The organism is Nostoc commune NIES-4072 (assembly GCF_003113895.1).
Taxonomy (GTDB): Bacteria; Cyanobacteriota; Cyanobacteriia; order Cyanobacteriales; family Nostocaceae; genus Nostoc; species Nostoc commune.
This window is the reverse complement of the sequence record NZ_BDUD01000001.1, coordinates 6,372,463-6,487,805: the sequence shown is the minus strand read 5'-3', so window position 1 is coordinate 6,487,805 and position 115,343 is coordinate 6,372,463. Positions and strand designations below refer to the sequence as shown.

The following is a 115,343-nucleotide window of genomic DNA, read 5'->3' as shown; positions in this document are numbered from 1 at the left end:
AATACGTTGAGTTTTGACCAACAAGCCAATGGCTGGACGGTTGGCGAAGGTGCGGGTGCTGTGGTTCTCAAGCGCTACGAAGCTGCTAAAGAAGATAATGAACGCATCTATGCAGTAATTGATGCCATGAGTTTCGCACAAGGTAATTCTACTTTGAGTGATACTTTGGTAAAACCTGATGCTTCAGCTATCAGCAATGTCTGCAAACAAGCTTTCGAGATGGCGGAGATTCAACCCACAGAAGTTAACTATGTGGAAGTCTTCGGTAGTGGCGTTCCCCAGGAGGATGAAGCGGAAATCACAGGTTTACTCCAAGCTTATCCAAAAGTGGGCAATGGTCTGCATTGTGCATTGGGCAGCGTCAAAGCCAATATCGGCCACACCTATACAGCATCGGGAATTGCTAGCTTAATCAAAACTGCTCTCTGTCTTTATTACAGGTATATTCCCGCCACACCAAAATGGTCTGGTGTCAAAACACCGCAAGTATGGGAAGGTAGTCCCTTCTATGTGGCAATGGAATCAAGACCTTGGTTTGTCGATAAAGGCGGTACACGCAGAATAGCAGCAATTAATAGCATGGGTATAGATGGCAGTTACGCCCATTTAATCTTATCGGAAGAACCCAGCCAAGAGGAGCGCGACAACAGATATTTGCAACAAATGCCTTTTCATCTGTTTCCGATCGCAGTTAGCGATCGCTCCACTATACCCGATATCCTAAACCATCTCCAAAAATCCATCGAAGCCAGTTCCTCTTTATCAGCTACCGCCAGCCAAACATTTGCTACTTTTCAACAGCATTCTGATGCAAAATACGTCTTATCAATCGCAGGACGTAACACCAAAGAACTACTCAAAGAAATTGAATCTGCTCGTAAAGGTGTAAATAATGCCTTTGAAAATGGCACAGATTGGCAAACACCAATAGGAAGTTATTTCACAGCCAAACCATTGGGTAAAACTGGAGCAGTTGCTTATGTTTACCCCGCAGCAGTCAATTCTTATATCGGCATTGGTCGGACTGTCTTCCGCTTATTTCCTAAAGTCTTCGAGGACTTAAAAAGTAACAATCTCTACAACCGGGCTGCCGATGTTGAAAAGCTGGTTTATCCCAGAAGTTTACCTAAATTGACAACTAGGCAACTAGAAACTCTCGAAAAGCAATTGTTAGATGATTCACTGGCAATGTTTGAAAGTGAAATTGCCTTTGCTAGATACATGACAGCAATTTTCCGAGATGATTTTCAAGTCAAGCCGCAATCTGTATTTGGGTATAGCTTAGGTGAAACTAGTATGATGGTTGCCCAAGGAGTTTGGAGTGATTTTGAGGGCGGAAGTAATACCTTAAACTCATCACCTCTATTTGGCGATAAATTATCTGGGCCAAAAAATGCTGTGCGTGAATATTGGGGATTAACAGATTCACCAAACAACAATTTTTGGAATACCTATGTTCTCATGGCGACTCCATCGCAAGTTAGAGAATGCCTAAAACATGAGAATCACGTCTACTTAACTCAAATCAACACACCAGAAGAAGTATTAATCGCTGGTGACGATGCCGCCTGTAAGCGAGTGATTGCAACTTTAGGTTGTAATGCCTTCCCCGCGCCCTTCGACCATGTGATACATTGTGAAGCGATGCGATCGCAGTACGAGGAAATCAAGAAGGTAAACAGCTTACCATCACAAAATCTTCCTGGCATTGTGTTTTATTCTGCCGCCGATTATCAACCAGTTGCACTTGAAAGAGATGCGATCGCTCACAACATCGCCAAAGGATTGTGCCAAGAACTTGATTTTCCGCGATTGGTAAATCGTGTCTACGATGATGGTGTGAAAATATTTCTAGAAGCAGGTGCAGGTAGTGTTTGTTCACGATGGATTGACAAAATTATCGGCAACAAAGAACACATCACAGTCTCTCTAAATCGTAGAGGAATGGATGACCATGCTTCGATGGTCAAAGCATTAGCAAAACTACTCAGCCATCAGGTGAACGTGGATTTATCACCACTGTATAGCAAAGCCCAAGACACTGCTAATACAAGTAAAGCAACATTGAGAACAGTTACCTTGGGTGGGAAAGCGATCGCAGCTACAATTTTGAGCGAAGAAAATCGTAAACTTGTTGAAGATTTCGCTGGGGATCTTAGGAGCGATCGCTTCAAAATACAGCATCCAGATATACCTAATGTTCAACAATCTGAAATCACAGATTCTCTTAACACTTCTAACCACATAACCCAACAACAGAGTCATTCCCCTAACATCTTGCCTCAGCCAGAAGAAGTAAAACCGAAAAATATCATTGATAACGTTTTTGAAACGAGAGAACAATTACAATCTTCTGAGTCAAGCGCAATTAGACAGCCAATTTCTCTTTCTTCCCCGCCAGTCATAACTCGAAAAATTAGTAGCATCATCAGCATGTTCGATTTAAATAAGACCCAGTATCAAAAGCTTAATGCTAATAATTCAAAGATAACTAAAGCACACACTGCCTTCTTACAAGCTAGACAAGATTACAGTCAACAAATGAGCGAAATAATTCAATTGCAACTAGCTTGCGCCCAAAACTTGCTTAACGACGAATCTTGATAAATCATACCAATTCTCTCTCAACTTGCACCGATTAATTCTTAACTCCTCTCTTCCTTGGTGTCCTTGGCGTCTTGGCGGTTCGTTTAAAAATTATTACGTGTATCTTCATAGAGAATTGGTATGGAAATTAGATTTATATAGCAATCCTATCTAAGTTTTGGAAATGAACGAACCGCCAAGACGCCAAGAGCGCCAAGGAACAAAGAATTTTTCACATACGATTTAGGATTGCTATATCAAGAGTCTACGTGCTTCAACTTTAATCATCCATTGCTTGTAATCCGAGGGATAACTGCCGTGACAACCGTAGATACGGTACTAAGTAAACACGATAATGGCCTTAATTTCTCTTCTTGGTCTTATAACAAAAACCAGGTTTGGAAAGGTTCTTTAGAAACTGTATCTTTTGAGAAACAAACCATCAAAGATAAATTGATGGTATTAAATAAACCCTGCTACATCGTGAAAGTCGCCGGAAAAATCGGTGTCACTAATGAGGGTTATTTATCCCCTGGTGATAATGGCACAACAGCACAAGTAGAACTGCTAACATTTGCAGCACCAATCCGCATTCAACAATTTGGAGATCCCAATTTTCTCTCCTCTCATGGAGTGAAATATGCCTACGTTACCGGTGCAATGGCTGGCGGAATTGCTTCTGAAGAAATGGTCATTGCACTCGGAAAAGAGCAAATTTTGAGTTCCTTTGGTGCAGGTGGTTTAACTCCAGAACGTTTGGAAGCAGCCATAAATCGCATTCAAGAAGCTTTACCTCAAGGGCCTTATGCATTTAATTTAATTCACAGCCCTAATGAACCTGCGATTGAACGCCGGGCTGTAGATTTATATCTCAAATATCAAGTAAGAACAGTAGAAGCCTCTGCATTTCTCGACTTGACTCCCAACATTGTTTATTACCGTGTTGCTGGATTGGGGTTGAATAGCGCCAATCAAATTGAAATCAAAAATAAAATCATTGCCAAAATTTCTCGCCGAGAAGTTGCGACTAAATTTTTGCAACCAGCACCAGCCAGAATAATCAAAGAACTCCTAGAACAAAGGTTAATTACTGAGTTACAAGCAACCCTTGCAGCCAAAGTTCCAATGGCTGATGATATTACCGTCGAAGCTGATTCTGGGGGCCATACAGATAACCGTCCCCTAGTTTGTGTGTTACCTTCTATTATTTCCTTGCGGGATGAAATTCAAGCACAATATCATTACCAAACACCCATTAGAATTGGTGTTGCCGGAGGAATTGGTACACCACAATCAGCATTAGCAGCCTTTATGATGGGTGCTGCTTATATAATGACCGGTTCCATTAATCAGTCATGTGTTGAATCTGGGGCTTGTGAACATACCAAAAAGTTATTAGCCCAAGCAGAAATGGCTGATATGATAATGGCCCCAGCAGCAGATATGTTTGAAATGGGGGTCAAATTGCAAGTTCTCAAACGTGGTACGATGTTCCCCATGCGAGCGCAGAAATTATTTGAACTCTATCGCGCTTATGATTCCATTGAAGAGATTCCTTTGGCAGAAAGGCAGAAATTAGAAAAACAAGTTTTCCGCAAAACTATTGCTGAAGTATGGGAAGGAACTGCGGCTTATTTGTCCCAAAAGAATCCTGAGAAACTTGGGAAAGCAGTTAATAATCCTAAACTGAAAATGGCGTTGATTTTCCGTTGGTATTTAGGATTATCTTCTCGCTGGTCTAGTTCTGGTGAAAAAGGTAGAGAAGTCGATTATCAAATTTGGTGTGGCCCGGCAATGGGCGGTTTCAATGACTGGGTACGTGGTTCTTATCTGTCTGAACCAAATAATCGCGGTGTAGTTGATGTTGCTAATCAAATTATGACTGGTGCAGCCTTTTTGTACCGTGTCCAAAATTTGAAAATTCAAGGACTACAAGCTTCCGATTATTACAGTCAGTATCACCCTGTTCGTTCTACATCATTGTTGGAGATTTAAAAATGACTATAAAACAGTCTTTCACAGCAGACGATATTCAAATATTTTTGGTATCTAACTTAGCTAAGTTGCTAGGAGTAGCAACTGATGAAATAGATGTCAAAGAACATTTAGAAAACTATGGGTTGGATTCAGCCCAAGCAATGATTCTAGTAAGTAACTTAGAAAAGTTGCTCGGATTTCAACCATCTCCATTGCTGTTGTGGCATTATCCAAATATTGAAGCTCTTTCACAGCGTTTAGCTGAAGAAGTGCAAGAAAGTTCACCGATTCAAGATACAAAGGTGACAGCCTCTAATGCCAACACTGCACCTTCTGTTCTAGATTTAGGTGCTGAGGCTGTTCTTGACCCCACAATCCATCCCGGTGCTGCATCTAATGTGCTTGTGGGTGAACCCAAAAACATCTTTTTAACTGGAGGAACCGGCTTTTTAGGAGCTTTTATCATCCGGGAATTGTTACAGGAAACCAAGGCGGATATTTATTGCTTAGTGCGTGCTGCTAATGCTGAAGAAGGCAAAAGCAAACTCCAAAAGAATCTGCAACAGTATGCAATTTGGCAAGAAGAATTTAACTCCAGAATTATTCCTATTGTCGGCGATTTATCTCTGCCACTATTAGGTGTTGGTTCGGAACAGTTTCAAACTTTAGCTACCAATATTGATACTATTTATCATAGTGGTGCTTTGTTGAATTATGTTTTTCCCTACTCTGCATTGAAGGCAGCCAATGTTTTAGGCACTCAAGAAGTTTTGAGATTAGCTTGTCAAGTTAAAGTCAAGCCTGTACATTACGTTTCTAGTGTTGCTGTTTTTGAATCTACTGCTTATGCTGGCAAGGTTGTTAAAGAACAGGATGAATTCAATCATTGGGAAGGTATTTATCTTGGTTACTCTCAAACTAAATGGGTAGCTGAAAAGTTAGTTAAAATTGCTCGTGACCGTGGACTTCCTGTAACTATCCACAGACCACCACTGATTTCTGGCGATAGCAAAACAGGTATTTGTAACACACACGACTTTATCAATTTGATGACCAAGGGCTGTCTACAAATGGGATATTTCCCTGATGTAGATTATATGTTGGATATGTCACCTGTAGATTATGTAAGTAAAGCGATTGTTTATCTATCACGGCAAAAAGAATCTATAGGTAAGGCTTTCAATTTACAACATCCCCAACCCGCCGCTTTAAAAATGCTAGTTGAGTGGATACGCTCATTTGGTTATTCAGTTGAGATGATTCCATATCAACAATGGCAATCAGAGTTAATCAATAATGTGACTTCTGCTGACAATCCTTTATACACTCTACGACCATTTTTACTGGAACGTTGGTCTGATGAACAACTAACTATTCCTGATTTGTACTTGCAAGCAAGAAGACCTCATATTAGCTGCCAAGATACTCTCCATGCACTAGCAGGTAGTTCTATTGTTTGTCCTCCAATTGACTCTCAATTGTTTATGACTTACACCGCCTACTTGATTCAAACTGGTTTTTTAAATATCGCTTAAGAATTTACAAATTTCATAGGGTGCGTTGGGAACGTAACGCACCCTACAAAATAATTTGATTTAGTCCATGTTTTTTAAAACTCAGTACTACTGAATAGCCAATCTTTCCGATGCCAGCAACAACTCATACATTAACAGTGGCAATATAATTGCCCTGTTTTTTTATGCTCAATCATGTAATTTTTTAGGATTCATCCCTTGACACAAGAAATTGAGGATAGAATGGTTAGTGTCGGGCATAAAAGTTTTATTTTACCTGCTGACTGCTGTGAGTAATCAAAAGCCAGCACTGTTAGTTTGAAATAACCAAACTTCTTTAATGCCCCACTTTTACGATGCATAAATCCTAAATTTACGTTTGGACTGCTACATCTATCCAATGCATCACACAAGCATTTAAAAGGGTAATAACTCAAGACATTTCTTGTCGGTTGAGATATTACGCGTACTTAATTGTAGAACAAGAATCACTGTAAATGCAACGCAGCTTCATCAAATTGAATTCACCAATATTCTTACATGAACACAACACATCAAACTCAGAGCAAAAAAACTGCTCTTATTACTGGAGCAGCCGGTGGTATTGGCTATGAATTAGCATGTATTTTTGCTGCTCATGATTACAATCTGGTCTTAGTAGACAGAAACGGGTTAAAGCTTGTAGAAATTGCAGCTAAATTTCAAGAAGAATTCGGAAATTTTGCCAAAACTATTGTTAAGGATTTATCTATATCAACAGCTCCTGAAGAAATTTTCACGGAGTTGCAACTCGCCGATATTAATGTTGATGTGCTGGTGAATAATGCTGGATTTGGTATCTATGGATTATTTCACCAAACAGACCTAGCTGCTGAACTGGAAATGCTACAGGTAAATTTGGTGTGTCTCACTCATTTAACTAAGCTATTTGTGAAGCACATGGTAAAGCAAGGTGAAGGTAAAATATTAAACGTCGCCTCGGCTGCTGCTTTTCAACCAGGGCCTTTGATGGCAGTTTATTTTGCTACTAAAGCTTATATCTTATCTTTTTCTGAAGCGATCGCTAATGAATTAGAAGGTACAGGTGTCACTGTGACAGTTCTTTGTCCAGGCTCAACCGCATCTGCTTTTCATGAAAGAACCGGAATGGCTGACTCTAAGCTACTCAAGGGTAAGAGGATGATGGATGCACAAACAGTAGCCGAAATTGGTTTTCGCTCCTTAATGAAGGGCAAAACTATTGCGATTCCTGGGTTTATGAATAAACTACTTGCAAAAAGCGTCAGATTTGTACCCAGAAACCTGGTAACAAAAATTGTGCGAAATATGCAGGAAGATAAGTAGGGGCATGGGGCATTGGGGAAGAATAACAAATGACTAATGACTAGTATTAATACTGCCAACACTTCAAATTCCAGCCACAATTTGCTACAGCAACAGCAGCAACATAATTGTTATCAGGTACTAGTTCAAAAAGACTCCAGTCTTCAGTTATCTGTAACTTGGCTGGTTCTGTGGGAGTCAACGATACTTCAATTTGCTCTAACTGGGATAGTCCATCTCCAGTTGCTTTTAAATAAGCTTCCTTACAAGTCCAGTAACGGAAAAATATCTCTTGCTGTTGGTTGGGAGATAGCGATCGCAACATTTCATATTCTCTCGGTAAAAAGAACCGTTTGGCAAGAGCTTCCAGATCAGACATCGGGCGAATATATTCTAGGTCTACACCAATTGGGCGAGTACAATTCACCGCACACAAACCCAATCCTTGGGAATGAGACAAGTTAAATGCTAATCCACTATCGGCAAATGTATCTGCTAATACTGGTTTGCCACGCTGTTGATAATTAAACTGCACTTGTCGGGGTTGGACATCCAAATAGCGACCTAATATACTTCGGAGAATACCACGACCAGCGATAAAACGCTGCCGATGTTCTTGAAAATAGAACCGTTCAGCACGAGCCATTTCGTCACTGGAAAGAGTCGCTGCTAAATTTTGCAGCTGTACTTCTGGTTGGTCAAGGTTTATACGCCAGACATGAATCTCATCCTGTAATAGAGTTAAATCTGTCGGTGCAGGTTGCCAAATATCATTAGAAGCGGTCATTGAGTCAAAATGTCGAGAGAGTTGTACTTTAATAGTTTGTTTAATTACGACGATGATTATGGGTGGATCTGGTTTGACGTTTTAGCACTACTATATACAACTGCGCGTATTTTTCCTAGAATCTGCCAGAAGTATTGTTAGATGTTAAGTCTAGCTCTAAACATAATTACAGGTAGCCGCGATCGCTTTTACCAGCTAATATTGTGATTTATTACTCTAGATGTACGCTCCTCAACTCCACATTAAATCCCCTGAGAGAGAATACTTTAAACCCCTTGACAGAGAATCACAAATTTTATTTTGGTTACAACATTAGCTATTACAGTTTGTATTAAAACAATTAAAAGGAATGTCTGCAACTGTTCTGGAGTAGACATCTCTTCACTGGTAAATAGTTTTTCTCCAAAAGTGTTAAATCTGGAACAAAAAAACCTTGCCAAAGCTTGTTAAAAACCTATAAGAACTACTTTTTTGTAAAACATAGTGAGGATGAATGATTATTACTTTGCAGTACTTTGCCTTTTTTATACTACTATTGGCAGCGCTGCTATTAGCAATTAGGCAAATGAGCATTGCTTTGGATGAAGTAGATATTGAGCGCTTTACTCTCTGGACAGGTATTGCTTCTGTCATTGCTGGTTTACCCATAATATTGTGGTAATTTCTCAGTCAATGCCATCCTCTCTATTTTGGACTTCCAAATAATACGATTCCATCCGTTGAGTATCCTAGCAACTAGAATATTTTCTCGCCTACTACTTTATTCGCTTTTCCTCCAACCATTGTAAAACCCGATTCCATGCCCACCAAGGATCAGAATCGTTTACTTGACGCTGACACTCTTTGCTGCTCAAATAGCCAACATGACCACCGTACTGAGTGAGTAACAAATCTATTGCGGGATTGCGATCGCACGCATCTTCTAATTCTGGTATGATAGCTGGGTCAAAAAGTGGGTCGTCAGCAGCATATAAAATCAAAGTCGGTTTCGATATTTGCGGCAATATTTGTAAAGCACTACTAGCTTGGTAATATGCTTCCACAGAAGAAAAACCTAGCCGATTAATTACCAATTCATTATCAAAACCCCAAATACTGTTGGCCCGTTCAATCGCTTCTGGGTCAATACTTCCAGGATGGGCATCATGTATTCGCCATGCTAGTTTTTTTAAATTTTGGGCAATTCCCGCTTCCAAATATCTGCCGAAGGGCTTTGTAACTAGATAAGATAGCGATCGCTCCGAATCTAAACTCGGACAAATCACCATACCACCGCCAATATCGCTATCTTCTAATCCTAAATCTTCATTCTCCCTAATCACCTCACCGGCAACCTTCACCGCCCATAACGCCAATTGCCCTCCTAAAGAATACCCTGTAAACCAAAATTTCCCCGGACATCCCATTGCCTTAGCACCAGCAGCGATGCGAACAAAATCTTCTCCCTCGTACAATCCATCAGAAGTTAGAGTCGGGGACAAAACGGCCGTTTTGCCGTGGGCCCGCCAATCAAATAACACCACAGCGTATCCTTGGGCATAAGCCTTACGTCCTAGCACTCTCAAATACCATTCCGTCTCTAACTCTCCAGTAATGCCATAAGTCCCGATAATCGTGCTATGAGCATTTTCAGGGATGGCAACCAAGCCAAAAATTGGCACACCTTGGCCACCAACAAAGATTTTTTCGTGATAAGACGGTTCTGGTAATAAGGTAGTATTTTGCCAGTGACGTTTCCCCCACAAAGCAGTGTATACAGTCATGATCAGACCGTTTTGTAAAAACCAAGACGGATTGTAGGGCGGAGTATAACACATCATAGACTATAAGATTTCATGTAGTTGAGTCTTGATTTCACAGTCATTTAATCTTAATATTTATGTAAGATTTAAAAACTTTTTTAGAATCGATTCAAAAATCTTTGTATCTATCAAAGGTTGTTAATTATCCTTAATAAGTAGTAATAATTTTTAAGAATGCCGAGGATTCTTGTCATAGACGATGACCCAGCGATTTCAGAACTAGTTGCCGTCAACTTGGAAATGGCTGGCTACGATGTTAGTCAAGCTGAAGACGGCATCAAAGGTCAAGCGCTGGCTCTCCAGCTGCAACCAGACTTGATCATGCTCGATTTAATGTTGCCCAGAGTAGATGGGTTTACCGTTTGCCAACGCCTGCGCCGAGACGATCGCACCTCTGAGATTCCCGTGTTAATGTTGACGGCTTTGAGCCAAACTCAGGACAAGGTGGAAGGCTTTAATGCTGGCGCAGATGATTACCTTACCAAGCCTTTTGAAGTTGAAGAACTGCTAGCGCGGGTACGGGCCCTTTTGCGGCGGACTGACCGCATTCCCCAAGCAGCAAAACATAGTGAAATTCTCAACTATGGCTCACTCACCCTCGTTCCCGAAAGATTTGAGGCAATATGGTTCAATGAGACGGTGAAATTGACTCACTTGGAATTTGAGCTACTTCACTGTTTATTGCAACGCCACGGTCAAACGGTTTCTCCCAGCGAAATCCTCAGAGAAGTTTGGGGCTACGATCCTGATGATGACATAGAAACGATTCGAGTGCATATTCGCCACTTGAGAACCAAGCTAGAACCAGATCCCCGCCACCCCCGCTATATCAAGACAGTGTATGGTGCTGGATATTGTCTTGAGTTACCTGGTGTACCTCCAGCAAGTGAAGGGGCTTCAGTAACAGTCGTTGAATGAAATCACGCTAAATTCCCTTAAACTTTGCTATCACTTAGACAAGAACTCTCTGTAACTCTTATTCCTTACCGTTTAGTTAAGGTTATTGGTGAGATTTTCCTGTAGGTAGAGACGTTGTAATACAACGTCTCTACAAATGTAATTGACAGGTAAATTATTTTAATGGTTTTAATAGGGTTTATCAAAACTGCGATATTTGCACCAGTTTTAATATTCCTCATACCGTTATGCTAATGATTTTCAAGAAGTCCACGAATGAACTTTCAATAAACGGTTCTGGCAATAACACTCTACACATTAAAAGTGCAAATCAACGTATCCCCATGCCTAAAGTCATTTGCTCTGCGTTTGATTTTTTAGTCAAAAAACCTTTGAAATAATAGTTAACATAAACTTTACATATTGTATTGTTTAATGCAATCAAAGATTAGTCAACAAGCATAGCCTTTTATCTATGAAAGCAATTTAATATTTATTTAATATTGAGGCTTGCGAATAAGCAAGATTGACATCTAAGGCTGTAAACTATTATTGATCGCAATAAAGTTGACGATAACTAAGACTTTCAATTTTTGTAAGTTTTTCTAGTCAAATTTTTGAATTGTTTTAGCCTAAGCCTTCCGTATTGGAGATTCGTATTTAGCGACTGACCATTTAAAAAGGCATTATAGTCTGCTGTTTTGCAAAGAATTAAAGTTTTCTTTGCCTAGTTTTTAATACCAATAAAACATGAAACTTACTCAAGGTAGCTGGCAATTTTGACAAACCCAATTTTTGCATTTTTTTTATTCTTCCCAGATTCCTCTGCGCTGCCAATTTATCGTTCAAAGCACATTGGGCTGCTGCCCCCAACCCTGGCTTCGCGGTGTCAGTGATCTAAAAACCATAGAATAATCTCTATGTAGACAAAAACTTTTTTCTTAATCACTCAGTAGGTATTACTACTCAGAGTGGCGTACAGTTAAGAATATCCAAATGATTTAACTATTACGACTTAGTTTTTCAGAGGATGAAGTCGCTAGGCAATCATTCTCGGCAGTCTGTTGTTGAGACTTTTTTGAGTGCGCGATCGCCGATGCCAGATTTCATTCTCCAACTGAATCCTTATTGTATAGCCGATCTTTTCTATGAGAGGGGTCGTTTCCAGTTAGTTTCATCTACCGTTCATTCACCACAAGTATGGCAATCACCAATCTCATCCGGTTTAATAACCTCCGAGGCGATATCCTCGGCGGTGTCATGGCTGCCATTGTCTCGTTACCCCTGGCCTTCGGCGTTGCCTCTGGGGTGGGTTCTCTGGGTGGACTGACTCTATGGGGCAGTTTGTGTTGGCTTTTTTGCCGCCCTGTTTAGCGTTACGCCAACGTTGATCTCTGAACTGACCGGGCCAATGACCGTAAGCCCTCTCTACAGGTTCTTGTGCAGCACCTGTGCTATAGGAGTCAAGCACATCAGTCTTTTTTAAAGTTCATTTAGTTCATTTATTGTAATACTCCTCATCAGAGGAAGCGCAAGGAGGTATTCGTGGATTTTTTGTCCCTTTTTCTAATGGACTTCATTAAGCAATTGCAGTCCCCAACACTAGGCTTTTTGATTGGTGGGATGGTCATTGCTGCCCTTGGTAGTGAATTGGTAATTCCAGAGGCGATTTGTACGATCATTGTCTTCATGCTGCTCACCAAAATTGGTCTGAACGGTGGTATTGCGATCCGCAATTCCAATCTGACTGAGATGATTTTACCTGCGGCGTTTGCTATAGTCACAGGTATTCTTGTTGTCTTCATCGCCCGCTATACATTGGCCAAGCTGCCGAAGGTCAAAACCGTGGATGCGATTGCGACCGGAGGTTTGTTTGGTGCCGTGAGTGGCTCTACAATGGCAGCCGCCTTGACGCTACTGGAAGAACAAAAAATTTCATACGAGGCATGGTCTGGCGCACTCTATCCATTCATGGATATCCCAGCGCTCGTAACTGCGATTGTTATAGCCAACATTTACATCAACAAGAAGAAGTATAAAGAAGCAGCCTACTCTATTGAGAAGCAGTCTTTCAGCGAGCAGCGCGTTGCGGCTGGCAATTATCCCGATCAAAAAGATTATCCTAGCAGCCGGCAGGAGTATCTCAGTCAGCAGAAGGGTGCTGCGGATAATCGGGTCAAGATATGGCCAATTATCGAGGAAAGCCTCCGAGGCCCTGCCTTATCGGCAATGTTGTTAGGTCTCGCTCTTGGACTGTTCACCCAGCCGGAAAGTGTCTATAAAAGCTTCTACGATCCCGCCTTTCGCGGCTTGCTTTCGATCTTGATGCTGGTCATGGGGATGGAGGCTTGGTCGAGAATTGGCGAACTGCGTAAGGTAGCCCAATGGTACGTTGTGTATAGTGTGGTGGCACCGTTTTTGCATGGGCTAATCGCCTTCGGTCTCGGCATGATTGCCCACTACGCCACGGGATTCAGCATGGGCGGCGTTGTGATCCTGGCTATCATCGCTTCCTCTAGTTCAGACATCTCAGGGCCGCCTACGTTGCGAGCCGGTATCCCTTCAGCTAATCCCTCCGCCTATATAGGCGCGTCCACAGCCGTCGGTACGCCAGTTGCGATCGGCTTGTGTATACCGTTCTTCATCGGTCTCGCCCAGGCGATCGGCGGCTAATCCCAGACGGGTCGAGGTCTGTCAGATATCCCTTGAACGGGCAGACCAAGTAGATCAATGTACATAATTTAAGGAAGTAACCAACATGTCCAAGCGTGCCAACAAGCTCGTCATTGTCACGGAAAAGATTCTGCTAAAAAAGGTCGCCAAGATCATTGATGAAGCCGGGGCGACTGGTTATACGGTCGTGGATACTGGCGGTAAAGGCAGTCGCAACGTGCGCTCTACGGGTAAACCCAACACTGCCGACACCGATTCAAATGTAAAGTTCGAGGTACTCACCGAAAATCGGGAGATGGCAGAGAAGATTGCGGATCAGGTCGCAATCAAGTTTTTTACCGATTATGCGGGCATTATCTATATCTGTGAAGCAGAGGTACTGTACGGGAGAACTTTCTGTGGGCCAGAGGGCTGTTGAATCGAGACGACGCGCCACCAAATCTTTTTTGGGATGGATATTTAAGTTGGGTAAATACATTACCCTCATGCCTGACAGCGTGATTTCTGGCTTTATGTCTGGGATGGGCGTGATTCTTGCTAATAATCCTGACGTTGGTACTTACACTGACACCTATTCGTAATTCGTAATTCGTAATTCGTAATTAATAATTAAATTACGAATTATTTTGGAATGAATCAGAAACACAAGCAAAAACATGATTTTTTCAGAACCAATACTTAATTCGTTTACCTGGTTAAATTTTCTCAACGGAGGTTTACAGCCTCCTTTACTAGCAACAACTAACGAGGCGGAATACGCTCCTATTGTGCTAACTGGAGTATTGCTAAGTTTAGTAGTCATTTATCTGGCTAGTAAAATTGGTGGCGAATTATTTAGAATGATGGACTTGCCCCCTGTATTAGGAGAATTAGTTGGTGGGGTGCTTGTAGGTGCTTCTGCTCTCCATTTGGTAGTGTTTCCTGACAGTGGAGCGGCTGGTAGCGACTCCATTATCATGACTATCTTGCAATTCATTAATAACCTCAGTCCTGATGCAGTCACATCAATTTTTAAAAGCCAGAGCGAAGTTGTTTCTGTGCTTGCTGAACTAGGTGTGATCATTCTGTTATTTGAAATTGGTCTAGAATCAGACTTAAAAGAATTACAAAAAGTTGGTTATCAAGCAACAATTGTTGCTTGTGTTGGGGTAGCTGTTCCTTTTACGGCTGGCACGGCGGGGTTGATTTTATTGTTTCATGCGCCAGTAATTCCAGCGATTTTTGCAGGTGCAGCGCTCACAGCTACTAGTATTGGCATTACCTCTAAAGTTTTGTCAGAAATTGGGCAGTTAAAATCTCGTGAAGGTCAGATTATTGTCGGTGCTGCTGTAATTGATGACATTTTAGGCATCATTGTATTGGCAGTGGTTGCGAGTCTTGCTAAAACTGGTGAGGTTGATATTTTCAACGTCATTTATCTAATTGTCAGCGCTACAGTCTTTCTAATTGGCTCCATTTTATTAGGGAAATATTTCAATCAGAGTTTTGTTGCCATTGCTGAGAAATTGCAAACGCGAGGCAACTTAATTATCCCAGCATTTATTTTTGCCTTTTTTATGGCTTTTTTGGGTAGTGCCATTCATTTAGAAGCTATCTTAGGCGCATTTGCGGCTGGCTTAGTTTTGGATGAAACGGATAAACGCAAAGAGTTAGATGAGCAGGTTAAACCTGTTGCTGATATGCTAGTGCCAGTTTTCTTTGTGACAGTTGGCGCGAAAGTTGATTTAGGCGTTCTTAATCCTTTAGTTCCGGGAAATAGAGAAGGATTAATTATTGCTACCTTCTTAATTGCGATCGCAATTATCGGTAAAGTTGTCACAGGTTGGGCGGTTTTTGGTCAACCTGGAATTAATCGGTTAGCAGTTGGTGTGGGGATGATTCCCCGTGGCGAAGTTGGGTTAGTGTTTGCCGCCATTGGTGCAGCTAGTGGTACTCTAGATAAACCATTGCAAGCTGCCATCGTTATTATGGTGATTTTGACAACCTTCTTAGCACCGCCTTTATTGCGCTTTGCATTCAAACAATCGCCAGAAGAAAAAGAAGCTTTAAAGGAAGCCAATTTAATCGGCTAGTGCCGCAAACGAAGAGGCACGAGGAAGGGAGCAGGGAGAAAACCCGCCTTTCTCTACTAGTGGTTCTCGTACCCCTGCGGCGAAGCAAGCTACAGATGAAGTGGTTATTGAGCGTAGCCGAAATGTCGAATCCTAATTCTGTTCTATCCTCCCTGCCCCTTTTCCTGTTTTTCAATCCTTATCCAACAGGCAATTTCCGTGTTAGAAGCGTATATCTTCGCAACAATATTTTGCGGATTTTTCGGCATCATCCTTAAAAAGAACCTCGTTATGAAGATCATCTCTATGGATGTCATGAGTACCGGGGTTATCGCCTATTATGTGCTGATTGCATCACGAAATGGCTTATTCACACCAATTGTTTCCAACGCCAAAAATGTCAGATACGCCGATCCGGTTCCCCAGGCGGTCATATTGACGGCGATTGTAATCGGATTTTCGATTCAGGCGTTAATGCTGGTCGGCGTTATGAAGTTGGCACGAGATAATCCGACTTTGGAAAGCAACGAAATCGAGAAGAATAACACGCCATGAATAGCATTACCATCGCATGGATTGCACTACCGTTTTTTTTGGGCTTTGTCATTTATTTGCTTCCGAAAATTGACAAATATCTCGCTCTGTGCGTGGCTTTCGCATCAGCCGGATATGCATTGCAGCTATTTGTCACTCAGTCGCCACTGACATTACAGTTAATAGATAATTTTGGGGTTATTTTAACAGTCGATCAATTAAGCGGCTATTTTATATTAACTAATGCACTGGTGACGGCAGCAGTCATCCTCTACTGTTGGCACAGCAATAAGACACCTTTTTTTTATGCACAACTGATCATTTTGCACGGCAGTATCAATGCCGCGTTTGCCTGTTCAGACTTGATCAGTTTATACGTGGCGTTAGAGGTGAGTGGTATTGCTGCGTTTCTATTGATTGCCTATCCCCGGACTGACCGATCAATTTGGGTTGGCTTACGCTATCTGTTTATTAGCAACGTGGCAATGCTTTTTTATCTGGTTGGCGCGGTGCTGGTCTATCAGGCGCATCATTCCTTTAGTTTTGAAGGTTTGCGCGTAGCACCTCCAGAAGCCCTTGCCCTAATTTTTTTGGGACTCTTGACAAAAGGAGGAATTTTTGTATCAGGATTATGGTTGCCGTTGACTCACTCAGAATCGGAAACGCCAGTGTCGGCGATGCTGTCGGGAGTTGTGGTAAAAGCTGGTGTCTATCCATTAGTGCGGTGTGCGCTGATGGTGGAAGAGGTTGACCCAATAGTGAGAATCTTCGGAGTTGGGACGGCGCTTCTGGGAGTGTTCTATGCAGTCTTTGAAAAAGATACCAAGCGGATGCTGGCGTTTCACACGGTTTCGCAGTTAGGCTTTATCCTTGCTGCGCCGTCCGTGGGTGGCTTTTATGCGCTGACGCACGGACTGGTTAAATCGGCGCTTTTTCTAATTGCTGGGGCTTTACCGAGTCGAAATTTCAAGGAACTGCAACATCAAGCGATCGCTACCCCAATCTGGATTGCCTTAGTTATAGCCAGCTTCTCAATATCGGGCTTTCCCTTGTTGTCCGGCTTTGGGGCAAAGGTGTTGACAACGAAGAATTTACTGCCTTGGCAAGCGATCGCTATGAATATTGCCGCCCTTGGAACAGCAATATCCTTTGCCAAATTCATATTTCTGCCGCGTGGGGGAAAAGCGGAGGTAAAGCCTAGTTTCTGGGCAGCCGTAATTCTGTTAATCGGTGGGCTGTTTCTAGCTAATATTGCGTATTACGAGGCGTACACCGTTGCGAATATCATTAAACCCCTCGCAACCATCGGCATTGGATGGTTGGCGTATTTACTAATTTTTAAACATTCAGTACTCAAGCTGCCGCGTGTCCTTGAACAATTTGACCATTTGATCGGTGTCATGAGTCTGATTTTAATCCTATTGTTCTGGAAGGGATTTGCATGGTTGGGTATTTAAATCTAATATTGCGACTGACTATTTGGTTTTTGCTAACTGCCGATTTCAGTGTGGCGAATATCATCATTGGCATCAGCATCGCACTTCTATTGCCGGGTGGTAAAACAGCTAAACAATCATTAAAAGATTGGCTGCGTGTGCTGGGTGAAATTATAGTAGCGATTCCACAGGCGTATATGGAGGCATTTCAAATCATCCTCCGCCCCCATAAATACGAAGAGATAACGATGGAACAAGTTAAACCAGGACGCACACCAGGGCTTGTATTCCTAGATATCTTCCTAATTACCTTTACCCCAAAGACCATTGTCTTGAAATACCACGAAGCAGGCTGGTACGAAGTACATTGGGTGCGACGGAGGAGAAAAGTATGATCCTGAATCTAGTATTGATTGCAATGATTCTGGCAATGCTCATCCCCATGTATGAGGCATGGCAAGATGATGATATTTGGCAAAAAATGCTCGCATTTGCCAGTGTTGCTACCAAAACTTCAATCATGATCCTGGTCGTATCCGTCTTCCGTGATGATTGGATGATTGGTGTTGTCGGGGTCATCATCCTAAGTGTGGGAAATGCTGGCTTAATGTTGCTGGCTCATGTTATCAAACGAATGAATGAAGTATGATTGACTTTTTCGGTTATATATGCATTAGCTTAGGACTTTTCTTCTGGTTTTGGGGAACCTTTCCTCTGCTGGGCAAGCGATCGCTATTATTCAAACTCCATAGTCTTTCGGTTGCAGACACCCTTGGCTCAATGAGTATCATCATCGGGCTACTCTTAAAGATACCTAGCGAATGGCCCCTACTCATCCTCGCTCTCATCTCCTTGGCCATCTGGAATACAGTGCTGGGGTATGTATTGGCTTACTGTTCTAGTAGCGAGGGTAACTATGAATGATAGCTATCTCTATATCATCATCGCCCTGTTGCCGTTGGCTGCGTGTATGGTGGTATTTCAGGTCAATCCATACCATGCGCTGGTAATTCGCGGCATATTAGGAGCGGTGTCGGCAATGGTATATGCGGTTTTGGGAGCGCCAGATGTTGCTTTAACCGAAGCATTAGTGGGTACTATGCTAGCAATTACCCTTTACGCGGTGGCAGTGCGTTCATCCCTGGTGATGCGTCTTGGCTTGGTCAAAGACGAGGCAGAGGACGAACAGCATTTTGGGCAACTGATGGATGACTTACGCAAAATTTTTCGCAAACGCCAGATGCGTCTAGAACTGGTTCCCTACCCAAATACCCAGGCTTTGGAACGGGCGCTGATGGATAGAGAAGTCCATGCGACCTGTGTCAGACGAGAACACGCTGATCCAGACCAGGTAACAGGTGAGGACGAAAAACAGTTTTATCACACCGCCATTAGGGTGAAACGCATCTATGAGATTATGCAAACTGAACTTACATCACCAGCGACAATCCTGAGTTATGTAAGTACACCAGCTGAAGGAGAGAAGCATAAATGAAATGGATCTACATTGCAGCAGGGATAGCGCTGTTTGTAAAAATGCTCGTCTTGCCGAATTCAGCGCCAATCGTACCGGATTTCTCGATCGTTGAATCGATTGTTAAAGATGGTGGCATACCCAATGCGGTAACAGTGATCATTCTCAGGAATCGTTTGTATGACACTATCTTCGAGGTGGTGGTATTTACGATCGCCATTATGGGTGCATACTTTCTGCTGGCGAATGAACAGCCGTCCTGCGCGATCTATCGTTTCACAGATCAACCATCCATTGTGCTGGCGCGTCTGGGGGCGACTATTGCTGCGTTGGTAAGTATTGAACTAGCTATTCGGGGACATCTCAGCCCTGGCGGTGGTTTTGCCGCAGGGGTAGCAGGTGGAACTGCGATCGGGTTGATTGCCATTACCTCTTCACCAGAGTGGATGCAAGAGATTTACCAGCGCTACCACGCCGCTACATGGGAGAAAGTTTCGGTTCTTGTTTTCATTGTACTGGCGGCTATAACTCTGGCTGGAGTGGAGTTACCGCACGGAGAAATGGGCGCACTTTTGAGTGGGGGAATTGTCCCCTTGCTGAATATTCTGGTTGCAGTCAAAGTGGCGTTGGGGTCGTGGGCGGTGATTTTGGTTTTTATTCGTTATCGGGGATTGTTGTGAGAGTTACTCAATACCTAACCTAAATTTTTTAACGAACCGCTAAGGACGCAAAGTACGCGAAGGAAGAGAAGAAAAAAATGCTTAAATAAACTGTGTTGTCAGATAAGGAACTTCAAGTTAAAAAAATATCCCTCCCTGCGGGACGCTGCGCGTTTGCGTAAGCGTCCCGCAGGGTACGTAAGGGTGTAAGGCCTTGTGCCCCTACAAATGTACAAATAATTTTGGATAATTTATTTTTCTCTCTCTTCCTTGGCGGTTCGTTAAAAGAATTAACATTAACATAAAAGTTAAGCCTTAACTGAACCGTATTGCCTTATCTGACGACACACTCCCGTATTCGCTAGTTAACCTTTAGATAAGCGTAGATAGTTCACGCAATTCGAGTTACTTGCTGATTCACACGGGGACGACCAAAGCGTTCCCAAGCACTCCCTCCTCGCAGAAATAGCTCTAAAAAGCGCAATGGTTCTCCTGAATCGCCTCTTGACCAACCGGAACTACCAGGAGCAAAAGCTAAAGTCCCTTCAGACACCTTGAAGCTGCCATCAGAATACACTGCATCACTGACTACATCTCCAATTCGGATCACGATCTTGCTTTGAGGCTCCAAGTTGAGTGTATGCGCCCCAATAGTTGTTTTAATGTTGCCGTAGCCATCAATCCAGGCGATTCGATCTGGTGGAACATCTGGGATTTGCTCGCTCTTAAGGCTATCTCCCAGAAGGCTAAAGTCTTCATTTATAATGGCAGCCGCAGCCGGAGGAAACACATCCCGTGAGCGAAACTGTGAACCACCACGAGCAACGTTGACCACTCGCAACTCCTTTGTATGCTCTTTGATAAAAGAGAGGGTGTAGCCTGCATTTACACCTACTACTTTTACACCGTTAGATAAAAGAGCATAAGTTAGTCCTTCACCTTCATTGTCTCGACGGGCTTCAGGATCGTCCTGACGAGGCGCACAGTTATGATAAATTAGGCGATCGCTAGGGCCAGGGTTGAGTCCTAGTTGGGCAATCCAAAATCCCGTTGCCAATGTACTGAACGCTGGAACCGAAAGCAAATGAATTTGGGCATCGGGAGAAGCCATCAGCAGACGTTGTGTGACTTCTGTAAATGCCGGATCTCCTGTACCGTAGTCTGCAATGACGCAGATAAACATTCTGCTCCTCCTTCTAATGGGCGTAATTTGCAATCAATGGTTAGACAATAGGTGGCCTTCAAAGACTCCAGTCAAAAGAGGCAGGGGAGCAGGGAGCTAGGGGGAGAGGCTGGGAAGGAGCTTGTACTCAATTCAAGTCTTGCGCCCTTCATGACGGGGCTTCTTACCCATGCTTCGCTCCGCTTCGCGTAACGGAAAAGGGCTTGTTCCCCCAGTGAATAGCCACCTTCTCCTCTGCTTCTTCGGTGAACCTGCCTCATCAGCAGTCTACGTGCGATCTCAACTATATGCAAGATTTCTAGATAACATTGAGGGCAATTTTCCAGCCAAAAAATACTAGAACTACATAACTTAGATTAATTACATCAGTCATCATGTGATTACAGGTTTAAATAAGCAGTTGTCTGCTCATTTCACTCCTATTAATAACGTTAAAGTCTTAGTCAACGCAATGAAAACAATTACTTCACTTTTTAGCGAAGAACGCAACCAACTCCAGACAGATATTGATAACACAACCAACATCGAGGAGATAGTTAAGTTGGTTCAAAATCGACTTGATAATCTCGAAAGAATTTACATTGAAAAACTTAATCTGGCTCAAATTCGTCTGGCTTCCTTTTTCCTAGATACCCTGCGGCAGTCTATTGCTACTCTTGCTGCGGCTAACTATTCTCAAATTGCTCCAATAGAGCAAAAGCAATTTACTAACCCAAGTACAAACCTTTTTTCCAGCAGATTAATCCTAAAACTGCTAAAGGGACTAATTTATATAGGCATCTTAAGTTCGTTGTTCTCTTTAACTAAAACTACCCCAGGTGCATGGATGGCTATCTTACTTACCTCTATACTTCTGGGGGTAGAAGTTGTGCTGCAACTTGAGTTAAAGAGCCAGCAAAATTCTATGTCTTCAGAGCTATTGGAATTACCTAAACCTATGCTTCGGGTTGATAGCAAAATATTTTTAGATCATCTTGGCGATGCTCTCAACACTATCGACCTAGCAGTAGCTAGAGTAGAAGAATGGAATAAACATGAAGGCAACTTAGCAATAGAAGAATTGCCAGAGCTATTAAATTTTCTGCAAAGGCTGATGGGCGCATCAAAACTTGATAAACCCCAAATGGCTTATGAACTTGCAAAACTTCTGCCACAGATTTTAATGTCTCAGGGAATTAACGCTCAAATTTACCGACCAAATGATCCGCATAGCGATCGCAATTATTTTGACTTCGAGCCAAGTATCGACCCCGATACCAAAGATCATGTGACTCTAACTCCGGCTCTGTTGAAAGGCGATCGCTTGATTAGACGCGGTAGGGTTATTGAGCCAGCATATTCCGCTTCTAGAGAATAATAGACAATAAGGGTATGGAAATTTTAGAAACAATCGGTTTTGATTTGGGGCACGGTGAAACGGCTGTAGCTAAAGCGATAGTGGAAAGCATCGACCCCCCTCAGATGCTGGAGATTAATAACAAGAAGAACCAAATTACAGCCCTTGGTTGGCATCCTAAACTCGGTTATCTTGTCGGCGAACAAGCATTAATTCAAGCTGGCGTTACCCAACTAACAATTTCTTTCAAGCAAAAACCCAACAACGATCCCAAATATCGGGAAACAATTAGCACTTTTGTAGCAACCTACTACCGACTTTTGAAAGAAAGTAAACAACTTGAAGGTGGGGAAAGTAGCTATTTTTACATAGGTTGCCCTTCAGGATGGTCAGTTAGCGATCGCACCGAATACCAAAAGCTACTTCAAGAAGCTGGTATTCCCCAACTAAATGTTGTACCAGAATCGCGGGCTGCTTTCATGCAAGCCAAGGAAGCCGGGAAGCTTGAGTATGACAAACTTGTTGCATCGGTGCTAATTGTCGATATTGGTTCTTCAACCACAGATTTTACTCTGGTTAAGAGCTTAGAAGAGATCCCGATAGATTTCGGGAGTAATACTTTAGGTGCATCTCTAATTGACAAAGCTATTTTTGCCCGGACTCTCGCCAACCACGAACAAAAAGCATTACTCGAAAAAATACTTAAGGAATATCCGCATCACCAAGCTCGTTGTGAACTTGCTTGTCGCAAAGCTAAAGAAGATTACTTTTCTAATGAACAGCTATACAGCGATCCTGAATCCTTTGCGCGTGGCTTCGAGTCGATTAACGAACAGATTTATTTTATTCCCCAAGTCAATAAATTGATGATGGAGGAAATTTTAAACCAGCCTTTACCGGAACTGGGGCATCATAGTTGGGTGCGATCGTTTACCGACTCTTTAACCGAGGCGAAAGAAAAGCTAGAAAAACTTGGAATCGTGCCCAAACTTCTGCTGATGACTGGCGGTGCATCTCGCATGAAGTTTACCCACTTGCTTTGTCAAGAAATGTTTCCCGAACCAGAAACGCTGCTTCGCCCCGATCCGGAACCGGAACGGTGTATTGCACTGGGATTAGCACGAGTAGGACGATGGGATCTGCGTGCTGCTGCTTTTAAAGAAGAAGTCAACAAACTATTTACCTCGAATACGCTTAAAGGTTTGATTGAAAGGCATATCCCGGAGTTAATCGAATCATTAACTAAGCCTTTGACAGACGGCTTGCTCGTCAACGCAGTTAAACCAGCTTTAAAAGATTGGCAAAAAAACAAAATACGGACTTTAGCCGATTTAGAAACATCTTTAATCAGTCGTGCAGAACAGTGGCTCAAAAGCGAACGCGCTGTGCAGATAATTAATCATCAATGCACTTTGTGGTTTAGCAATAAAATCCAACCCGATTTAGCTGCACAAACCGATCCAATCTGTCGAAAGTTTCAGATACCTAGAAGTAGCTTAAGGTTCCAGGATAGTATTGACCCAAATTTTGTTAACCCAGAGCTACGAATTGGAGATGCTATTTTGGCTGAGACAGTGGGCTTTATTGTCAATGTAGTAATTGGTGGAGGCACTGTAGCTAGCATCATCACTCTTATACTCACTGGACATTTAACCTGGCCGATTGCCCTAGTATATGGAGCTTCGGTGATGGCAGCAGGAATGGAGCTAAATCGCAAGAGTGTTCAAGAAGTAATCAAGACAAATGTGGATGTACCTAGTTGGGTTCGTTCTAGTTTTTTGAGTGACAAAAAAATCGAGGAGATGTGTGAGCAAATAAAGCCTGACTTAGAGAAAGTTCTTCAAGAACAGTTGACAGCAGATCAAGAGGCTTTTGATAAACTGATTAGCAAAGTTGAACAAGGGCTTCAAAAAACCCTTTCTACCAAAGTTCAATCTTGCATAATTCTGATCCAATAGAGGTGATGTGTGGAATTAGGAAACTTTATCCAAGATAAAAAAGTACCATTTTAATAAAGTTATTGAGCCACAACAAGAACAATTATTTTATAGATTTTCTGTTTACCAGTGACTTAAATATGTAACCTGCTCAGAAGTCAATGATTCAAACAATAGTTGTCTTTATCATCATTGGGCTGATTCTCACCGGGATTTTAATCAATCCTATTCTAGTAAAAAGGCGAAGAAACCGTCTCAAACGCCGTCATTTACCCCCACTGTGGAATGCAATTGTTGAGAATAATCTTCCTATTTATCTGTGTCTCTCTCCCAATGAAATCAGACGACTTCAGGGACATATTCAAGTATTCTTAGCAGAAAAGCAATTCATTGGTTGTAGAGGATTACAGGTGACAGAGGAAATGAAACTGACTCTTGCTGCGATCGCCTGTTTGCTCCTATTAAATGAACGTGGTCAATACTTCCCCAGACTTCGTTCAATTCTGGTGTATCCCAACGCTTATTTTGTTCAAGAAACGACTTCCATCGGAAAATATGTTGTTGAAGAGAGGCGTGTGGCAAGGCTAGGTGAATCGTGGGCAAATGACCAAGTAGTACTGTCTTGGGAACAAGTCAAACAAGACATTAATAACTGGGAAGATGGACGTAACGTTGTGCTTCATGAATTCGCCCATCAGTTGGATCAAGAAGATGGTAAAGCTGAAGGAGTTCCTATACTGAAAAGCAAATCAGACTATGCTATTTGGGCAAAGGTGATGACAGAAGAATATCAGCAACTTTGTAATGATGTTCTACAAGGTGCAAAGACGGTAATGGATAGCTATGGTGCAACGAATCCCGCAGAATTTTTTGCCGTAGCGACTGAGACATTCTTTGAGAAACCACACCAATTGCTGTCTAAGCATCCGACACTTTATGAGCAACTGCAACGCTACTATCAATTAGATCCTGTGCAATGGGCTTAAACTACGACCATGAGCTACCAGATATAACCTCAGCTTCCGATTGCATGAGTCGGAATAGTAATAAAAACATAAATCCTTGAATTATGCATAAAAAAGAAGTTTAAAAACCTTGAATTACTAGATTTAATTTCACAATATTGAAGTAGAGTTAGGCAATATACTAATTTTAATCGCTGATACAAGCTTGCCCAGCCGAATGGTAAAGTTAGACAACGCCATTTCAACTATTTGATTCAGCCGCAAAGGATTATATGACCTCAAAAACGGCGGGCGCTGCGTTTATGGAGCAGGGTAAAAAGAAATTTAAGACAGGAGTTAAATGGTTAGCCTGGTCAGCAGTTTTGGCTTCGGTTAGCGCTGGGGGCTGGCTAGTTTATGTCCATCAAAATCGACCACCAGAGTCGGCACAGCAGCCTGTTGTCACTGTAGAACGCGGCAACATTGAAACCTCAATCAATGAGAGCGGTATTCTTGAACTGCGTGGTCAACAAACTCTTAAGTCTCCAGCAGAAGGAGCAGTCGATCGCGTGCTAGTACGGCTTGGCGATCGGGTAAAATCTGGTCAGCCACTAATTATTCTGCGTAACCCCGACCGACAAACTATCCTCATCAACCAGCAGTTGCAGATTGAAAAACAGCAACTCACTCTGGCTAGTAACCGCCAGAAAGTTGTTGAAGCCGAGGAAAAGCTAAAAGCAGCTAAACGGGAAAATCAGACAAATAAGCAATTCCAGATTCAAAAACAGAAACTTACTCTAGAAAGTAACCACCAAAAATTTGTCGAAGCTGAGGAAGACCTAAAAGCCGAGGAAAGGAAACTCCAAGAGCTTGAGGCTCTGGATAAAAGGGGCTTCATTGCCAAAAATGAACTTCGCACACAGGAGGAACAGGTTCGCCGCGCCAAATCTGCCGCAGGGCAGGCTCAGTTAACCGTTAACACCGATATCATCGAACTTCAAAACCTTCAGATAGAGCTACAAAATACGCAACAGCAAACGCAGAACAAAATTATGGAAGCTCAATCTGCACTGCGCGAGGCTCAGTTAGCGGTCAACACTGATATCCGTGAACTCCAGCGCCTTCAGCTTGAACTCCAAAAAATCCAGCAGCAACTCCAGAATAATCTCTTGACTGCGCCTATTAATGGTAAAGTTCTCGACATCAAAGTTAAGGATGGGGAAGGGGTTCAGGTGCGTACTGATATGCTCACATTGGGCGACCCCACCGAAGAACTGGTGTCGCTCCAGCTTTCCACCCTGAATGCGGCTAAAGTCCGAGTCAACCAATTAGCCCGCATCAGCGTTATCGGCCCTAATGCTGAGTCATTTCAGGGAAGGGTGCAAAGTTTGTCTCCTATAGCAACCACTTCTTCTGGGAACGAAAGCCAAAGCAGTAGCCAACAACCGGGACAAGCAACGGTATCTGCAAAAGTGCGACTTAATACCCCTTCTGGCAAGCTGATTCCAGGCAGCCAGGTAAATGTCGAGATTATTTTGCAACAGCGACAGAATGTGGTGGTTTTGGACACGGAAGCGATTGTCCGCTCTGAAGAAAAGCCCTATGTATTGGTGCGGGATAAACAAGGTAAGGCTCAGAAAAAAAACATCACTTTAGGGCTAGAGGGGTTGACTAATGTAGAAGTGACTTCTGGTCTGCGCCCTGGAGATCAAGTGGTGCTGCCCGCAACTGATTCCAAATCAGAACCAGGAATGCCAAGCGTTCCCGAAGACAATTCGACTGAAACTAAAAGCGAATAGCACAATGAGTCTCAAACCTTTTGACCTACTAGCTCTTACTTGCCGCTCTCTGGGCGGCAACGCTCTGCGTTCCACCCTAACCACTTTGGGCGTTTTCATGGGTGTAGCTGCGGTAACAGCGACGCTTCAGGTCGGCAGCATCAGTAGGGCAGTGATTGCCCGTCAAATGGCAGAGCGAGATGCTCCTCAGGTCGTAGTATTCCCGGAGTCCCAAGTTCTTCGGCTAGAAGACATGAAATTCTTGCAAAAACGGCTCTTGGGCTTGCAAGCAATCAGTGCCTCCAGTTCCTCAACTTCTTTTCAAACATTTTTTCAAGATCAGGAAGCAAAGAATCCTTCGATGTTGGGTGTTTCCCAAAACTTCTTGCTCACATCCGGTAAGCAATTAGTGAAGGGACGATTCTTCACAAGAGCAGATTTTGCCAGCTATAGACCTGTAGTGGTAATTGATCAATTTCTCGCGGACAAACTTTTCAAAGGTCAAAAGCCAACGAGTAAGCGCATTTATGCTAATCGCCGTCCCTATATCGTTGTAGGGGTGGTAAAGACTAATCCCGGTAACAACGAGGCGCCTGAAGGTGAGCTACTGATACCGATGTCGGTTTTCAACGCTTTAATGGGTAGCCAGGATATTGGAACTATTTGGATGCGCCCCCGCAAACTCGAAGACCTGAAAAACTTGGAAGACCAGACAAAAAAACTGTTGGAGCAGCGATTTCCAAGTCAAAAATTTTATGTTACTAACAATGTCGAAGACATCCTAGAGCAACAGAAAACCCTTGAATCTGTTTCAATGGCACTGGCAGCAGTGGGAGTAATCTCTCTATTGGTGGGTGGTGTCGGCATTGCCAATATTACCATCGCCACCGTAGCGGAGCGGACTGCCGAAATTGGTCTGAAGCTAGCGATCGGGGCAACAAAGCAGGACATCATGTTGCAGTTCATTCTAGAAGCGGCGGTTTTGAGTTTATTGGGGGGAACTGTAGCGCTGATGACAGTGCATGGGTTGACATTGGTGGTTGTCGGTACTTTTGATTTACCGTACCAATTTGAAAGTAGTACAGCAGCCTTGTCCTTAGGGTCGGCCCTGCTGGTGGGGGTAGGCGCTGGTTTTCTCCCGGCTTTACGAGCTAGTCAGCTAAATCCTGTTACAGCTTTACGTAGCACATAGTTTTTCCCGTAGGCATTGCAGAGAATTAATAAGCCCCCAATAGCTTGCTACTGGGGGCGGTATCACACTTATTAAAGATAGGTTTTAGAGATGTGATCTGAAATTGTAACCTGTGAACTAAATAAAATTAACAGCTTTCCAGTCTATCAAATCTACCTATCCTCCATGACAAAGTGTTTTGACCAGGATTGATAGCCGTACATGCTTTGTCTGGTGCAAAGGCAAGAACGACCTTCACTCTCTTCTGTGTTCCACATGTATTGTTAACCCTTATACTCCTTGATGATTGACTTGTTATCCTGATGCAGCTTGGTGCAAGGGGGGCAGCAAAGGTCGGGGGGATGATGCCGACAAGCGTAACAGATGCTGCGGCTGTACCGATAGCAACCATACGAGTTAATTTCACGAAATTATCTTTGATGAGATTGGCGTACATACTTATCTCCTTTGGGATTTACGCATTGAGAGAATAAAAACAATCTGCATCCTAATTTTGTTGGTGCAGTAATTTCAACTTGAAAGTTAATTCAAACTCTGACAAACTTTTGAGGTTTGCTATCTTCAAAGTGTAGGTTTAGTTATAGTTTTTTCACCTACTTTGATCAAGTAGAACTAAGCCGTCAAGGCTTCATCTACTTAATTCAATTTTTATATAAATTAATCTAAAAAATCAAGGCGATACAGCTTGTTTATAAAACATAACTACAGCAATTATGTTTTGATTATGTTAACTTTTGAAACGTTCTAGAGTATTTGTAATGCGGAATAGTAATACCAATTGTCTTTAACATTGCAACATATCAGAACCCCTCCAGACTCACTTAATTAGCGAATTTGGGGAGTTATGATATAGGAAACATTTGGAGAAATGGGATAAAATTTCTACTGCTTTCTGTTTTTTTTTACGTTGGTTGTTAATAAATCTATGTTAGGAGCAACTGCATAGAACCGGACATTTAATACTCTTTTGTTACGCTTTCAAGTAACTTTAGATAGCAAAAAAAGGCAGTGTTTTTACACCACTGCCTTTTTTTTGTGTTGGAGATAATGTTCATGCTGCTCTACCAACTTTCTAATAGTTGTAGTACCCGATCAATTCTGGCTAGGGGAATGCGTTCGAGCAACAATCGAGCAATCTTAGCTCTCAACAAAGTATCTACAGCGAGGGGCGATCTCACCCCGATGAACAGAGATTAGGCGTCCCTCCAAGGGGAACACCCAGTAAAATCCTGGCAAACGGTGAAGCGCACAACTGGATTCTGGGGGCTGCCCACTCTGGCAATTCCGCAGCCAGCATCAGCTCCGTTGCCGTCCCCCACCCTTCCCCTAGCTCCGCTCCGCAAGCTATAAAGAACGTAGAACCCTTTACCGTTCCTGTTAGTGTCGCAAGCGTCCACAATCTCGTGATTGTCACGCACTTGACCGTAACCATTATTGCTGGGATAACGCACATCATGGGCAAGTGCAGGTGATGTCCAGGGAACAAAGATGATGCCAGGTACAAGGGCAACAACCGCTGCTTTCAACTTCTTCATATCTTTCTCCGTTTGATTTACTAAAAAAGCTAAAAAAAGAGTTTAGATTTAGTATCATGCTTAATCTACTTAATTCAATTTATATATCAATCAATATAAAAAATCAAGGCAATACAGCTTGTTTTAAAAACATAACTACAGGAATTATATTTTTATTTTGTTAAGTTTTGAAACGTCCAAAAGCAGTTTTAATTCTAAATAGTAATACTAAATTTTTTAAGATTGCAGCATATCAGAATTCCCCCAGACCTTTAAAAAAAAGGGACTAGGGGTATCATATTTGGTAAATATTTGGAGAAATGGTATAAAATTTCTCCGGCTTCCTGCTTTCCTTAAAACTTGGTTGTTAATAAATCTATAATCTTTTGCGCTCAAAACTAAAGTACTTTTGTTTCCGAAATTTACACAAAAGGTAAAGTAAGCAATTTAGGGTAAAATCAATACTAATATTCAGACAGCAGCAATGGGTTTTTCTAAACTTAAACTACTGCCCGATGCAACTTAACAAATCTGACAACGCCAATCTGACAGTGGCGGTGGTGTCTAAAGATTTGATACCGAGTTGCGGCTCATTTACCTTACCGCGCCTACAGCATCCGTCTACAAGCGTAAAGAGAGAAGATGGAGGTGAAGTGTAAGTCATGAACGGAACGTGCGATCGCTTTATCTAAACAGCGCCGAAAATCAATCTCAATCTAAATTAGGCGAGCAGAACAATCTACTAAATTAATCTCGTCATGCAGAAGCTACCTAAGCAAGATTCTCAACCTCAAAACCAACTTTATCTATCTTTGCGATCGCTCAACTTATTCTTACTTAATGCGGTCGTTGCTTCAACTGTTATTCTGGGTACAACTCGTATTTTCACCCAGATTTTTAAGTCCCCGAAGATATTCACACCTGCTGTTGGGGTTGAGACAGCAGTCAAACCGCCAATGGTTAGCGAAGGCAAAGGCAATCAGCCAATTAGTAACGGCAGGAAAACGCGATCGCATCCAATAGACGAAGAACGCCAACAGCCAACAAACAGCGCAAAACCTACACTTGACGCTTCAAAAATGTACAGCACACTTGTAGCTGATTTGCAACCACAGAGCCAAAAAAACCAGCAGATTCTTAACAACCAGACGCGATCGCTCTTAACCTTGAACTTAATAAATGATAAGCAGCCGCCGCAGGACTTGATTAGAGCGCCATCTCAAAACGTCTCCAAAGAAGAATCGCCTATCAACTTTCAGTTAACGACTGATACCCAAGGAAAGCAAACCCAAGCAGCAGCGCTAATTTCTCAGAATCAATTTCCAAAAGCCGAAAAAAAGGCTGAAAATAGTCTCAAACAAAATCAACAGGAATCATTACAAGATGCTGGTACAGTTGCACTAAAGCTTTCTGATATTGTTGTCTTGGCTTTGCAAAACAATAGAACGATTAAAAACTCATATCTTGAAAGGATAGCTCAAAGACAAGACCTGGCAGTGGCAGAAGATAAATTTGCTCCTGACTTTATACCCACCCTGTCAATGTCGGTAGCATCATCCGAGTCTAGTGCAACCACAACTACTAATGAAGCCGGTCTTGAGGCAAAAATGAAGATTCCCACTGGGGGAGAACTGAGTTTTGGGTTCGCAGGTAACGCTCTAACACCAAAGATAAGTTTTAATCAACCTCTGTTGAGAGGAGGTGGAGTCGATGTAAACAGAGCTTCAATTAAGACTGCTCGACTTACAGAAAAAAGCAATGTGCTGGGTTTAAAATCGACATTGACCAATACCATTACGGATGCTATTTTGGCATACCGAAATTTACTCCGCGCTCAGGAACAATTGAAAATTGAGCAACTTTCCTTGACAAGCGCTCAAGAAATTCTAGAAATTAACCAAGCTCTGATTGCTGCGGGTAGGTTAGCACCAGTTGAAATTATCCAAAGCCAGACAGCGATCGCTAACCGACAAGTAAGCTTGGTGGCTGCTCAAAATAGTCTTCAGTCAACAAAATTAGCTTTACTTCAAGTTCTCGATATCGATCAAAATACCAATATTGTGGCAGCAGAAGTTCCCAAGGCATCACCTGTTACTTTAGATCAAAACAAAATAAAGCAATTAGCGCTCTTAAATCAGCCGGAATATTTGCAGGCACAGCTAAACCAAGATATAGCTAAACTTAACCTGTTAGAGGCAGAAAATAACAGACGTTGGGACTTAGGTTTGAATATCAGTTATGACAATACAGGAAACAACGCAACACCAGATGTTAGAGCTGGGCTAACTTTTAGCAAAACATTAGGTGATCTGACAGTAGAACAAACATTTCAGCGTAGCCGAGTCAACCTACTGCAAACAGAAAATAATTTGAACGAGCAGCGTGAAAGCTTAGACATTCAGGTAACAGACGGAATTAGAGATGTTAATTTGAGTTTTAAGCAGGTCGAACTTGCAGGGCAAGCCAGGGAGTCTTCTGAACGACAACTAGAGATAGAAAGAGAAAAACAGAGATTAGGCAGGGGATCTGGAGTTTTCGAGATTGTCAGTCTAGAAAATAGTTTGGTAGAGGCAAGAAACGCAGAACTTAATGCAACTATTGAATATCTCAATGCTTTGACGAACCTTGATAAAACTGTAGGAACCACATTAAACACTTGGCAAATAACAATTGAGAGGAATCAAAATTGATTTTTCTGTAGTAAGGACTTTATTCCTAGATTTTTAAGCACGCTTTGTGCTTACTACAAACTCATCAAAATAAATGTGTCATTGACTTTTGAATGGGTAGGAGGTTTTCATCGCCAGAATCTTCAAAGCTACTGCTTCGGGGACGGGCATCACTGATAACCGATTTCCTTGTTTCACCAACATTAACTCTTCGGCGCTAAACTCTTCTTTGAGTATTGATAGCAAGATAGGGTTAGAAAAAGCCTCAACAAATTCCACTACAACTGTTTGCCACCGAGGGGATTCGGAACTTGATTTCGGGTCGTAGTATTTACTTTCTGGCTCAAACTGGGTCGGGTCAGCAATATCTTTTTTCACTACACGCATCAACCCAGCAATATTAGGAGGATTAGCATTGGAGTGATAAAAAAAAGCTAAGTCTCCTTCATCCATTTGGCGCAAAAAGTTGCGAGCTTGATAATTGCGAATACCGTCCCAGATAGTCTCTTTCTGCTGTTGAAGGTCAGCAATACTATAGGCTTCTGGTTCTGATTTCATTAGCCAATAATTCATCTATACAAATTATCTATAGGAATCGTATTTGATTTTTGAAATTATCTATGTGGGTGGGGAGTGGGGAGTAGGGAGTAGGGAATTAGGCTTTTCGATCTGTACTGAGATTTTTCAGAAATCAAACATTAGTTTTATATATACAAAAGTATTTTAATTTTGAGTAGGTAAGTAAGTTCGTAGTAAGGACTTTAGTCCTTATTTTCTAAGCACTAAAGTCCTTACTATAAACCTTCTTGCAATAGCTTAGACATTGTACTAGTGAATATTTCACTTAACTGCGGTAAGCTATGACAGCATAAAAAGGATCTCCTCCAGCTGCACCCAACCACTGTAATAAACTCGGTAATGTTGACTTATGAGCTATAACTTCTGCGGTTGTAAATCCTGGAACTGAGGCGAAATACTCTTTGACTAATTCTACTCGCTGCGCTTCTGAAGCCTCCCGCCAAGCTTGAATCGCCTTTTCAAAAAACATCCGGTTAGAAAAGCTGATAATTGCGACACCACCGGGTTTTAAGATGCGGTAAATTTCAGAAAATACTGCTTCTGGATATTGTACATACTGCACAGATACGCAATTGAGAACAGCATCAAAGTCTTCATCTGGTAAAGGTAGCTGCGGATTTTCGTTAAGATTTTGCACAAAGTAATGATTTAAACGGGCATTTCGTGTTAATTCCTCAGCGTTGAGTCCGTGCCCTTCTACATGGGCAAACTGTATCTCTTCTGGCAGATGAGACACCCAGCTGCTCATCATATCAAAAATGCGGGTGTTGGGTTTGAGGCGATCGCGGTATAAATCCGTTAGCTGTTGAATAAATCCTTCATCGACATGGGTAACAAAGCGCGGATAGGCATAGAACAGCTTATCGTCTGTGTCATCTAATTTCAGGCGCTGATTCGGTCTTAACTGCATAAATCTCTGTTTTGGAGTACTGTTTCCGAAATTTGCGGCAATTTCAGATATTTTTTCACAAACACTATGTAACATATTTTAATAACAGCAGGATACCTAAATAGCAGCATTCAATTTTTATCAGTTTAATGTTATATAAACTACACTTCTTACAGCATATTTGGCGACAAATCCGCCTAATCGCATCATTACCCTATTTAAGTTTGTTAGTTTGGATACTGCCTTTATTATTATTTACTTCTGGGCACAATAGCCTGATGGCACATGATGAAGCACTTTACGCTTCCCGTGCGCGTTTGATGTTTGATTCTGGTAATTGGATAACTCCTTGGGAAAAAGCACATCATAAAACCCCTGGGCCTTATTGGATAATTGCCAGTTTCTATAAACTGTTTGGTATAAGTGATATTAGTGCGCGTATTCCTAGTATGATTGCTAGCATTTTTAGCTTATGGCTGGTGTATGAAATCGGCAAAAGTATGCTAGGCAAAAAATTAGGTTGGCTAGCTGCGGCAATTTTAAGTGTGGAATTTTTCTGGCTGCAATACTCTCGCTTAAGTACACCTGATCTCCCGATGGTTCTATTAGTACTTTTAGCTATTTTGTCTTTAATAAAAACGGAATCATATCCTAAATATCGCTATTTTTGGAGTTTTATAGCTGGTTTAAGTTTAGGTTTAGGTTTCGTAGTTAGAAGCTTTATGATTTTTTTGCCAATCATAGCTTTATTCCCTTATTTAATTTGGGAACATCGCCGTCATCATCATCTTACTAACCCATTTTTGTATTTAGGCTTTTTTGTAGGTTTAATCCCTACCTGTGTTTGGCTGTGGTTAAGCTGGCTGCACTACGGAAATCAAAGTGTTGAAGAATTGCTCAAGTTTGTTGTGCAGCTAGGTTCTGAAAATAATTATAGAAATGATCGGCTGTTTTATTTATGGAATATTCTTTTAAAAGCATTCCCTTGGCCTTTTTTCGGACTTTTAGGTTTATTTTTGACTGTACGTCGTCCTATTAATCGTTATCAGTTAATATTAGTTGGCTTTCCACTTGTTCTATTTTGTGAACTTAGCCTTTTTAGTACTCGTCTTCCTCACTATAGTCTTTGCCTTTATCCGTTTGTAGCTTTGCTTGCATCTGTGGGTTTAAATTGGTTAGGTAGTATTTACGAAACAGGAATTACGCCGCAATTACTTCTTGAAAAAGGTAAAATAAATATATTAAGCCTTTTTGCAAAAAAGAATCTTCCTCGAAATCTCAGTTATGGCTTTGGTGGATTCGGTGTTTTACTTGTAATAGTGAGTATTGGTGTTCTTAGTTGGGGTAGTTTTGACATCCGCAAGTATGCATCTATTGGTTTGGCTATGGGCTTGGGTTGGTTAATTTTACCTGTAGTGTGGATTAGTCGTTACCACTATGACAAGAAGTTTCTCACAGCGCGTTATTGGATTGCAGGCTGGTTAATTCCTTGTTGGTTAGCTTTGGCGATGACGGGTAGCATAGGGCTTTTAAGTGACTATAACCCTGTTTTGAAATCTTTTTTACAACAAAGTGCGATCGCTCCAATTCTTCAATCTCATCCTACTTACTATGTGCATATAGACCCAAAAACCCAAGTATTACTTAATTTCTATCTTTCTATTCAGCCCCAACGAGTAGGCTCTATTTCCCAAATACCTGTTTTGAGCTATGCTTGGATATATGCTGGCCAATCCGATAAATTATCTCGACCTCACCGCATCCTTGGTACAACCAAAGAGTATCAGTTAATTCAAATCCTTCCCTAGCTGGTATTAGCTTTGGAATATTTTCATTGCTAAAAAAGATTAATCTTGATAAGATAATAGTACGCATACTAAGTATTTTTTAAATGGTTTCTACATCTAATCACTCCCCACCTTTAGATTCGTGGCAGCAAAATCTAGCACCATACAATTTGGGTTATAGAATCAAATTAGTCTCGCAACTGCTCAGTCGCAAGTTTACAGACAGACTAGAACCCTTTGGTCTTACGCCATTTCACTGGCTGGTGTTGTGCTGTTTGTGGCAAGAGGATGGTTTACCTACTTCTAGTATTGGGGACAAACTCAAACAGGTAGGGGGGACTTTAACAGGCGTACTAGATCGGATGGAAGAACGCGGCTTGGTGCGTCGAGAACGCGACACTCACGATCGCCGCATCTGGCGAATCTGGCTAACGGATGCAGGTAAGGAACTAGAAGCTGTTTTACCCCCAATCGCCGCAGCCGTGCGTGATGAAGCGATGGATGGTATTTCCTTTACTGACCGAGAACTGTTTTCCCAAATCTTGAACCGGGTGATCGCTAACCTCTCCTAGAGATGATCCCATAATCACCCGACCGGGGGAGGTGATGTGAAGATTTGTTTTGAGATAATAATACGCATACTAAGGAAATAAATTTTTTTCAGAAAATACTACGCATTCTAAATAAAAGACTATCAATCAAATTCCTGCACGAAGAAACAAGCTAACAATCATGAAAACTAATACTTTTAACGGACGCAACGGACACAAAACCCCAGTTATCGAAAAACAATTGATTCCTGATTCCGAGACTTTAGAAACTGTGACAGCAGAATCACCTGTTGTAACACCTGAGATAGAGAAAGAAAAAGAAGCTCCACGGAAGCGGAAAAGACCGAATAATTTAATTTTGGCAGCATTAGGTGTGGGTGCGATCGCCGCAGGTGGTTTTGGTTATCACTATTGGCAATACGCCTCCACCCATCAGGAAACAGACAACGCCACCGTTGCTGGAAACATCCACCAAGTTAGTAGCCGCATTCCCGGAACTGTAAGTCAGGTGCTAGTGGATGACAACCAACTGGTGCAACCGGGACAATTGTTAGTGAAATTAGATCCGCGAGACTATGAAAGTAAGGTACAGCAAGCAGCAGCAGCCCTAGAAAATGCTCGTGGACAGGCGCAAGCCGCCCAAGCAAACATTGCTTTAACTTCACAAACCACCACTGGTAAGACAACTCAAGCGCAGGGTGATGTCAGCAGTGCGGTAGCAGCAATTTCTACAGCCCAAGCAGCAGTTCAAGAAGCTCAAGCAGGGATACCAGCAGCGCAAGCTGAAGTCAGACTAGCCGAAGCAGGGATTCCCGCCGCTCAAGCGCAGGTAGCGCAAACAAATGCGAATTTGGAAAATGCGCGAGCAGATTATGATCGCTACAACCAGTTGTATAAATCAGGTGCCATCGCTCGTCAGCAGTTAGATGCAGCTAAGGCCGCTTTTAATGTGGCTACAGCACAAAGGAACGCTGCTCTTCAGGGAGTACAACAAGCTCAAGCCAGGTTAGCCTCTGCTAAAGTTGGTGTTGCTAAAGCCCAGTCTCAACTAGCACAGGCGCAAGAAAATGTCACCAACGCCCAAGCTAAATTGGCAGCATCTAGGGGAGGATTACAACAAGCTACCGCAGGCGGACAAGATACAACAGTCAAACGTAGCCAATACGAAGCGGCAAAAGCGGCGATCGCCCAATCAGAAGCAGCGCTCAAAGACGCACAATTACAACTATCTTACGCCAACGTTACCGCCCCCAGTGCCGGACGAGTTGGTAGAAAAAACGTTGAAGTTGGTAACCGAGTCCAAGCAGGAACACCATTAATGGCGATCGTCGATAACAACTATTGGGTTGTTGCGAACTTCAAAGAAACTCAATTAGAAAAGATGCGCCCAGGAGAAGAAGCAGAAATCAAGCTAGATGCTTTCCCCCATCACACCTTTGTTGGTCATGTTGACAGTATTTCGCCAGCTTCCGGCGCTCAATTTGCTTTATTGCCACCGGATAACGCTACAGGTAACTTTACCAAAGTTGTCCAACGCATCCCAGTAAAAATAGTTTTCGACCAAAAGAGCATTCAAGGCTACGAATCACGGATTACTCCGGGGATGTCTGCGGAAATTGCTGTGGAAGTCAAGTAATATCATGTCCACTAAATTACCCATAAAAAAAACCCACCCCGCCTGCGGGGAGAGGTTGGGGGTGGGGTTCTTGGGTTTTAGTAAATAATCAACCGGACATCATTAATATTAAAATTGCCTGTAAACAGATTGAAAACCTCTTTCTGTCTATAAGATTTTCATACATCTAAAGACAGGCGTATAGAGATGAGGTGAAATGATATTTATGAAAGCAGATTGGTATAAAGCAAAGCTGACATGAAAAAACCGCTACTACCTGCTTTAAGGTCAAGAAACTACCAACTGTTTTTTGCCGGACAAGGTATTTCCCTAATTGGGACTTGGATGACGCAACTTGCCACGATTTGGCTAGTTTATGATTTGACAAATTCCCCATTAATGTTAGGAGTTGTGGGATTTTCGAGTCAAATTCCTAGCTTTTTTTTAGCTCCCTTTGGCGGAGTTTTTGTAGATAGGTTTTCTCGATATCGTACCTTAATTAGTACACAAGTCTTGGCGATGGTTCAATCGTTAACATTAGCAGCGCTAGCTCTGACTGGTGTAATTCAGGTATGGCACATTATCGCCTTGAGTTTGTTTCAAGGATTTATTAACGCTTTAGATGCGCCCGCCCGCCAAGCATTTGTGCCAGAATTGGTTGAACGTAGAGAAGATTTAGGCAATGCGATCGCTATCAACTCCACGATGATCAACGGTGCTAGATTAATTGGCCCTGCGATCGGGGGTTTACTAATTGCTAGGGTTGGAACTGCTTATTGTTTTTTATTTGATGGTTTGAGCTACATTGCTGTAATCGCTGCTTTATTGGCAATGAAAGTTAAACCTTGGAAAAATGTAGTAACTGACGGTAATCCCTTAGAAAAAGTCAAAGAGGGATTTGTATATGCCTTTAGTTTTCCACCCATTCGAGCAATCTTATTACTATCAGCTTTAGTTAGCCTCATGGGGTTACAAAACACTATTTTAGTACCAGTGATTGCAGAACAAGTTCTCAAAGGTGGTGCAGAAAGTTTAGGTTTTTTGATGGCGGCTTCTGGAGTTGGAGCCTTAACTGGTGGTATTTATCTGACTACGCGCCAAACAATCTTAGGAATTGGTAAATTGATTGCTTTAGCACCAGCAATTTTAGGAATTGGTCTAATTGCCTTTTCATTGTCTCGATTTTTACCGTTCTCTTTATTTACAATGTTATTTGTTGGCTTAGGTACAATTCTCCAAATTGCTGCTAGCAACACCTTTTTACAAACAATTGTAGAAGATGACAAACGTGGGAGATTGATGAGTTTATACACAATGTCATTTTTGGGGATGATTCCCGTGGGTAATTTATTGGGAGGCTTTTTAGCCAGTCATATTGGCGCTCCCAACACTTTAATAATTGATGGGATAGTTTGCATGATAGGCTCAATCATTTTTAGCAGAGAGTTGCCTGCTTTAAGAAAAATGATGCGTCCAATTTATGAGCAAAAAGGTATTATCAAAGTTTAGAAATTTTGAGCAGAAATCATATTTCAATTTCTTTGCACAGAAAGATAAATAAGATTTAATAAGAGATTTTTTACAACTTTTTGAAACAGGAAAAATACTATGGCTAATACAGGTGTAGTTCGTCAGCAAGCACCACCAGAGACTGTACCGCTAAGAACTTGGATTGGTGTATTAGCGAGTATGCTTGGTGCATTTATGGCAGTATTAGATATTCAAATAACTAATGCTTCACTGCAAGATATTCAAGCAAGTTTAGGAGCAACCCTAGAGGAAGGTTCTTGGATTTCTACAGCGTATCTTGTAGCAGAAATTGTGGTAATTCCTCTAACAGGATGGTTATCACGAGTATTTTCTCTACGACGTTATCTGTTAGTAAATACTGCACTATTTATTTTCTTTTCTATATGCTGTGCTTGGTCGTGGAATCTCAATTCCATGATTTTCTTTCGCGCCTTACAAGGTTTGAGCGGAGGAGTATTAATTCCCACTGCTATGACAGTTGTATTAACGACTTTACCCCAATCTAAGCAATCAGTTGGGCTGGCTGCATTTGGGTTTAGTGCAGTTTTTGCACCTTCAATTGGCCCAACATTAGGAGGTTGGTTAACAGAAAACTTTGGTTGGGAATATAACTTTTATATAAATGTAATTCCAGGGGCATTAATGCTAGCTGGTGTTTGGTATGGAATTAAGCAAGAAAAACCCCAAATTAATTTACTAAAACAAGGTGATTGGTGGGGAATTATTGCGATGGCTATTGGGTTAGGTTCTCTACAAGTTGTTTTAGAAGAAGGTAGCCGCAAAGATTGGTTTAGTTCAGCGTTGATTGTCCGCTTAAGTGTGATTGCGGTAATTTTTTTGGCGATATTTTTCTATATAGAATTAACTCGAAAGCAACCATTTATTAATCTACGGCTTTTGTCTAAACGTAACTTTGGTTTAGCCAGTATTGTAAATGTGTCGTTGGGTGTAGGGTTGTATGGTTCAATTTATATTTTACCTTTGTATCTTGCCCAAATTCAAAAATACAATGCCCTGCAAATTGGTGAAGTGTTGATTTGGGCTGGTATTCCTCAACTCTTTATTATTCCCCTCATCCCCAAATTGATGCAACGCATTGATGTGCGGTTGATGGTAGCTGTTGGTGTGGCTTTGTTTTCCATCAGTGCATTTATGAACTCTGGAATGACTAATGAAACAGGATTAGATCAATTACGGTGGTCGCAATTCGTGCGTGCAATGGGACAACCCCTAATTATGGTGCCACTTAGTTCTATTGCCACTGGTGGATTAAGCCCAAAAGAAGCAGGTTCGGCAAGTGGTTTATTTAATATGATGCGGAATATGGGCGGTTCTATCGGAATTGCTTCTTTAGCAACTTTATTAGCAAACAGAGAGCAATTTCACTCGAATAGATTGGGTGATGGAATATCTTTATATAACCCAGAAACTCAACAGCGAATTGACCAAATGACGCAGTATTTTGTCAGTAAAGGAGCAGATTTAAGTACAGCACAAAATCAGGCGATCGCAGCCATATCTAACATAGTCCGCCGGGAAGCATTTGTAATGGCTTTTAACGATTGTTTTTATTTTATTGGCATTGCTTTGTTAGTCAGTGGACTTGCCGTTTTATTCTTCAAAAAGGTGAAGCCAACTGGTGGCGCTGTTGCTCATTAAATTGGTTATAAACTTTGAAAGTCTTGTTGTGAAGTAGTCTATTATAGTTAAATTACTTTCCGATACAAAATTTGCTAAAAATCTTATCTAAAACGGATTCTGTAACCTCTTCTCCGGTAATTTCTCCTAGTGCTTGAATCGCACCTCGTAAGTCAATTGTCCAGAAATCAAGAGGTAACTGCTGGGCAATTGTTGCTTGTACTTGTTCTAAAGAAATTTTCGCTTGAGTTAAGGCTGCTGCTTGCCTTTGGTTGATGGCTAAATCCATATCAGCAGCTTGGACTTTTCCCGATTTAACTATCTCTAAAATTGCTGTTTCTAAAGCATCAATACCTTGGTTTTGGGCTGCGGCTGTGGCAATTTTAGATTTTAGATTTGGGACTTCGACTTCGCTCAGTCGAACGATTTGGGATTGAATAGTTTTGCTTTCGTCTTCTTCTAATAAATCGATTTTGTTAATAACTAGAATTAATGGACGGTGTTGCACCTGTTCGTAAATTTCTCGATCGCCTTCCGTCCAACCGGTTGAAGCGTCAATGGTAAGCAAGACTAAATCAGCTGCATTGGCAGCACGACGCGATCGCTCGACGCCAATTTTTTCCACTTGGTCTGTTGTTTCCCGAATCCCTGCTGTATCAAGCACTTGTATGGGAATTCCCCCGACAACTAACTGCGATTCCACCACATCGCGGGTTGTACCGGGTAAATCAGTGACGATGGCGCGATCGCTCTGGCTCCAAGCGTTCAATAAGCTCGACTTACCCACATTCGGACGCCCCACAATTGCCACTTTTAAACCTGTGCGTAGCAACTCACCTTTATCTTTGGTTGCCAATAACCTGGTGATTTCTGCGGCAATTTTCTCAATTTCTGATATTATGAGTTTATCATCCAACGGAGTCAGGTCTTCCTCAAAATCAATTCGAGCCTCGATTTCTGCCAAAATATCTAAGCAGTTGGCGCGTAACTGCCGGATCGGATGAGCTAATTTTCCCTGTAAACCAGCTAAAGCAGTTTGGGCAGCTTGAGGCGATTTAGCTCCTACTAAATCAGCAATACCTTCGGCTTGAGTTAGATCCAATCGCCCATTCAAAAAGGCGCGGAGAGTAAATTCTCCGGGTTGGGCTAGTCTAGCGCCATTTTCCAAACACAGTTGTAATACCTGCTGCACTGCCATAATTCCCCCGTGGCAATGGAATTCCACCACATCTTCACGGGTGTAAGAACGGGGTGCTTTCATAATCAACAATAGGGCTTCATCTACCAGTTGTTGCGTTTGGGGATGGCGAATGTAACCGTAAAGAATCCGGTGACTTTCCCAAACTTGTCGCCCTGGTGTATGAAAAAGAATTTGGGCTAGAGCCATTGCTTGGGAACCAGACACCCGCACAATACCAACACTACCCTGCTGAGGGACAACAGCAGTAGCGATCGCAGCGATAGTTCCAGTAGTAGCAAAAACTTCTGACATGAGCGCCCTTTATAAGAGTGAGGAGAGACGCGATTAATCGCGTCTCTTAAGAGTCAAAATAATAACTCATAACTGATAACTTTCTAAATGGTAAGTATTTAGACTAATGGGATGGCAACTGGCAAGGTAAAATTTACCTGGAGGGAATGTCTGATAGTAAAGAGTTAGGGGTGAAAATTATAACTCCTGTACAGACGCGATTAATCGCGTCTCTGCTCATAACTTTTAGAAAGAGGAATTTACTGTGGAGCAAAAAATTAACTGCGCTGTAGCCTGTGTTAACGGGTGTGTTTTAGGGGATAAATGCCCTAATATCGAGTTTAGAGAGGCCACTGCAAAATTTATTGAAGAGACTCCCTTAGACAAAATGTTGGAGTTGGCACAAGAACGCTTGCGTAAAAAAATGACGGAACCGCCAAAATGGGTTTTTCCTGAAGATCCATAGCATTGGCGCCAACAGGCTCAAGCAAAATAGCGCAATGGTTAAATAGTATCTGGATCTATATTTAATTCTCGCAGTTTTGCCGCCAAGCGATCGCTACGTTGCTTCTCTTGATCAGCGCGTTGCTTTTCTTGTTCAGCCTGTTGTGCAACTTCTTCCGGTGTTGGAACGAGTTCTGCTTCAGGAGTGAAAAAGCGTAACTTTTCTTGATAAACACCTAAATATAAACCTAGCTGTTGACTCCACAACCAGCCTTGGGGATTGGGTTCTAGTGGTTGATATTCACCATCAAGCAAATGAAACCCTGCAAATTCTAAAGTTTCTGGGTCAAACCAGAAGTAATCTGGTGTGCGAAAGATATCTTGGTAAATTTCTTTTTTTAAGCCCTTATCAGTATCGCCTGTGCTATTTGAGAGAATTTCTATAATTAGATTGGGATATTTGCCATCTTCTTCCCAAACAACCCAGCTTTTACGGGGTTTGCGTTCAGTCCTTAGTACTACAAAAAAATCTGGCCCTCGGAAGTTTTCTGATTTGCGCTGGCGTGGACTGTAGTAAATGGTGAGATTACCTGATGCATAAAAGTCATTACGATTTTGCCACAACCACTCCAAGCATTGAATGAGCAGTGTCATTTGTAGCCGATGCAAGTCAGTTTCCAAAGGCGGTTCGTCACTATATAAATCCCCTGGCGGAAATATAACATCTTTTGGGACTTCAAAATCTTTAGTGACAGACATGATGGCAAGTGTCTCAGTGCTATAAGTTTAGCGTAGCAGTGAGGAGCGTAGACGTGCAGCAAGCAGTTTGTCAGTATATATCTCAGGTATTATAAGGTATTCCTATAAGCATATAAACATGAATCAATGAGACAACTCAGACTTTTTGAGTATGAACCGTCCAAAGAAAAGCTCCCAACCAATCTGACAACAAATCGTCATCCTATACACAGATGGTTCAACTTCATAGCTGGCTTTTCTCCAGAGTTCGTGAGTTCGTGCATTCAAGAATCTGGCTTAACAGTAGATGAGATGCTTATCGATCCATTTTCAGGTTTATCTACCTCCCTTGTACAGGCCAACTTTCATGGTATATCCTCTGTTGGTTTTGAGGCTCACCCTTTTTTCTACGATATTTCGCTTGCTAAAATATTCCCCCCTACTTGCACACAGCAGATAGATACCATCGAAAAAATTTGTCGATTTATTGAACCGTATACTAGTGATATTGCAGAAGTTTGGACAACAGATGCTGCGCTTTTTTTAGTAAAACTTGTCCCAGAGCAAGAATTGCGGCTTTTAGCATCTGCTCTTATGCTTGAAAATCAAATTAGACCTACTGACCGTCCGCTTTATCGTCTCATTATTTCTCGCGTACTTGAACTCACATCTGGCTCTCAAACAGATGGAATTTACAAAGCTCCTACTAGTCAGAAGAAATCAACACCATATCAAATTGCTCTCCAAAAAGTTTGTGATGATATTAGAGACGACATTAAATTACTAGAAAACAGGTTTAAACCAAGAGCAAAATTGCATTTTATTAGTTCTGAAACCATGAATACTCTGAAAGATGAAAGCTGTTCTCTATGCATCACTTCACCACCTTATCTCAACAATTTTGACTTTGCTGAGATGACAAGGATGCAACTTTATTTTTGGCGTTATGCTGGCTCCTGGCGTGAGATTACAGAACGAGTGCGTCGGCGATTAATTGTTAATACCACAACTGCTCCAAGTGACCTCAAACAGAATCAAAATATATTTCTAGAAGCTATATCAGCAAATGTTCAATCTTCATTACAACCACTAGTTAATGAGCTTAAGCAACAAAGAAAACTGAGAAATGGCAAGAAAGACTATTACCTACTTGTATATCCTTACTTTGGACAAATGCAACGAGTATTTCAAGAATTAAAAAGGGTTTTACGACCTCAGAGCCACGTTCATATTGTTGTAGCAGATGCAGCACTTTACGGAGTTCATATCCAGACGGAAAAATTATTATCTCAGATAATGGAAGAAAATGGATTTGAGATTTTAACAATCGAAACCTTGCGGACACGAGGGAGTCGCTGGGTTTTAGAAAAACGGCAAGGTATCGACAAACCTCTTGGAGAATTTCATATACATGCAAGACGAATTTGATGCTGATAGCTCACCAGAACTAAGTACCAGTAATACACTTTACCAGATTGCTAGGGAAGGAATGACACTCTATGTCCAAATTTACTTAGAACTGAGTAAGCAGACTAGTGGCTTCGCAAATATTCAGGCAGAACAGATCCAGATTTTTGAACAAAAACTAATTATCCTCAGTGGTCTTGATAGTTCACTCGACCCAACCGAAGCTAGTCCACAAGAGGTTGTACAAGAACTTTTTCGGATGCAAGCTGTCCCTTTTGATGTAGAGTCAGCAATTACAAAAGGTGTGTACATTCAGCTAAGAAACAGAGTAGAAAATCTTTTAAATGAACTGTATATAATCACAAAAGGACTTGAAGAATTTGATGCTGACTATATTCAATGCAATTCCTATATGCTTCCGATTCTTCAACGCCTTGCCAATATTACAAGTAAGGCGGCGTTAAAAAAACAAATTGGTAATGTATCGGATAATGCTATTTCACAACCAGCAGCTAAAAAACTGGCTGAAATATTGAATAAACGAAAGCCAGGTCAGACTATGACTCGCCAACAAATTTTGCAGAGTATTGAACCAACTCTTGAGGGTATTGTCCGTGATTTGGTAGGTAGAGTACTTCTTGAACGTATTGTTGCTAAGGCTCTTGATGATGCTAACGTTCCTTATAAGTTAGAGTCTGAATATAGCTATCTTGAGGGTGTTATTTATAACTTCCGAGCCGACTTTGTTATTCCAGATGAAAAATTCCCAAAAGCTCTTATAGAGGTGAGAAAGTCATCTTCCAGACACGCTTCACTATATGCAAAAGACAAAATGTTTTCAGCGATTAATTGGAAAGGCAAGAATAAGGAATTGCTTGCAGTTCTTGTAGTAGATGGAGAATGGACATCTGAAACTCTGAAAGCGATGACAAGGGTGTTCGATTATGTTGTACCCCTCAATCGATCTTCTGATGTAGCGACGGCTATTTATGAATACTTACAAGGTGATATATCTAAGCTAAAATGGCAAATCAACTTTTCAATTACTCCAGCTAATTTAAAGATTGATAAAGATTAGTTTTAATATGCTGAAAGGCTAAATATCTAACCCAACAACCATTAACTCAGGTGGATGTTCAATAATGAACTGGTAATGTATCTCTCGTCGCTCTTGGGGTGGAAGAGTTAACTGCCATTCTAAAATTCCCATTTCACCAAGTTGAATTTGCGGATTGCTGCGGCTCAGACGCACTTTAATTTGCTCGTTGCGACTAACTGGTAATTGTTCAGTTAGTTTTAGATTTACTTCTTTCTCTAATAAGTTAGTAATGAACAACCGATAACTATAAGTAATCCGGCGCTGGTTGCTAATCAATCTTTTGTCTACCAGACGTTCGACTAAATCGCGCTCAATTTTAAAACTTTCATCAATCCCTAAGTTAAGTTTGAACTCTTGCCCAGGTGCAATATTTTCTAACTGAGTTGTCCCAATAAAAACATTGTCGCGGAAAATATTCGCTTTGCCTGGTAACAGAGTCGCACCGTTGGGATTATTTTTTACATTAGCTTGCAGATAAGCAAAACTTACTAAGCGTGGCATTGCCACATAATCGAAACTACAAGGATAATCATCATTGAAAATTGTAGTTTTATGAGGTGCGCCGTCACTGGGAATGTTACCGCCACTATTTAATTTAAAGGTAACTACGCTCCCTTCTTTGGATACTTCTGCGGTAACGGTTTCTGCTGGGATAAGACTTTCCTCTATAACTTCGTCTTCTTCTTGCCAATCTGCTCTAGCAGTAGAAGCAGACGGTTCTGCTATAGGAGGTAGCAGTGGGGGCTGGGCAGAAAATCGTCGTTGTCGTAACATTTGTGGACGTGGAGCATCAATATACCAGGGTTCAAGTTTGGGTGGGAGTGTACCTAATCCTGGTTTAGCGGTAGAAAGGGTAAGATTTGCACCAATCCAATCTTCGCCAGTGCTTTGAGTAATTTCTGCAAGGTAGCTCAAATGGACAATATCGCTGGTGGTGCTAAAGCGCAAGTCATATAACGGAGTCCAACTGGCGCGATTCACCAAATATGATATTTCTAGCTCAAACTCGCCTTCACCTGCAACTTCAACTCCTACAATTAAGCTAAAACTCTCTTTAGGATGGGGTGTTTGGATTATTTGCAATGAGGTGTGGAGTGCTTGCAGTTGTTTGTCTAATTCCTGCTGTTGAGTTTTGCACTCTCCAGATGCGATCGCATACTCACTATACTGGCTTCCAAGAAAGTTCAAAAAATCCAAAGTTTCGCTAAGGCTGAGATTTTTTCGAGACAAACTCTGTGCAAAGGGTTCCTCTGTTTTTTCGCGCAATCCGTCGATAAAACTGGACTGCAATGCTAAAGCATCCACTTGGGCTTGCAGGTGGCGTTTTTCTGCTTCTAACTGCTGAATTTGCCTTGTCAAATGTGCAAGCTCCGCTACAGGTTCAGTGGTGTAGATGCGATCGCTACTTACTCCAAGCATTCGCACCCCTACCGTACCTGTACCACTAACCCTGACAGACTCAGTTTCCATCTCTGGCACTGGGGTAATTACTAGTTCCTGTTCAATTCCTGTTAAATCAACTACACCCCGCCGTGTAACTAACGCTCTGTCAGCATACACGGTAACAGCTACAATCTCGCTTTGTACTGTTTTGCGCCAAGACGTTATTTCCGGGTTAACCACTGCTAGTTTCCCCTCATTTTCAATGGTTTTGCTGGTTAATTGTCAATGCTTCCCGGTCTAGCTGTCAACCCCTTGAGGTAATTCGTAATTACAAATTACGAATTATCCGTGAGTTGGTTCAAGCGTACTAGAAGCAGTATCAGTGTTTTGCCCTACAAAATTCTTTGCCGCAGCTAATAGATATTCATAATAGGCACGAGCGACGATCGACAACTGCTTGCCAGATGGGTAAACCATATACCAATTTCGCTCAATGGGAAAGTGTTGTACATCTAAAATGCTAAACTCTGAGGCGTCTAATAGTAAGGTATGACGGGATAAAACAGAAATTCCTAAACCACCTACAATCGCTTGTTTAATTGCTTCGTTACTTCCCAATTCTAGCTTGACTTTTACTGTTACCCCTTGTTCTTCAAATAGACTTTGGACGGCGCGACGAGTTCCTGAACCTGGTTCCCGCATAATAAAAGGTTCGTTAGATAGGCGTTGAATCGGAATATTTTTTTCTTTGGATAACGGATGATTAATTGGTGCAAAAACTATCAAAGGGTTTTCTAAAAATGGTTTACAAGTCACATCCATATTGTCTGGAATTTGGCTCATAATATATAAGTCATCCAGATTACTACTCATCCGTTCCAAGATTTGTTCGTGATTTGTTACTTGCAAAGAGATATCAATCCCTGGATAAAGTTTGCAAAACGGCCCTAACAAACGTGGGATAAAATATTTTGCTGTTGTAATCACTGCCAAACGTAATTGTCCTTGTTTTAGCCCTTTTAAATCTGCTACCTTCATTTCATACTGGGCTATATTGTCAAAAATCTGCCGACAAGTAGCAAATAATTCTCGTCCTGCCTCGGTGAGATACAACCGCTTCCCTACTTGCTCAAATAATGGCAACCCTACCGATTTTGTGAGTTGCTTGATCTGCATCGAAACGGTAGGTTGAGTGAGAAACAATTCCTCAGCAGCGCGAGTAAAGCTACTGTGCCGTGCCGCAGCCTCGAATACCTTTAACTGGTGCAGCGTCGCTTGCTTCAAAGGTGGTTCTCCTGTAAATAGCTATTCATCGATATAAAACTAGATTACTAAACACTTGCCAATGCTATAGCAATGCTCATTAGAGACTATGAGTTTTATATATTATAGACAAAACTCTATTACTTCTATTAAAACAAAGGTATTTTACTTATGGATTTAAGAAGCTATTATCAGAACAACAAGAAAAGCGTAAGATCCCTTCCACTTTCCGATGAATGATGGTTTTCCCAAATTCATCTATCATCATTCATCATTCCATAATTCTTCTGCAATTTTTGTCGGGAGCTTGGTTAAATCTGGTAATCTTAGTACTTCAATTTCGGCAACTTGTTCTTTAATATTCACTGGTAAGTTTAACGGTTCGCGTTCTTCTATCCAGCAGCTTGCCAATGGTAAGGTTTGCTCCATTTCGTCTAGCGGTCGGGGAATTACCATTACTGCATTTAATTCCCCAATGCGTTCTGCCTCAAACATCCCTGCTTCCACTGCTACTGCTACATTTGCTACGGAACCCCGAATAATCGCTGTACACAAACCCCCACCAATTTTTTCATACGCAGCCAAATGAACATCAGCAGCTTTGAGCATGGCATCACATGCTCCTACCATCGCTGGAAATCCCCGCGTTTCTACCAAACCAATTGCTTGATTACTCAGACGGCTGTAATTGCCGTCCTCCATCAATTTAGTGAAACGGGTTGTGATCGGAAGTACTATATCTAGGTTGGGATAAGGTCGGGGAATCACTAAGCTAGAAACCAACTGACCAAACTGTTCAGCCGTTTGGACACCAGATTCTACGGCAAGACGCACGTCAGCAATTCCACCCCGCACTATCGCAGTACAATATCCACCACCTATTTTTTCATACCCAACTAGATGAACTCCTGCTGACTTTAGCATCATATCCGCCGTCCCAACTATTGCTGGAAAGCTGCGGGTAGAAACTAAACCTAAAGCAGTATCTTGGAAGGTGTCTCGATTACTCACTCCCTCGATGGCGTTTAAAGACCGTTGATTAGATATTTCCATTATGAACTTTCCCAGATAATCACAAAGCTGACAACTTACAATTAACACTTACTTGGACTAATCGTCAGAGTTTCGCTCGTTCAGGGATTGTCTATGGGGAAACAATGTAGTCAGCAGTCTGTTTATGCTCCCTTGCCCATAAATCTGAGTCCCGAAACCGTTAGAGGATTCTGTAGCTAGTTGATTGAGGTCTGAGTCATGTTCTGTAGACTCTTGGGCAGATTGTTGCAAGGTGGAGTCAGCATCATTAACGGGTTCTTCTACGGGAGGAGGCTGGCTTTCTGGAGTGGCGGGAGATTTAAAGTAAGAAATCGACTTATTTTGTTTGAAATCCACAAAAGCCGAAGCTGAGAATTGAGTTGAGGAAACTTCTTTTTCCTTACCTCCCCCTAAGCCATTTTCCTCTTCCTTCTGCGGTGGCGCACTTGTAGCCGTAGGGTTATTCGTGGATGGTTCTGGTTGCTTTGTTTCGGCTGTTTGGGTAATTTGCCGACTGGTGTCTCCTAAAATCGAACCAGGTGCAATTACTTGTCCAGGTTCAACTGAACAGTTAAAAACTGTTGTTGCTGCACCAATGCAAGCATTTGCTCCAATTTTGCCTTTGCCAACCATCAAAAAACCGGCTCCCAAGTTTGCGCCTGCTTCTACCTCTAGGGTTCCTTCATGAACTTGGAGAATTGCTCCCATCCCAATACAGACCCCTGGCCCAATGATGATCTTGCTGTTTACAGCCGCTTGGAGGATCACCCCAGGTGCAAGTACTGCGCTTGGATGAATAGTCACCTCACCACTAATGTAAGAATCAAAGTTATTGCTGAGGCGCAGTAGCGGCACAGACATGGAAATTTTAACCTCGGAAGCCGGAATGGGGATGAGGGGCAGGGGGGATGAGGGAGCAGGGGGAGCAGGGGAGGCAGGGGAGGCAGGGGAAGAAGAATTATTGATTAATGCCCAATGCCCAATGCCCAATGCCCAATGCCCAATGCCCAATGCCCCATTCCCCACTATGGTCTTTGAATAATCGTTTCTAATACCCGACGCTTGGCTTTGGGGTCAATACCAATTAGGCGCACATATTCCCCTTGGTATTCGCCAAGGTGTCCTTCTACGGCTGCGATCGCTTCTCTTTCTGAGGAGGCTTGAATCTGACCGGTACTAGTCCAAGAACCAGTCCGGAACCGCCGTTGGTCTACGTGTTCAAGGCTAATTTTAGAGCCGCTAGCCAATAATTGTCGGAGTTGGTCTACAACTTCACTACTCAAACGGGTACTGGTAGCTGTTGCTGTTGCTGTTGTAGAAGGCGCACTGCTACTGCTAGTAAATGATTTCTGACTGCCAGAGGAGGCTACTTGACCATTTGGCCGTTGGATAATCGTTTCTAATACCCGACGTTTGGCTTTGGGGTCAATACCAATTAAGCGTACATATTCCCCTTGGTATTCGCCAAGGTGTCCTTCTATAGCTGCGATCGCTTCTCTTTCTGAGGAGGCTTGAATCTGACCAGTACTAGTCCAGGAACCTGTACGGAACCGTCGTTCGTCTACGTGTTCAAGGCTAATTTTATACCCACCAGCCAATAATTGCCGGAGTTGGTCTACCACTTCTGTACTCAAACGGTTGCTAGTAGCTGTTGCCGTAGCATTACCAGAAGTTCCACTGCTAGTAAATGATGATTTCTGACTACCAGAGGAGGCTACTTGACCATTTGGACGTTGAATAATCGTTTCTAATACCCGCCGCTTGGCTTTGGTATCAATTCCTATTAAACGCACATACTCGCCTTGATGGCTTTCTATACATTCTTCCAAACCGGAAATTACTTGATTTATAGAAGTTGCTTCAATTGGCTTACAGCTAGTCCAGGAACCAGTACGGAAACGGCGCTCGTCTACGTGTTCCATGCCAATTTTGTAACCACCTGCCAAAAGTTGGCGGATTTGCTCTACAGTTTCGCCATTGACTTTGCCACTGCTAGAGCCGTTACTATTACCATTATTGCTATAGCTACTGCTGTAGCTGCCATTGCTATGACTACTAGCCGGAGCCTTAAAATTGGTCGCTGGTTTAAAATCACCATCCGGGCGTTGGATGATGCTCTCTAACACACGTCGTCTATCTTTGTCAATACCAAACAGGCGAACATACTCGCCACTATGCTCACTAACACAGCTTTCTAATGCTGCGATCGCTTCACCGATGGATCTCGGTTCAATTGGTTGGCAACTAGTCCAAGAACCCGTGCGGAACCGTCTCTGGTCTACGTGTTCTGTACCAATCTTATACCCTTGTTCCAATAGATAGCGTACCTGCTCTATTGTTTCTGCACCCAAGCTATTGCTCGCCACTTCACTACTCCTTTCTAGCTCTAAAACAGTAACACCATTACCCTTATAAGATTTAGTGTTCTCATCCCGAATTGGTGCAATACATTTGCTATCCGCAGCACAAAGATAACCAGCTCGTAGCGCCTGATTAATCCCAACCACATGATGAGCAAAGTCTTTATCCTCATCTTGCACATCTGGCAAGCGGTCAGCTTGCTGCTGATTGGTAATGATCGCTCCCGAAGGTACATACTTACCGGCGGGAATTTCTACGTCTTGAATTAAAGTGTGCATCATCACGATGCAACCTGCACCCACCCTGGCATTAAACACCGTAGAGCGAAAGCCAATGAAGGAATTATCCCCTACATAAGCTGGTCCGTGAATTAGAGCCATGTGGGTAATGCAACTGTTTTTACCTACCCACACCGAGTATTTATTTTCATCGTCGCCAATTACTCGACCTTGCTCCAACCCATGAATCACAACACCATCTTGAATATTAGTGTTTTCACCAATATAAAAAGGTGTGCCTTCATCCGCTCTAATCGTAGTTCCCGGAGCAACGATTACATTTGCACCTATCCGTACATCTCCAATCAGATTGGAAAATGAATGTACAAAGGCTGTTTCATGGATTTTGGCTTCAGCTAAATTCCTCGACCACGGGGTTGGAGGTGCCGCCGTGCTGCGGACTGCCATTTCGAGATTCCTCCTGTATTGTCATTTGCCATTTGTCATTTGTCCTTTGCCATTTGCCTTTTGTCGAGAGCTAATGACTAATGACTAATGACTAATGACTATCGATATTGATCTTTTTTGCTGTAAATTAGGCGATCTTCAACGTGAATAGTATCTATAATCGCTACTACCACTGCATCTAATGGTCGCTGTTCATTGCCAATAACTTGACGAGCAGCACTGCCACGACTGACAAGTACCCACTCATCTACTCCTGCTCCCACAATATCTGCTGCTACCTCGTATTGTGGCAGGATGTTTCCGTCTTCATCTACTAATTGTAACAACAGTAGTTTCACACCTCGAAGACTTGGATCTTTTTGGGTGCTAACTACTGTGCCGCGAACTTTGGCGACTTGCATTACAAATTACGGTCTTCTACCGAAAGGACGAATTGCATTCACATTTTCCCGGAACTGCTCTACATCTTCGGTATAACGAATTGGTAGGACATATTCCAAGTTTTCGTGAGGACGAGCAATAATGTGAGTAGATAACACTTGTCCGCCGTTGACTCGCTTTACTGATTCAACACCAGCGCCTACGGAAGCTTGCACTTCCGACACATCACCCCGAACAATTACGGTAACTCGACCACTACCGATTTTTTCATAGCCTACTAGAGTAACACGGGCAGCTTTCACCATTGCATCAGCAGCTTCCACTACTGCTGGAAAGCCTAGCGTTTCAACCATTCCTACTGCAATTGACATTAGTTTTAATCCCTTTTTTATTGTTTTTAGCCTTGGACAAAAGTGATGCTCAAAAAGGTTTTGAGCGTTAATTACTTTGTTTAAACAGCTTTTAAGTACGGAATTGTTCTACAGCTTCTGTGTAACGTATCGGCAAGACGTATTCCAGGTTTTCGTGAGGACGAGCAATGATGTGAGTGGATAAAACTTCACCACCAAAAACTCTTTTCGCCGCTTCAACCCCAGCAGCTACGGAAGCTTGTACTTCCGATACATCTCCCCTAACTATCACGGTGACGCGAGCGCTACCAATTTTTTCATACCCTACTAAAGTCACACGGGCGGCTTTCACCATCGCATCAGCAGCTTCCACTACTGCTGGAAAGCCCTTCGTTTCAATCATCCCAACTGCAATTGGCATCGCAGAACTCCTACAATATTAATCCAATCTGTACTGTCGCTTAAAATTTTTGACGGGGAGAGCTTGATCTTAATAGCTAAGAAAACACTTCCAAATTAAGCATAGGAAAGGTTGGCCTTCCTGGCAATATAAATTACTATAATAGTTTATGATAAGAAAGTTTTAAAAAACTTAACAAAAATTTATCTGCCCTCCTGAGCAATTAAAGTTCTCTGATTCCTAGAGGAGCCACTTATGCTTTATAATTTCTTTATCTCATTTACAAAATGACATTCATAACCAAGGGTAATTTTATCTGGCGAGGGACGACAAGCTGCTATATGTTATGCTGTGTCTAGGTTCTGCCAATTTCTGCTATATATACAAGGACTAAGTGAAAAATATATAATTTTTCCAAATATATCCTATAAAGTAGTTTGTTCAAAGTAGAAATAAAAATGTAAAAACAAAGGTGAGGTTAAAGCAAGTAAATGCTTTAACCTATGTAAAGTTATATTTTATCAAAGTTTAATAGGGTAAAGAAAAGTAAAAATAATTATGATAGTTTAGTTGAAACAAGAGTAAAAAAATATTGATATTTATCATAAATTAATTTTGTAAAATAAATAATAGTATAAAAGCTTTTTTAAAATTAAGGCTGAGTCGTCAAGGTGAATTTAAATGCATCAATTTCTATTTTCAACAAGTTGGTTTGTGCCTTTATATAGCTTATTAGGCGCAATTTTGACGTTGCCGTGGGGAATAGGAATAATTCAGCGAACAGGGCCAAGACCTGCGGCATACATAAACTTGTTGACGACGGTTTTGGCTTTTGTCCATAGTCTGTTTGTATTTAACATTATCTGGGATAGAGAACCAGAAAAGTTACTGGTGACGTGGTTTAAAGCTGCTGATTTAGACTTATCTTTTGCCTTGGAACTCTCGGCAGTTAGCATTGGGGCAACAGTTTTAATTACAGGGTTAAGCTTACTTGCACAAGTTTACGCTCTGGGCTACATGGAAAAAGACTGGTCGTTGGCACGTTTTTTTGCACTGCTGGGATTTTTTGAGGCAGCCCTAAGTGCTTTAGCAATCAGTGATTCTTTGTTTTTCAGCTATGCCCTTTTGGAAGTGCTGACACTTTCAACTTACTTGCTGGTGGGATTTTGGTATGCTCAACCGCTAGTAGTGACAGCAGCACGGGATGCGTTTTTAACCAAACGGGTGGGAGACTTGTTGTTGCTGATGGGAGTAGTGACGCTTTCCACCTTAGCCGGCAGCTTGAACTTTTCAAATTTATATGAGTGGGCGCAAACAGCTAATTTAAGCCCAATGGCATCAACATTGCTAGGGTTGGCGTTAATTGCTGGGCCTGCTGGTAAATGCGCTCAATTTCCTCTGCATCTTTGGTTGGATGAAGCAATGGAAGGGCCGAACCCCGCCTCGGTAATGAGAAACTCACTAGTCGTAGCTGGTGGTGCTTATTTACTGTATAAACTACAACCATTGTTAGCCCTGTCGCCAGTTGCCTTGAATGTATTAGTAGTCATGGGAACGGTAACGGCAATTGGGGCGACATTAGTATCCATAGCTCAAATTGACATTAAGCGATCGCTATCTCATTCCACCAGTGCATACATGGGCTTAGTTTTTTTGGCGGTGGGGTTACAGCAAGGAGGTGTAGCCTTGATGTTGCTGTTAACTCATGCGATCGCTAAAGCATTATTATTCATGAGTTCCGGTTCAGTAATCTTGACTACCCAAAGCCAAGACTTAACAGAAATGGGCGGTCTATGGTCAAGGATGCCAGCCACAACTACTGCTTTTATTGTCGGTGCAGCCGGAATGGTAACACTCCTACCATTAGGAAGCTTTTGGGCTATGTTAGCATGGGCTGATGGTTTTGTGAATATTAGCCCTTGGGTAATTGGGGTTTTATTATTGGTCAATGGCTTAACAGCATTAAACTTGACCAGAGTATTCAGATTAGTCTTCTGGGGGAAACCGCAACAGAAAACCCGTCGCACCCCAGAAGTTGGCTGGCAGATGGCCTTACCAATGGTGATTCTTACAGTCTTGACTCTGCTTGTGCCTTTGATGCTACAGCAATGGTACTTGCTACCAGATTGGGAAAGTATTAATTGGTATGTGGCGTTAGCGTTATTTATTTCTACCGTCGTGGGGGTAGTTGTAGGGTCTACAGTTCATCTACACAAAGCTTGGTCAAGATCCAGAATTTTGGCGTGGAGATTTGTGCAGGACTTGTTAGGTTATGATTTTTATATTGACCGAGTTTATCGGGTAACAGTAGTGGGTGCAGTCGCACTGCTATCTAAAATCTCTGCTTGGAGCGATCGCTATTTAGTCGATGGTTTAGTCAACTTGGTTGGATTTGCGACTATTCTTGGCGGACAAACTTTAAAGTATAGCATTTCTGGGCAATCTCAGGGCTATATGTTGACCATCTTAGCGGTCGTCAGCGTCCTGGGTTTATTCATCAGTTGGTCATCTGGTTTACTAGATAAATTACCTTTTTAAGCGAGTTAGGAGATGCGATTAATCGCGTCTGTACAGGAGTTAGGAGTAGAGACGCGATTAATCGCGTCTGTACAGGAGTTAAAAGTTTTTACTCTCCCCCTGCTCCCCCTGCTTCCCCTGCTTCCCTTACCTGAATTCCGTCTATGCTTAGTGTTTTAATTCTAGTGCTGTTAATCGGCGCAGCTTTAATTGGTTTCTCGCCCTCTGGCATCAGTGGTAAATTCGCCCGTGGGGTGGCTTTGGTCTTTGCCAGTATTGCTTTCTTGTGGACAATCATACTAGCAATTCAGTTTCATCCAGGGGAAATCACTCAACAATTTGCCGAGTCCCTCCCTTGGATAGATGTTTTAGGCTTGAACTATAACTTGGGAATAGATGGTTTATCTTTACCACTGCTGGTCTTGAATGGATTGTTAACTTGCATTGCCATTTATAGCAGCGATGAATCCCTTCAGCGTCCTAAATTTTATTACTCTTTGATACTATTATTAAGCGCTGGAGTGACTGGAGCTTTTCTAGCACAGGATTTACTGCTATTTTTCTTGTTTTATGAATTGGAACTAATCCCGCTATATCTGTTGATAGCTATTTGGGGTGGAGAAAAGCGGGGTTATGCTGCAACAAAATTTCTCATTTATACTGCTGTTTCGGGAATCTTGATTTTGGCAAGTTTTCTCGGCATGGTTTGGCTGAGTGGTTCCTCTAGCTTTGCACTAGCAACCTTGAATGCTACGACTCTACCTTTAGCGACACAGCTTTTACTGCTAGGGGGAATTTTGATAGGTTTCGGAATTAAAATTCCCTTGGTTCCCTTCCATACTTGGTTGCCAGATGCTCACGTTGAAGCTTCCACACCAATTTCTGTGCTGTTGGCTGGAGTGTTGTTGAAGTTGGGAACTTATGGCTTACTGCGGTTTGGCATGAACTTGTTACCAGAAGCTTGGGCTTATGTGGCTCCTTGGTTAGCAACCTGGGCAGTAGTCAGTGTACTGTATGGTGCATCCTGCGCGATCGCCCAGACCGACATGAAAAAGATGGTAGCATACAGTTCTATTGGTCACATGGGCTATGTGCTTTTGGCGGCGGCGGCTTCCACACCATTAAGTGTGTTGGGTGCTGTTATGCAGATGATTAGCCACGGCTTGATTTCCGCCATGCTGTTTTTGCTGGTAGGGGTTGTATATAAAAAAGCCGGAAGCCGGGATTTAGAAGTTCTCCAAGGACTGCTGAACCCAGAACGCGGTATGCCTGTAATTGGTAGCTTGATTGTTGTGGGAGTTATGGCTAGCGCAGGGATACCGGGAATGCTAGGCTTTATTTCCGAATTCATCGTTTTTCGGGGGAGTTTCCCAGTTTTTCCAGTTCAAACATTGCTATCAATGATTGGTACAGGCTTAACTGCGGTTTACTTCCTGATACTTCTTAACCGTGCCTTTTTTGGACGCTTGTCTGCACAAGTTACCAACTTACCACGGGTGTATTGGAGCGATCGCGCCCCAGCTGCAATTTTAGCTGTGCTGATTGTAATTTTCGGCATTCAACCTGGTTGGTTAGCACGCTGGACTGAACCAACAATTACAGCAATGGTGAATAACCAAAACGTAGTAGTAGCAGTGTCCTTGGATAAAGCAATGGGGACTAGGGATTAGGGATTAGGGAATGGGGAAGAAGCAGGGAGCAGGGGAGGCAGGGAAGACAAGGGGACAAGGGGACAAGGAGACTTAAATTAGAACTTGCAACAAGTGTTTCCCTTGTCCCCAATTCTCAAGAGTCCCCAAGTCCTCTTTCCCATGCCCCATGCCCCATGCCCAATGCCCTAATTCCTAAAGTTTTTGGAGAGATAGCAATGGTAACTATTAAAAAGAAAGCGGTTCACAATCCCTTAGCTGAGTATATTGAACGTTTGCAAACAGGAGATGCATTAGTCCCCGATAATCCAGAAAATGTTTTGGAAGTTGTTGGTATTCTTAAAAGTTATGGTGTAGTTTTAGATGCCTACTCAAAAAATCTTAATTATATTGCCGAGCATCAGTTTTTAATATTTTTCCCATTTTTTAAATACTTTAATGGAGAGGTTTCTTTTCAGAAATTACTCCGTCACTGGTGGCATAACCGAATTAATTTTGAATATGCCGAATATTGTATGAAAGCCATGATGTGGCACGGTGGCGGCGGACTAGATACCTATTTAGATACAAAAGAATTTCAAGAAAGAGCGCAAGCCGTTATCACAGCAAAATTTAAAAATAATCCCTTAATTCTAGGTATTAACCAACTGTTTCCAGATTTCTTAACAGAAAACTTGCGCGTCTCTGCTTACTACACTGGTTTAGGTCAATTCTGGCGAGTAATGGCTGATATGTTTCTTAACTTGTCAGACCGCTACGACCGAGGCGAAATCAAATCGATTCCCCAAGTTGTAGAACACATTAAAGCAGGGTTAGTGGCAAATGCATCAAACCCAATCACCTACGCCGTCAAAATTCGAGGTGAGGTCTATGAAATCATTCCCAAAAGCGTTGGTTTGACCTTCTTAGCAGATACAGCAATACCTTATGTAGAAGCAGTATTTTTCCGGGGAACTCCTTTCCACGGTACAGTTTCATACAACGCCCAAGGATATCAAATTCCCCCAGATCAAACTCGATTTCAATATGGCGCATTGTATGCCGATCCTTTACCAATTGGTGGCGCGGGTATTCCTCCCACCTTGTTGATGCAGGATATGCGTCATTATCTTCCAGAGTATTTGCACGAAGTTTATCGTCGCAGTCTTCGGGGTGAAGATGATTTGCGGGTACAAATTTGCATGAGTTTCCAAAAATCGATGTTTTGCGTGACAACAGCAACAATTTTGGGACTGATGCCTTATCGTTTGGATACTAAAGATCCAAATGAAGAAAAAGGTAATCAAGTTTATTTAGAAAAGTGGATGAGTCGGTTAGAAACTTCACGGTTGCTTGATGTGAATAAATAACTGAATTTATACAGAGAAATTTCAGATGCTTCTCAATCGCTATAAAAATTTTCAGCTAGTTCAGCAACTTGATCCAGTGCAAGATCATTGCCGGATTTATAACTTGATGAATGGCTATGAGTTTCCTTGGGATATGACGCGATCGCTCGAAGTTGCTTTGATGCGAACTTACTGCGTTCCTAGTATTTCTAAATTGCTGAATCAGACAGGAGAATTTACCCATTGTCCGCAAAAACGCTACGATGATACGGCAATAATTGTTGGAGAGATGATTAAGTGGGGTTATGATAGCGATCGCGGCAAAGAAGCCCTGCAACGCATGAATGCACTCCACGGACGCTTCAAGATTGACAACAGTGATTTCCTGTATGTACTTTCAACCTTCATTTTCGAGCCTATCCGTTGGAATGTGCGGTTTGGTTGGCGGCTGATGTGCGAACAAGAAAAATTAGCGTCTTTTTACTTCTGGCGAGAAGTAGGTAAGCAAATGCAGATTCAGAATATCCCTGAAACCTATGAAGAATTGGAGCGCTATAACCTTGACTACGAACGCCAAAACTTTCGCTATTCAGATACAAATCGTCGAGTAGGGGAAGCTACACGCGATTTATTTTTGAGTTGGTTTCCTTCGTGGATGCGTTCTTCTATCAAACCAGGTATCTACGCTTTATTGGATGAGACAATGCTCGATGCCTTTGGTTTTCCCTATCCTTCGCCATTGCTGCGATCGGTTATGGTAAATCTACTAAAAATCCGAGCCAAATTAATCCGGTTATTCCCACCTCGAAATCACCCTAATTTTTATATTGACTCTCCTATTCCCAGCTATCCCACTGGCTATGAAATTGCAAATGTGGGGCCAACGGAAAATTTTAAGCAGCAAAGCTCTGACAATGCTAGCATCTAAAACATACTGACTCACCGTTCTCTATCCTCGCGGATAAGTTCATAGGACTTACGCACACTCTACGAATTCTCGGCGCTCTTGGCGTCTTGGCGGTTCGAGAAATTAAGCTTTTTAGCAATTTTTGCGTAAGTCCTAGTTCAGTACTATCACTGAAAATTTTTCCTGTATATCTAACTTGAGCGCGTGCTACAGCTTCTCCGGTTCTTCAGTCTTTCTTATGTGAAAGTTAATATAAGTATTTTGGGGCTACAAATGTGGCTTGGATAGCAGGTAATCAATTGCAAGGTGGCAAATATACTATTGAAAGGGAATTGGGAAGGGGACGATTTGGTATTACTTATTTGGTAAAAAATAAGAAAGGCGATCGCCAAGTCATTAAAACTTTAAATGATGATTTACTAAATTCCCTTAACCAGTCGGAGCGCGGACGGCTAAAGACAATGTTTTTGCGAGAAGCCTTAAAGCTTCAGAGGTGTAAGCATAAGTATATTGTGGAGGTCGTAGACTCCTTTGAGGAAGCAGACCGTTTGTGTTTGGTAATGGAGTATCCGGAAATATCATGCTGCGGAGTAATGGCAAAGCAGTTCTGATTGACTTTGGCATTGCTAAAGAACTCGTGCCTAAAACTTTGAGTTCAAAGGGTATTGCAGGTAATGAGGGATTTGCGCCCTATGAGCAGATGAGCAGAGGTAGTCGAGATCCAACGGTCGATGTTTACTGTCTGGTTGCCACACTCTATTATGGGCTGACAGGTCAACGCCCTACAACTTCTCTGGCTCGCAAGCTAGACAATACTTTCCTGATTCCACCTAAACAAATTAATCCAAGCATCAGCGATCAATTAAATCAAGCAATTCTCGAAGGCATGGCACTGGAGGCAAAAGACCGCCCTCAGTCAATGCAGGTATGGTTGGCAATGTTAGAAGCACCAAAAGCAACGCCTCCACCACCTGTTGATCGAGTTCATAGAAAAGAAGTTCTTCCTTCCAAAGCCAAGCTATCCTTAAAGCCAATTCTTCGAGTTAAACCAACTACTAAACCACCTAGAATTATTCCCTGGGGCTGGTTGATTGGTGTATTACTAAGCTACCTATTGATAGGCTATTTGTTAGCAGCGTTTAACGCTCCGCACATAATTTGGGCTTGGGCTTGGGCTGTGGCTGGGGCTTGGGCTGTGGCTGAGGCTGTAGCTGTAGCTTGGGCTGTGGCTGGGGCTTGGGCTTCGGCTGTGGCTGTGGCTGGGGCTTGGGCTGTGGCTTGGGCTGTGGCTGTAGCTGGGGCTTGGGCTATGGCTGTGGCTGGAGATAAATTACTAGAATCTTTTAGCAAATTTCATACTTTTCTAATTTTAGCTAGCACTTCTAGTCTAGGCTTGGGTTTAGGATGGTTAGGACATAGGATTTTTAATATAGGTACATAGCTTACTCAAGCTCTAAAAGCTAACTGGCAAAAGATTTTGTAGCTGTTAAGCGATCGAATTTAATAAACGACCGCCCGAATTCAATAAACAACTGCTCGAATTCAATAAACAACCGCCCGAATTCAATAAACAACTGCCCGAATTCAATAAACAACTGCCCGAATTCAATAAACAACCGCCCGAATTCAATAAACGACTGCCCGAGCTAAAAATCTAGGCTTCTGGTTCGATGCCGAGCGATCGCAATTGAGCAGTCAAGCGATCGGCTCTTTGGCGTTCTAGTTCCGCCTTTTGGCTTTCTAATTCCGCTCTTTCCTCGCCACTCAACAACAAATTACCTTGCAAATCCCACCAGCGCAGCCAAGGTAATTCTGCATTTTGATAAACTCCTTGCCAAATACCTAACTCAACTCCCAAAGCAGCAATCAGATAATGTCCCCGTTCATTTGTTGTTAATAACTCATATTCTCCACCAATTAATTCATACATTTCTACACTGGCTTTATTCACTTCATAAATGCCATAAAAGGGAGTACGAATCACCTGTTCATAAATCCAAAATTTGCCCTTCCAAGGTGTTTTATCTCGTTCTTCTGCACCGTTTCCAGAGACAAATTCTAATATAATCAATGGAGCAATGTGTTCTTGCCACAGCACATAAGAGCGGCGGATTTGTCCATTGAGTGTAGGCGGCACATTCGGGACATAGAACCAATCGGGAGCTTCTGCGCCTTTTTCTGGGGGGTCAGTAATGCGCCAGTAAATACCACTGTCTTGACCGATGCAATATTGCCCATCAGGATGACGTTTTTGCAATACTGGTTTAATGGACTCGGTTAGTAGAATGCTTTGGGGATGTTCTTGAAAGTTTTTCACAAACGTGCCGTCTGACTCTGGAAGTTGAGTATGGTCTGGCAGAGTCATTCCAGAGATGGGGGGATTAGTTGCAGAGGTCATAAGCTTACCTTTGCAGGAGTAAGGGTTGTTTTTTAGTGTAGCTTGTCATTAGGTTTAGGCTGGCAAGACTTTCTTTGCAGCTAGGCTTCTGGTTCAACCCAAGCAAGCGATCGCACTTTCCATTAATCTCAAAGTACACGCAGTAAGCTAGGAATGCTTTCGATCGCTTCTAGATCCCGAATTTCAGCCAAAGCTTGCCTAAAATTCCCTTCCCGTACATCATGGGTAACAACCACAATCTCTGCAAGTTCCCCTTGAAAGCCAGTTTGGACAATTGACTCTAAGCTAACGCCATAGTTACCAAAGCAAGTCCCTAATTTACCGATAACTCCAGGTTGGTCATTGGTGAGGAAACGGGCGTAAAACCGAGTTATCAATTCTGCCATCGGCGCAATTTGGCAATATTCCTGATGTCCACAAGTTAATAAGGGATTTGCAACTGCTGTATTGGTTTTGAGGACAGCAACTAGATTTAAAATATCTGATGTAACAGCACTGGCGGTTGCACCAGCACCAGCACCAGGCCCAAAAAACATTACTTGCCCAATTGGTTCTCCTTCCACAAGAATGGCGTTGTAAACACCGTTGATGCTAGCCAAGGGGTGGGCTTGAGGCACTAATGTGGGATGAACTCTCACAGAGAGAGGAGATGAAGGAGTATTACGTTTAGCGATCGCTAACAATTTAATCACAAATCCCAATTTTTCGGCGTAGGCAATATCTGTTTTGCTAACTTGCCGAATCCCCTCGGTATAAACATCTTGTAGGTTAATACGTCCACCAAAGCCTAATGATGCCAGAATAGCAATTTTATCGGCTGCGTCTAAGCCATCAACATCGGCTGTGGGGTCAGCCTCAGCATAACCCAATCGCTGGGCATCAGCTAAGACATCATCAAAGTTGCTGCCTTCTGTTTGCATCCGTGTCAGGATGTAGTTAGTTGTACCGTTAACGATACCAGTTACAGTATTAATACGGTTAACACTTAAAGACTGCTTTAGGGGTTGAATCACCGGAATACCACCACCCACAGCAGCTTCTAACATGACGTAGACGCCAGCTTGATTGGCAGTTGTGAAAATTTCCGCCCCAAAGCGAGCGATCGCGGCTTTATTGGCGGTGACTACGTGCTTACCATTACTTAAAGCTTTCAGGATGAGCGATCGCGCCGGCTCCAGTCCGCCCATCACCTCGACAACTATATCTACCGCCGGATCGTTGACAATGGATTCTAAATCTGTAGTTAATACTTCTGTAGATAATTCTACTGCACGGGGTTTATCGAGCGATCGCACTCCCACCCGATAGATTTCTATCTCTTGCAACAATGGGTGACGCCCAGCGCTATCTTGCAACAACTGCACTGTTCCCGTTCCCACGGTGCCTAATCCCAGTATTCCTAGTTTCACACCCATTTTGCACCCAATTTATTCTTTAAGTGCTGAGTGCTGAGTGCTGAGTGCTGAGTAGTAACAAGTATTTAAATCAGTTATCAGTTATCAGTTATCAGTTATCAGGCGTATGGTGGGGGATTTAGACCCGCCACCAACGCATTCCACCTCTTTGTGGGGGACTTAAACCCAGGGATAAATAGATCACTGATAACTGTTTACTGTTCACTGTTCACTGTTAATACTTTACCTCCCAGAACTGAGAACTCTTTCCTCAGCCATCTGTATAAAACAATTGTAGGGTAGGCACTGCCTACCCTACTCATTCATAACTTAGAACTCAGAACTCGGTACTCAGCACTTAGTAGGTTTCTACGTGCCAGCGACCGGCTTTCTTGAGTTGCTTCTGGTAATCACTCCAGGTTACGTCTTCCTTAGCAGCAGCAGCAGTTAAGGCTGCATCAATACCTTCTTCCATACCGCGTAAACCGCAGATGTAGGTGTGGGTTTTTTCATTTTTGATCAACTGCCACAATTCATCAGCGTGTTCTGCTACGCGGTCTTGAATATACATTCTACCGCCTTGGGGATTTTTCTGTTCGCGGCTGATAGCAGCAGTGAGGCGGAAGTTATCAGGATATTTTTGTTGAATTTCTTCCAGTTCTTCCTTATATAAGAGGTTTGGAGTTGTTGGTACGCCAAATATTAACCAAGAGAATCCTTTAAATTGGTAATCTGGGTTAGCTGCTCTTTCCGCATCTTTAAACTGACGCCACAGATAAGCCCGCATCGGCGCAATACCTGTTCCAGTTGCCATCATGATCACATTAGCTTCAGGGTCATTGGGTAACAACATTTCCTTACCCACAGGCCCAGTAATTTTTACCTCTTCCCCTGGCTTCAAGAAACACAGGTGCGTAGAGCAAACCCCGTAGACTGTTTCGCTAGTTTCTGGGTGCTTGTACTCCAATTGGCGGACACACAGTGATACTGTCTTGTCATCCACATCATCGCCATGACGAGTTGAGGCGATGGAATATAGTCTGAGTTTTTCCGGCTTGCCGTTCTTGTCCACTCCTGGTGGAATAATCCCAATACTTTGACCTTCTATATACTTTAAATCACTCCCAGATAGGTCAAATTTAAGGTGTTGAACAATACCAATACCGCCTTCTTTAACTAGCGGTTCATTAGATATTACCTTACCAATAAACGGAGCATTGGGACGATAAGTGTTAACAGGAACGTCACCGTGGTCTTTTTTGGCTTTCGCTTGAGTCATGGTGTTGCCTTTCTTGTCCTTGTTCTCTTCAGCACTATGAGCATTCACAGGTGTGGCTTTACCATTCCCTTCACTGTTAGCAGTTTGCCCAGATGTAGCTAACTCGCTGACAACGCTTGTAGCATTCCCAAATGAGGCTTTACCATTAACTGGTTCTAAAACAGTTACAGGTTGGATGCTAACAATTGTGCCGCCTAGACGAGTGATACGTCGCATTTCTTGATTCATGCGGTTGTAAGGCACTCTGATGAACACACTGCCACTTTTCCGAATTGGGTAGTTAGTTTGATCAGTTTCTTCGCTCTGACGCAAACCCACCACTTCATAAAGGAAGATGCGGCTACCTAATTCTGTGTTGGCAGCACCCTCAACAGCACCTTGATTGTACATTCGTTCTACCACTCCGATAATTTACTTAACCGTTTTTCAAAAAAAAACTATTCCCCTACCTTGCCAGCTTTAGTTTACCGGATTTTCGTTTCACAAAACTGGCGATGAAGGAAAAACGGCATCATTAAATTAATGCCTTGCTAAGTACACTCACCAAAGACATGCAGGCACAGCAAAAAACACACCTGTTCATTCACCTTCTAAGGTAAAGGATAAGTCTTGTGGAGAATGTTAATAATGAGTCAATTTAATCTTTTTTTCGTTAACTACCACCCCCATGAGGGAGATAGTTTTTTACCTTATTACCCAACGAGTAACTTAAAGGGGCAGATATTGTAGGAAGCTTGATTCGATTATTAGTGGAAGCTACTGCTTAGTTGACTTCCAAAAATTGCCGTTGCGCTTGCCTACTCCAAGAATTTAAATCGGAAATGCCAATTTCAGAAGGTTTTCTTCCAATTGGTTTTACTTCTTTAAATCTACTATCTGGGAATATTGTTAGCCATATTCATGATCTGTCTATGGATAATGACATGACTCTGACAACTCAAGCTACAAATATAACGATATAGAGAACCGTGATTTTAGCACCTGTAATCAGTTTCACTTGATGTGAAAAATCTGTCAACCCCTATCAGTACTTGGCCATAACGTCAACGCTTGTATTTGAGCATATTTATAAATTTACAGCCAAGAATTTGACTAATGCAAGTTCTTTGCTCATTCGTTGGATAGATTTTTGCTTTGAATATATTAAGTATTGTCGAGCAGGAATTACAATTTAGGAATATCAAAAAATTCACGGCAATAATAAATTATACCTTATAGTCTTGTTTATAGTCACAAGTAGCAGACTGATAAAGGCGTAACGCTGATGGGCAGTGCTGATCCCCGTTTTTAAATTAACAACTAAATCAACAAAAAAATCATTCATGAACCACCCTAATTCTTATTGAGAGCAATCTTGTATGGGATACCCCCTTCTGTTAAAATCAAATATACCACTAGGATTAAATACTTACCGGCACCAAAATTCAGGCTAGTCCGACGAGTAGCAACTTAATTACTTTTGTTGCTCACTTGCTTGGTGTCTTATAGATGTGCTAGGTAGCAAGAACGCAGGATAAACCAAAGGGTTAAACTCCTGGCTTCAGAATCTGCTGTGTGAAAAAATATTGAGACAATTTTAGTATTTTAGAGGAGATTTATGACAAATAAGCCGGAACGCGTGGTACTGATTGGAGTAGCCGGAGACTCTGGGTGCGGGAAATCTACGTTTTTGCGTCGTTTGATAGATTTGTTTGGTGAAGAATTAATGACAGTCATTTGCTTGGATGACTATCATTCACTAGATCGCAAACAACGTAAAGAAACGGGGATAACGGCATTAGACCCTAGAGCCAACAATTTTGACCTGATGTATGAGCAAATTAAAGCGCTTAAAAGTGGTCAAGCGATTGATAAGCCGATTTATAACCACGAAACTGGCTTAATTGATCCGCCAGAGCGGATAGAGCCGAATCACATTATAGTTGTTGAAGGGCTGCATCCTTTATATGATGAGCGGGTGCGATCGCTAATCGACTTCAGTGTATATTTTGACATTAGCGATGAAGTCAAAATTGCCTGGAAAATCCAGCGAGATATGGCTGAACGTGGCCATCGCTACGAAGATGTCTTAGCGCAAATCAATTCCCGCAAACCTGACTTTGATAAATTTATTGAACCACAAAGAGAATTTGCTGATGTGGTTCTACAAGTATTACCCACGAACTTGATCAAAAACGACACGGAGCGCAGAGTCTTGCGGGTACGTATGCTCCAGCGCGAAGGTAAGGAAGGCTTTGATCCAACCTACCTATTTGATGAAGGGTCAACAATTAATTGGACTCCTTGTGGACGCAAGCTGACCTGTTCTTACCCTGGTATGCAACTGTACTACGGTTCAGATGTTTACTACGGCCGCTATGTCTCAGTACTAGAGGTCGATGGTCAATTTGACAACTTGGAAGAAGTAATTTATATCGAAACCCATCTCAGCAATACATCCACTAAATATCAGGGTGAATTGACTCACTTGTTACTCCAGCACCGCGAGTATCCAGGTTCCAATAATGGTACTGGTTTCTTCCAAGTGCTTACAGGATTGAAAATGCGTGCTGCTTATGAGCGCTTAACAGCTACGGAAGCAAAGTTAGCGGTTCAGGTTTAAAAGCAGCAGTGTTTGTGTCAAAGTTTGTGGGGGCGCTTCTTAGTGTCCCCTTTTTTTGTGTTATTAAATACTTTTAACCACAAATTAATTAGCATAAATTGATCTTCTTTACAGATACTTACCTGATAGCTAGTAGTTTTTATCGATATTAATAAGATACTAACTACTGAAGTATAAATATTGTTATGATTTCATAAATTAATGTGAGTTCGACTGCTTATAAGGTGTTCACCTAATGAGCCGAATCAAAAGACCTTTAAAAGGTTTTACTACCCAAAACCATGTCTTTTTGAGTCAGAGAGGGGCAGGCTTGAACTTTAGTTCAAGTTAGGGTTCATCTAACTCACGTTAAATTAGGTAGTTGAACTAAATACTAGATTTAGTTCAGCCAAAAAATTCAAATCAGGAGGAATTTCCTTTGTCTCGTCGATATCTATTTACCTCGGAGTCAGTCACCGAAGGTCATCCAGATAAAATCTGCGATCAGATTTCTGATACCATTCTGGATGCCCTACTGACACAAGACCCCAGCAGCCGTGTTGCAGCTGAAGTAGTAGTTAATACTGGTTTGGTGCTAATCACTGGTGAAATAACCACCAAAGCCAATGTGAATTTCGTCAATCTTGCCCGTCAGAAAATTGCCGAAATTGGCTATACCAATGCCGATAATGGGTTTTCTGCTAACAGCACCAGCGTTCTGCTGGCTTTAGACGAACAATCACCTGATATTGCTCAAGGCGTTAACACCGCTCAAGAAACGCGCCAGCAGGATAGTGATGAACAATTTGACAAAATTGGCGCGGGCGATCAAGGTATAATGTTCGGTTTTGCTAGCAACGAAACACCAGAACTGATGCCCTTACCCATCAGTCTCGCCCACCGCATTGCTCGCCGATTGGCAGCAGTCCGCAAAACAGGTGAATTGTCATACCTGCGTCCTGACGGTAAAACCCAAGTAACTGTGGTCTACGAAGATGGACGCCCAGTAGGTATTGATACTATTCTAATTTCCACCCAACATACAGCCAGTATTGGGGAAATCACGGATGAGGCGGCGGTACAAGCCAAAATTAAACAAGACCTCTGGTCAGCAGTGGTCGAACCTGTTTTTGGTGACATTGAAATTAAGCCTAATCAGGAAACACGTTTTTTAGTTAACCCCACTGGCAAATTTGTCGTTGGTGGCCCTCAGGGAGACTCTGGTCTGACAGGACGGAAAATAATAGTTGACACCTACGGTGGTTACTCACGGCATGGTGGCGGCGCTTTTTCTGGTAAAGACCCCACCAAGGTAGACCGCTCTGCTGCTTATGCTGCTCGTTATGTGGCGAAAAATATTGTCGCTGCTGGGTTGGCAGAAAAAGTTGAAATTCAACTATCCTATGCCATTGGCGTAGCGCGACCAACAAGCATTCTGGTTGATACCTTTGGCACCGGTAAAGTGGATGAAGAAACTTTACTGGAATTAATCAACCAGCACTTTGAACTCCGTCCGGCGGGGATTATTCATGCCTTCAACTTACGTAACCTACCAAGTGAAAGAGGCGGACGTTTTTATCAGGACGTCGCGGCTTACGGTCATTTTGGGCGGGCTGATTTAGAGTTGCCTTGGGAACAGACCGATAAAGCCGAGTTGTTGAAGCAAGCAGCAAATGAGTTGCTTTCGGCAGTAGTTGCTCAAGCACTAACTTAGACTTAGACGCTACTGCAAAAACTTAGTTTATATATCTGAGGGTATTAGCAACTTCACAAATTGTTTATACCCTCATTTATCTAAAACAGAATTTAGCATTAATTCTGACTTTGCAATATTTGAATTTTTTCGGAATTTTAATCTTACAAATTGTTTATACCCTCATTTATCTAAAATAGAATTTAGCATTAATTCTGACTTTGCAATATTTGAATTTTTTCGGAATTTTAACCCTATCTAGGGTGTTAAGCTGTCGCGCAGAGATTGGTGACAACTATTTTGAGAATAAATTATGCAAGAGTTTGTGATTTATCAAGATATCCTTCAAAAAGGAAGACAGCAGGAAGCACTAGCACTGATAAAATGCGAACAATTGCAGAAATTAACGAAAAAATCAGCCGCCAACGTGCGGTAGTGTTGACAACTGAAGAATTAAAAGCACGAGTTGTAGAAATCGGTGTTACTAAAGCAGCTAAAGAAGTTGATGTAATTACCACTGGCACATTTGAGCCAATGGAATCAAGTGGTGCAATTATCAATCTCGGACACACTGATCCCCCGATAAAAATTCGTCGGTGTTGGTTAGATGGGGTTCCAGCATACTCTGGTTTTGGGGCAGTAGATTTATATTTGGGTGCGAGTTCTGCTGTAGAGACAACGGACGGGGAAGAAGTCAGAGAACGTGGCGGGGGTCATGTAATCGAAGATTTGATCGCTGGTAAACCTATACACGTAAAAGCGCAAGGACAAGTAACAGATTGTTATCCCAGAGCAACTTTTGAAACTACAATTACCAATGAAACGATTAATCAGTTTTATTTATTTAATCCCCGCAATCTTTATCAAAATTTTATTGTTGGTGTAAATGGTGGCGATCGCCCCCTCTTCACCTATCTCGGCCCTTTACAACCGCGTCTGGGAAATGCCGTTTACTCTAACCCCGGTGCTATTTCCCCCTTACTCAACGACCCCGATTTACAACTCGTTGGTATCGGTACTCGAATTTTTTTAGGTGGTGGTATTGGCTATGTCGCTTGGGAAGGCACTCAGCACTTTCCTTTACAAAAGCGTTTAGCTAATCGTACACCCATTGGGCCTTCCGCCACTTTAGCTTTAATTGGTGATGCCAAGCAAATGGATGCTCACTGGGTTCGGGGTTGTTACTTCAAAAGCTATGGCCCCTCATTGATGTTAGGTGTTGGTGTACCACTACCTGTGTTAAATGAACAAGTAGTTGAACACTGTGCCGTCCAAGATCAAGACTTAGTAGCCCCAATAGTGGATTTTTCCATTCCCCGGCGCGTTCGTCCTACTTTTGGTTTAGTGAGTTATGCCCAACTAAAATCTGGGCGGATCACGATTGAGGGCAAAGCTGTACGCTCTGCCCCCTTAGCAAGTTTGTTTTTTTCTAGGCAAGTCGCCCTAGAGTTGAAAAAGTGGATCGAAGCCGGTACGTTTACCCTGACAGAACCAGTTTCTCCAATTCCGATGGAGCGATCTTTTCTACCCCAAGACCGACGGACGGATTTTTGATATTGGGGACTGGGGACTGGGGACTGGGGATTGGGGACTGGAAAAAATTAGTTGAACCCTAATATTTAATCTAATCCCCAATCTCTAATTCCTAGCTCCCAATCTTTAATCCCCAGTACCCAATCCCCAATCCCCAATACCCTATTCTTGAGTCGGTTTCGGCCGCTTGATGGGTTTAGGAGCGGGTGTTCTTGGTATAGGTTTTGACACCACCGAGGTGTCGCCGCCTGCGCTTGTTTTCTTGATAGGACGTGGGGTTTCGCCACTGCGTCTAGGGGGGAATGGTTTTCTACCACCAGCACCACCGCCACCGCCAGCACGAGGGCCACCTTTGAATGGTGGTTTGCGTTTTTTGGGCAAGTCAGCGATCGCCTCAGCTTTTTCTACGATCAAAACGTCAGCTTCTCGCTTGGCTTGGAAGTCCCAGAACTTTCCTACTGCTTTGGTGGTCAGCACGCCCCTCAATTTCAATTTAAAATATTTGGGTTTCTCAGTTGGTTTGCGTGCGGCTTGCCTAATTTTGACTACCAAGCTCTTAGCATCAAAAGATTGGTAGACTACCTCACCACGAACAGAAAAACCACCATCTGCAACTTCTGATGAGGGAATTACGGGAATTGTACTTAGTTCAGAGTTTTCGGATAAGCCATCATCGGGAATCTGTTGTAACTCTTGCAATTCCAAGTCTGAATCGTCTTCATCTGTTGAGTTTTTTGCCAGATTTTCTGGCTCCCAAACTCCGACGATTTGGATGTGCAAGGTATCATTCTCTTGTCTTGTACGTGGATATACTACCCACAAGTGTTCTTTTTCTAAGTCTAGATGATTCTTGACTAAGCTCATAATCCGGCCTAGGAGGACGGCATTGAGTTCTACACCATCTGTGGTCAGCAGCGTACCTTGAGTAAATTGTTCGCTGCTAGCATGATAGCGACCCCTAACTAACCCGATCGCTCGATATTGCATCGGCTCACTGGGAGGCGGAATTGGTTGCTGTCGATTGATTAAGTTCCCATTTGAGTCAGTCTCAATGGGGTTAACAGGCGAATTTTCAGGTTTAGAGGACTTGGCTGCTATGTGAACATTAGCGGCTGCCTCTTTGTTAGTTGGGCCCTGGCTAGAGGTAGAAGAATTAGAAGATTCAGGCAACGGCATCAGGTCGGAATTCATAAAAACTCCTTGCGGCGGAGACACATCCCATTGTGGGATTTTACAAAGGCAGCTGGAAAGAGCATTTGTGCGACTGATGAAAGTATATTTGCTTTTCACAAAGTCACACTAGGGTACTCTATAACAATATTAAAGGCGCTAAATTGAGTGTATAAACACTAAATGTGTAATTCAGCGCCTTTACACTAGTTTCGGAAGCATATCATAGCTACAATTCTGACGGCTCCTCCTAAAGTCATCACTTACTTTAGCAGTGTAAATAGTTAATTGTTATAAAATTCACAGGCAATTGGCGGTATTCCGCAAAGTTTTGGAAATTTTTAACTTTACGATTTATGTAAATGATAATGTCATTAAAATTTAGGAGAAAGACAAAACTGTGTCTCAACCGCGCAATCGTTGGATAGTTCAAATCGTCTTGGCGGTGGCAATTCTTGCTTTTGTGGGTGTTTCGGTGATTCCCATAATTGGAGCATTTAATAATACGCCACCCTCAAACCAGAATACCGCTAGCACCAGAGGCACTTTGACCTCTGCTGACCAAAAATCAAAACTGGAAGACGAAGTACGGGGTTATGAACTGGTTTTGCAAAGGGAACCAGAAAATCAGACTGCGCTTAAAGGCTTATTACAGGCGCGGCTACAATTACTGAGTCAAAAAGAAAAAAGTGAGGTTAAACCAGCTGATATCCAAGTCGTCATTGAACCTTTAGAAAAGCTAGCGAAGCTGAATCCCGAACAGTCAGAATATTCAGTGCTACTGGCTCAAGCCAAACAGCAAATTGGCGATCGCGAAGGAGCCGCTCAAGCTTATCGCTCTATTTTGTCTACGAAACCAGGCGATTTGAAGGCTTTACAAGGAATGGTGGATCTGTTAATAAGTCAGCAACGCCCGGAAGCAGCTATTGGTTTGCTGCAAGAAACCCTCTCTAAGGCAGCCCAAGCGAATAAAATTCAGCCAGGAAGTGTAGATATAGTAGCCGTGCAGGTACTGTTAGGTTCGGTTCACGCTTCCCAGAAACGGTACGATCAAGCTAGCTCTGTATATGACCAAGCAATTAAGAAAGATCCCAAGGATTTTCGCCCCGTTATGGCAAAAGCGATGCTCTTGAAACAACAGGGCAAAGATGCAGATGCAAAACTTTTGTTTGATAGTGCCGCAGCTTTAGCACCTGCTCAGTACAAAGACGTAATTAAGAAGGCAGCAACGGCTTCCCCCCTCCCTAATCCTGCTGCATCTCCCACGCCTTCACCGGAAAGTACGCCGAAATAGGGGCATGGGGCATGAGGCATGGGGCATGGCTCAATAATCAGAAGTTCTTTCTTATTCTGCCTCCCCTGTTCCCTGCCTCCCTACTTCATCCCCTCATGCTCCCTCAATGGCAGCAACGACACCAAACACTAGAAACAGGCATCCGCCAATCAGGGTGAGTTGACGCTCAGAAATTCGTCCGGCAATCATTTTGCCGCCGATAACTGCGATCGCAGCACATAAGGCATGTCCTAAAATTGCCCCTACTGTCACTCCAATGGGATTATTACCTGCCGCTAAGGCAATGGTGGCAATTTGAGTGCGATCGCCCCACTCTGCCATAAATGTCAACACAAAGGCTTCTATGATAATTGCCAAGGAAGTCTTTTGCTTTGGTAGCTCCAAATCTGCTTTTTTCACCGCAGCTTCGGCTTCTTCTATAACTTCTGTATCACAAGCAGCAGGAGACATTTTACTAGCGTCATATAACAGCTTGAGACCAAAGGCAATAAACAAAGCTATTTCGGCGTAATGAATATAAACTTTTGGTAAGAAAGATACCGCTTGTCCAAATAGCACCGAAAGGATTGTCATCGCGGCTAAAGCAGCTGTCACACCTGTAAATACCAGCCGCCGCGAGTGGTGCATTGCCAATATTACAGCAATAAAAAATGTTTTATCGCCCAGTTCTGAAACTGTAATTAATAATAAACCTGCGGTAAAAGCTGTTAACACTCTCTCAAGCTCCTGAAAAATCGTTTACCGATGTGAAGCTTGATGAGAACCAAAAGACCTCACCAAGTTTACACTTTTCGGTGTGAACTTAGTGAAGGTCTCGCTTTCAAATATTTATTACTTGCCACCTGAACCAGGCTCATCGCCAGTATGTTGATTCAGATGTACTGGCTTTTATGTTTTTGGCCAGCAGCTACTCCCCTTCTATGCGAATGCTATTATACATCTTTTACGGGTAGAAGTCAACGAAGTAGGGAATCAAGAGGTATTACTGTAAAGTGGCACATATAGTCCGCTTCAGTGTTTACTGAGGTAAAAACTCATCATTTGTGACTTCTAGTAGCTGATATGGACATACCACAGGAAAGGATTCTACTGACAAACCAGTTTCAGCTTTTGCTTGCTTAACCGCTTGTGCATAACACTCTATAAAGATGTTCTCAAGATAGGATTTGAGGCTAGGCGAATCATCTAGAGCTTCTTTGACACGTCTACGATGTTCAATAATGCTTCCTTCCCAGCTACCGCTTCTCTTTTCAGGCTGAAATTGGCATTTAAGCAAATGCACCAGTATTACAATTAGATTACTCTTGAGGCTCCGACGCTCACTCCTTCCCACGTCGGCAATTTCTTCGATGAGCTTTTCCCAGTCTACGTTAGCGTAGTCGTGACTTTGCAATTTTTCCACAGTCGTTTCTATCCATTGCAAGTAATCCGTGTCATATAGCGTTTGGGAATGCGCTTTTAGGGAAGACATGGCAGTTTCCATCGGAAATGGTTAGATAATTTCTCGCATATCTTTACGATTAACATCGGTGCGTTAACAGAGTGTAACGCACCTTACGGATTCTAAGAATTGGGAGGTATGAATTTTGTCAGAGGTTTAGTCTTGCGTTTCTAGCATGTAAATTTTGCGATGTTTTGTTGATTCATCAGCATCGAGTGGAACGGTGAACTAAAACCTTCTCCAACGCTGCATTTTACCCTCACCTCACCTTTAGAGGTCATTATCAAGTAAAAATCAAATTATTGCATCCTGTTCCGGTTATGCCAGTCCAACCAACTTGGCGCTTAGTTCCCACATGCGATCGCCTTTTTCATCATCGCGGGCTTGAGGAGAGACTTTTTGGACAAAGGATTTGCCATCTTTCTTTTGGCGATTTCCCCAGCTCCAATAAGCACCAGATTGATTATACTCAGGATCGGCAACTACCGCAGCAACCCGTTCTCCCGCCAACTCTTGAGACACATATCCCCCAGTGATGTACTTCTGGAACAAAGGGAAGATTTTCTGAAATAAAGGATAGTGGTTTCTAAATAGCGGCGTTTCTGCAACACATCCCGGATAGAGAGAGCTAAAAGCGATGCCAGTGGACTCATGATAGCGCTTATGCAGTTCCCGCATGGTTAGGACGTTGCAAACCTTGCTGTCTTTGTAAGCTTTGACTGGTTCAAATTTCTTACCATCAATCATTGAGATCGGCTCTTTAAACCCTTCGGCAAAGCCTTGCAAATCGCCCAAGTCTGGACGCGGCGGAATCTTCCCACCTAGTTCGTCTGGATTGTGGGTAACAGTTCCCAAAATTACGAGCCTTGGCTCTGAAGATGACTTCTTCAGATCCTCTAGCATCAGGTTACACAATAGAAAATGTCCGAGGTGATTTGTGGTGACAGTTAACTCGTAACCTTCTGGACTGCGTAAAGGCTCTTTTATTAAGGGCATATAAATTGCAGCGTTGCACACCAAAGCGTCTAGAGAGTGTCCGCTTGCTCGAAAGTTATTCACAAATTGTCGAACGCTTTCTAAAGAGCCAAGATCGATATGCATGATGGTGTAACTACCCTGATGCGGGATTCCCACAGATTGGGCTGCAAGTTGAGCCTTCGCTATATCCCTACAAGCCATTACTACATACCATCCCCTTTCAGCAAGAGCCTTGGCAGCGTATAAACCGACTCCTGAAGAAGTACCTGTGATTATAACCGTTGGCTTGTGATGTTGTTCCATTGTGTTCAGCCTCCATTGACTGTCTCTAGGATCTCACACCAGTGAGCCATCATTGTCACCAGCTTTTTCAATGCTGGTGAACTAACCCGTACTCCAAATAAGTATCTTGATTTTTTGCTTGAAGCAGTTGGAAACTTCACTGTTTTCAATATCAAGGGTAATGATTATCGCCTAATTGTCGGTATTGATTATGAAGACCAGGTAGTTTACTACAAATACTTTCTTACACATACTGAATACGATAAAGGCAAATGGAAAAATGACTTTTACTTTTGACGAAACTGCTTATCGCAATCTAGTAGCTGAAGTTGCTCCCAAGGTAATTGAGACGGAAGACGAATACGAACGTATATTGACAGTGGTAGAGCGTCTAACCTTTGCTAAAAATCGTACTCCAGAGCAGCGAGTTTTACATAAATTGCTGGTGAAGCTGATTGAAGTATATGAAACACAGAACTACCCGATGGATTTATCTGTGCCTCATGAGATACTTCAACATATCATGGAAGCAAGTGGAACCCGTCAAGTTGACTTGGTAGGGGTTATTGGATCAAGCGGTGTGGTGTCTGAGGTTGTTAATGGTAAGCGTTCGATTAGCAAGGCACAAGCCAAAATGCTTGGTGATTACTTCAAGGTTTCACCTAGCCTATTTATCTAAGCCTCAATTTAAAATATAGGCGATCGCTTCTCACTCAGTTCGATTGAGTTTCTCTAAAAGGAGAGCTTCTACCTCGCTCTCAGGATTGTCAAGATCGAAAGGATAAGGGTGTTGTGTAGCGGAGTCACAACGACTCATCAAAACTTGCAACGCAGCCCGAAACGCTTCTTCCTCATTTCTATGTTCTGAAAGATATCGTTTCAGTTCAGTATTGGTCATCTGGTTTAGGTTCTGCATCATACAACAAATTTCCAATTCCCATATTGATCAATTATGACTGCAATCTCATCGTTCAAACCAGCTTGAATATAAAGCGTTTTCAACTTTTGGTCGTAGCGGAAAACCTGGATAGGCTGATACAGATTAGAAAGTAACTGACAAAGGAATATCGCTGTATCCGATTGCTTCTGTGTTGGCATGATGTGGCTGCTGCCCTTTTAATGTATATACGTTACAATTCTAATGTAAGCAGAACATAATATATACGATGCCAGTTATCAGAATACCCGATCCTATTTACAAAAGGCTCCAAGCGATCGCCGTACCTTTTGAGGATACACCTATCACTGTTATTGAGAAGTTACTGAATGAATATGAGGCACATCACCAGTCTCAGCAAATTTCTGAAACTGAAAACGATAGAGTTATTGAACCTGGGGTAAGCAATTTGCAGCATACCAGAGTGCTTCGAGCCATTATGGGTGGTGAGGAAATTCATCAACCGAACTGGAACAAAATCGTCGATGCAGCACACGAACTTGCTATTCGACAGGGAGTTTCTGTAGACGAACTCATGAAGCTAACCCTTGCTCATGTTGTTAAGGGTGAAAAAATTAACTCTGGTTTTCATTACCTGCCAGAGGTAAACATTTCAATACAAGGTGTAGATTCAAATCTTGCTTGGCGTAACACTTTGCACTTAATGAAGAATTTGAAAATGCCAATTGAAATACACTTCGAGTGGCGCGACAAAGAGGGAGCAGCACATCCCGGTGAGAAAGGTCAGCTAATTTGGAAGTTTAAGTAGCATGTGAGAGTCACAACTGTGAAAAAATTACTAGATATATGTATATTTGATGTGTTACGTTTATATTTATAAACATTTATGATAAAAAAACTAGCAGATGACGAGCTACAACCAAGAGTAGAACAGCTACAATCCTTATATAGACTTTGCCATCAACTTACATAGGACTTACGCAAAAATTGCTAAAAAGCTTAATTTCTCGAACCGCCAAGACGCCAAGAGCGCCGAGAATTCGTAGAGTGTGCGTAAGTCCTATTACAAATGTGATGTTTCAGCCAATTCACATCGTGCGATTAGATGAACGATCGCTCAATATATTTATATTAGCTGGACAAGATGAAGGAATAGAGCTAGAAATTAAGCCAGATGGTAGTATAGAACCATGAATGTAGTATAGAACTATGAATCAGGTAAACTATACAGCAATGAGCGACCAAGAGCTAAAGAGTTACTTTCTTAACCACAAGGATGATAAGGAAGCCTTTTATGCTTACATGGATAGACGAAAATCTCGTTATCGTGATGCTGCAATACAATTAAATGATCCAGCTTGGGAAGAAAAGATAATAGCTGTGATTCAGAAACAATTAGGTTCTGATTGATAATTTAATCGTTTCATATTTTTAATCGAGGCGGACAAAATTTTTGTAGTCCCCTCGATTTTCTATATAAATTTACTTTTGGCTAATACTTACGCTCTTTTGGCTCAAATATAGTAATCGCCACTGGCCGATATTGAATGTCAATTCCTGCTGGTGAATAGTAAGCCATTGTGTGTTTGAGGAAGTTGGTATCATCTCGCTCGGAATAATCTTCGCGGAAATGAGCGCCACGACTCTCTTGGCGATTTAAAGCTGATGCCAAAATAGTCTGTCCCACTACCATTAAACTTCGCAATTCCAAAGCTTCCACAAGTTCTGTATTCCAGCAACTACCTTTGTCATCTAAATAAATTTGTGGATATTTTTGTTGTATTTCTGCTAATTTGTGTAACCCTTCACTCATTAATGCCTCAGTGCGGAAAACACCACAGTACTCAGTCATACAATCCTGGAAGGCTTGACGGACTTGGTTAATTCGGTACTGCCCTGGTTGTTCTAGCAGAGATTGGATTTCTTTCTGGGCTTGGGTTACATAGCGTTGCTCATCTATAGAGGGTAACTTCCGTCTTTGGACAAATTGTGCGATCGCAGCCCCAGTTCTCTTGCCATAAACGACACATTCCAGCAGAGAATTACTCCCCAAGCGATTAGCACCATGTACGGAAACACAAGATGTTTCGCCAGCAGCAAAGAAGGCATCAACTAAACCATCACCACTACTGCGGACTTGCCCATCAGTATTAACTGGGATACCACCCATACAATAGTGGATTGTCGGGCGAACTGGCATAGGTTGAGTTACCGCGTCAACACCTACCAAACGGTGTGCTTCTTCCCAGCAGAAGGGAACGCGACTCATAATTTTTTCTTTGCCCATGTGGCGTAGATCCAGATAGACAAAGGGGCCCCCAGCACTACCATCGAGATGAACACCACGACCGGCGCGAATTTCATAAGCGATCGCTCGTGAGGTAATATCACGAGGAGCCAATTCCATGCGGCTGGGTGCATAGTTCGCCATAAAGCGATCGCCTTCACTATTAATCAGATACGCCCCTTCGCCCCGTACTGCTTCCGAAATCAACACGCCTACCGGATATAAACCAGTGGGATGAAATTGGACAAATTCCATATCTTCTAAGGGCAAACCTGCGATCGCAGTCATTGCCAAACCATCACCAGAAGAAGCGTAATCATTAGAGGTGGTGTTATAAACGCGACCATAGCCTCCTGTGGCAAACATCACCGCCTTGGCTCGCACTACCTCTATACGTCCATCCAAAAGATGGAACATCACCACACCCTTCGCCTCATTTTCTTCCAAAATGAGACGCATCACATACCATTCTTCATAAACTTGTACCCCGTAACGCCGCAAGTTATTAACCAATTCGTGCAAAATTGCGTGACCGGTCTTGTCAGCAGCGTAACAAGTGCGGTTGTGAGAATGTCCGCCAAAAGCCCGTTGGGCAATGCGCCCATCGGGTAAGCGAGAGAACAAAACGCCCATGTGTTCCAGGTCAATTACCACATCTGGCGCTTCTTGGGCGAGAATTGCCACAGCATCTTGGTCTGCCAAGTAATCAGAACCCTTGACAGTATCAAAAGCATGTGCTTGCCAAGTATCTTCTGAATCAACATTTTTCAACGATGCAGCCATACCACCTTGAGCGGCTACTGAGTGCGATCGAATTGGGTGGGTTTTGGCAACCACAGCAATATTTAAATTAGGGTCAGTGCGGGCAATTTCTACAGCAGCGCGACATCCTGCCAATCCACCCCCGACAATAATCACATCATGTTCCAGCATAATTAGCCCCTGATTGCAAACCCCTGCTGTTCTATTGTAGAGAGGTGATTAATCAGGTAGTACGTTACATCTCTACAAAAAAATCCCTGCCTATAGACAGGGATGCTATTACAAATTTTGACATTGGGAGTGAAAAATTAAAAATGAAGAGCTAGGTCTTCATTCATAACAGACGCGATTAATCGCGTTTCCACTCCTAACTTTTGTACAGACGCGATTAATCGCGTCTCTAACTTTTCAGCTAGTCGCTTGTACAGGTTGTTGCTGAGACACATTACCTGGTATGGGTTCCATTTTTGTTTCAGGCCCTACAGGAGTGACTTCAATATGATTTAACAAGGTAGTGACAAACGCAAACAACAAGAAAGGTAGCGATAGCAGAACGACAAGGCCAGCTGTTGCTAAAGCGTACACGGGGCGTTTAGCACCCATAAGCGCCAAGGCTGATGCCAAACTTAGGGTAATTGTAATCAACCAAACAATTATTTGACCGTAGATATCACCGAAAGTCAGGGTACAGACAAACCGATATTTTTGAGTATTATTTCCGCTCATCACATTTGCCTCAAGTCTCTCCTAATAGGTTCTACGTTAGAACTATGTTTGCCTTGTAGACAATTTCTAAATATTTTTGCAAGCTTCGTAATATAACTTCATAATTAACTTATTTTGTTACAAAGCGTAATTTTTACTACAGCATGACGAAAATACACCAACCATACGCTACGGGAAGCCCTTCTTTTGTAGTTGTCGCTACCTGTAATTCTCTCCTTCTCTTGTAGTACGAAATAATTTAACTGTTAGTTTCCTAACCAGCCTGGAACTTTAGTTCCAGGCTAATACATAAAGTCTACTGAAAGTAGACTAAAAATTTTTGGGTATATCTTAGTCATAAAGAGATAAATTTTGCTATTAGCAAGTAACTGAAGTGCCTTGCGGGATATGACTTTTAGGTTAAGTTGACACTATGCACTGTGTTGCGCGAATTTTCCACGTTGTACTCTTTTGGAGAACCCGCAGGGTAGTAGGTGGCGTTGTATTATGTCGTAGCCCAACGCACCATCCCAATAACGCATCTTACAAGATTGAAGCCAATGTGCTTAAAAGTTAGCATAAAGACTAAGGGGCTAAGTGTTGATATAGGCTAAGTTTTTTGTTAAAAGTTTTCGCAATCCTAATCAACTCTTTAACAAATGGACTCTTTGCTTAAAGCAAAAATAATTTTTGTCATCTGCCAAATTCCAGATATTTAGAATATAGTATTTAATTTTTTGATAGTAAATATTAACTAGATAAATCCAGTAAAGTCAGCATGGAAAAACCAATTTTTTGATGTTAAATTTTGAGTATTGCCCAAATTTGTTGACTTTAATCAACAAAACCATTTATTTTTCGTGGCAATATTGTTTTAGGAGTGAACGTGAGTACTATTTTTTTCCGTAAAAGTGTTTTTTGGTTGCCAAGTATAGCTGCTCTTACAGTCCTGAGTAGCGGCTTATCTGCAAGTGCCCAGACAGTTGACAAGGTGAACAGTCAAGCATTAACCGACCCTTCCCCAACCGTAGCGTCTCCCAACGAGTTTAGTACAGAACTAGACACTGTAAGCCAAAATCTCTCTACAGAAACAACTGAAACATTTACAGCAACAAATTTAGCTAAGGTACAGCAGTCCCCAAACCTTGCGATACAGGAAAATGCTAATCTAACGTCTACACCCATTCCAGGCACAGTGGCAACATCATCTGCAACACTTACCTCTGAGTTTGTAGAACCGACTTCTCAAACTACTTCTCAACCATCTGCTACCAAAGTGGCACAATCGGATATTGATTTAGGTAGAACTACCCGTGGTGGCAGCAGCTATATTGGCGTCGCTGCTAACATTGGTTTGAGTGGTGGGGACTCATCTTTGGGTGACGGTAACTTTGCAGTAGTCAGCAAAATTGGACTGACCAATGCTATATCGGTGCGACCCTCAGCCGTATTTGGGGACAACACCACAATTTTACTTCCTGTCACCTATGATTTTACCTTCAAGCCAGCAGATGCTTTTAGCGAACCGTTAGCGATCGCACCTTACGTTGGAGTGGGTGCAGCTTACAAAACTGGTGATGATTCGCAATTAGCCTTTTTGGTAACTGGTGGCATTGATGTGCCTCTAACTCCTCAATTCACTGCAACGGCTGCTGTGAATGCCGGGTTTTTTGATGAAACTGATATAGGCTTATTGTTAGGAGTTGGTTACAACTTTAGTGGCCTTTAAGAGTTAGGAGTTATGAGTTAGAAGTTAAGAGTTAGTGATGTTTCACTCATAACTCCTGTACAGACGCGATTAATCGCGTCTCCTAACTTTTTACTTGGGGGTAACTTTGTCAATTACCTTGATTTTGCCATCGTCTCCTACTGTCCAAACATCATAAACACCGACGACATCGCCGTTAGCATCAACATCTACATTGCCACTGGCTCCTTGATAGTTAATCTTTTTACCATCTTTAAGTAACTTCAATCCCTCGCAGACATCGGTAACTTCTGTGCCAGGCCCATCAGCCACTTCACGGATTTTGCTAGCTATACCAACTCCTGTATTTTGTTTAGCAGCTTGTGCAGCCAACGTCAATAAGGCAGCCGCATCCCAAGCTTGAGGAGCGTATTCTCCTGGCGCACCACCCTTTTTATCCTTCCATAGCTTGTTAAAAGCTTCTAGTGCTTTACCATCGGAACCAGGTACTGTACCGATCGCTCCAGTTAAAATATATTTATCACCATCTTTGCCAACTTGTTCGGGAAAAGTAGGTGATTTCACTCCATCTGTCAGCAAAATTTGTACTCCCTTCGTGACACCTTGCTGATAAGCGGCTTTTAGGAACAGACTACCAGTTTCAGCATACAGTACAGCTAGGACTGCATCTGGTTTACCAGCAAAAGCAGCCGCCGCTTCTGTATCAAATGTCTGAGCTTTCGGATCGTAGCGAACAGGCTTATCTTTATTAACTATAGTTCCACCCAATTTTTCAAAAGTTTGCACAAATGCTTTTTCAAAGCCAACGCCATAGTCGTTATTAATCACAACTGTAGAAACTCGCTTGAAACCTTTTTTATTGGCAAGTTGCGCTAAAGCTAGTGCTTGGTAAGTATCGGGGGGAGCAGTACGCGCCCAAAAGCCTTTATAGTCGCCTTTTTGGGCCTTTTCAGTAAAGACAGGACTGGTACTACCAGGGGAAACTAGCATGACTTTATTCGGTGTGGCAATGGAGACTGCTGCACTAGAAACGCTACTGGCAAAGGAGCCAACAACACCTGCCACTTTATCTAAAGTTGCAAGTTTGGTCATACCAGCTGCACCAGCTCTGGGGTCGGTTTGGTCGTCTACTTGTACCAAGGTAACTGGTTCGCCATTCACCCCACCGCAAGCGTTGACAGTCTCTACGAGTAAAGGAACAGAACCTAGCATCTGCTGTCCAACAGAAGCTAAGTCGCCTGTTGTCGGTAGCAGGGAACCAATTTTTAGCCCTTTATCACTGCTTGTAGTAGTTGAGTTTGCTGCTGGGGTAGCGGTACTTCCGGTGTTAGCTGTGCCATTGGGGGTACTATTATCACCACAAGCCCCAACTAGGAATCCAATTGCTAGGGTAGCTATACTGAAGGTTAAGGCGGCACTAATCTTTTTCATAAGTAACTTTGACTCCTCAGATATTTAGGAGCCTAAAAGTAAGATTCAAACTAGATTTTTATATTAGCTGTATCTTATCAGGACTCCAAAAGATAAATCATATCATCCATCTTTCGGAGTAGAAATATTTACACTAGATTAGTATTATTGTTCTACACAGAACTTACTCTGTGTATCATAGGTATCTATCAAAGGCTGGAAAACGGAGAGGGAGGGATTCGAACCCTCGGTACGGAGTTGCCTGCCGTACAACAGATTAGCAATCTGCCGCTTTCGACCACTCAGCCACCTCTCCATGACTCACGAATATCAATGTTATCAGATTTGTTTGGGAGAGTCAATAGTCATTAGTCATTGGTCATTGGTTGTTGGTTATTTACAAAACCTTAAGGACTAATGACTAATTATTTAAAGGACTTGCGATCGCATCCAAGCCAGGGGCAAAGTGCGTAACTTTTTCCACTGGGGAACGTAAGCCCGTTGACTGAACACATCATAATCGTTGCGTTCAATCACCTCCAAAATCTGACCATACAGCATTGATGCTGCCCATACAGGCCAACGGGCATCAGATGCTAAATAAGTAATTCCCTGGTCGGATGTGCTATAGAATTGACGGGCCCGTTCAATTTGAAAGCGCATCAGCGCCCGCCAACGATCATCTACCACACCTTTGAAGAAGTCTTGCTCGGTGTAGTTGAATTTTTCCAAGTCCTCAAGGGGAATGTAGATTCGCCCCCGTTTGGCATCTTCTCCCACATCCCGCAGGATGTTGGTGAGTTGATTGGCAATTCCCAGAGCGATCGCTTCTTCTATGGGAACATAAGGTTGTTTGTTCTGCTGCCACGGAGCGGTGTATATGGTGCTATCTACACCCATAACTGCTGTTGACATTAAACCAACAGTGCCAGCAACGCGGTAACAGTAGAGGTATAAATCCTCAAAGGTTTCATAACGACTGCGATATAAGTCCATGCGCTGACCGGCAATCATATCCCGAAAGGGCTGAATGTCCATCGGAAAGCGCTGGAGGGTATCAACTAAAGCGACATCGTAATTTTCTAATGGTTGTCCCGCAAAAATCGATTCCAGCTGCTGTTCCCATAGGTCTAGGGTTTCTGGCGTGGTAATAGCAGATGCGGGCCCATCTACCAATTCATCTGTACGGCGACACCAAGCGTAAATTGACCAAATAGATTGACGCTTTACCGGACTCATTAGCAAAGTACCCAGGTAAAAAGTCTTGGCATACTTTGCTGTGAGATGCCGACAAAGTTTGTATGACTCGTCTACAGAGACCAGCGTTTTCATGCGCGGGGGGGAATCAGGCAGTTGCAGCATTCGTTGCGGGCGGTCGGGTGAGCGTTTGCAGGTTTGAGGAATTTGCTACCGGGAGAGCCTCAGAAATGGCCTGCGCTGTCAGCTTACCAGAAAGTACGGCACCTTCCATACTGCCTAAGTAGCGTTGCATGGTATAACTTCCAGCGAGATAGAAGTTGGCAATGGGCGTAACTTGTGCTGGACGGTACTGTTGACGACCAGGGGTCGCTTTGTAAACTGAACGCGGCGTTTTCACCACATGAGATTTCAGCAATGTTGCTGGATTGTCTCCCCCAAAGTGATCGGGGAAAAGTTTTTCCAATTCAGCAAGCGTTGCAGCCACAATCTCCTCATCAGATTTGGCAATCCAATCTTTTGCCGGAGCTAGAACTAATTCCAGCATTGAGCGATTGGGGTTGGCGTATTCACGGCAGGTATTGCTCATATCAGCATAAACGCTTAGGAGGGGCGATCGCGAAAAAAGCAAGTGATCAATTTCTGTAAGTTTCCGGTCAAACCACAGATGCAGGTTAATCACTGGTACTCCTTCCAAGCCTTCTAGCTTCTGGAAAAACTCCATAAGCTTCCAAGGTTTAGGCAACATGACCTTTAAAGGGTCAACCGACATCGCAGATACATACGAATCTGCTGTGATAACTTCATCTTCTGCCCCATTTAAGCCTCGAATCAAATATCCTTTTACCGTGCCATCGGCGTTGAGCAAAATCTCTTTCAAGGGGGCATTCAAGCGCACTTCTCCACCGCGCTCTGTGATGTAATCTACGATTGGGCTGCATAGACGTTCTGTAGGAGAACCATCCAAAAATGCAATCTTGGAGCCATACCGTTCTTGCAGAAAGCGATTCAGTGCAGTTAACAGAATCGTTGCCGATACTTCATCAGGATTGATAAAGGTGAGTGCTTTACATGCGGCAATAAAAACGTCACTAGTTACCCGCTCGTCAACACCTTGCCTTTTCAACCAATCTAAGAAGCTGTATTTATCCATCTCTTCAACATACTTCTGACCCCGAACCACTGCTGGAAGGAGGCCAACTGCAAACCGAATCTTCTGCTCCCAAGTCAACATGTCTTTGTTGCGAAGAATCGATGCAATCACGTTGAAAGGAGATGGAATATCTGGAACATCAAAACGTGAGAGTGTCCCAGGCTTGTCTGGTTGATTGAAAATCAACGTATGATCTTTCCACTGGAGTCTGTCTTCAATGCCCAACTCCTTGAGCAATTGGAGCATATTCGGATATGCTCCAAAGAAGGCGTGTAACCCGGTTTCGTACCAGTCGCCGTCAGAGTCTTTCCACGCCGCAACAAGACCACCCAATACGTCCCGGCTTTCCAAGACAATGGGAGTGTGACCTGCGTCCGTGAGATATTTTGCGCAGGAAAGTCCTGCTAGACCAGCACCCGCGATCGCTACTCGCATTTAACCCTAATGCCCTTCAATATTTCTTAATGGTTTTGTCGATTCTCATTATACGTTGCAAACCGTAACATTTGGCAGTTATTGTGCGATCGCTCCTCCAAAAAACTTTTGCCAAAGGGAATTTTACCTACGCGCACCTACCCAACAAAATTGCCAACACCATTGTTGATAATAGGTTTTGGCGAACATTTCATCTAGATTTATATGCAGGAAATTTAGGGAAACAAAAGTAATTCCTTTGAATGAAATAAGTAATCTTAAACGTGGTATTAAACGAGTTGATTTCTTTGGGAATCTATGTATCTGTTTTGAGAAGATATAGGAATCCGGTTTGATTTGGAGAAAATATACGTAGGATGTGTTAGCACGGAGAGTACGGCATCAAACTCGTGTTCATAGTGCGTTACGAACTCCGTTCTAACACACTCTACAATACTTAATTTCGTTCAAAAATCAAATAGTAATCCTATATCTCGAACAGTAGTGAAAGGCTACCAGTTGATTTCCAGGATACTTTTATTCGGCAAACATTTAATTGGTGTAAAAATAAAGACTAAATATATTTTACTTAAGTATTTTTGCTGTTACATCATGGTGACAATTGTGGAAACTGAAGACTAAACTCATTACCACATAAGTTACCTAAATACATTTTAGTAGAGAAGAGGCTCGAAAGTCGTGCTGCATTCCATAGTCAGTTCGGGCAAATTCTATTTGTAATATTAAACGGTCTTTATCAGTAGGAGTAATTCCTTTATGAAAACAAAGCGGATCTTCCACAAATCCAAAACCAGCTTTGCCACAAATCTTTACTAAAGATTCAGAACCATAATAATCGATGATTTCTTCATCTGTCTCTCGTTTACGTAGCCAAAGATATGACAGCTTCTTCTTATTGTGACTACCACGAACACAGATATGAGGCCCGCTTTGATCATCTACATCAGTCAAATAAAAGAAAAATTTTATAAACCGATAATCGTCTATATCGTAATGAAACAATTGAGCAGCTTGGCTTTTTTGATGATACGTTGTTTCTCCTGAAAAACTCCACCACATCATATTCCCTTGATGTACTGCTTGAGCGTTTAAATATCTAGTAGCTATTGCCAATAACTTTGGATCATTTTGAAGTTTTTTTATAGCAGGGCAAAGCAAAGATGTATTAAAATAACTACCGATTATAAAATTTTTTCCTGACTTGAGTTGAGCTTGTTCCTTTTGATGATAAAAGAAACCCATATTTGTTTTTCGATTCCCATAGCAAACTGTTGAATAAGCAAATTCGACTATTTCTTTAACAATCTCTTGGGGTAAATTAATTCCCAAATATAATCCTTCAGTTTGGAGGGTGTTAACAACGTCGTCTACATTCACATTCACATCTGTGAAACAACTATTGCTCTCATTAACAACTGATGAAGATAATTTTTTTGAGGATTTTAACAAAAATATCATTATAGTTCGCCCAGTTTTAAATCGAGCAATTTTACGCATTAAAAGCCATCTTGGATTTTTAGTCAATCCTTTATAATTTTCATAACAAATATTATAAAATTTGGAAAAAATTCTATCTAGATAGTTGTTGAATAAACTTATAGACATAAGTATCCTGAGATTCAGATGGTAGGATGCGTTCACAGAGGGACTCCAAAGGAGTACCGCAAAAATCCTTTTGCGGTAAAACTAATCTATACTTACGTAAGTAATATCATGTAATTTAACTCTAAATTGTGAAATAATGAATAATATTTGCCGTGAGTATATTTACTGTTTATTTTTATAAGTTAGTCTTTTTTAAAGAGTTACTGAGAGGTTCAAGGGTATTGAACATAAAGTATTGTTCAACAAGTAGGAAAGCAAACAAAAAATTCTTTACCTTCTGCCTCTTAAAAGTTCCCACTCCCGATAAAAGTGTAGAATCAGGGTTTATGTCTTCATAGGTTGAACATCCCAGTTGTTTGCTACACAAGTATAGGTAAAGGATTATGCCAATATCGCAGGAGCTAAAACGCTTTGGACATCACCTGATTCTAGGTATTTCTGGCACGACGTTAAGCGATGACGATAAACGCGCCCTCAATGAATTGAGACCGATTGGGGTGATCTTTTTTGCCAAGAACTTTTTGGATAGCACTCCATATCAAGTTTGGCTAGAAAGCTTCAAAAATTTAAACAATCAGATACGAGAATATACTGAACGTGATTCAATGTTTATGACTTTGGATCATGAAGGAGGTCGTGTGATTCGTACACCACTGCCGATTACGCGGTTTCCTCATGCGTTGTTGCTGCGATCGCACGCCCGCGAAGTAGCAAAAGCCACAGCAGTAGAATTAAAATCACTAGGAATAAATTTATCCTGGGCACCTGTAGCAGATATTTTTTCCCATCCCCACAACCCCGTCATTGGATCTCGTGCCTTTGGTAACACTCCCGAAATTGCTGCAAAAGATGCTCGTGAGTACTACCTTGGACTTCAAGAGTCAGGAATTTTGGGATGCGCCAAACATTTCCCCGGACATGGAGATACCAGCAAGGACTCTCACATTGAGCTACCAATACTGAATTTAACTTTAGAAGACCTGCGACTTCGAGAACTTATACCTTTCAAAGCCTTAATCGAAGTACAGATTCCTTTAATCATGACTGCCCATATTCTATTTCCTAAGATAGATGCTGATGTACCAGCAACGCTTTCTCAGGCTATTCTCAAAACCATCCTTAGAAAGGAACTTGGCTTTGAGGGAGTAGTTGTATCTGACGACTTAGATATGAAAGCGATCTCAGATATGTTTATTAAAGCTGGTACTGTAGGGCAGTCATTTCATGCAGGCTGCGACCTATTTATTGTCTCGCGTAATATTAATTCATCATCTATTGAAAGAACTTATCAAATTGCGGAGGATTTCGTTGATTCCCTTAGTAAGGGTAGCTTGGATGAATCAGTAGTGGAAGCAGCCAAAGAAAGAATTGATAAACTACTGGCAGTAACACCGCAATATCCCGTAAATGCTCTGGATAAAGATATATTATTGCAACATGCTCAACTAGCGATCGCTAGTTCCTATTCATAACCTAATGTGTATTCAAGTTGCATATTAGCAATTGCCAAAAAGTTGGCTAGGATTGTATTTCTTAATTTTAAATTTAAAATTTTTAATTTTGAATTACTTAATGGGTGGTATAGGAGTCGAACCTATTTCTGCGGGTTAAAAGCTCGCTGCACAGCCGTTATGCCAACCACCCTAGTTAATTTAAATAAGAAATGAGCAAGTGCGATCGTATACTTACATCGCAACCTTTGTAACGCCAACACTAGATATAAATCCACCAGGGAGGTACTGCCCCTCCTATTTCTGTGTTATCAGCACAGCGCCTCGCTTTTCGGCTTCAGGTGGAAAAAAGGAAGATGGAGGAATTGTAGCTTGCTTCCCGTAGGGTACCCCTACAGTTGCCCATACCCTGGTTTTCAAGACCAGTTGCCGTCCATTGAGCAGCATCTTCCATTCAAGGGTATCTGACGGGGCTTGAACCCGCTATGACTGGTTCCACAAACCAGCGCCTCGACCACTTTGGCTTCAGACACCATCAGTGGAATCAATGGGAATTGAACCCATAACCTCCTGCTTGCAAGGCAGGCGCTCTAGCCATTTGAGCTATGACCCCATCAAACAAGTGAAAAGAGCAGAATAAAAAGTACTAAAGAAAAAGAAATAATTAAATTCTTTATCCCCGCATATTCACCAATACCCCTGGCTGGATTTGAACCAGCAACCTCTTCGTTCTAAGCGAAGCGCCTCTTCCGTTGGGCTACAAGGGCATATCGGGATGGCAGGATTTGAACCTGCGACTCCATGCTCCCAAAGCATGGCTTCTGGCCACTGAATTACATCCCGTTGGTACTCCTGGTGGGAGTCGAACCCACAATCAAACAGATTTTAAGTCTGCCACCTCTTCCAATTGGGCTACAGGAGCAAGTTTTGGTACTCTTGGTGGGAATTGAACCCACAACATACCGTTTTTGAAACGGCAGCCTCTTCCAGTTGGGCTACAAGAGCAGGTTTGGCAGCCCCGCCAGGACTCGTAGCTTGCTTCCCGAAGGGTACCTGGAATCTTCGCCTTCAAAGGGCGCTATGTTGCCAATTACACCACAGGGCTTTATTGCCAGGGCAGGGTTTGAACCTGCAACCTCATCGTTCAGAGCGATGCGACTTACCAATTCGTCCACCCGGCAATGATTGGCTGCCTCAGTAGGACTCGTTCGCGTTAGCGTTCCCGAAGGGTACCTACAACCGCGCGGTTAACAGCCGCTTGCTCTACCATTGAGCTATGAGGCAACGAAGCCCCCCAGGTCGGAATCGAACCGACGACCTCCTGTTCTTCAAACAGGCGCTAACTACCAACTGAGCTACCGGGAGATAAGGAGGAGAGATGGGTTTTACCCAGTGGACTGGTTTAATTCAACTCGAATCAGCCACTCCATCATCTCTCCCATGTAACGAGAGTGGAGGGATTTGAACCCTCACGTCTTCAGTTTCGTAGACTGAGATGTTATCCAGTTACACCACACTCTCAAAGCGGAGAGAACAGGATTTGAACCTGTGACGGGTAAACTACCCGTTTCCTCTTAGCAGGAGGACGCTTTAGGCCACTCAGCCACCTCTCCATAGTGCGTCGAGCAGGATTTGTAGCTTGCTTCCCGCAGGGTACCTGCGTGCAAAAAAGAACAGTTTTACAGACTGTCGCCTTCAGCCAGACTCGGCCACCGACCCATAATCATTCCCTCGACGAGAATTGAACTCGCATCTGTGCTTTGAAAGAACACTGACTTAACCATTCGTCCACGAGGGCATAATTGACTGGATTTTAGATTTTAGATTTTAGATTTTGGATTAAATTTTTTAATCTAAAATTGTCTGACACAGGGACTAGGATTTGAACCTAGAACATCGGATTTGGAGTCACGAGGTGTTACCGTTACACCATCCCTGCATTTGGTGGCAGTGGCGGGATTTGCACCCGCATATACCAGGGTATGAACCTGGGGCTTTGCTGATTAAGCTACACTGCGGAAAGCACCAGAGGCTGAGGTGAGATTTGAACTCACGATATCGGTTTTGCAGACCGACGCCTTCGACCGCTTGGCTACTCAGCCATTTGGGAGTCCCGACGAGATTCGCACTCGCAATCTTCAGCTTGAGAGGCTGACAGCTTAAACTATTCGCCTACAGGACTACAACCAGGGTGACGGGATTTGTAGCTTGCTTCCCGCAGGGTACCCGCAACATTTCCGCAGACAACGGAACGCTCTAGCCAGTTGAGCTACACCCCGATTTTTTGGAATCTGTGCCTAAACTTTTAGGTTTTTAAGCACAAATTTGTTTGGTGAACTTGCCCATTTCTTATTTAGTTTTCAAGGTTCAGAAAAATTACTTTTAACTGTTAGAAACTGTTAGGAAAACAACCGAAACTCTAGGTAGCAAGCCTGTTGTGTATTACGGATGTATTCTCTAGTTTTGCTAAGTGCAAACTCAAAACTTTTTTCGTTTATTGCTTCTACTACCGATGGTTTGCAAGTAGAAACAGCTTTATTGACTGGGGACTTTGGTTTATTCCAACGCCTGTCTTTTAGTTGTACGTAGAACATGACTTTTACCCTTGAGAAGCTTTGTCTTTCGCCTCACTACATTTATACTACAAAATACTACAAGAGGTGTCAAGTGGTTTCAGAAAATTTTTTGAAATTGCCTAGAAAAGCTTCTGCACTTATATTTGAGCTTGCTAAACCCTCTGAAAGGTCAAACTACAGCTTATGATTGGGTGAATCTTTAAAAGCCTGACGTGACAAACAACTCCCTCAAGCGACAACAGATAATTAGTTTTGTCGCGATCGCCTCTACGATTACAGCTTGTAGTATCAGTCCACAACTGGGGTTGAACAAGCCTTTAAGCAAAAGCCATATTGGACAAGTTCAAGCTCATCCAGCAAAGAGCCAAATTAATGCCCAACTACCGCCAGTCAAAGTAGAAAACCCTACTTTTACAGTCCCAGCTAAATTTCAGGGAAAAACAGTTTATAAGATGCAACCCAGCAATAACGAAAAGGTTATTGCTCTAAGCATTGATGATGGGCCGTGGCCAAAGACAACCCTAGAAATGCTAGATATCCTGAAGCAAAATGATGTTAAAGTGACATTCTTTTGGGTAGGGCAAGCCTTACAAGCAAATCCTGACATAGCCAAGCGTGAGGTAGCTGAGGGACACGCCATTGGCAACCATACTTGGCATCATTGGTATCGACAAATGGATGAAGCCACAGCCAAGAGTGAAATTGATCGCACAGCCGATCTGATATACAAAACTACAGGAGTGAAAACTGCTCTGTTTCGTCCTCCTGGAGGCTTTTTAAACAACGGACTAGCCGCTTACGCCAAAAGCCAGAAAGACGCTGTAATTATGTGGTCGCTAACTTCAGCCGATACTGATCCTCACGCCAAACCGCAAGCATTTGTCAATAATGTATTAAAAGGTGCGAAACCAGGTTCTATTGTTTTGATGCATGACGGTGGTGGCGATCGCCAAAGAACTGTACAAGCATTGCCACAAATCATCAGTGGACTCAAACAGCAAGGCTACCGATTTGTGACAATTCCCGAATTGTTAAAAATGGCGCAATAAACGGGGAGAAATTTTACTCCCCGAATTTTAGATTTTAAATTTTGGATTTTGGATTATTCAATCTAAAATCCAAAGTTTATTCGCTCATGACAGAAGCACAACCTTGAGATTCTTGCCAGAGTTTGTGCAAGAAGAACTCAGCGCGATCGCTCATAGTGGTGAAAAACACACCTACAGCATCCTTAGAACTATCTAATAGCCAAGAACCCCGCAGGGTGACTTCCATATATTCGGCATCGCAGGTAGAGAGGGCAATAATTTCTCCGTCATCCCTTTTTACCTCAGCCTTAAGCACTTCTACTCCTGGTAAATCAACAGGAAGCAAAAAGGAAGCGGTACTGGGTTCAATACATAAACTTTGCCCAACTCGCAGGGCTAAAATCACTCGTTGCGCTACCCATTCTTCTAGCGACAGAGTGAGACATTCCAAATAAAAGCTGCTTTCTGTGTAAGTTAATTTCAGCATTCCTTATGCTCTCCTGTTATTCCAGGCTTCCTTGCATATCTATCCAAAACTGTTCGGCAAAAGAAATCGCGGGGTGGATTGGTGCTTTTGGCTTGGTACGCAGTTGCATACCAGCCTCAAACAGGGTGCGATCGCCTTTACGGGAGTTACATCTTTCACAAGCTGTGGCTACGTTATCCCAAGTGTGAGAACCGCCTCTTGATCGCGGCATCACATGATCTAGCGTTAGATGTTTGCCGCTACCGCAGTATTGGCAAGTGTGATGATCTCGTCGCAACACTTCCCGCCGATTCACTGGCGGAATTTTCCACATCCGCTCATTAGAACTAATTGTTAAGCGAATGTGTTTTGGCACATCAATTACCAAACTGGGTGAGTGAACTCGCCATCCGGCTTCTGTGGTAAAACCTAGCGGTTGAGCTTTGTCTGTTAGTAACAGCACAATCGCCCGCTTGATATTGATCCGACACAGTGGCAAGTAATTTTGAGAAAACACCACCACAGATTGCTCTAACACTTGCATTGCGTTCGCGCCGCGCATTGAAGATATCGTCACAGCTTAACTCCTTATAAAAAACCCCCGCTTCAAGTTTTCGGTGAAGCGGGGGTTGGAATTGACCGGAAAATTTTCTGGTCTCATATCGGTACAGTATTCCTTTGTCTGTACCCCCCCGTTTCTTCATCTAGTTCTGGTTTTGCAATCAGCGTACTAATGCTGAGATGTCTAAAATCATAATTACCCTCTGTGATTTGCCCATGATTTCGGCTACCATCGCCCATAAATAAATACTCCACTTCCATAGCAGCCGATTCCCAACCGGTTCGGCAATTGGTGGCACACAAAATTGAAGTAGAGATGGGGTAAATGGATTTCACAGAAAATTTCACCTATTGAATATCGCTTTAAACATACTACACTTGTATTACTATCTTGTCTATACCTTCAAGGAGAAATAGTGATGCATACGATCGCTCGCACCCCAACCACCGATATGGAAGTTACTAGCATCCGCCTAGAGCGGGAACTGAAAGATAAGCTCAAAGAAATAGCTGGCAATCAGGGATATCAAGCTTTGATCCGAGATATCCTTTGGAATTATGTCCAGCAAAAATCAGGTGAATGGAAGCCTCGATTTTCCCGAACCGACATTCGAGCTAGCATCGCTGCCACAGCTCAGCAAGAAGAACGCTGTGTACTCACAGGTCAACTAATTCAACCCCAAGAACCGATGTTGTTAGGGCTGACCAGGAATGGCGATATGGTTCCTCTAAGTGTCGAGAGTTTGGCTGGATAGTTTTATATTCAGGCAATGCAGCTCAGTTATTTTTGCTAAATAATTGGGCTGCATTCAGTAGTTAGCTTTATTTTATTAGGACTTACGCAAACTCTACGATTCTTGGCGTTCTTGGCGTCTTGGCGGTTCGAGAAATTAAGCTTTTTAGCGCTTTTTGCGTAAGTCCTATTTATCTAAGAAATAAAACTTATTGTTAAAAATGTTAAAATTACAGAACAACAAAATTTTACAAAGTATTTAAAATAGATTCAGTATTTTTACGGCTATATTTTGGGGATTTTCCCTGAGATTCCAGAGAAATTACGGTTTATGTATACTTACAGACAGGATATTCTAAGTCAAAGTTAGTTAATTATCTCGATATAAATAAGATAAACCAGCCAAAAATAATTAGGCTGGGACATTTTAGAATATCCTAAGTATCTCACTACCTATGTAGCAATTTGCTTAATATAACGGGAACTTGGCCATCTCCCATAGAAAAGGGCTATAACAGGTGAGAGAAAGTATTCATACAAGAATTCTCAATTATCAAGGTGGAGCAACACAACTAACGGTGAAGAATATGCCAACCAGTTGGGTGCAAAAACAATGGAGTTATTATCTGAGGGCGTGCCAAGAATGAAAAAGCCTTTATCGTCGCCGCCACATTATGTAGATGACATAGATCGACTACAACCTTACCAAATCAAGCTGATGCAGCATCAGGAAGAACCTACCCACAAGTTGGTAGAAAAGATTAACCAAATCATTGCCAATAGCCCCGCTACGGCCTTGATGCTGCAAGATATTGCTAAATTGCTAGGAGTTGTTTTTCAAGTAGATTGTTGCTGCTTGGTTTCAGTAACGGGGGAGACATCCGACGAAGCAATTACTACTAATTGGTGTGCTGATGAGTATTTAGGGTTACCACATCCAGAAGAGATGTTTTCGATGGAACAGTTGCTTATGCACTCGCCAGTGCTGCAATGTGCTGCTGAACCATTGACTATTGAAGATATTTCCATCATTCAGAACAGTCTGGTAATTGGGTGTCAATATTTGCCACTATCGATAAAAGCAGTTTTGGCAATTCCCACCCGGTTTGGTGGTAACAATAATGGCGTAATTAGTCTGATTAAATTCCAACCTTATGATTGGAGTGAATCAGAAAAACAACTGCTAAAACAGGTGGAGTCGGCTTGCGCGATCGCTTTTTCTCGCGTAGCACAAGCCCAACTAATTGCTCATCAACAACAGTATTTGCAAAAGAGCAATCAGTATCAAAGCTTGATCAAGCAACTAACAGTACTGAGCCGTAGCAACTTGGAGCTTAATCAAATGCTCCAGTTAGTAATCACCTCTACTGCCGAATCTCTACAGGCAGATCGCGGTTTGCTCATATTACTAAAATATACAGACCCACTATTTAGGACTCAAGCTAAAAAACAAATTCCAAAAGCGAAAGCTAGAGTGGCTGGTGAATGGGCTAAGGAAACCCAAATTTCTCGCACTACTAAACCAGATACCTTAGAAGAAGATCGGTCTTTCTTGCTATCGGAGTGTGGTTTATGCCAGCGCGCCTTCATAGATTCTGCCAAACCAGTAATCTTTGATAATTACACAGAGCAAAATGATACTTCGTTAGCTGCTCGATTATTTGCAATAGAGCAATTTCCTGCGGTCTTATTAGTGCCATTAGAGAGCCAAGGTAAAATCTTAGGATTCTTGGTGCTACAGCAAGCTGTTACTCGCAGTTGGCAAGCAGCAGAATTAAATCTTGTGGAACTGGTTTGTGCTCAAGTAAGTAACGCCATAATTCAGTCACAGACATTGCGCCAAGTGCAAACTTTGGTAGATGAGCGGACGGCGAAACTACAGAGTAGTTTAGAACTCCAGGCAAAGTTGCATGAAAGAACCCGGCAATATATTGAGCAACTGCGGCAACTCAATGAACTCAAAGATGAATTTTTGAGCAACATGAGCGATCGCCTGCGCTATCCTTTGACAAACATGCTGATGTCAATTCGGAACTTACGTTTGCCAGGAATCGCGCCAGAGCGTCAGGTTCGATACATGGATATCCTAGAGCAGGAATGTACAAAAGAAATTAACTTAATTAATGACTTGTTGACACTCCAGAAACTAGAGTCGCCTCACGAAGCCCCGCAATTAGAATCTATAGATTTAAATACTAGAATTCAGAATATAGCAGCATCTTTCGAGAAAAAACTCGCAGAGAAAGGATTAAAGATTTCTGTAGATTTACCAGAAGAATCATTAAAACTGCAAACTGAAGTGGAGAGTTTTGACCGCATCCTGCAAGAGTTGTTAACAAATGCCTGTAAATACTCACAGCATGATACCATTGTTCACCTTGAAGCCTCTCACCAAGTTGATCAGCAAATTGATCAAGTTATCATGAAGGTGACGAATACAGGACATGCCATCTCTCAAGAGGAGGCGACTTATATCTTTGACAAGTTCCGTCGCGGAAAAGGGCGCTGGACTCCAGGAACCGGCTTGGGACTTGCTTTAGTCAAGTCTTTAGTGCAGCATCTGAATGGAGCGATCGCAGTTGAAAGTCTGCCAATTTCGGATTCTGAACAGAGCGAAATTTGCTTTACCCTGACTCTGCCCCAATTTTCTGACGAAAGCAAACCATAATTCTGAAAGTGACTAAACAACAGAACACAACAGAGAACCTTGATTCCCAGTCTCTTAGTGATGATATTAACCTCGAAGGGGATTTGACTGTTGATGCAGTCGTGGCAGCTAATGTAGAAGTTCAAATTGAGAAAATAGCAGAGCGACAGCGACAAATCACCGCCAAAGTCCAAATTCCCCAACCAGTGGAACAAATCTGGAAGGTTCTGACAGATTATGAAGCCTTGCCTGACTTTCTCCCCAACCTTGCCAAGAGTCGTCTAATCGACCATCCCAATGGTGGTATTCGACTGGAGCAAGTAGGCTCCCAACGCTTACTAAATTTCAACTTTAGTGCGCGGGTAGTTCTGGATTTGGAAGAATACTTCCCCAAAGAAATTAACTTCCGCATGGTGGAGGGAGATTTTAAAGGCTTTTCTGGTAGCTGGTGTTTAGAACCTTATTCTCTTGGTGAGTATGTAGGAACTAATCTTTGCTACACAATTCAAGTTTGGCCTAAACTGACTATGCCAGTGGGAATCATTGAAAACCGCCTGAGTAAAGACTTGCGGTCAAATCTTCTGGCTATTCACCAACGTGTAGAAGAGTTAGCCAAGCATTGAACCTTAATTAAACTATCATTCAGGAAAAAACCTGGATGATAGTTTAATTTCGTAGATTTACAGCAAAAAATGCTTTTGCTTTTTCATTGTTTTTTAGTACCCCCAGGGGAATTCGAATCCCCGTTACCTCCGTGAAAGGGAGGTGTCCTAGGCCTCTAGACGATGGGGGCATCGGACTCAGACCTTTTATAAGTTAACCAATTTCCTGATCTTTGTCAACAGCTTTTGCCAAAAAAAGTTTGTGGCGGCTAAACTGGGTGGAGACAAAAGCTTGAAGAGGATACAAAGACATGGAGACACCAAAAGAATTCTCTAGATGCTTCTGGGACTTACCGCAGAATTTATCAGCGTCCGGCGCTAGGGATTTAAAGGGGCGCTCAGATAGAAAAGCTAAATTCAGCAATGGACAAAGGGTATGATGTTGTACCGTGTAAAGTTAATATCTACGGTTTTTTATCAAAGATTTTGAAATAAATCGCTCAAAATCTACAACATGGAAGCATCTTTTGAAATTACCCTACAGATGGCGATCGCCGTCCTTGCAGGCATTAGCGCCCAAGTGCTGGCTGCATACTTTCGGATACCCAGCATCGTTTTGTTATTGCTGTTGGGCATTCTCTTTGGCTCTGATGGCATCGGGCTGTTGCATCCCCATTTGCTAGGCACTGGATTGGAAGTTATTGTCGCCCTAGCAACGGCAATCATTTTGTTTGAAGGCGGACTTAACTTGGATCTGCGAGAGTTAGGTAGAGTTTCAGTCAGCTTACAATTGCTCGTCACTCTAGGAACGCTGATCACATTGCTTGGTGGGAGTATGGCTGCTCACTGGCTGGGTGAATTCCCCTGGAACATAGCTTTTCTCTATGCTTCCATAGTTGTGGTTACGGGGCCAACCGTCGTTGGCCCTTTGCTCAAACAAATCAATGTAGATCGGCAAGTAGCAACACTCCTAGAAGGAGAAGGGGTTTTAATTGACCCTGTAGGGGCTATCCTCGCCTTCGTCGTCCTTGACACGATTTTAAATGGCGATGCTGACCCCATTAATGCGATCGTCGGTTTGGTGATACGCCTGGGTGTTGGTGCGGCAATTGGTGGTGCTGGTGGTTATCTGATGAGTTTGATTTTCAAACGCGCTGATTTTCTGTCATTCGAGCTAAAAAACTTAGTGGTATTGGCGATCCTTTGGAGCCTGTTTACCTTATCGCAAATGATCCGCAGTGAATCGGGAGTAATGACAACAGTAGTTGCAGGATCAGTCTTTGCTAACTCCTCAGTTCCAGAAGAACGTCTGTTAAGGAGCTTTAAGAGTCAATTGACAATTCTCAGCGTCTCCGTGCTGTTCATTTTATTAGCTGCTGATTTATCCATTGCCAGTGTGTTGGCTTTGGGTTGGGGTAGTTTATTCACTGTTTTGGCATTAATGTTTGTCGTTCGCCCAATTAATATCCTCTTGTGTACCTGGAACAGTGACTTAAACTGGCGACAAAAAGTGTTTTTAAGCTGGGTTGCACCTAGAGGAATTGTTGCTGCCTCTGTCGCTTCTTTTTTTGCAATTTCGCTGACACAGCGCGGCATTAATGGCGGTGATTCCATCAAAGCTTTAGTTTTCCTGACAATTATCACGACTGTTGTCTGCCAAGGGCTAACAGCTGGCTGGGTTGCTAGATGGCTGAAAATCACCTCCAAAGATGCAACTGGGGCAGTGATTGTGGGTTGTAATCCTTTAAGTCTTTTAATTGCCCGCTTCTTTCAAGAACGGGGAGAAAACGTGGTTATGATTGATACTGACCCCGAACGTCTTGTGGAAGCCGAGGCGCAAAATCTGCGGGTGATTGCTAGCAGTGGGCTTGATGCTGCTGTTTTGGAAGAGGCAGGACTTGCCTCTATGGGTACTTTTTTGGCTATGACTAGTAATGGCGAGGTGAATTTTGTTTTAGCTCAACGAGCATCTGAGGAGTTTAATCCGCCGCGTGTCTTAGCTGTTTTCCCCCGCGATCCGCAAGCGAGTACTTCTGTTAGTAATAAAGTTAGTCAAGCTTTTATTCCAGACTTAGCAATTAAAACTTGGAATGAATATTTGAATGATGGGCGAGTCAAGTTAGGAACAACTACCCTAACTGAGTCAGAATTTTCTAGTCAAAATGAGCGTATCCAAGAAATGATTAAAACTGGGGCGTTGATACCCCTAGTTGTAGAACGAAAAGAACGCTTACAGGTAATGCCAGCAAAATACGAGTGGGAAATTGGCGATCGCATTATCTACTTGTTACACGATCCCAGACCTAAGCTTTTAAAACGCTTATCTGGTGCTACCCAGTCTACTCGCCTCTCTTTAGAAAAGTTAGCGGAAGTTGAAGAAGTCCCCCTCGCTAAGATATCTCAACTTTTTACTACTGACACTCCTGGGGGATAAAGACAGCAGAAGCAGTACGGGGGACAGTTCCTAACTTTTGAATGCGTAAATGCGTGACTTCCCCAAAGGGGCTGACCCTTGACCCTTAACTTTTTATTATCCTTGGGAAGGAATAAATTCACCTTTTGATCCTGGCGAATTATCAATTTCTGGTGTTGGTGTTTCTTGATATATTTCCCATTCTTGCCACAGTAAAGCAGATAAATGCACTATGGCAAGAACTAGGGTCGCCACCGAAATCAGATAACTGTGAATTGTGTAAAGGTGCTGGATAGTAACTGTGTTGATGGCTCCACCCCCAGTTAGAATTTCGCGGAGTTGTCCACCAATAAAAGGAATGGCTTCGATAGTTCCTAGTTCAATGTTAAAACGCCAGTATCCTTCCTGAGTCCAATCTAGGATCATCGCTGTCCAATTAAGTGCGATCGCACTTAGGGTCAACAAAATCCCACTAATCCAAGCAGCCAGCCAACTCTTGCGAAATTGCCGACCTAAAAACATCACCACAATTTGAATCAGAGCGATCGCAATTACCGCGTTACCAGCAATATCATGCGCTCTCCAAAACAACCACCCGTATGGCAGTTGTGTATTAATCATCTTCAATGAGTTATAAGCTCCGCCTGCTGTCGGTTCATAGTAAAAAGAAAGCATTACTCCCGTAGAGATATAAATTAAGCACAAAGTCAGAATTACGACCGATATTATCGTCGCTACTCGTCGCAAAATCCTGTCGAACTGGGTGCTTTGCATAGTTCACCCCTCCTGTTCTTAATTAAGTATTTATTCCTACTTATGATTTTAGCGAAGAAATATTAATAAATGTTGCACTAGTCAAATTTTAAAATCGGATATATTAAACGATTCTTGATGAGCTAACTAGCCCGCCTCAGACTTAAGTCTGAGGCTAATAGCTCAAGTCCACTGAAGTAGACTGGAACCGTTTACTACTCTTTTTTAGACGATAGCCTAGTAATTCATTGCTACGCGATTGTTAGTAATGGCACAAAATATCAGTTAAATCAAATATTGCACCCAAGTTTTTAAGGGTTCTGCTGAACCATACCAAATCCCAGGACTTCTGGGAGAATGCCTCACACCTTCAATCACCAGATTTTCTGCCCCTTCCAGATGAGCAGCTTCAATGGGTGTGATTCCATCTCCCCAAGTGTTGCCCTTACCACAGGTTAATTGGTAACTACTGTAAGCTAACCAACTACCGCGCCGCCTTTGGCCAAAGATAGTTTTGCCAGCCACACAAACGTAATTAACGTTTTTGTAAAAAGCTCCTGGGTAGTTATTGGTGACAAAATCTAAATTGGAGCGCGTCCAGCGTTCTTGGCTAATATGGGGTGTACCCAAGGTGATGAGAGTAGCAATCAGTGGATGCCCTTCCCAGAGAGATGGTTTGACATTACCGCGCCCTAAATAAGGCTTTTCTCCCATGTAGATGCGGGATATCCAACCTCCTGCTGAGTGAGCAATCAAGTTAATTTGAGTAGCATTATGTTGCTCTAATGTCTGCTTGATTGTAAGATCAAGTTGTTGCAGAATTGGCGTTACAGGTCTTCCTCCAATAGTGGGTAGCCAGTCACGCCGTCGCAGTGGTACTGTAACGGTGGGAAAATCTAACTTTTGTAAGGATTGTTCTAGTTGGCGGTAAGCGATCGCGCTTTCTAGATATCCAGGTACAATAACTGTTGGTAAAGGCATTTTAAATTTTGGATGCAATGATTGATGAGGGTTTAAACTTTTTTGACGAAGAAGTAGTCAAAAGTTAGAATTGCGATCGCACGACTGACTGCTTTTATAAAAACCCAAATAGCTTTAGTGGGGTTTAGGGCTAGAATTTCAATAAAATTGTACAATTTGCAACAGATTTAAGGGCTGCCGATGTGGTAGTATTTTTACATAGGGGCTAGTCTTGGATAATAAGTAAATGTGCCATCTGTTACAGAAGCGTAGTTGAGTGGAAAACAGGAGAAAAAACGAAGCAACTTCAAGAGATGTTGTTATCTACTCAAACTTGTACTTTCAGTTAAACTTTAATAAATATCCGAGATATTAATTTTAATTGTGTGCGTCATAACAATAAGAAAAGAAATCAAAAGTAGTAATTTTTAAAATATCTCTTTAGCAAGCTCAAATTGGAACACATGATACAGCGTCATTGATCAATTAAAAACCTGGATAAATGGCAATTTTGGCGTTTTTATTGCCAGGATATGAAGTTATTATTTCCTTAGTAGGATGCATATCTCGCAATATCTTGCAAGATAATCAAAAAGAGAAAAACGCTAGTCAACTGCAACTGAGCCGAGTGAACGATAACAGCTATGTCTTACGTCTCCCTGTTTAGAAATATACCAGAACTATTAAGCCAGCCAATTGGGATAGCAGCTATAGCTTCTCTTGGCATCCACGGTGCGATCGCAATGATTGTGCCATTGATGCCTATGGATTCTAGCAAACCCAAAGATACAGCATCATCAAAAACAGTTGGACTTTTGGAATTGAGTCAAGCCGACCAAAGCCGTTTGCCGCAAAGCACACCCCAAGTTGGTTTACAACAACTTCCTCCAATAGCGCCACTTTCTGCTCCCAACTTTAGCGCCCAAATATTGCCTCCAGTAGCGCCAGCGCCATCGAGTCAGTTAGTACTGCCTCCGCTACCCGCATCATCAAATAACTATCGAGTTTCCTCCTTGCCTACAAGGCAGTCTTTGCGGATGATTCCTAGTAATAATTTGCGATTTGACGCTTCTAAATTTGATAGTTCTAAATTCAATAACAGCCCCAAATTCAATACCACCCCTAAATTCTCTCCATCAGCTTCTCCTGTGAATGTCAGTGAGAGCAAATACGAAGCACCTCAGCCTCTGGCTGTAAATAGATTACCAGAATTGCAATCGCAGAAAATACCTGATGATATTCTGCAAAATGCCCAATCTCCGAATCTACCTGTCACTAGCCCCATTACAACAGCACAGGTAAATACAACACCACTAATGGCGCAATCGGTTAATGGTGGGTCTAGAATTACTCAAAACCCGTTGATAAATTCTCTAAAACAAGCTCCAAGGGCTGGGGATAGCTTAACTTTAATTAGGGGAACCGCGTCACAAGCGCCTGATTTATCTGCTAAAGGAACTCAACTGGCTATAGCACAGCTAGACTCTTACGCAAACCTGAGAAAAGAAGTCCAGCAACAATACCCCGGCGCTGAACAAAAACCAGTTATCCGCCAAACGCTACCTACGAAAAAGCCGAATCTTGAAGGTGCTGTTTTGGGTGTATTAGTGGTAGATCCTGATGGTAAAGTCTTAGATATCAAGTTTCAAGATAAGTTAGTTTCTCCGGAATTGAAATCACAAGCAAGGGAATATTTCAACAAACAATCCCCCAAGGGAGATAAACGGATTAGTTCCTATCCATTTAACCTCAATTTCCAAAACAACATTAGCAACACCACTGGGGCTAACAATCAGCTTACCCCCAAACCATTTCCTGAACTGCAAATCAGAAATAATCAGCCTGCTTCCTCATCGACAGGTACTCTTAAACCATTAGCTGCACCAGAAGTTAATGGCAATCAGCTTAAGTTCTCACCAACCACTGCTCCAAAACCATTATCTGAACTGCGAATCAGAAATAACCAGCCTGCGTCCTTGCCGACAGGTACTCTTAAACCATTATCTGTAACGGGAGTCAATAGCAATCAATCTACGACTTCACCAGCAGTTACTTCTAAACCATTCCCGGAACTGCAAATCAGAAATAACCAGCTTACGCCTTCATCGGGGGCTACTACTTCCGAATCATTATTGCTGCCAAGAGTCAATAAGAGTCAGCTTACACCCTCTGCTGAGTCGGATGGAAAATTAGTAGAACAGTTGCGTGAATTGAAGGAAAAAAGACAAAAGTTTAGTCCAGAAAAATAATCGCCAGATGGTTATTTTGGATTAAGATACAAGCTCGATGGCACAGCCATTTGAAAGTTAATGCTTTCTGAGCATTGGCATAGTTGCCTTTTATTCAGCCCATTCCAGGTGATAAAGTGCGGGATGGGCTGATTTTTCTTAGCAACAAAACTGAAGCGGGTTTGAGAACACTCTTTACCAGCCTTGTTCTGCATTCTGAAAAACGTAAGCAGCTACCTCTAGAATCTCCTCAGAACTTAACTTGCCTTTAAAGGCAGGCATGGCATTTTTACCATTTTGCACTTGGTGAATAATCGCCTCAATTGAGTCGCGATCATAATTTTCTAAGTACTTTAACAATGCTTCCTTTTTCAAGGTTTTCTGGCTAATAAGGATGTTACCGCCACCTATATGGCAAGAAGCACAGTTAGCCTCGAAAATTTTAGCACCGTTAGATATTTCGGCAGCTAGTGCTGGACTAATGAATATCAAGTTGAATAGAGCGATCGCCAACAGTAGAATTAATAAAAGTATTCTCAACAGAATTTCCTCGCAACAAGCCTCCAGCAAGAGTATAAACGCGATTAATGCCTGATTAAGTCAAGTTTGATCAAAATTGGCGGTAACGAGTTTACCCCTCTATTGCCACAGGTTACTTAGCCTCTTAGGGTAGGATAAGACTCGTTACCGCCATTTATCCATTGTATGCGTCACTCTAGGAGTGTGATGTGTTGCTATGAGCTAATTTCAGAGAATAAAAGCTCAGAAAATCATCTTTCTTGTGTGAATGAGGATGTTTCTAGCCTTGCACAGTGATTGTACCAACCATGCCAGCACCACGATGGGGTTCGCAATAGAAGGTGTAGTCACCAGCAGGTGCGTCTGCGGGGAAGGTGGTTGTTTCCTTTTGGCCAGCACTCATCAGCAAATTCTTATGAGACAGAGATTTTGCTAAAGCGGCATCCTTAGCGGGATTTTTGGCAGCATCAAACACAACATTATGGGGAGGAACTTTATTGTTGACCCATTCAATTGTGTCACCTGGTTTAACTGTCAACTTTTTCGGTTCAAATGCCAGCATTCCTTTATCGCTACCCAATTTCACCTGGTAGGTTTCAGCCGAAGCACTGGGAGTAAAAACAGCAAAGCTGCTAACAACTAAAAGGATTGTTAACACAGCTAAACTAAGACGTCTCCAGGTTGCCGAAATCAATTTCATGGCTCTCTCCTAAACAAAAAATTTTTTTTCCTTTCTCATTTTAAATAAAATCAACACCAAAGTATGACAATCTGTCATAGATACATTTTTTTTTTAACAATAGGGAGAAATTTATTGCAAAAAGCTGTGCAATCAGTAATAAATACTAGACTGCGATCGCCCAAAAAGCTTATGAATAATTTTGTGCTGCTGTGAAAATTGGGGAATGGGGAATGGGGAATGGGGAATGCCTTATGCCCTATACCCTATGCCCTATGCCCTATGCCCCAATAACTCAGCACTAATTCCAGGATTTAGTAATAGATTTTTCCGCCTCCCCACTTAGTGCCAACGATTTTGGGTTGTAAGAGAATATGACCAGCGATCGCCTCCAAGTCTTCATCTGTCAGATTTCGCATTTCTGTGAAAATATCTGCACTTTTGATACTGGGGTGGATTTCGGAAATCTCTTCTTCCCCGTCGTAAGTAGTGGGATTTTTCAGATAATCCACCAAGCCTTCAATGTTATTACGGTTGGGTGTTGCCAGTGCCAGGTCTTCTGGAGTGAGTCCAATGTTCTGGTTTACCTTGGTAACTCCCCCAGCATGACATTGGGCGCAAGCGTAATTAAATAAGCGTTTGCCTTCTTTGACTTGTTTAAGGCTAAGTACGACAGTATCACCCTGAGCATTTAATGGCACTGTCCGGGTAGCTTTGTCGAGTTCCACTGCTGTCGCGCTACCAACAAGCAACTGAAACGAGAGTAAAACAGTAACCACAACAACGCCAATTAGTCTTCTAAACATGTTTCCCCTTAAAGATTTTGACGCTCAACACAGCTAAGAAAGCGATTCTCAATCTCCAAGCTGCTAATTGCTAATGACTCATTGTTTTTTATCATTAGTTATCAAGTTATCAGTGATTAGCCATCCGAGATAACCCTTCAGATGACCTCGGTATCATCGCCCATCGAGCCGCTAGTACCTTTTGGGCGTATTTCAGACGATATTTGGGAAATAATTGCCTTTGCATCTTCTAACGCCAAACGAGTCTTTTGGTGTTTGTAAGGAATTCCCAGTTGGTTGCACAGAGAAAACACTTTTTCTACAGGAACGCTGTAGTCGGCTGCTATCTCTGCGATTGATAGGTCTGCAAAACCCATAATGCTTGTTAACTGATAGATAGAGATTGAGTCGCTGTAATACCAATATCACGTTAGGAGTGCAATTTGTTGCCCAAAATACTGTTTGGGAATCGGGAGGAGGAAAGAGGGTAGGGGGAGCAGGGGAAGAACTTTTAACTCTTAATTAATTACATTTAGGAAAATTAACAAAAAACTGCCGCATCATGAAGATGAAAGTGGCATTAACTATGCTATGGACAATCATCCCTTGGTCAAATCCTTTCGCCTCCAAAAAGTCGCCTGTGAATTAAACCAATTCGCAATTCGCAATTCGCAATTCGCAATTACGTTTTGTGACGGGGGTCTAAATCCCCGACACAAAACGTGCTGCCTATAGAGGCAGGGGACTTAAACCCCCAAAGTTCATTAAAGTGATGGCAATGATCGCTACTGCTAACAAAAATGCGTACCTGCCACGTGTAGCGTAGTTAACTACCGTCAATAATGACGATCGCGATCGCCAATCCCAAAAAATTAAGTAATCTTTTCTTGATCACAGACAAATAACAGCCTCTCTTATTACTTGCACCTTGTGTTATTAAGGAGTGATGTTTTACTTATTTGAAATTTTGGTTAAAAATTGCAAGCTAAAATAACGAAAACTTATCAAGAATGCTGATGGAAGCATACTGAGTTTCTCAACAACCGGATTTATGTCAGAATGTTTTACTCATAAACATACATTATGGATTTTGTTCAGGTTGAAACAACTGCACCACGGACTCTAGAAATTCCCCAGATTGCCTTACCGCCCACAGCACTTTCTGAAACCTCTCGAATTCCCAAGGATGCGATTCGCACTAGTTTAAAAGCTTCGACTGCGGATTCTGTCTTAGCTGCGGTTTACTCTCTTGGAACTGGCGGAATTTTACTCAGCAATTTTTTGGTGGAATTAGGTGCTAGTCCAGTGGTATTTGGGATGCTTTGCTCTATCCCCATGTTGGTCAATCTTATTCAGCCGTTGGGTGCTTACTTGTCTGAACGTAGCACCAGCCGCTTTCAATATTCTCTTCGGACACACGGAATTGGTCGGCTGCTATGGCTGGTTTTAGTAATCGGTATTATCGGCCTCAATTTGGGCGTGATTAATACTCACCAGTTAGTGATATTGACACTGTTGATTGTTCTATTCAGCAATCTTTTGGGAGGATTAGGAGCGGCATCGTGGCTAAGTTGGGTAGCAATGATAGTTCCTCGGCAATTGCGAGGCAGGTATTTTGGGATACGCAATAGTGCTGCTAGCCTCACCAATTTGGTTTGCGTACCAATAGCCGGTCTACTCGTATCACATTGGTATGGTGGAAGTATTCAAGGCTATGGGGTGGTTCTGCTGATAGGTATAGTGTTTGGGATTGTGGGATTGGGCTGTCAATATTTCCAGGTGGATATGAATCCGCGATCGCAAAACACTTACTATGGCAAGTTATCTCAAACAAATAAGCTTGAACAAGAGGCAAGGGAGCAGGGGATAGAGAGCAAGGGAGATAGTTCAGATGGGGATTCGACCCTACCTGTTGCGCCAGCTTCCAGCATCTGGAAAAACTCTAACTTTTTGAGATTTCTGCTGTATGTCAGCTTCTGGGCCCTTGCTGTTAACCTCAGCAGTCCTTTTTTTAATCTCTATATGCTCGACACGCTCGATTTAGACGTGAGCTATGTAACTATCTACAACAGCCTGCAAGCGGCGGCGACTTTGCTGATGCTCATCGTGTGGGGCAAATTAGCAGACAAGATAGGCAATCGTCCCATCCTAATCTGTATTGGGATTTTGGTTGCAGCCACACCACTGCTTTGGCTGGGGATTGGCGCCGATCACCTTGACATTTGGTTGTGGTTACCCCTGTTACACATCTTGGCTGGAGGTACTTGGGCGGCGATTGACTTGTGTAATAACAATATACAATTGGCGATCGCACCAGTTAAAAATCAGTCTATCTATTTTGCGATCGCAGCTGCCGTTGCTGGAGCGAGTGGTGCTTTAGGCACAACTATAGGCAGTTTCATCGTCCAATTTGCTCAGTTTGGAGGCTTACTGGGGTTGTTCGCCCTCTCTAGTCTATTTCGACTAGCAGCGCTTATCCCACTACTTTTTGTCAAAGAGCCGGAGAGAGCATGAGGAGGATAGGGGGATGAGCTAGGATTTTCTCCCTCTGCTCCCCCTGCTTCCCCTGCTTCCCCTGCTTCCCCTGCTCTATTCTGCGGCGGAAGAAGTCAAGGACATTGTTTCCCACAACACCATCTGAGGCGTTGTTAGTACAGGTTGGTGTAGGGCAATCAGCTGGGCTAGGGTGTTCTTTAATTGGGTACGGGGTACGATATCATCAACAAAACCATGCAGGAGCAAATCTTCAGCAGTCTGAAAATCATCAGGTAGTTTTTCCCGCAGGGTTTGCTCAATCACTCGCCGACCGGCAAAACCAATAGTTGCCTTGGGTTCTGCCAAAATGATATCGCCCAACATCGCAAAGCTAGCGGTAACACCGCCTGTTGTGGGATTAGTTAAAACAGGAATATATAATAATCGGGCGTCTTTATGGCGCTGTAGGGCTGCGGAGATTTTCGCCATCTGCATCAGAGAGAGCATTCCTTCTTGCATTCTCGCGCCACCAGAAGTGCAGACGATAACTACAGGATACCGTCGTTGAGTGGCTTGCTCAATCATGCGGGTAAGTCTTTCTCCCACGACGGAACCCATGCTACCACCCATGAAACGGAAGTCCATAACCCCAAGGGCAATGGGCAAACCATTGATTTGACCTAAACCAGTTTTAACCGCGTCTATTAAGCCAATTTTCTCCTGCATTTCCCGCAGGCGATCGCTGTAGGGTTTGCGATCGCGAAATTCTAACGGATCGCTTGGACGCAAATGCTCGTCTAGCGGTTTCCAGGTATTATGATCTATCAATTGACGGATGCGCTCATCGCTGTCTACCCGATTGTGATGACCACATTCAGTACAAACCATCTGGTTGGCTTTTAGGTCTTTTGTATATGCCAACACACTGCATTTAGAACATTTATGCCATAGCCCATCAGCAATTTCACGTTCTTGGCGTTCGAGGCTAGTAGATCCTGACTTCCGTCGATTTGCAAACCAATCAAATAGAGACTTTAAACCGCGTGATTCTTCGTTGTTAGCCATTTTTTATTTTATTTTAAGTGGGTATGAGGTCGAAAACATGTCAAACTGTATCGGATTATCCTTAGCCTTTCATCATTTATCTTTATTAATGACTAATAGCTACATCGTCAAACTAAGCTTTTAAGCAATTCAGACTTTAATTTTCATCTTTGGTTGCCAGCTTAACGAAAATACTTATGCCAATACAAGTCCTTGCTCTTTTTTCAGCAGACTTAATTATATGGACATACTGACAAAGCCATGAGAATACTAACCTCCAAATAAGATGCTTTCCCCCTCCTACCCAAATCAATGATTTGTGTTGCTAGGTTATGACCAATCAGCATCTGTTGCACTAGTTGTGATTGCCAACGGTTAATCGTCGTTAATGGATTACGGAAGTCCCCACCTTCTCTGCAAGACCTAACGCGAACAATGTATTCAGAAAGTGGAGATTGTGAGCGGCTGATGACGATTGCATCCAGGATATATAAGGAATACCGATTTCTCGGATATTATAATTAGTGTTTTGACCATCAATGCCACAAGCGAAAACCAAGCTTATAGGTATATGTTGCAAGAAACCCCTTCTTTACGGGACGCTACGCGTAGCTTGCTTCTGTGAAGGAGTAGACCAGAGCTATGGGTAAAAGATTTGGTCTTGGGAATCAGGATTTATACCCTTGGAGGGATGTCAGACCAATAGAACTATGGAGTTCTCTTGGGTATTCCCGACGAATTGGGAGAGCCACATCTGTCTAAACACCAGGGTAGTTTACAAGGGTAATACAAGTCACAAGCTGAATATTATCAAAATATCAAGGGTAGCTGGGGTAATGCTGGTTACAGTCACGAATTATAAATATTTATTATGAATGAGCATGGGGCATTGGGAAGAGGACTTGGGGACTCTTGAGAATTGGGGACAAGGGTAAAGACTTGTTGCAAGTTCTCACAAGTCACCAAGTCCCCTTGTCCCCTTGTCCCCAAGTCTCCCCTGCTCCCTCCCTTATTCCCCACTTCAGTTCAAGACGCTGGAAAAAATAACCGCAGGTAGCTAGACAAAAGGGCTTCGCCGCTAAATAGAGTAATCACAGATCCTAAAGCCAGAAAAGGGCCAAAAGGCATCTTTTGTCCTAACCTTGGTAGCGATGTCTCTTGGCTTGCAGTTTTGCGTCTACGCATTATTACACTGCTGCCAATTAACGCTCCTAGCACACAAGCAATAAAACTAGCTAAGAGTAAATATTTCCAGCCTAACCAGGCTCCCATCATGGCTGCTAACTTGGCATCACCTGCACCCATTGCAGTTTTACCAAAGGCAATTGAACCCAATAGGGCGATCGCATCAAATAGCCATAAGCCTAATACTGCACCGACTATTGCCATCATCAGGTGATTTACCAATGCCATAGAACTAGCCTCTGGTAAAAAACCAACCACCATTTGAAACAAAATCCCCACCACCAAACCCGACTGAGTAAGTGGATTGGGTAAAGTCATTGTATCTAGGTCGATAAGCGATAGCGCCAATAACCAACTACAAAAAGCCCAATAGCCTATTGTTAAAGTCGAAACTTGGAATACCAAAAAAACTAGTAAAAAAATTATGCCCGTTACCCCTTCTACCACAGGATAACGGACAGCAATTTTGCTTTTGCAATATCGACACCGCCCTCTTAAGGAAATCCAACCAAATACTGGTACATTGTCGTGAGCTTTTAGCTGGTTTAAGCAGTGGGGACAACGAGAGGGAGGCCAAAGAATTGACAACCCAGCAGGTAGCCGATAAACAATAACGTTAATAAAACTGCCAATAGATGCACCCAAAGCAAAGACCATTACACTCGCCGGAATGGCGAACAAAATGTCCATACAATCATTTGTCCTTTGTCATTTGTCCTGTGTCATTTGTCGTTTATCTTTTGTCCTTTGTCGAGAACTAATGACTAATGACTAATGATTAATGACCAATGACCAATGACCAATGACTAATACATGTGCGATTCTATTTGACTTAAGGGCACAAAACATTCTTGAGGTAAAAGAACTGGTTGATTAGTGAAAATAACTTTACCTCGATGAGTCACACGATTAATTGCTACACCGGAAGGTTGCCCAGCTATTTCGGGATGTACTTCACAGTGAGTATAGTATATCTGCCCGGCGGCTCTGATTAGGGCGGGATCAATCAAAGGCGATTGGTTCTTCTGGGCGGTAAAATTTACTTGACCTTGTCGTAATGCGTACACTATCGACTGTTATTTGATTGCTAGATTTCCCTTTAGTCTACCCGAAACTTATAGCAAAGGTTGCCAAATTGCCCAAGTAGCATTTTAATTATTTTCTTTCAAGAGCTAAAATCAGTGCATCGCCCATAGCGCGGCAACCTAAAAGGTTTTTTCCTGGAGAAATTATATCCCCGGTGCGATCGCCTTGTTCTAAAACTTGCAATACGGCTTGTTCGATGTGATCTGCCGCTTTTGGTTGGTCTAAACCGTAGCGTAACATCATCGCCGCACTCAAAACCTGTGCTAAAGGATTTGCCTTATCAAGTCCGGCAATATCTGGGGCAGAACCATGAACTGGTTCAAACACACCAGGTCCAGAAGCGCCCAAACTAGCCGAGGGTAACATCCCAATACTACCTGTGAGCATAGCAGCAGCATCAGAAAGAATATCACCAAACAAATTGCCTGTGACAATAGTATCGAACTGCTTGGGAGAGCGTACTAACTGCATAGCAGCATTATCTACATATAAATGAGAGAGTTCGATATCTGGATATTCTTGTGAAAGTTGGATGATGCGATCGCGCCATAACTGAGATACTTCTAATACGTTGGCTTTATCTACCGAACAAAGTTTTCCGCCACGTTTGCGGGCTGCTTCAAACGCCACTCGTCCAATGCGTTCGATTTCCGATTCGCTATAAACCATCGTATTTACACCGCGTTTTTCACCAGTTTCTGTAGCAAAAATCCCCTTGGGTTTACCGAAGTAAATTCCGCCAGTGAGTTCACGCACCACCATAATATCCACGCCTTCCACAACTTCGCGTTTCAAAGTCGAGGCGTCGATTAGCTGGGGCAAAATTTTCGCTGGGCGCAAATTGGCAAATAATCCCAAACCTGCACGTAGCCCTAACAAACCTGCTTCTGGGCGTAAATTGGATGGTAGGGAATCCCACTTATAACCACCAATGGCAGCAAGTAACACAGCATCACTGTTACGGCAGGTATCTAGAGTGGCAGATGGTAGGGGTTCACCTGTGGCATCAATTGCTGCACCACCAATGAGGGCTTCTTGGAATTCAAACTTCAGATCAAATTGCTTCCCTACGACTTTCAGCACATCTACCGCCACTGCCATAATTTCAGGGCCAATGCCATCGCCGGGTAGTAGAGTAATGCGGTAGTTCTGGGTCATAGCTCGTTATTACTAGGTAAATGCTTGCAGATCAAATATCATACCTAGCAAAATGTACCGATGGAGTTTTTAATTTATTTAGATGTGTGTTGTCTGAATCGCCCTTTTGACGATCAGACACAAGAACGGATTTTTTAGAAGCCGAGGCTATAAGGCTCATTTTGGCTCGTTGTCAGAGTGGTGAATGGCAATTACTGGGAAGTGAAGTTATGGATGAGGAGTTGGAACAGACACCAGACGGAGAAAGAAAACGACAAATGATGGCTTGGGCTGCTTTAGCAAGCACTAAAATTATGGCTAGAGAACAGGTTAAGTTCCGTGCTAGAGAAGTTGTTGCTCTCGGATTAAAAACCTTTGATGCATCTCATATTGCTTGTGCAGAAGTCGGAAATGCCGATATCTTTTTAACAACTGATGACAGAATGTTGCGCTTAGGAGCAAAAAACAGCGCCATGCTACAAGTGAGAGTAGAAAACCCATTGCGGTGGGTATCGGAGGTAATAAATGCTAGACGTGACTAAGTTGACTCAAGCTGAGATTAGGCGACTGGGAATAGAAGCCTTAACAAAGGCTCTTGGCCCTGCTGGAATGGCAAGATTTATGCAGCAATTTGAAATAGGTAGTGGAGATTACACACGAGACAGGGATCAAATCTTGGGAAATCCCACTATTGATGAAATTTTTGCTCGCATTGAGGAGCGACGAAAACAGCAGGAGAAGGGCGAAAAGTAGAAAAGTTTTATGTGGTAGTGATTATCTAGACTTAACAATCTAGATAATCGCTACAAATACCACCTTACTTTATAACCTTTTCCAAACCTTGATGAAGGCAATCACTGAATGTCCACAAGCATTCATCATTACCCCATTTACCGTACCACCAACCGCAGACCCGATAAAAGGCATGATTGTTGCTACGTTGGCTAAAGTTTTCTCGCCTGCTTTGGAGATTAACCTAATTCCCAAAGCTTTGTTTATCTCAGCAAATGTTTTACCAGGGATAGACATCAAAGCTTTCTGAATAGCTTGCGATCCTACTTGAGTTCCTAATTGATTAGCCAGTTCAGATACACTTACTCCAACCGCAGCCGCTAAAACTAGTACTCGTGTAGATTCGCTTTTTGTATCAATGCCATAAAGGGCAAAAAGGGCTGATGCTAGTTTTACATTGGAATACAATGTAATCGTAATATCAGTAGGTATTCCGGCTAGTCCTATGAATCCACTACACAAAGTAGCTTTATATAAAGCCACTTTCAATTTCGGAAACTATTATTTGACTATATAATCTGTTATTTTTTTATTGGCAAAACTATCACGATAATCTAAAAATCATGTTAAATATCCCTACTCAAGACTTACGCTACACAGCTATTCAGTTTTTAGAACAAAGTCCCTCACAGCGTCTACAAACTCTTAAGCAATTGGGCATAGCTCGTTATGAGTTTTTAACTAAAATAAGATTAAATGAACGAAACATCATTTTGATGATGCGGTTTTTTAAATATCCAAGTCAGCTA

General features: G+C 42.5%; 104 protein-coding genes, 22 tRNA genes and 4 pseudogenes (2 of these 130 only partly in view). 60 read left to right on the top strand and 70 right to left on the bottom strand.

The window, feature by feature from the left end:
- The 4 genes from CDC33_RS28960 to CDC33_RS28945 form a co-directional block, all read left to right on the top strand.
- Positions 1-2,604, top strand: the 3' portion of a protein-coding gene (locus CDC33_RS28960) for a PfaB family protein (RefSeq protein ID WP_109011857.1). The gene continues 2,148 nt to the left of window position 1, outside the view; 2,604 of the gene's 4,752 nt are visible here — the last part of the coding sequence; its start codon lies beyond the left edge, outside the window; its stop codon occupies positions 2,602-2,604.
- 300 nt (positions 2,605-2,904) lie between these two features.
- Positions 2,905-4,581: a PfaD family polyunsaturated fatty acid/polyketide biosynthesis protein gene (locus CDC33_RS28955; RefSeq protein ID WP_109011856.1), complete on the top strand. Its 1,677-nt coding sequence runs from the start codon at positions 2,905-2,907 to the stop codon at positions 4,579-4,581.
- Between the two features lie 2 nt (positions 4,582-4,583).
- Positions 4,584-6,098, top strand: a complete 1,515-nt coding sequence (locus CDC33_RS28950) for a thioester reductase domain-containing protein (RefSeq protein WP_109011855.1) — start codon at positions 4,584-4,586, stop codon at positions 6,096-6,098.
- A 519-nt stretch (positions 6,099-6,617) separates the two neighbouring features.
- The gene (locus CDC33_RS28945) at positions 6,618-7,421 is read left to right on the top strand and encodes an SDR family NAD(P)-dependent oxidoreductase (protein WP_109011854.1); all 804 of its coding nucleotides are present in this window, start codon (positions 6,618-6,620) and stop codon (positions 7,419-7,421) included.
- Positions 7,422-7,467: 46 nt separating this feature from the next.
- Here CDC33_RS28945 and hetI read toward each other — a convergent pair whose 3' ends face one another.
- Together hetI and CDC33_RS28935 are read right to left on the bottom strand one after the other, a co-directional pair.
- Positions 7,468-8,187, bottom strand: coding sequence for a 4'-phosphopantetheinyl transferase HetI (gene hetI, locus CDC33_RS28940; RefSeq protein WP_109011853.1), 720 nt, complete (start codon positions 8,185-8,187; stop codon positions 7,468-7,470).
- A gap of 755 nt (positions 8,188-8,942) precedes the next feature.
- Positions 8,943-10,007 carry a YheT family hydrolase gene (locus CDC33_RS28935; RefSeq protein ID WP_109011852.1) on the bottom strand — a complete coding sequence of 355 codons (1,065 nt, stop codon included), beginning with the start codon at positions 10,005-10,007 and terminating at the stop codon, positions 8,943-8,945.
- Positions 10,008-10,163: 156 nt separating this feature from the next.
- Here CDC33_RS28935 and rpaA point away from each other — a divergent pair, with 156 nt between their 5' ends.
- The 13 genes and pseudogenes from rpaA to CDC33_RS28870 all read left to right on the top strand — a co-directional run bounded on the left by rpaA (position 10,164) and on the right by CDC33_RS28870 (position 19,734).
- Complete coding sequence (gene rpaA, locus CDC33_RS28930; protein WP_109011851.1) at positions 10,164-10,907, top strand: two component system response regulator RpaA; 744 nt, start codon at positions 10,164-10,166, stop codon at positions 10,905-10,907.
- A gap of 1,179 nt (positions 10,908-12,086) precedes the next feature.
- Positions 12,087-12,306 (top strand): annotated as a pseudogene (locus tag CDC33_RS40700) (sodium-independent anion transporter); the annotation flags it as partial.
- Positions 12,307-12,431: 125 nt separating this feature from the next.
- Positions 12,432-13,559: a sodium-dependent bicarbonate transport family permease gene (locus CDC33_RS28920; RefSeq protein WP_109011850.1), complete on the top strand. Its 1,128-nt coding sequence runs from the start codon at positions 12,432-12,434 to the stop codon at positions 13,557-13,559.
- An 85-nt stretch (positions 13,560-13,644) separates the two neighbouring features.
- Entirely contained in the window at positions 13,645-13,977 is a 333-nt protein-coding gene (locus tag CDC33_RS28915; RefSeq protein ID WP_109011849.1) for a P-II family nitrogen regulator, read from the top strand.
- A 37-nt stretch (positions 13,978-14,014) separates the two neighbouring features.
- Positions 14,015-14,095 (top strand): annotated as a pseudogene (locus CDC33_RS42010) (SulP family inorganic anion transporter); the annotation flags it as partial.
- 120 nt (positions 14,096-14,215) lie between these two features.
- Entirely contained in the window at positions 14,216-15,631 is a 1,416-nt protein-coding gene (locus CDC33_RS28905; protein ID WP_109011848.1) for a cation:proton antiporter, read from the top strand.
- A 198-nt stretch (positions 15,632-15,829) separates the two neighbouring features.
- A complete protein-coding gene (locus tag CDC33_RS28900; protein WP_109011847.1) occupies positions 15,830-16,165 on the top strand; it encodes a cation:proton antiporter subunit C in 336 nt (111 codons plus the stop codon).
- Positions 16,162-17,601 (top strand): cation:proton antiporter, encoded by a 1,440-nt coding sequence (locus tag CDC33_RS28895; protein ID WP_109011846.1) that lies wholly within the window; start codon positions 16,162-16,164, stop codon positions 17,599-17,601. The genes CDC33_RS28900 and CDC33_RS28895 overlap by 4 nt, the downstream gene beginning before the upstream one ends.
- Entirely contained in the window at positions 17,586-17,975 is a 390-nt protein-coding gene (locus CDC33_RS28890; protein ID WP_109011845.1) for a Na+/H+ antiporter subunit E, read from the top strand. Before CDC33_RS28895 ends, CDC33_RS28890 begins: the two co-directional genes overlap by 16 nt.
- A complete protein-coding gene (locus tag CDC33_RS28885) occupies positions 17,972-18,229 on the top strand; it encodes a hypothetical protein (RefSeq protein WP_109011844.1) in 258 nt (85 codons plus the stop codon). The genes CDC33_RS28890 and CDC33_RS28885 overlap by 4 nt, the downstream gene beginning before the upstream one ends.
- Positions 18,226-18,504 carry a monovalent cation/H(+) antiporter subunit G gene (locus CDC33_RS28880; protein ID WP_109011843.1) on the top strand — a complete coding sequence of 93 codons (279 nt, stop codon included), beginning with the start codon at positions 18,226-18,228 and terminating at the stop codon, positions 18,502-18,504. Before CDC33_RS28885 ends, CDC33_RS28880 begins: the two co-directional genes overlap by 4 nt.
- On the top strand, positions 18,497-19,075 hold the full coding sequence (locus CDC33_RS28875) for a DUF4040 domain-containing protein (RefSeq protein ID WP_109011842.1): 579 nt from the start codon (positions 18,497-18,499) through the stop codon (positions 19,073-19,075). The genes CDC33_RS28880 and CDC33_RS28875 overlap by 8 nt, the downstream gene beginning before the upstream one ends.
- Positions 19,072-19,734 carry a Na(+)/H(+) antiporter subunit B gene (locus CDC33_RS28870; protein WP_109011841.1) on the top strand — a complete coding sequence of 221 codons (663 nt, stop codon included), beginning with the start codon at positions 19,072-19,074 and terminating at the stop codon, positions 19,732-19,734. The genes CDC33_RS28875 and CDC33_RS28870 overlap by 4 nt, the downstream gene beginning before the upstream one ends.
- Positions 19,735-20,104: 370 nt before the next feature.
- On the opposite strand, the gene CDC33_RS28865 is transcribed toward CDC33_RS28870, so the two are convergent.
- A complete protein-coding gene (locus CDC33_RS28865; protein WP_109011840.1) occupies positions 20,105-20,896 on the bottom strand; it encodes an SAM hydrolase/SAM-dependent halogenase family protein in 792 nt (263 codons plus the stop codon).
- 451 nt (positions 20,897-21,347) lie between these two features.
- Between CDC33_RS28865 and CDC33_RS28860 the strand changes: the two genes are divergently transcribed.
- The 5 genes from CDC33_RS28860 to CDC33_RS28840 all read left to right on the top strand — a co-directional run bounded on the left by CDC33_RS28860 (position 21,348) and on the right by CDC33_RS28840 (position 28,083).
- On the top strand, positions 21,348-22,253 hold the full coding sequence (locus tag CDC33_RS28860; protein ID WP_109012748.1) for a hypothetical protein: 906 nt from the start codon (positions 21,348-21,350) through the stop codon (positions 22,251-22,253).
- A gap of 14 nt (positions 22,254-22,267) precedes the next feature.
- A complete protein-coding gene (locus tag CDC33_RS28855) occupies positions 22,268-24,190 on the top strand; it encodes an Hsp70 family protein (RefSeq protein WP_109011839.1) in 1,923 nt (640 codons plus the stop codon).
- Positions 24,191-24,330: 140 nt separating this feature from the next.
- Positions 24,331-25,155 carry a M90 family metallopeptidase gene (locus CDC33_RS28850; protein ID WP_109011838.1) on the top strand — a complete coding sequence of 275 codons (825 nt, stop codon included), beginning with the start codon at positions 24,331-24,333 and terminating at the stop codon, positions 25,153-25,155.
- Positions 25,156-25,406: 251 nt separating this feature from the next.
- Complete coding sequence (locus tag CDC33_RS28845) at positions 25,407-26,912, top strand: efflux RND transporter periplasmic adaptor subunit (RefSeq protein ID WP_244919374.1); 1,506 nt, start codon at positions 25,407-25,409, stop codon at positions 26,910-26,912.
- Between the two features lie 4 nt (positions 26,913-26,916).
- Entirely contained in the window at positions 26,917-28,083 is a 1,167-nt protein-coding gene (locus CDC33_RS28840; protein ID WP_109011837.1) for an ABC transporter permease, read from the top strand.
- 127 nt (positions 28,084-28,210) lie between these two features.
- Here the strand turns inward: CDC33_RS28840 and CDC33_RS42115 are convergent, their stop codons facing one another.
- On the bottom strand, positions 28,211-28,474 hold the full coding sequence (locus CDC33_RS42115; protein ID WP_501193674.1) for an alpha-amylase inhibitor: 264 nt from the start codon (positions 28,472-28,474) through the stop codon (positions 28,211-28,213).
- A 1,638-nt stretch (positions 28,475-30,112) separates the two neighbouring features.
- On the opposite strand from CDC33_RS42115, the gene CDC33_RS39210 reads away from it, so the two are divergent.
- Together CDC33_RS39210 and CDC33_RS28825 are read left to right on the top strand one after the other, a co-directional pair.
- Complete coding sequence (locus CDC33_RS39210) at positions 30,113-30,256, top strand: hypothetical protein (RefSeq protein ID WP_181374164.1); 144 nt, start codon at positions 30,113-30,115, stop codon at positions 30,254-30,256.
- Between the two features lie 99 nt (positions 30,257-30,355).
- On the top strand, positions 30,356-32,287 hold the full coding sequence (locus tag CDC33_RS28825; RefSeq protein ID WP_109011834.1) for a TolC family protein: 1,932 nt from the start codon (positions 30,356-30,358) through the stop codon (positions 32,285-32,287).
- Between the two features lie 78 nt (positions 32,288-32,365).
- On the opposite strand, the gene CDC33_RS28820 is transcribed toward CDC33_RS28825, so the two are convergent.
- Positions 32,366-32,839, bottom strand: a complete 474-nt coding sequence (locus tag CDC33_RS28820) for an EVE domain-containing protein (RefSeq protein ID WP_109011833.1) — start codon at positions 32,837-32,839, stop codon at positions 32,366-32,368.
- Positions 32,840-33,110: 271 nt separating this feature from the next.
- Entirely contained in the window at positions 33,111-33,755 is a 645-nt protein-coding gene (locus CDC33_RS28815; RefSeq protein ID WP_109011832.1) for a class I SAM-dependent methyltransferase, read from the bottom strand.
- Between the two features lie 128 nt (positions 33,756-33,883).
- Between CDC33_RS28815 and CDC33_RS28810 the strand changes: the two genes are divergently transcribed.
- From CDC33_RS28810 to CDC33_RS28790, 5 genes are all read left to right on the top strand, one after another.
- On the top strand, positions 33,884-35,542 hold the full coding sequence (locus tag CDC33_RS28810) for an ArnT family glycosyltransferase (RefSeq protein ID WP_109011831.1): 1,659 nt from the start codon (positions 33,884-33,886) through the stop codon (positions 35,540-35,542).
- Positions 35,543-35,625: 83 nt separating this feature from the next.
- Positions 35,626-36,093, top strand: a complete 468-nt coding sequence (locus CDC33_RS28805; protein WP_109011830.1) for a MarR family winged helix-turn-helix transcriptional regulator — start codon at positions 35,626-35,628, stop codon at positions 36,091-36,093.
- 160 nt (positions 36,094-36,253) lie between these two features.
- On the top strand, positions 36,254-37,708 hold the full coding sequence (locus CDC33_RS28800) for an HlyD family efflux transporter periplasmic adaptor subunit (protein WP_109011829.1): 1,455 nt from the start codon (positions 36,254-36,256) through the stop codon (positions 37,706-37,708).
- 237 nt (positions 37,709-37,945) lie between these two features.
- Entirely contained in the window at positions 37,946-39,196 is a 1,251-nt protein-coding gene (locus tag CDC33_RS28795) for an MFS transporter (RefSeq protein ID WP_109011828.1), read from the top strand.
- A 99-nt stretch (positions 39,197-39,295) separates the two neighbouring features.
- Positions 39,296-40,876, top strand: coding sequence for a DHA2 family efflux MFS transporter permease subunit (locus tag CDC33_RS28790; RefSeq protein WP_109011827.1), 1,581 nt, complete (start codon positions 39,296-39,298; stop codon positions 40,874-40,876).
- 52 nt (positions 40,877-40,928) lie between these two features.
- Here CDC33_RS28790 and mnmE read toward each other — a convergent pair whose 3' ends face one another.
- Positions 40,929-42,347, bottom strand: coding sequence for a tRNA uridine-5-carboxymethylaminomethyl(34) synthesis GTPase MnmE (mnmE, locus tag CDC33_RS28785; protein WP_109011826.1), 1,419 nt, complete (start codon positions 42,345-42,347; stop codon positions 40,929-40,931).
- Between the two features lie 244 nt (positions 42,348-42,591).
- Here mnmE and CDC33_RS28780 point away from each other — a divergent pair, with 244 nt between their 5' ends.
- Positions 42,592-42,792, top strand: a complete 201-nt coding sequence (locus CDC33_RS28780) for a hypothetical protein (protein ID WP_109011825.1) — start codon at positions 42,592-42,594, stop codon at positions 42,790-42,792.
- A gap of 38 nt (positions 42,793-42,830) precedes the next feature.
- On the opposite strand, the gene CDC33_RS28775 is transcribed toward CDC33_RS28780, so the two are convergent.
- The gene (locus CDC33_RS28775) at positions 42,831-43,529 is read right to left on the bottom strand and encodes a Uma2 family endonuclease (RefSeq protein ID WP_109011824.1); all 699 of its coding nucleotides are present in this window, start codon (positions 43,527-43,529) and stop codon (positions 42,831-42,833) included.
- A 126-nt stretch (positions 43,530-43,655) separates the two neighbouring features.
- On the opposite strand from CDC33_RS28775, the gene CDC33_RS39930 reads away from it, so the two are divergent.
- Positions 43,656-44,936, top strand: a complete 1,281-nt coding sequence (locus tag CDC33_RS39930) for a hypothetical protein (protein ID WP_219930074.1) — start codon at positions 43,656-43,658, stop codon at positions 44,934-44,936.
- Positions 44,920-45,993, top strand: a complete 1,074-nt coding sequence (locus CDC33_RS39925) for a hypothetical protein (protein ID WP_219930073.1) — start codon at positions 44,920-44,922, stop codon at positions 45,991-45,993. The genes CDC33_RS39930 and CDC33_RS39925 overlap by 17 nt, the downstream gene beginning before the upstream one ends.
- Positions 45,994-46,011: 18 nt before the next feature.
- Here CDC33_RS39925 and CDC33_RS28765 read toward each other — a convergent pair whose 3' ends face one another.
- The 4 genes from CDC33_RS28765 to ccmN form a co-directional block, all read right to left on the bottom strand.
- Positions 46,012-47,637, bottom strand: a complete 1,626-nt coding sequence (locus CDC33_RS28765; protein WP_109011823.1) for a mucoidy inhibitor MuiA family protein — start codon at positions 47,635-47,637, stop codon at positions 46,012-46,014.
- Between the two features lie 102 nt (positions 47,638-47,739).
- Entirely contained in the window at positions 47,740-48,681 is a 942-nt protein-coding gene (locus tag CDC33_RS28760; RefSeq protein WP_109011822.1) for a LysR family transcriptional regulator, read from the bottom strand.
- Between the two features lie 243 nt (positions 48,682-48,924).
- Entirely contained in the window at positions 48,925-49,713 is a 789-nt protein-coding gene (gene ccmO / locus CDC33_RS28755; protein ID WP_109011821.1) for a beta-carboxysome assembly protein CcmO, read from the bottom strand.
- Between the two features lie 57 nt (positions 49,714-49,770).
- The gene (ccmN, locus tag CDC33_RS28750; protein WP_109011820.1) at positions 49,771-50,553 is read right to left on the bottom strand and encodes a beta-carboxysome scaffolding protein CcmN; all 783 of its coding nucleotides are present in this window, start codon (positions 50,551-50,553) and stop codon (positions 49,771-49,773) included.
- Here ccmN and CDC33_RS28745 point away from each other — a divergent pair.
- On the top strand, positions 50,552-50,734 hold the full coding sequence (locus CDC33_RS28745; protein ID WP_109011819.1) for a hypothetical protein: 183 nt from the start codon (positions 50,552-50,554) through the stop codon (positions 50,732-50,734). The two genes, ccmN and CDC33_RS28745, sit on opposite strands and share 2 nt — an antisense overlap.
- Here the strand turns inward: CDC33_RS28745 and CDC33_RS40690 are convergent.
- The 5 genes and pseudogenes from CDC33_RS40690 to CDC33_RS28725 form a co-directional block, all read right to left on the bottom strand.
- Entirely contained in the window at positions 50,718-50,939 is a 222-nt protein-coding gene (locus CDC33_RS40690) for a RuBisCO small subunit-like domain-containing protein (protein WP_244919436.1), read from the bottom strand. The genes CDC33_RS28745 and CDC33_RS40690 overlap by 17 nt on opposite strands.
- A 132-nt stretch (positions 50,940-51,071) precedes the next feature.
- Positions 51,072-52,739: pseudogene (gene ccmM / locus CDC33_RS28740) on the bottom strand (beta-carboxysome scaffolding protein CcmM); the annotation flags it as partial.
- Positions 52,740-52,837: 98 nt separating this feature from the next.
- On the bottom strand, positions 52,838-53,140 hold the full coding sequence (gene ccmL / locus CDC33_RS28735; protein ID WP_109011817.1) for a beta-carboxysome shell vertex protein CcmL: 303 nt from the start codon (positions 53,138-53,140) through the stop codon (positions 52,838-52,840).
- Positions 53,141-53,146: 6 nt separating this feature from the next.
- Positions 53,147-53,491 (bottom strand): carbon dioxide-concentrating mechanism protein CcmK, encoded by a 345-nt coding sequence (locus CDC33_RS28730; RefSeq protein WP_039748664.1) that lies wholly within the window; start codon positions 53,489-53,491, stop codon positions 53,147-53,149.
- Positions 53,492-53,582: 91 nt separating this feature from the next.
- The gene (locus CDC33_RS28725) at positions 53,583-53,891 is read right to left on the bottom strand and encodes a carbon dioxide-concentrating mechanism protein CcmK (RefSeq protein ID WP_012410633.1); all 309 of its coding nucleotides are present in this window, start codon (positions 53,889-53,891) and stop codon (positions 53,583-53,585) included.
- Between the two features lie 660 nt (positions 53,892-54,551).
- Between CDC33_RS28725 and CDC33_RS28720 the strand changes: the two genes are divergently transcribed.
- The 6 genes from CDC33_RS28720 (at position 54,552) to CDC33_RS28700 (ending at position 61,712) form a co-directional block, all read left to right on the top strand.
- On the top strand, positions 54,552-56,408 hold the full coding sequence (locus CDC33_RS28720; RefSeq protein WP_109011816.1) for an NAD(P)H-quinone oxidoreductase subunit F: 1,857 nt from the start codon (positions 54,552-54,554) through the stop codon (positions 56,406-56,408).
- Between the two features lie 143 nt (positions 56,409-56,551).
- Positions 56,552-58,057: an NADH-quinone oxidoreductase subunit M gene (locus CDC33_RS28715; RefSeq protein WP_109011815.1), complete on the top strand. Its 1,506-nt coding sequence runs from the start codon at positions 56,552-56,554 to the stop codon at positions 58,055-58,057.
- A 197-nt stretch (positions 58,058-58,254) separates the two neighbouring features.
- Positions 58,255-59,385: a CO2 hydration protein gene (locus CDC33_RS28710; protein ID WP_109012746.1), complete on the top strand. Its 1,131-nt coding sequence runs from the start codon at positions 58,255-58,257 to the stop codon at positions 59,383-59,385.
- Between the two features lie 25 nt (positions 59,386-59,410).
- Positions 59,411-60,292, top strand: a complete 882-nt coding sequence (locus CDC33_RS28705; RefSeq protein WP_109011814.1) for an oxygenase MpaB family protein — start codon at positions 59,411-59,413, stop codon at positions 60,290-60,292.
- A 254-nt stretch (positions 60,293-60,546) separates the two neighbouring features.
- Entirely contained in the window at positions 60,547-60,882 is a 336-nt protein-coding gene (locus CDC33_RS40685) for a protein kinase domain-containing protein (RefSeq protein WP_244919373.1), read from the top strand.
- A complete protein-coding gene (locus tag CDC33_RS28700; protein WP_244919372.1) occupies positions 60,852-61,712 on the top strand; it encodes a serine/threonine-protein kinase in 861 nt (286 codons plus the stop codon). Before CDC33_RS40685 ends, CDC33_RS28700 begins: the two co-directional genes overlap by 31 nt.
- A 213-nt stretch (positions 61,713-61,925) precedes the next feature.
- On the opposite strand, the gene CDC33_RS28695 is transcribed toward CDC33_RS28700, so the two are convergent.
- The 4 genes from CDC33_RS28695 to CDC33_RS41740 all read right to left on the bottom strand — a co-directional run bounded on the left by CDC33_RS28695 (position 61,926) and on the right by CDC33_RS41740 (position 66,535).
- Positions 61,926-62,669 carry a Uma2 family endonuclease gene (locus CDC33_RS28695; RefSeq protein ID WP_109011813.1) on the bottom strand — a complete coding sequence of 248 codons (744 nt, stop codon included), beginning with the start codon at positions 62,667-62,669 and terminating at the stop codon, positions 61,926-61,928.
- A gap of 128 nt (positions 62,670-62,797) precedes the next feature.
- Positions 62,798-64,084: a homoserine dehydrogenase gene (locus tag CDC33_RS28690; RefSeq protein ID WP_109011812.1), complete on the bottom strand. Its 1,287-nt coding sequence runs from the start codon at positions 64,082-64,084 to the stop codon at positions 62,798-62,800.
- Between the two features lie 337 nt (positions 64,085-64,421).
- Positions 64,422-65,732 carry a bifunctional rod-capping linker CpcD/ferredoxin--NADP reductase PetH gene (cpcD/petH, locus tag CDC33_RS28685; RefSeq protein ID WP_109011811.1) on the bottom strand — a complete coding sequence of 437 codons (1,311 nt, stop codon included), beginning with the start codon at positions 65,730-65,732 and terminating at the stop codon, positions 64,422-64,424.
- Positions 65,733-66,385: 653 nt separating this feature from the next.
- Positions 66,386-66,535, bottom strand: coding sequence for a helix-turn-helix domain-containing protein (locus CDC33_RS41740; RefSeq protein WP_181374163.1), 150 nt, complete (start codon positions 66,533-66,535; stop codon positions 66,386-66,388).
- A gap of 404 nt (positions 66,536-66,939) precedes the next feature.
- Here CDC33_RS41740 and CDC33_RS28675 point away from each other — a divergent pair, with 404 nt between their 5' ends.
- The 3 genes from CDC33_RS28675 to CDC33_RS28665 all read left to right on the top strand — a co-directional run bounded on the left by CDC33_RS28675 (position 66,940) and on the right by CDC33_RS28665 (position 71,170).
- On the top strand, positions 66,940-67,944 hold the full coding sequence (locus CDC33_RS28675) for a phosphoribulokinase (RefSeq protein WP_109011809.1): 1,005 nt from the start codon (positions 66,940-66,942) through the stop codon (positions 67,942-67,944).
- Positions 67,945-68,362: 418 nt separating this feature from the next.
- A complete protein-coding gene (gene metK, locus CDC33_RS28670) occupies positions 68,363-69,637 on the top strand; it encodes a methionine adenosyltransferase (protein WP_109011808.1) in 1,275 nt (424 codons plus the stop codon).
- A gap of 363 nt (positions 69,638-70,000) precedes the next feature.
- Positions 70,001-71,170 carry a homocysteine biosynthesis protein gene (locus tag CDC33_RS28665; protein ID WP_109011807.1) on the top strand — a complete coding sequence of 390 codons (1,170 nt, stop codon included), beginning with the start codon at positions 70,001-70,003 and terminating at the stop codon, positions 71,168-71,170.
- 141 nt (positions 71,171-71,311) lie between these two features.
- Here the strand turns inward: CDC33_RS28665 and patR are convergent, their stop codons facing one another.
- The gene (gene patR, locus CDC33_RS28660) at positions 71,312-72,340 is read right to left on the bottom strand and encodes a heterocyst master regulator PatR (protein WP_109011806.1); all 1,029 of its coding nucleotides are present in this window, start codon (positions 72,338-72,340) and stop codon (positions 71,312-71,314) included.
- 379 nt (positions 72,341-72,719) lie between these two features.
- Here patR and CDC33_RS28655 point away from each other — a divergent pair, with 379 nt between their 5' ends.
- The gene (locus CDC33_RS28655; protein WP_109011805.1) at positions 72,720-73,613 is read left to right on the top strand and encodes a tetratricopeptide repeat protein; all 894 of its coding nucleotides are present in this window, start codon (positions 72,720-72,722) and stop codon (positions 73,611-73,613) included.
- Positions 73,614-73,706: 93 nt separating this feature from the next.
- Here CDC33_RS28655 and CDC33_RS28650 read toward each other — a convergent pair whose 3' ends face one another.
- From CDC33_RS28650 to CDC33_RS28640, 3 genes are all read right to left on the bottom strand, one after another.
- On the bottom strand, positions 73,707-74,327 hold the full coding sequence (locus tag CDC33_RS28650) for a TMEM165/GDT1 family protein (protein ID WP_109011804.1): 621 nt from the start codon (positions 74,325-74,327) through the stop codon (positions 73,707-73,709).
- 304 nt (positions 74,328-74,631) lie between these two features.
- Positions 74,632-75,084 carry a DUF29 domain-containing protein gene (locus CDC33_RS28645; RefSeq protein ID WP_109012745.1) on the bottom strand — a complete coding sequence of 151 codons (453 nt, stop codon included), beginning with the start codon at positions 75,082-75,084 and terminating at the stop codon, positions 74,632-74,634.
- A 288-nt stretch (positions 75,085-75,372) separates the two neighbouring features.
- Complete coding sequence (locus tag CDC33_RS28640) at positions 75,373-76,335, bottom strand: protochlorophyllide reductase (protein WP_109011803.1); 963 nt, start codon at positions 76,333-76,335, stop codon at positions 75,373-75,375.
- A 120-nt stretch (positions 76,336-76,455) separates the two neighbouring features.
- Here CDC33_RS28640 and CDC33_RS28635 point away from each other — a divergent pair.
- Positions 76,456-76,611: pseudogene (locus CDC33_RS28635) on the top strand (type II toxin-antitoxin system HigB family toxin); the annotation flags it as partial.
- Positions 76,595-76,993, top strand: a complete 399-nt coding sequence (locus tag CDC33_RS28630; protein ID WP_109011801.1) for a helix-turn-helix domain-containing protein — start codon at positions 76,595-76,597, stop codon at positions 76,991-76,993. The pseudogene CDC33_RS28635 and the gene CDC33_RS28630, both read left to right, overlap by 17 nt.
- Before the next feature lie 30 nt (positions 76,994-77,023).
- Here CDC33_RS28630 and CDC33_RS28625 read toward each other — a convergent pair whose 3' ends face one another.
- Positions 77,024-77,233: a DUF6887 family protein gene (locus CDC33_RS28625; RefSeq protein ID WP_109011800.1), complete on the bottom strand. Its 210-nt coding sequence runs from the start codon at positions 77,231-77,233 to the stop codon at positions 77,024-77,026.
- Positions 77,230-77,412, bottom strand: coding sequence for a DUF6888 family protein (locus tag CDC33_RS28620; protein ID WP_109011799.1), 183 nt, complete (start codon positions 77,410-77,412; stop codon positions 77,230-77,232). The genes CDC33_RS28625 and CDC33_RS28620 overlap by 4 nt, the downstream gene beginning before the upstream one ends.
- A 68-nt stretch (positions 77,413-77,480) precedes the next feature.
- Between CDC33_RS28620 and CDC33_RS28615 the strand changes: the two genes are divergently transcribed.
- From CDC33_RS28615 to CDC33_RS28610, 3 genes are all read left to right on the top strand, one after another.
- On the top strand, positions 77,481-78,020 hold the full coding sequence (locus tag CDC33_RS28615; RefSeq protein ID WP_109011798.1) for a T4SS efffector SepA family protein: 540 nt from the start codon (positions 77,481-77,483) through the stop codon (positions 78,018-78,020).
- Positions 78,021-78,259: 239 nt separating this feature from the next.
- Positions 78,260-78,406, top strand: a complete 147-nt coding sequence (locus tag CDC33_RS39205; RefSeq protein ID WP_181374264.1) for a DUF6888 family protein — start codon at positions 78,260-78,262, stop codon at positions 78,404-78,406.
- A gap of 15 nt (positions 78,407-78,421) precedes the next feature.
- Positions 78,422-78,622 (top strand): DUF6887 family protein, encoded by a 201-nt coding sequence (locus tag CDC33_RS28610; RefSeq protein WP_109011797.1) that lies wholly within the window; start codon positions 78,422-78,424, stop codon positions 78,620-78,622.
- 82 nt (positions 78,623-78,704) lie between these two features.
- On the opposite strand, the gene CDC33_RS28605 is transcribed toward CDC33_RS28610, so the two are convergent.
- Both CDC33_RS28605 and CDC33_RS28600 read right to left on the bottom strand, forming a co-directional pair.
- Entirely contained in the window at positions 78,705-80,432 is a 1,728-nt protein-coding gene (locus tag CDC33_RS28605; protein ID WP_109011796.1) for a succinate dehydrogenase/fumarate reductase flavoprotein subunit, read from the bottom strand.
- A gap of 237 nt (positions 80,433-80,669) precedes the next feature.
- Entirely contained in the window at positions 80,670-80,987 is a 318-nt protein-coding gene (locus CDC33_RS28600) for a hypothetical protein (protein WP_109011795.1), read from the bottom strand.
- 865 nt (positions 80,988-81,852) lie between these two features.
- Between CDC33_RS28600 and CDC33_RS28595 the strand changes: the two genes are divergently transcribed.
- A complete protein-coding gene (locus CDC33_RS28595) occupies positions 81,853-82,695 on the top strand; it encodes a hypothetical protein (RefSeq protein WP_109012744.1) in 843 nt (280 codons plus the stop codon).
- A gap of 90 nt (positions 82,696-82,785) precedes the next feature.
- On the opposite strand, the gene CDC33_RS28590 is transcribed toward CDC33_RS28595, so the two are convergent.
- The 5 genes from CDC33_RS28590 to CDC33_RS28570 all read right to left on the bottom strand — a co-directional run bounded on the left by CDC33_RS28590 (position 82,786) and on the right by CDC33_RS28570 (position 88,474).
- Positions 82,786-84,105: an ABC transporter substrate-binding protein gene (locus CDC33_RS28590; RefSeq protein ID WP_109011794.1), complete on the bottom strand. Its 1,320-nt coding sequence runs from the start codon at positions 84,103-84,105 to the stop codon at positions 82,786-82,788.
- Between the two features lie 203 nt (positions 84,106-84,308).
- Positions 84,309-84,400, bottom strand: a tRNA-Ser gene (locus tag CDC33_RS28585).
- Positions 84,401-84,513: 113 nt separating this feature from the next.
- Entirely contained in the window at positions 84,514-85,446 is a 933-nt protein-coding gene (crtB, locus tag CDC33_RS28580; protein ID WP_109011793.1) for a 15-cis-phytoene synthase CrtB, read from the bottom strand.
- Positions 85,430-86,869 carry a 15-cis-phytoene desaturase gene (gene pds, locus CDC33_RS28575; RefSeq protein WP_109011792.1) on the bottom strand — a complete coding sequence of 480 codons (1,440 nt, stop codon included), beginning with the start codon at positions 86,867-86,869 and terminating at the stop codon, positions 85,430-85,432. Before pds ends, crtB begins: the two co-directional genes overlap by 17 nt.
- A gap of 642 nt (positions 86,870-87,511) precedes the next feature.
- A complete protein-coding gene (locus CDC33_RS28570) occupies positions 87,512-88,474 on the bottom strand; it encodes a phytanoyl-CoA dioxygenase family protein (protein ID WP_109011791.1) in 963 nt (320 codons plus the stop codon).
- A 383-nt stretch (positions 88,475-88,857) separates the two neighbouring features.
- Here CDC33_RS28570 and nagZ point away from each other — a divergent pair, with 383 nt between their 5' ends.
- Positions 88,858-89,946 (top strand): beta-N-acetylhexosaminidase, encoded by a 1,089-nt coding sequence (gene nagZ / locus CDC33_RS28565; RefSeq protein WP_109011790.1) that lies wholly within the window; start codon positions 88,858-88,860, stop codon positions 89,944-89,946.
- A 101-nt stretch (positions 89,947-90,047) separates the two neighbouring features.
- Here the strand turns inward: nagZ and CDC33_RS28560 are convergent.
- From CDC33_RS28560 to CDC33_RS28480, 21 genes are all read right to left on the bottom strand, one after another.
- Positions 90,048-90,118: transfer RNA gene (locus tag CDC33_RS28560), tRNA-Lys, on the bottom strand.
- Between the two features lie 266 nt (positions 90,119-90,384).
- A tRNA-His gene (locus tag CDC33_RS28555) sits at positions 90,385-90,458 on the bottom strand.
- Positions 90,459-90,464: 6 nt separating this feature from the next.
- Positions 90,465-90,538: transfer RNA gene (locus tag CDC33_RS28550), tRNA-Ala, on the bottom strand.
- Positions 90,539-90,619: 81 nt separating this feature from the next.
- A tRNA-Leu gene (locus tag CDC33_RS28545) sits at positions 90,620-90,692 on the bottom strand.
- Positions 90,693-90,695: 3 nt separating this feature from the next.
- Positions 90,696-90,768 (bottom strand) — tRNA-Pro (locus CDC33_RS28540).
- A 1-nt stretch (position 90,769) separates the two neighbouring features.
- Positions 90,770-90,847, bottom strand: a tRNA-Leu gene (locus tag CDC33_RS28535).
- A gap of 6 nt (positions 90,848-90,853) precedes the next feature.
- Positions 90,854-90,930: transfer RNA gene (locus CDC33_RS28530), tRNA-Leu, on the bottom strand.
- Positions 90,931-90,935: 5 nt separating this feature from the next.
- Positions 90,936-91,030, bottom strand: a tRNA-Gln gene (locus tag CDC33_RS39200).
- 3 nt (positions 91,031-91,033) lie between these two features.
- Positions 91,034-91,106 (bottom strand) — tRNA-Gln (locus CDC33_RS28525).
- Positions 91,107-91,111: 5 nt separating this feature from the next.
- Positions 91,112-91,209: transfer RNA gene (locus CDC33_RS39195), tRNA-Asn, on the bottom strand.
- Between the two features lie 6 nt (positions 91,210-91,215).
- A tRNA-Phe gene (locus CDC33_RS28520) sits at positions 91,216-91,290 on the bottom strand.
- 81 nt (positions 91,291-91,371) lie between these two features.
- Positions 91,372-91,446: transfer RNA gene (locus tag CDC33_RS28515), tRNA-Arg, on the bottom strand.
- Between the two features lie 4 nt (positions 91,447-91,450).
- A tRNA-Ser gene (locus CDC33_RS28510) sits at positions 91,451-91,538 on the bottom strand.
- A 4-nt stretch (positions 91,539-91,542) separates the two neighbouring features.
- Positions 91,543-91,644: transfer RNA gene (locus CDC33_RS39190), tRNA-Tyr, on the bottom strand.
- A 7-nt stretch (positions 91,645-91,651) separates the two neighbouring features.
- Positions 91,652-91,722, bottom strand: a tRNA-Glu gene (locus tag CDC33_RS28505).
- A gap of 70 nt (positions 91,723-91,792) precedes the next feature.
- Positions 91,793-91,864, bottom strand: a tRNA-Trp gene (locus CDC33_RS28500).
- A gap of 3 nt (positions 91,865-91,867) precedes the next feature.
- Positions 91,868-91,943: transfer RNA gene (locus tag CDC33_RS28495), tRNA-Met, on the bottom strand.
- 11 nt (positions 91,944-91,954) lie between these two features.
- Positions 91,955-92,027: transfer RNA gene (locus tag CDC33_RS28490), tRNA-Cys, on the bottom strand.
- A 3-nt stretch (positions 92,028-92,030) separates the two neighbouring features.
- Positions 92,031-92,107 (bottom strand) — tRNA-Glu (locus CDC33_RS28485).
- Positions 92,108-92,111: 4 nt separating this feature from the next.
- Positions 92,112-92,204: transfer RNA gene (locus CDC33_RS39185), tRNA-Asp, on the bottom strand.
- 120 nt (positions 92,205-92,324) lie between these two features.
- A complete protein-coding gene (locus CDC33_RS28480) occupies positions 92,325-92,519 on the bottom strand; it encodes a hypothetical protein (RefSeq protein ID WP_109011789.1) in 195 nt (64 codons plus the stop codon).
- Positions 92,520-92,713: 194 nt separating this feature from the next.
- Between CDC33_RS28480 and CDC33_RS28475 the strand changes: the two genes are divergently transcribed.
- On the top strand, positions 92,714-93,550 hold the full coding sequence (locus tag CDC33_RS28475; RefSeq protein ID WP_109011788.1) for a polysaccharide deacetylase family protein: 837 nt from the start codon (positions 92,714-92,716) through the stop codon (positions 93,548-93,550).
- Between the two features lie 76 nt (positions 93,551-93,626).
- Here CDC33_RS28475 and CDC33_RS28470 read toward each other — a convergent pair whose 3' ends face one another.
- The 3 genes from CDC33_RS28470 to CDC33_RS28460 form a co-directional block, all read right to left on the bottom strand.
- Entirely contained in the window at positions 93,627-94,016 is a 390-nt protein-coding gene (locus tag CDC33_RS28470; RefSeq protein ID WP_109011787.1) for an alr0857 family protein, read from the bottom strand.
- Positions 94,017-94,032: 16 nt separating this feature from the next.
- Positions 94,033-94,539 (bottom strand): HNH endonuclease, encoded by a 507-nt coding sequence (locus CDC33_RS28465; RefSeq protein ID WP_109012743.1) that lies wholly within the window; start codon positions 94,537-94,539, stop codon positions 94,033-94,035.
- A 113-nt stretch (positions 94,540-94,652) separates the two neighbouring features.
- Positions 94,653-94,904 carry a hypothetical protein gene (locus CDC33_RS28460; protein WP_109011786.1) on the bottom strand — a complete coding sequence of 84 codons (252 nt, stop codon included), beginning with the start codon at positions 94,902-94,904 and terminating at the stop codon, positions 94,653-94,655.
- Positions 94,905-94,975: 71 nt separating this feature from the next.
- Between CDC33_RS28460 and CDC33_RS28455 the strand changes: the two genes are divergently transcribed.
- The 3 genes from CDC33_RS28455 (at position 94,976) to CDC33_RS28445 (ending at position 98,559) form a co-directional block, all read left to right on the top strand.
- Positions 94,976-95,311 (top strand): ribbon-helix-helix domain-containing protein, encoded by a 336-nt coding sequence (locus CDC33_RS28455; RefSeq protein WP_109011785.1) that lies wholly within the window; start codon positions 94,976-94,978, stop codon positions 95,309-95,311.
- 621 nt (positions 95,312-95,932) lie between these two features.
- Positions 95,933-97,957 (top strand): sensor histidine kinase, encoded by a 2,025-nt coding sequence (locus CDC33_RS28450; protein WP_109012742.1) that lies wholly within the window; start codon positions 95,933-95,935, stop codon positions 97,955-97,957.
- 8 nt (positions 97,958-97,965) lie between these two features.
- On the top strand, positions 97,966-98,559 hold the full coding sequence (locus CDC33_RS28445) for an SRPBCC family protein (protein WP_109011784.1): 594 nt from the start codon (positions 97,966-97,968) through the stop codon (positions 98,557-98,559).
- Positions 98,560-98,656: 97 nt separating this feature from the next.
- On the opposite strand, the gene CDC33_RS28440 is transcribed toward CDC33_RS28445, so the two are convergent.
- A tRNA-Glu gene (locus tag CDC33_RS28440) sits at positions 98,657-98,729 on the bottom strand.
- Positions 98,730-99,052: 323 nt separating this feature from the next.
- On the opposite strand from CDC33_RS28440, the gene CDC33_RS28435 reads away from it, so the two are divergent.
- Positions 99,053-100,972 (top strand): cation:proton antiporter, encoded by a 1,920-nt coding sequence (locus tag CDC33_RS28435; protein ID WP_109011783.1) that lies wholly within the window; start codon positions 99,053-99,055, stop codon positions 100,970-100,972.
- A gap of 96 nt (positions 100,973-101,068) precedes the next feature.
- On the opposite strand, the gene CDC33_RS28430 is transcribed toward CDC33_RS28435, so the two are convergent.
- Both CDC33_RS28430 and CDC33_RS28425 read right to left on the bottom strand, forming a co-directional pair.
- Positions 101,069-101,725, bottom strand: a complete 657-nt coding sequence (locus CDC33_RS28430; RefSeq protein WP_109011782.1) for a cytochrome b N-terminal domain-containing protein — start codon at positions 101,723-101,725, stop codon at positions 101,069-101,071.
- A gap of 264 nt (positions 101,726-101,989) precedes the next feature.
- Positions 101,990-102,685 carry an esterase/lipase family protein gene (locus CDC33_RS28425; RefSeq protein ID WP_109011781.1) on the bottom strand — a complete coding sequence of 232 codons (696 nt, stop codon included), beginning with the start codon at positions 102,683-102,685 and terminating at the stop codon, positions 101,990-101,992.
- 623 nt (positions 102,686-103,308) lie between these two features.
- Between CDC33_RS28425 and CDC33_RS28420 the strand changes: the two genes are divergently transcribed.
- Positions 103,309-104,913 carry a hypothetical protein gene (locus CDC33_RS28420; RefSeq protein ID WP_109011780.1) on the top strand — a complete coding sequence of 535 codons (1,605 nt, stop codon included), beginning with the start codon at positions 103,309-103,311 and terminating at the stop codon, positions 104,911-104,913.
- 174 nt (positions 104,914-105,087) lie between these two features.
- On the opposite strand, the gene petJ is transcribed toward CDC33_RS28420, so the two are convergent.
- From petJ to CDC33_RS28400, 4 genes are all read right to left on the bottom strand, one after another.
- Complete coding sequence (petJ, locus tag CDC33_RS28415) at positions 105,088-105,432, bottom strand: cytochrome c6 PetJ (RefSeq protein WP_109011779.1); 345 nt, start codon at positions 105,430-105,432, stop codon at positions 105,088-105,090.
- A 259-nt stretch (positions 105,433-105,691) separates the two neighbouring features.
- Entirely contained in the window at positions 105,692-106,111 is a 420-nt protein-coding gene (petE, locus tag CDC33_RS28410; RefSeq protein ID WP_109011778.1) for a plastocyanin, read from the bottom strand.
- A 293-nt stretch (positions 106,112-106,404) separates the two neighbouring features.
- A complete protein-coding gene (gene psbV, locus CDC33_RS28405; RefSeq protein WP_109011777.1) occupies positions 106,405-106,896 on the bottom strand; it encodes a photosystem II cytochrome c-550 in 492 nt (163 codons plus the stop codon).
- 137 nt (positions 106,897-107,033) lie between these two features.
- Positions 107,034-107,252, bottom strand: a complete 219-nt coding sequence (locus tag CDC33_RS28400; protein WP_109011776.1) for a hypothetical protein — start codon at positions 107,250-107,252, stop codon at positions 107,034-107,036.
- Positions 107,253-107,958: 706 nt separating this feature from the next.
- On the opposite strand from CDC33_RS28400, the gene CDC33_RS28395 reads away from it, so the two are divergent.
- Complete coding sequence (locus tag CDC33_RS28395; RefSeq protein WP_109011775.1) at positions 107,959-109,389, top strand: MFS transporter; 1,431 nt, start codon at positions 107,959-107,961, stop codon at positions 109,387-109,389.
- Between the two features lie 75 nt (positions 109,390-109,464).
- Here the strand turns inward: CDC33_RS28395 and accD are convergent, their stop codons facing one another.
- From accD to leuB, 4 genes are all read right to left on the bottom strand, one after another.
- Positions 109,465-110,415 (bottom strand): acetyl-CoA carboxylase, carboxyltransferase subunit beta, encoded by a 951-nt coding sequence (gene accD, locus CDC33_RS28390; protein WP_109011774.1) that lies wholly within the window; start codon positions 110,413-110,415, stop codon positions 109,465-109,467.
- Positions 110,416-111,420: 1,005 nt separating this feature from the next.
- Positions 111,421-112,269 carry a prepilin peptidase gene (locus CDC33_RS28385; protein ID WP_109011773.1) on the bottom strand — a complete coding sequence of 283 codons (849 nt, stop codon included), beginning with the start codon at positions 112,267-112,269 and terminating at the stop codon, positions 111,421-111,423.
- A 116-nt stretch (positions 112,270-112,385) separates the two neighbouring features.
- Positions 112,386-112,646 carry a hypothetical protein gene (locus tag CDC33_RS28380; protein WP_109011772.1) on the bottom strand — a complete coding sequence of 87 codons (261 nt, stop codon included), beginning with the start codon at positions 112,644-112,646 and terminating at the stop codon, positions 112,386-112,388.
- Positions 112,647-112,734: 88 nt separating this feature from the next.
- Positions 112,735-113,823 carry a 3-isopropylmalate dehydrogenase gene (gene leuB / locus CDC33_RS28375; protein ID WP_109011771.1) on the bottom strand — a complete coding sequence of 363 codons (1,089 nt, stop codon included), beginning with the start codon at positions 113,821-113,823 and terminating at the stop codon, positions 112,735-112,737.
- A 161-nt stretch (positions 113,824-113,984) separates the two neighbouring features.
- On the opposite strand from leuB, the gene CDC33_RS28370 reads away from it, so the two are divergent.
- Both CDC33_RS28370 and CDC33_RS28365 read left to right on the top strand, forming a co-directional pair.
- Positions 113,985-114,344: a PIN domain-containing protein gene (locus CDC33_RS28370; RefSeq protein ID WP_244919371.1), complete on the top strand. Its 360-nt coding sequence runs from the start codon at positions 113,985-113,987 to the stop codon at positions 114,342-114,344.
- On the top strand, positions 114,328-114,555 hold the full coding sequence (locus tag CDC33_RS28365; RefSeq protein ID WP_109011770.1) for a hypothetical protein: 228 nt from the start codon (positions 114,328-114,330) through the stop codon (positions 114,553-114,555). Before CDC33_RS28370 ends, CDC33_RS28365 begins: the two co-directional genes overlap by 17 nt.
- 69 nt (positions 114,556-114,624) lie before the next feature.
- On the opposite strand, the gene CDC33_RS28360 is transcribed toward CDC33_RS28365, so the two are convergent.
- Entirely contained in the window at positions 114,625-115,077 is a 453-nt protein-coding gene (locus CDC33_RS28360; protein ID WP_109011769.1) for a hypothetical protein, read from the bottom strand.
- An 80-nt stretch (positions 115,078-115,157) separates the two neighbouring features.
- Between CDC33_RS28360 and CDC33_RS28355 the strand changes: the two genes are divergently transcribed.
- Positions 115,158-115,343 carry the start of a pentapeptide repeat-containing protein gene (locus tag CDC33_RS28355; protein ID WP_109011768.1) on the top strand. It continues 297 nt past the right edge of the window, so 186 of the gene's 483 nt are visible here — the first part of the coding sequence; its start codon is at positions 115,158-115,160; its stop codon lies beyond the right edge, outside the window.

Excerpts from the sequence above, each read along its gene's own strand:
- CDC33_RS28950 (WP_109011855.1), top strand. The coding sequence starts at position 4,584 with ATGACTATAAAACAGTCTTTCACAGCAGACGATATTCAAATATTTTTG.
- CDC33_RS28945 (WP_109011854.1), top strand. The coding sequence starts at position 6,618 with ATGAACACAACACATCAAACTCAGAGCAAAAAAACTGCTCTTATTACT.
- hetI (WP_109011853.1), bottom strand. The coding sequence starts at position 8,187 with ATGACCGCTTCTAATGATATTTGGCAACCTGCACCGACAGATTTAACT.
- CDC33_RS28935 (WP_109011852.1), bottom strand. The coding sequence starts at position 10,007 with ATGATGTGTTATACTCCGCCCTACAATCCGTCTTGGTTTTTACAAAAC.
- rpaA (WP_109011851.1), top strand. The coding sequence starts at position 10,164 with ATGCCGAGGATTCTTGTCATAGACGATGACCCAGCGATTTCAGAACTA.
- CDC33_RS28915 (WP_109011849.1), top strand. The coding sequence starts at position 13,645 with ATGTCCAAGCGTGCCAACAAGCTCGTCATTGTCACGGAAAAGATTCTG.
- CDC33_RS28905 (WP_109011848.1), top strand. The coding sequence starts at position 14,216 with ATGATTTTTTCAGAACCAATACTTAATTCGTTTACCTGGTTAAATTTT.
- CDC33_RS28895 (WP_109011846.1), top strand. The coding sequence starts at position 16,162 with ATGAATAGCATTACCATCGCATGGATTGCACTACCGTTTTTTTTGGGC.
- CDC33_RS28890 (WP_109011845.1), top strand. The coding sequence starts at position 17,586 with ATGGTTGGGTATTTAAATCTAATATTGCGACTGACTATTTGGTTTTTG.
- CDC33_RS28885 (WP_109011844.1), top strand. The coding sequence starts at position 17,972 with ATGATCCTGAATCTAGTATTGATTGCAATGATTCTGGCAATGCTCATC.
- CDC33_RS28880 (WP_109011843.1), top strand. The coding sequence starts at position 18,226 with ATGATTGACTTTTTCGGTTATATATGCATTAGCTTAGGACTTTTCTTC.
- CDC33_RS28875 (WP_109011842.1), top strand. The coding sequence starts at position 18,497 with ATGAATGATAGCTATCTCTATATCATCATCGCCCTGTTGCCGTTGGCT.
- CDC33_RS28870 (WP_109011841.1), top strand. The coding sequence starts at position 19,072 with ATGAAATGGATCTACATTGCAGCAGGGATAGCGCTGTTTGTAAAAATG.
- CDC33_RS28865 (WP_109011840.1), bottom strand. The coding sequence starts at position 20,896 with ATGTTTATCTGCGTCATTGCAGACTACGGTACAGGAGATCCGGCATTT.
- CDC33_RS28860 (WP_109012748.1), top strand. The coding sequence starts at position 21,348 with ATGAAAACAATTACTTCACTTTTTAGCGAAGAACGCAACCAACTCCAG.
- CDC33_RS28855 (WP_109011839.1), top strand. The coding sequence starts at position 22,268 with ATGGAAATTTTAGAAACAATCGGTTTTGATTTGGGGCACGGTGAAACG.
- CDC33_RS28850 (WP_109011838.1), top strand. The coding sequence starts at position 24,331 with ATGATTCAAACAATAGTTGTCTTTATCATCATTGGGCTGATTCTCACC.
- CDC33_RS28845 (WP_244919374.1), top strand. The coding sequence starts at position 25,407 with ATGACCTCAAAAACGGCGGGCGCTGCGTTTATGGAGCAGGGTAAAAAG.
- CDC33_RS28840 (WP_109011837.1), top strand. The coding sequence starts at position 26,917 with ATGAGTCTCAAACCTTTTGACCTACTAGCTCTTACTTGCCGCTCTCTG.
- CDC33_RS42115 (WP_501193674.1), bottom strand. The coding sequence starts at position 28,474 with ATGGTTGCTATCGGTACAGCCGCAGCATCTGTTACGCTTGTCGGCATC.
- CDC33_RS39210 (WP_181374164.1), top strand. The coding sequence starts at position 30,113 with ATGCAACTTAACAAATCTGACAACGCCAATCTGACAGTGGCGGTGGTG.
- CDC33_RS28825 (WP_109011834.1), top strand. The coding sequence starts at position 30,356 with ATGCAGAAGCTACCTAAGCAAGATTCTCAACCTCAAAACCAACTTTAT.
- CDC33_RS28820 (WP_109011833.1), bottom strand. The coding sequence starts at position 32,839 with ATGAATTATTGGCTAATGAAATCAGAACCAGAAGCCTATAGTATTGCT.
- CDC33_RS28815 (WP_109011832.1), bottom strand. The coding sequence starts at position 33,755 with ATGCAGTTAAGACCGAATCAGCGCCTGAAATTAGATGACACAGACGAT.
- CDC33_RS28810 (WP_109011831.1), top strand. The coding sequence starts at position 33,884 with ATGTTATATAAACTACACTTCTTACAGCATATTTGGCGACAAATCCGC.
- CDC33_RS28805 (WP_109011830.1), top strand. The coding sequence starts at position 35,626 with ATGGTTTCTACATCTAATCACTCCCCACCTTTAGATTCGTGGCAGCAA.
- CDC33_RS28800 (WP_109011829.1), top strand. The coding sequence starts at position 36,254 with ATGAAAACTAATACTTTTAACGGACGCAACGGACACAAAACCCCAGTT.
- CDC33_RS28795 (WP_109011828.1), top strand. The coding sequence starts at position 37,946 with ATGAAAAAACCGCTACTACCTGCTTTAAGGTCAAGAAACTACCAACTG.
- CDC33_RS28790 (WP_109011827.1), top strand. The coding sequence starts at position 39,296 with ATGGCTAATACAGGTGTAGTTCGTCAGCAAGCACCACCAGAGACTGTA.
- mnmE (WP_109011826.1), bottom strand. The coding sequence starts at position 42,347 with ATGTCAGAAGTTTTTGCTACTACTGGAACTATCGCTGCGATCGCTACT.
- CDC33_RS28775 (WP_109011824.1), bottom strand. The coding sequence starts at position 43,529 with ATGTCTGTCACTAAAGATTTTGAAGTCCCAAAAGATGTTATATTTCCG.
- CDC33_RS39930 (WP_219930074.1), top strand. The coding sequence starts at position 43,656 with ATGAGACAACTCAGACTTTTTGAGTATGAACCGTCCAAAGAAAAGCTC.
- CDC33_RS39925 (WP_219930073.1), top strand. The coding sequence starts at position 44,920 with ATGCAAGACGAATTTGATGCTGATAGCTCACCAGAACTAAGTACCAGT.
- ccmO (WP_109011821.1), bottom strand. The coding sequence starts at position 49,713 with ATGGAAATATCTAATCAACGGTCTTTAAACGCCATCGAGGGAGTGAGT.
- CDC33_RS28745 (WP_109011819.1), top strand. The coding sequence starts at position 50,552 with ATGGAAATTTTAACCTCGGAAGCCGGAATGGGGATGAGGGGCAGGGGG.
- ccmN (WP_109011820.1), bottom strand. The coding sequence starts at position 50,553 with ATGTCTGTGCCGCTACTGCGCCTCAGCAATAACTTTGATTCTTACATT.
- ccmL (WP_109011817.1), bottom strand. The coding sequence starts at position 53,140 with ATGCAAGTCGCCAAAGTTCGCGGCACAGTAGTTAGCACCCAAAAAGAT.
- CDC33_RS28730 (WP_039748664.1), bottom strand. The coding sequence starts at position 53,491 with ATGTCAATTGCAGTAGGAATGGTTGAAACGCTAGGCTTTCCAGCAGTA.
- CDC33_RS28725 (WP_012410633.1), bottom strand. The coding sequence starts at position 53,891 with ATGCCAATTGCAGTTGGGATGATTGAAACGAAGGGCTTTCCAGCAGTA.
- CDC33_RS28720 (WP_109011816.1), top strand. The coding sequence starts at position 54,552 with ATGCATCAATTTCTATTTTCAACAAGTTGGTTTGTGCCTTTATATAGC.
- CDC33_RS28715 (WP_109011815.1), top strand. The coding sequence starts at position 56,552 with ATGCTTAGTGTTTTAATTCTAGTGCTGTTAATCGGCGCAGCTTTAATT.
- CDC33_RS28710 (WP_109012746.1), top strand. The coding sequence starts at position 58,255 with ATGGTAACTATTAAAAAGAAAGCGGTTCACAATCCCTTAGCTGAGTAT.
- CDC33_RS28705 (WP_109011814.1), top strand. The coding sequence starts at position 59,411 with ATGCTTCTCAATCGCTATAAAAATTTTCAGCTAGTTCAGCAACTTGAT.
- CDC33_RS28700 (WP_244919372.1), top strand. The coding sequence starts at position 60,852 with ATGCTGCGGAGTAATGGCAAAGCAGTTCTGATTGACTTTGGCATTGCT.
- CDC33_RS28695 (WP_109011813.1), bottom strand. The coding sequence starts at position 62,669 with ATGACCTCTGCAACTAATCCCCCCATCTCTGGAATGACTCTGCCAGAC.
- CDC33_RS28690 (WP_109011812.1), bottom strand. The coding sequence starts at position 64,084 with ATGGGTGTGAAACTAGGAATACTGGGATTAGGCACCGTGGGAACGGGA.
- cpcD/petH (WP_109011811.1), bottom strand. The coding sequence starts at position 65,732 with ATGTACAATCAAGGTGCTGTTGAGGGTGCTGCCAACACAGAATTAGGT.
- CDC33_RS28675 (WP_109011809.1), top strand. The coding sequence starts at position 66,940 with ATGACAAATAAGCCGGAACGCGTGGTACTGATTGGAGTAGCCGGAGAC.
- CDC33_RS28665 (WP_109011807.1), top strand. The coding sequence starts at position 70,001 with ATGCGAACAATTGCAGAAATTAACGAAAAAATCAGCCGCCAACGTGCG.
- patR (WP_109011806.1), bottom strand. The coding sequence starts at position 72,340 with ATGAATTCCGACCTGATGCCGTTGCCTGAATCTTCTAATTCTTCTACC.
- CDC33_RS28645 (WP_109012745.1), bottom strand. The coding sequence starts at position 75,084 with ATGTCTTCCCTAAAAGCGCATTCCCAAACGCTATATGACACGGATTAC.
- CDC33_RS28640 (WP_109011803.1), bottom strand. The coding sequence starts at position 76,335 with ATGGAACAACATCACAAGCCAACGGTTATAATCACAGGTACTTCTTCA.
- CDC33_RS28630 (WP_109011801.1), top strand. The coding sequence starts at position 76,595 with ATGACTTTTACTTTTGACGAAACTGCTTATCGCAATCTAGTAGCTGAA.
- CDC33_RS28625 (WP_109011800.1), bottom strand. The coding sequence starts at position 77,233 with ATGATGCAGAACCTAAACCAGATGACCAATACTGAACTGAAACGATAT.
- CDC33_RS28620 (WP_109011799.1), bottom strand. The coding sequence starts at position 77,412 with ATGCCAACACAGAAGCAATCGGATACAGCGATATTCCTTTGTCAGTTA.
- CDC33_RS28615 (WP_109011798.1), top strand. The coding sequence starts at position 77,481 with ATGCCAGTTATCAGAATACCCGATCCTATTTACAAAAGGCTCCAAGCG.
- CDC33_RS28610 (WP_109011797.1), top strand. The coding sequence starts at position 78,422 with ATGAATCAGGTAAACTATACAGCAATGAGCGACCAAGAGCTAAAGAGT.
- CDC33_RS28605 (WP_109011796.1), bottom strand. The coding sequence starts at position 80,432 with ATGCTGGAACATGATGTGATTATTGTCGGGGGTGGATTGGCAGGATGT.
- CDC33_RS28600 (WP_109011795.1), bottom strand. The coding sequence starts at position 80,987 with ATGAGCGGAAATAATACTCAAAAATATCGGTTTGTCTGTACCCTGACT.
- CDC33_RS28590 (WP_109011794.1), bottom strand. The coding sequence starts at position 84,105 with ATGAAAAAGATTAGTGCCGCCTTAACCTTCAGTATAGCTACCCTAGCA.
- crtB (WP_109011793.1), bottom strand. The coding sequence starts at position 85,446 with ATGCTGCAACTGCCTGATTCCCCCCCGCGCATGAAAACGCTGGTCTCT.
- pds (WP_109011792.1), bottom strand. The coding sequence starts at position 86,869 with ATGCGAGTAGCGATCGCGGGTGCTGGTCTAGCAGGACTTTCCTGCGCA.
- CDC33_RS28570 (WP_109011791.1), bottom strand. The coding sequence starts at position 88,474 with ATGTCTATAAGTTTATTCAACAACTATCTAGATAGAATTTTTTCCAAA.
- nagZ (WP_109011790.1), top strand. The coding sequence starts at position 88,858 with ATGCCAATATCGCAGGAGCTAAAACGCTTTGGACATCACCTGATTCTA.
- CDC33_RS28480 (WP_109011789.1), bottom strand. The coding sequence starts at position 92,519 with ATGTTCTACGTACAACTAAAAGACAGGCGTTGGAATAAACCAAAGTCC.
- CDC33_RS28470 (WP_109011787.1), bottom strand. The coding sequence starts at position 94,016 with ATGCTGAAATTAACTTACACAGAAAGCAGCTTTTATTTGGAATGTCTC.
- CDC33_RS28465 (WP_109012743.1), bottom strand. The coding sequence starts at position 94,539 with ATGCAAGTGTTAGAGCAATCTGTGGTGGTGTTTTCTCAAAATTACTTG.
- CDC33_RS28455 (WP_109011785.1), top strand. The coding sequence starts at position 94,976 with ATGCATACGATCGCTCGCACCCCAACCACCGATATGGAAGTTACTAGC.
- CDC33_RS28450 (WP_109012742.1), top strand. The coding sequence starts at position 95,933 with ATGAAAAAGCCTTTATCGTCGCCGCCACATTATGTAGATGACATAGAT.
- CDC33_RS28435 (WP_109011783.1), top strand. The coding sequence starts at position 99,053 with ATGGAAGCATCTTTTGAAATTACCCTACAGATGGCGATCGCCGTCCTT.
- CDC33_RS28430 (WP_109011782.1), bottom strand. The coding sequence starts at position 101,725 with ATGCAAAGCACCCAGTTCGACAGGATTTTGCGACGAGTAGCGACGATA.
- CDC33_RS28425 (WP_109011781.1), bottom strand. The coding sequence starts at position 102,685 with ATGCCTTTACCAACAGTTATTGTACCTGGATATCTAGAAAGCGCGATC.
- CDC33_RS28420 (WP_109011780.1), top strand. The coding sequence starts at position 103,309 with ATGTCTTACGTCTCCCTGTTTAGAAATATACCAGAACTATTAAGCCAG.
- petE (WP_109011778.1), bottom strand. The coding sequence starts at position 106,111 with ATGAAATTGATTTCGGCAACCTGGAGACGTCTTAGTTTAGCTGTGTTA.
- psbV (WP_109011777.1), bottom strand. The coding sequence starts at position 106,896 with ATGTTTAGAAGACTAATTGGCGTTGTTGTGGTTACTGTTTTACTCTCG.
- CDC33_RS28400 (WP_109011776.1), bottom strand. The coding sequence starts at position 107,252 with ATGGGTTTTGCAGACCTATCAATCGCAGAGATAGCAGCCGACTACAGC.
- CDC33_RS28395 (WP_109011775.1), top strand. The coding sequence starts at position 107,959 with ATGGATTTTGTTCAGGTTGAAACAACTGCACCACGGACTCTAGAAATT.
- accD (WP_109011774.1), bottom strand. The coding sequence starts at position 110,415 with ATGGCTAACAACGAAGAATCACGCGGTTTAAAGTCTCTATTTGATTGG.
- CDC33_RS28385 (WP_109011773.1), bottom strand. The coding sequence starts at position 112,269 with ATGGACATTTTGTTCGCCATTCCGGCGAGTGTAATGGTCTTTGCTTTG.
- leuB (WP_109011771.1), bottom strand. The coding sequence starts at position 113,823 with ATGACCCAGAACTACCGCATTACTCTACTACCCGGCGATGGCATTGGC.
- CDC33_RS28365 (WP_109011770.1), top strand. The coding sequence starts at position 114,328 with ATGCTAGACGTGACTAAGTTGACTCAAGCTGAGATTAGGCGACTGGGA.